Here is a 115,343-nt window from a genome sequence, read left to right as displayed (position 1 = left end):
GCGCGGATCCTCAACCTGTTCAACGATCGGCGAGCTCGCGGGGAGGGGGATCGCCGACCGCTCCGGCAGGCTGCTGACCCTCGTCCAGACCGCCCCTGGCCTTGGTCGGCTTGAAGTGCCAGCCGTCGTCGGTGCAGCCCGTACGTCGTCGCAGGGTGAGGCCGCGACGAGCCCGCCGCAGGTCAAGGGTGTCGTAGTAAGGGGTGGTGAAGGTGTAGTTGCGGGGGTGGCGACGGCGCTCGGACCGGGGGGACGTCTCGCGGATCCGAAAGGGTGAAGCCGCTGTCGGTCTCGTACTTGCGCCCGCCCTCCACGTGGGCCGCCAAGTCCATCTCTCCTTGCGAAGACTCGTTGCCCCTAGCGCCGTTTCCCACACCGCGGCCTCCCACCGGGTCGGCGCCCGGATCGGGGCGCCGACCCGGAGCGGCCGGGATGGGGCATCGATGAAGTCGAGGGGTCAGGGCTCTGGTCGCCGCCCCGTCCTGCGGATCGAGGGGGCGTTACCAGCGGTACCAGCGGCCGCGCCTGCCGGATGCGCCCGTGCCACGGGCGACGAAGCCGAGCAGCCACAGTGCCAGGACGATCACCGCGAGGATCCAGAGGACTTTGAGCGCGAAGCCGGCGCCCAGCAGGACGAGGGCCAGCAGGAGAACAAGAATCATCAGCCAGGGCATGTGAACCTCCTTGTTTAGCATTCGGCGCGCAATCTCCCCGGCGAGCCGGCATTCACGCCGATCACAGGTCACGGTTTCGAATCACTTGGTTCGGTGTTGCCGCCTTCACGGTTCGGGACATGCGGCGGGAGACGCCGCTGCCCGCTTGACGGCACCGGCACGAGGGGCTGGAGAAGGCAGACGCCCAAGACCGGGGGAGCCGGTCCGTTGTGTCCGGCGGCGGCCATAAGGTGTGGGCGACAAACCCGAGCATTTGGGTCGAGTGCGGCGTCTTCGGGCGGCTCGTCCCGGACACGGCCGCGACGGGCGGACGTGCTCAACGCCGCGGAGGGAGATCCAGATGACCGTGTCGCGCCAACGTCCGGACGATTCGGCGCGCCCCGTGCCAGAGCTGGACGAGGCTCGCCGAACCGCGTCCGGCGAGGATCGAAGTCTCCACGTCCGGCGTGCTCTGGAGCGGCTGATCGGTGTGGCGGCGACCGAGGGCAACGCCGTCCTGCCGCTGCGCAACGGCGACGAGATCTTCCCCGCGATGCTGGACGGCATCGCGAGCGCGCGGCGCACCGTGGACATGATGACCTACGTGTACTGGCGCGGTGACATCGCGCGCCGGTTCGCGGACGCGCTCGCCGATCGGGCCCGCGCCGGTGTGCGGGTCCGGTTGCTGCTGGACGGTATCGGCAGCTGGCAGATCGAGAAGGACCTGGTGGAGCGGATGAGCGAGGCCGGCGTCATCGTCGCCTGGTTCCGCAAGCCCGCCTACCTGTCGCCCTTCAAACAGAATCACCGCTGCCACCGCAAAGTGCTGGTGGTCGACGAGCAACTGGCCTTCACCGGCGGGGTCGGCATCGCCGAGGAATGGTGCGGCGACGCCCGCAACCCGGACGAGTGGCGCGACACCCACTTCGAGGTCCGAGGGCCCGCGGTCGACGGGATCGCCGCCGCGTTCGCCCAGAACTGGGCCGAATGCCACGACGAACTGTTCGACGACCGCGACCGGTTCGTGCCGCAACCCCCGGCCGGGCAGGCCGTGGTCCAGGTGGTGCGGGGATCGGCCAGCATCGGTTGGCAGGACATGCAAACCCTGATGCGGGTCATCGTGGAGCTGGCCGAACAGCGGCTACGGCTGGCCACGGCCTACTTCGCGCCCGACCCTTACTTCACCGAACTGCTGTCCCAGTGCGCGCGCCGCGGCGTCCAGGTCGAGATCCTGCTGCCGGGCCCGCACGCCGACAAGCGCGTCAGCCGCCTGGCCAGCCAGCGCCACTACGCCTCACTGCTGGAGGACGGGGTGCGGATCCACCAGTTCCAGCCGTCCATGCTGCACACCAAGATCGTCACCATGGACGGGATCGTGTCCCTGGTCGGGTCCACCAACTTCAACCGCCGCTCCATGGACCACGACGAGGAGGTCATGCTCGCGGTTTTGGACCGTGACCTCACCGCCACCCTCGACGCCCACTTCGAACAGGACCTCGAGCGCAGCCAGGCCATCACGCCCGGCCAGTGGGAACGACGCCCGGCACGGCAGCGCGCCAAGGAACTGGCCATCACACCGATCCGCCGCTTCCTCTAACCGCACCCGCGCCCCTCCCAGCCCGGCGACACAGACGCATTTTCGCGGGTACAGAACATTCTCATGCCGCTATCGATCGCGGCTGCTTGATCATTGAGGCGGGGTGTCGTTGTAGGAGGCGATGCAGATCGTCCCGATGGTGGACATGTAATACTTGGAGGGTTCCTCCGGTTTGCAGGATCAGTGTTTTGGTGCAACGGTGATCACGACGTTGCCGATCTTCTGTCCTGTTTCCACGTACCGGTAGGCGTCGACGATTTGGTCCAGCGGGTAATGCCGGTCGACGACCGGCTTGAAGGCTCCGGACTCGATCAGCTTCTGTAGATGGCGGATGATCTCCTGGTTGTCCTGCGGGAACGGGAACTTCACCTTCCTGCCGCGCAGCACCGGGGTGAGTAGGGCGAGGATCGGGTTCTGGGCCCAGGGACCCAGCTCCGAGGACACGTACACCCCGCCGGGCTTCAGCAGCCGTTTGCAGCGGCCGAACGTGCTCTTGCCCACCGCGTCGAACACCGCGTCGTAGGTCTGCTCGTCCTTGGTGAAGTCCCCGGCCGTGTAGTCGATGACCCGATCGGCACCCAACTCCCGCACCAAGGCCAGGTGCTCCCCGGCGCATACCGCGGTCACGGTCACGCCGTGACTCTTCAATAGCTGTACGGCCGCCGAGCCGATAGCACCGGTCGCGCCGTAGACCAGGACATCCTGACCGGCGCGCGTCGCCGCGTGTCTGATGAACGCGAGCGCGTAGTGCGCGCCTTCGGCCGCGGGAGCGATCTGCTCGAAGGTCACGCCCGCGGGCACGGTAGCGATCGAACCGTTCTCCGGAACCGACAGGTACTCCGCATGTGCCCCGAACGCGCCCTCGTTGTACCCGAACACTCGGTCACCGACCGCGAAGGAGGTGACGCCGTCGCCGACCGCCTCGATCACGCCGGCGAACTCGGTCCCCATGATCGTCCGTCGTGGCCGGGTGAGGCCGGTGCGGAACCGCATGAAGAAGGGCCTGGCCGCCCGGTAGGCACAGTCCGTCCGGTTCACCGTGGTCGCGTGCACCCGAACAAGCACGCCGCGATCCCCGGCCACCGGCCTGTCCACGTCGCGGATCCGAACAACCTCCGGTGGGCCGTACATGGTGTGCACCGCAGCCTTCATGGCGAAACTCTAACGGCCGTTCACAACAAGAATCCGGCCTCTCCACGCGTCATACAGAGGGTGCGCACCGCGATCGGGCTCGTTCAGGTGAGGAAACCTGCCACATTGCGCCATCTCGGCGGGCGGGCCGATTACCGAGTGGCGAGGAGTTCGTCGATGCTGACATGTGCAGAGCGGCAACCCTGGCGAGGAGCCGACCCGGGTCGCCGCCAAAGTTAGGGCCCCATCGAGCACGGGGGCAAGGCCCCGGTCCGTGCGATAACCCGTCGCGTCCGGGCCCATCATCACCGGGGCGCCCCGGGTACGGAACGGAGGGCGTCCGCTCATGCCGCTGATCGTGTGGGACCAAGGTCGCCCACGTGCGCGGTAGCCGTTACGTGGCACGGTCGAGGAGCTCGGCTAGCGTGCTGCTGGTCCAGGATCGATCGGAATCGATAGGCGGAAGGTGTTCGAGCGCTGTACATCCGCCTAAGGGGCGGTCGGAGTCAGAATTAAGCGCCTCCGCAACGCGTTTTGGCTGTTCAGAGGCTGGGTGGTGGGCAGGGGCGGGGTCGAACCGCCGACCTTCCGCTTTTCAGGTCACAACGCCTGAGCGCTGTACTGACCTGCGAAAACCCAGGTCGCTCACGAGCGAGAAGCCGATAAGCGGATTGTGTTCCCCACCAGGCTAACACGCTGCGCTACGACATACCTACCCAACGTCTGTGATAGCCAAGCCTGGCAGTAGAACCATCGCCTGGCTCTGCAACCTTCAGCGGGCCCCTCGGAGGGCCGGTGGCCCTTGCGGACCTACTCCGTAGCTCAGAAGGTTGCCGCGATCGGATCAGTTTCCGTGCGTAGTTGATCGTTTTGCAGCTCAGTCGCGGCTGCTGCCAACGCGACCGGTGCTCATCCGGTGCGTCCCCGAGGCTTAGACACACGTGAACCGTCGGTCCATCGACCTAGAGGACGCAAGAGGCGTCCGCTCATGCAGAAAAGAGGACGTTTGGTGCTGCGCAACGGATCGAACCGTGTGCCTCAGACGTTGCCCGGCGGCCGTCCTGCGGCCCTAGCAACTGCCGCAGAGAGGCAGTAAGCGCCCATGCGGTGCTCTGCATCCCCCGTCATATGTCGATGAGGACGTAGTCACATCCTTTGTTAGAGAAGCCGGTTAAAGTCATCTCTGCGCGTTCTTGGCGGCGAGTGAGGCTGGAGGTCGCTTGTGGGTGGGCGTCACGCGCTTCTCATCGGAGTCCCTGAGTGCGACGACCGGCGCTTCAGTGACATCGACCGTGTCGTGCGCAGTGACGTGCACCGCATGGAACAGGCCCTTGCCCAGTCCGACTACGAGGTGCGGACGGTTGGCCTCCTGGGCGGTAAGGACGAGGCGACTCTGAGTCGGGTCAAACGCGAGATCAAGCAGGCGTGTGCACAGGTCCCCCGCGGCGGCGTGCTGCTGGTGTACTTCTCCGGTCATGGCGTCAGCGTCGACGGCCGGGACTTTTTCGTGCCGAGCGACGCTCATGCCGATGATCCGGGTGACCTGGTGCCGGTTATTCCGGCCGAGCTCACCGGCTGCCAGGCGCGGCTGGTCGTCTTCTTCGTCGACGCCTGCCGCGACCACCCCGCACGAGAGACCGTCCCGGCGGGCGGCCATGTGCCCTTTCCGTCCGGGGGGTCCTTCGTCCTGGTCAACGGATGCGAGGCGGGCCAGCGCTGCCACTACACCGAGAACGGCAGCGTCTTCACCCAGGCCTTGGCCCAGGTCTTGGACCGGCGTCACCATGCGCGGACGCTCGGGCGGGTCATCGAGGAGGTGACCCAGGAGGTACGGCGGCGGGCGTCGCGGAACGAGGATCTGCGCCAGTCGCCCAGTGTTCCCCATCCGTCGATGCTGGCCGACGCCAAGGACGTCGTCGTCTGCGAGGGCGACGAGTTGGCGGGGGCGTGGCAGCGGGCGGCCGAGAGCGCGGACCTGTGGCAGTGCTGCGGTCAGAAGGAGCGCCGCCTGGAGGCTGCGCAGAGGCAGGTGCTGACCCTAGTCGAGGGCTGTGCCCGAAGGTGGCGCGACGCTTACGAAACTCTCCGCTCACGGACCGGCATCGAAGACCCGTGGTTCGACCAAAACTATCCCGTCCGAGTCTTGGAAGGCGTTGCACGGTTGCTCGGCGAGCGTCGGTGCCTCACCGCGGCGGAAGCTGCCGTGCTCGTCGCCGCCCCGTTCCTGCGCGAGGTCGTGCTCGCCGAAGGGATTCGGCTGGCAGCGGGTATCCAACCGACGAACTTCACCCGCACCTATAAGGACGGGGCCCGCACGGACCTGGAGCTGACCCACGAGCAGCATCAGCAAATGATTCGCCGGGCTGAGGGGCTGGAACGCCGCGGCCTGATCGACGGGCGGGACGCGCTCGCGATGTGGCTGGTGCACCAGTGGCTCGCTACCCGTCAGTCGGTTTGGCGGGACTCGGCCGCCCATGCCTGCTACCGGGACGGGGCACGCCTGCTGGAGCGCGAGGCCTGGGGCCTGGCAGGCGGCGAAATCCCCAATCTGATGGAGACACTGCTGCGCGCGGTGGGGGCTCACCCGGCCGACTCGATCGTCCTAGACGGCCTCTCCGCCCCCTATGTGGACGACCGGTGGAGGGTCCTAGCCTCGCTGCTCTGGCTCGGCGGCATCCTCGCCGCAGATCTGCGCAGGATGCCGCCGGTGCTCGCCGACCACATCGGGACCCGGATGGAGTTACCGCTGTCAACGGTGAAGAACACCGCGGCCCAACTACGCTGGGAGCGCCGCGGTGACCAGCTCGACCTGCGGATGTCCTGCCATCATCCGGCTCAGTACGCGGTGTTCCGGGACGTTCTCAAGCGCGCCGCCGAAGCGCACGAGCGCATCGCCAAACTGCCTCTCGACGAGGAGATCGCCGCCGCTCTGCCCGCCGGCTTCATTGACAAGAGCCTGCGACCCGAGACTCGGCCGGACAAGACCCTCGCCTTTCAGGTGCCGCTTTCGCGCTTTCGACTCGCCGAGGACAAGATCCGCGAACTGCTGATGGGGCGCCAGCTCTACGATGACCCTTCGCTGGCAATCCGGGAGCTCTACCAGAACGCGCTGGACGCCTGCCGGTACCGTGACGTCCGGCTCCAGGGGCTGGGCAAGGCTGCGGACGGGTGGAGTGGCCTGATCCGGTTCCGGCAGCAGACCGACGAGGACGGCCGCGAGTTCATCGAGTGCCAGGACAACGGTGTCGGCATGGACATCGACACCCTTGAGCGGGTCTTCGCCAGCGCAGGCGAGCGCTTCGTGTACAAGGAGTCGTTCCGGTCTGAGCAGGCCAGGTGGCAGATGCTGACGCCGCCGCTGCAGGTGTACTCCAACAGCCAGTTCGGCGTCGGCGTCTTCAGCTACTTCATGCTCGCCGACGAGATCACCGTGGTGACGCGGCCGGTGGACGGCAACGGTGACCCGGGGCGGGAGGCCTATCGGGTCGACATCGCCAGCAGCGGCAGCCTCTTCCACGTCACCTCGGCGGACGACCAGTTGCGCGACGGCGGCACCTGCGTCCGCCTCTACCTGTCCACCGACGAGGACGAGCGCGTCTCGGCGCTCCTCACGCTGCGCAAGCTGCTGTGGATTTCCGACTACCGCGTCGAGGCCGCTGGCGAAAGCTCCACAGAGCGGTGGGAGCCGCACGAACTGCGCTACCCGGACGAGACGGTGGAGTCGCTGCGGTGCGGCGACGATCTCTGGTGGGTGTCGGACGAGGGCGGTCTGGCCGCCGACGGCATCCGCACCAACGAGGAGATCTTCGGCCTGATCGTCAACCTGCACGGCACCCACCGTCCCCGGTTCACCGTCGATCGCACGAAGCTGCGCGAGTGGCACAAGGACTGGGTCCGCGAAGAGATCGACAAGTCTCTCCCCGAATTGCTGCGGTGGCCGGGTCTCACGCTGTCTTGGCTCTGGCAGGTGGCCAAGTCCGCCCCGGAGGTCGCCCAACAGATCTTCGTACGCCTAGTGGAGGAGGACGTGCACATCCCCATCGGAACTTCCTGGGGCCAGGACAGCAGCATCTCTGTACGGAATACCGGTTGCTTGCCGCAGGACCAGGAGCTGTTCGGGCTTGAGGCCGGTTCCAGAGGCTTCGGCCGTTGGTTCGATGCGTGGCGTAGCGGCCAATGGAGGTCGCGGGCCGCCACCAAATCGGGCATCCGCGAGCACCCTGCCGCCGTTGCCAGCGGTGGATTCCCGATCGTCGATCCGAACGACGCGCAGATGCTGGCTCAGCTATCCCACTGGACTCGGGACGAGCACGTACCCATCGACAAGATTCTTGAGGTGCTCGCGCACCCCGAGCAGACGATGGCCGACAGGCTTCGCCGACTTCGCCGTTACGTCATCACCGGAATCGATATCAGCGCAGTGCGCCATTGCCCTCCGCTGCCGGTGACCTGTAAGGAGGAGAACCCTCCACCGGTCCGTGCGTTCGCGGCATGGACCCCGCCAGGCGCACCGCCACGCCGATGCGTGGCGGGTTGGCTCATCAAGACGTCCCAGGAGCTTGATCGCACCTTGGGTGAGGTGCTGGGTCAGGCGGCTGCCCTTATGCCTGCGGACTGGACGGCACCCGACATCGATCTCGGCCCGCTTGCCGACTACACCTGCGGCAACGCCGACGCCAACCTCGTGTCGGTGGCCCTTAACGGCGGTCCCCCCTGGATTGAGGACGCGCTCGGACCCGCACACCTGGTCGAGGCCGCCACAACCCTCGGCCGTGAACTCGACAAGGTTCTCCTGCTCTGTGACAAGCTCGCCCCGCTCGGCGTCACCGTCGCAGGCCGCGAAAAATATCGGGAGAGCCTGAGCCTTCTCGAAATCGAGGCACTTCGACAAATTCGCGTCTTGGGTGAACCCTTGTCGCCACTTCAACTCGTAGTGGTCGCTGGCAGATCAGGACACACAATACGGGAGACCCACCGGTGCCTGGCTGATCTGGAGAAGGCGGGCTTCCTCGTCCGTCCCGACATGTTGTCTTCAAACGCCCTCGACACTGTTCCCGGCCCGGGAGCGTTGCGATTCATCGACATCTACCTGCAGCAATACCGACGTTCCGTCGGTCGCAAAAGGTGGACCGCGACGAAGCCATGCTTGCCGATCACGTTTTTCGTGCAGGGGCGACGTGTCCTCCAGCGATACGCGAGCTGGGCTCGTGAAGTCCTTCCATTCGGCTCTCCCGAGGCTCCTGTGACCTACCCCGAATTGGTTGGCCTGGCTGGCTCCATGTACTGCACGGTCGGCGAAGCACGTGCGGCGATACTCCGCGCGTTTCCCGACGCGGAAGTCCCCGAACCTCGTTCCGAAATCGAGGACCTGGCACCGCTCTTCGAGATCAGCCTGGCCCTGGTCAACCCCCCCACATGGTGGGCCGAGAAGCCGATGAACTGGCATCTCACCGCCAAGTCCATCGTCGAGGGCGCGTTCGCCTCCAGTTGCTCCCTCGGCGAGTTCCTGCAGATGCTTCTGCCGTACCGGGAAGTCGGGGCACCCGTCCCGCAGCCGGACGAGAGCACGTTGGAGGCTCTCTGCGAGATTTACCCAGACGAGTACGACGAGGACATGCTGACCGCTTTCGACGAGGACTGGGACGAGGTCCCCGTCTCCGAGTTCGACGCGTTGCAGCTCGTGCGGACGGCGGGACGGCTGGGGTGGGCGCCCGCGGAGGCGCAGCGGCGGCTGGCGCGGCTGGCGGCAATTGGGGTGACGCTGTCATACCCGGTGAACGGCTGCCATGACGACGTGGTGCGCTGGCAGGACCTACTGCTGCTCACCGAACACAACGACGGCTACGCGCCTGCAATCTCCGGATGCGTCTCGCCCGAGCACGTGGCGCGGGCAGCGGAGGAGACCGGGGAGCCCGCCGAGTGGATCATGGAGCGGCTCCGGCTGTACGCGCCGCTGTTCGAGCTCGACCTGGGAAACGTCGACCGGGAGACCAGCGTTGCCTGACATTGACAACCACCGAGACCGTGCCTACGCCGAGATCGGCTTCCCGATGCAGGACGGGTTCACGGTCGCCGAGACGGCCGACGGGCTGGAGGTCACCGGGACCTGCCCAGCGTGCGGTGGACGGACGAGCATGACGTTCGACTACGGCCCGCCAGACGGGGTGAAGGGCCTCTTCCGCAACCGCGGCGCCTCCGCCCCGCCGCCGCGGACCGTCAACGTCTACTGCGAGTGCGGGCATATGCACGCCGACCGTCCGGAGGGCGCCTTCGACCGGGGCTGCGGCGCCTTCTGGAAGGTCGAGATGCCGTGAGCCTCGACGAGAAGCGCTGGACGCAGAAGGCGCAGGAGCTAAAGTTCACCCAGCTCGACTCGGCGCGCAGACAGGCCGAGGGGTGGCGGACCGGCCTCGGCGGGCTGACCGCGCTGCTGAGCGCGGTGCTGATCGTCAAGGGCCGCGACAACATCACGGCCTTGGCGCCGGGGGTCCGGTGGGCCGTCGTGCTGCTGCTTGGCTTGGCGCTGGCAATGCTGATGACGGCGACGCTGCTGGCAGTGCGGGCGGCGTCGGGACGGCCGGGCCAGAAGATCCTGCGCACCGGCGAGGCCCTCCGGGCATGGACGCGTGCGGAGATCCGGCGCGTCTCCCGGGCGATCCGGCGCGCCACGTGGCTCGCCACGCTCGCCGTCGCGTGCGTGGCGATGGCGATCGGGACAACGTGGCTGGGGCCGTCCGCCAAGCCCGAGCCCGCTCTGGTGGACGTCCGGTATCAGGGCGGCCGGACGTGCGGCGCGCTGACCGGTGTCGACCGCCACACTCTGACGCTCAAGACCGCTGGACGCACCGACGCCATCGTCCTGGCCACCGTGATCTCTGTGCGCCCGGTCGACAAGTGTTCGTAGGCGAGGCGATCGAGGGTATTTGATCTGGTTCGATGATTGTGGCGTCTGCAGCTGAGTGTTCGGGAGGCGACTTCGCCCCTGCCGTGGTCAGCTCGCCGTGCCCCGCGCGCCTCCACCACGATCCGGAGTGCGCGATCGCGCGAACGGCGCGCAAGGTGTGACAGAGCGTCCCGCGCGATCGTGTGCTCCGGCCCGCGAAGAGCTGGGGGCGGCGGAGCCCCCAGAGTCGCTCACGAGCAACCCCACTAAAGAGACTTCCGCCGCTTGTCTGGGCCCATCATGCTGGGTACATGCTTGCCACGGCGGTCTCCATCGCGGCCTTCATCCTGTCAGTTGTAACCTTTGTCCTCGGCTATCGAGTAGCGAAGTCCACCGAGCGTCGCGCCAGGATGCCCGTGCTCGTGTTCGTGTACGACGGCTCAGAAGGTTGGGCCCTGCGGAACGTTGGCAATGGGCCAGCTCTCAACGTCGAGGTAGCTCAGAAAGTTGTCCAAGGAGAGCGAGAAGGCTCTTGGATCAATCCCGTGCGAGTCCCGCCGATTGGGCGGGACAAGCAGATCTCGCTCTCATGGCTCCAACATGATAATGCTCATGGTCTCGGTGCCGCCTACGAAGATTTTCTTGCAGCCGATGAGGGCGGCTCTGGGCGCATCTACACCGTCACATGCGGCAATGACCGCAACGCTGTGAGACCCGGTCGGCATCTGCCCGTATGGTCCGAATCCGAGATCGTGGCGCAGTGGAGGACGGAGCTATCGTCAGGCGCGTAACCGCTGCGGCGCTCAATGAGGCTCCTGTCACCAGGTACATGCGAAGCGCTGGTGAGGCACATAGCACGTGCCGTTCTCGTCGGCACCTCGACGCGGCCCATTTCCGGCGTAGTCCAACCGGACCTGCGCATGAGGGATACGAGCCTATTTGAGGTTGGCATTCGCACGGATGGTCTGCTGCCCCGAGTGCGAGCGGCACTGTGGTGGCCCCCACTAAAGCCTGTCCCGTAACGGTTGTGGACTTTGATCGATGATCTTGGTGTGGAGCAAACGATCAGTGCGGACGACATGGTCTGGGTGCCGACCTTCACGGGCCTGTCGATGCGGCAGTTCCGCAAGCTGGTGCGGATCGTTGCGGCTCGGGGCGGGGAGCAGACCGGGACCGGCCGCAGGTGGGGCCTGACGCTGGCCGACCGGGTCTTGTTGAGCGCGGTGTACTACCGCACGAATCTGACGTTGCGGTAGGTAGCGCTGCTGTTCGGGGTGTCGAAGTCGGCCGCGCATCGGATCGTGGACCACCTGGCGCCGCTGCTGGCGCTGGCGCCGGTCACCCGCCGGCCCGGCCCCGACACCGTGCTGATCGTTGACGGGACACTGGTGCCGACCCACGACCGGAGCGTGTCGGCGTCGTCGAAAAACTACCGCTATTCGGTGAACAGGCAGGTCGTCATTGACGCCGACACCTGTCTGGTCGTCGCGGTCGGCTGGCCCGTGCCCGGTAGCTACAACGACTGCACCGCCTTCGGCGACTCCGGCCTTGACCGGGCCTGCCGCGGTGCGAACGTCATGGCCGACGGCGGCTATCAGGGCAACCCGGGCGTGATCATGCCGTACCAAAAGCCCCGCGACGGCGCCGAGCTGCCCGAGTGGAAACAACGGCGCAACACCGTCCACAAGCGTGTCCGCGCCCGGATCGAGTACGCCTTCGCGCACATGAAGACCTGGGCCATCCTGCGCAACTGCCGCCACAAGCGCAGCGGCGTCCAGCACGCCACCCGCGGCATCGCCCTCATGCGCAACCTGACCATGACCGTATGAGCCTGTAGGCGGCCGACAATTCCCGATCCCTGCCCACCCCGTCCCATCAGCCATCAGGATCGTTACGGGACACCCTTTAGCCGTGTTTTGCCGTGGCGAGAAGCCGAGCCGATCGGCGCGCCTCGCGCTACAGGCTGACGTTGCCGAGCAGTGAGGTCGCGCGGTCGTTGTCGATCGTCTCTACGGACGCTGTATAGATGGTGCTGGGACTGGGACGGCGCTCGTCGGGCTGGGCGCCGGGCCGCTGTTCGGGCTCGTTCGTGTTGGCAGGCTGCCGGGCGAGGAAGGCGTACAGGTCGTCGGGCATGTGGTCAATACCCCTGTGGTCTTAGGCTGCGGGTTGCTCTGCTGGCTTGGCGTGCTGGAGATGAACGGCCAGATCAGCGCATACAGCATCGCAGATGCGACCGCGAGCAGGACGCCGTCCCGCAGGATCGTGATCCGGGTCCGGATGGTCTCTTCTCCCCAGCTGACCGACTGGGCGTAGCCGATCGCGACCTGCTGCTGCAACGGTATTGGGCCGGAGGCGACCGCGCGTGCATCGACTCGCCCGAAGATCGCTTGGGAGGTGAGCAGCGAGACTGCTCCGCCCAGGGCCAACAACGCAAGGATCGCGCTCATGATCCAAATGATGCTGGTCCAGAGCCCGAAGGCGAATGCGCGGTTCGCGCCCGCTGCAAGGACGGCGACCTCTGCCAGCCCGATGGTCAGCATGGTCGCGGCCCGTGACTTGTTCCTCTCAAGATCAGCAAGTTGCCGGTCGAGTTGTCGGCGCCCTTCTTCGATAAGGACCTTGTGGTCGTCATCAGTGAGGCCGTTTAGATTGTCGGTGAAGTCTCTAGGCTGGCCGAAGGTGGGTACTTCGAGTCCCGGGCGGAACACCGCGAGGACGTAGTAGGCGTACACCCGGGCTTCGGCGAACCGTTTGTCGGCGGTGATGACCGGCACTACCGACCTGCCAACCAGTCGGCGAGCGATCGTGCCACCGACGTGGCGATCGGCTTGGGAAGGAACAACCACTGACCGCCTGGATTGAGATCGACGAACACGGGGCCGTCCTCGTCGATCAGCCAGTCTTGGCTGCTGTAGCCCACGCCCAAGGCGGCGGCCAGCCGCGCGGCGGCATTCTCGACCTGCGGCCACCTGTCCGTGGCCGCGAAGGAGTGGTGCGCGGATTTATGTTCGCGCCAATCGATGGGCAGGCCGACAGCATCCAACTCGGCCGTCCACGCGCGGCGGCCGACCGTGACAACCCGCAGGTGGATGTCGGCCGCGACAACTTGCTGCGCAAGGAACGGCGCGTCGAGCAGGTCTGTGCCAGCCAGTTCGGCAGCCCGGACCGCCTTGACGTAGAGCACCTGTGAGGAGCCGTCCGGCTTTTGAAAGTGACCTGGCCCGAGCGGTTTCAGGACGAATGAGTCACCCAGTTTGGCTGCAAGATCGCCTGATGAGCTGCTCACGGCTGTGGCCGGGATCCGAATCCCGGCGGCCAGAGCGGTGCGGTACTGCACCACCTTGTTCTCCGAAGCGAACAGCGGATCCACCTGGGTTAACCAGATCAGGCTCGGCTCGCGCAGGATTGCGGCGAGTAACGCCAGCCGTGATGACAACCGTGCGGCGCCGTGACTGCCCAGAGGCACTCCCGAATCCCAGCCTGCAGGGGCCAGACGTCGGATCCAGCCACGGGCAGCCATCTGATCCGCACCGAGGGTCACAGTGGCTCCGGATATGTCGATCAGCCGGATGTCGGCCGGGTCGAGCCACTGCACTACGTCGCTCATGCTGACCGCGTCGAAGACGACCGTTCCCCGGGCGGGTAGTAAGTCCACGACGGCTTCGACGTGGGGGTCTGCTCGGTCCCCGACGATCAGGATAGATGCGGTAGAACTCAAGGCGCAACTGAGCCCAGGAGCGCGCCGGACCGCTCTTCATCGGTACTTTCGATCGACTCAGTGAACTTGGTCGTTGGGCCCGATCGGGAGTCGGTCGTGCCCGGCATCCTGGCGTTGTGGGGACAGGTCACCATCTCGACCGGTATGCCTGTGCCCGAAGCAGGGACGCTGAGAATTCGATAAAGATCCACCCGGCGAAACTCCTTCTGGTAGCTGATCGACGCATCTGCAATGGACAGCGTACGCACGCGGCTAGGCGTTGAACAGCCTCGACCAAGATCACCCACCGCGTATGACCTATATCTTCGCGATCTAGGCCAAATCCGACCTTCGAGTGTTCCGAGTTACACCTCAACGTCCGCTCATCCCGCTGAGCCTGTTGCAGCGAAGTCCGCCCGTGCTCGCAGGAGTCGGCTGCGAGAGATGGTGGAGGTGGTGGTCGAGCAGTTCAGCATAGGTGTGCTGTCAGTCCTGGGCTCATTCTAAAGCCCCCGGATAGCCTCAATCCTGCTGGCCATTATCACCCAATCCGGATAAAATTACTTAAACCGGACTATTTTCTGGGGCTGCGGTGAGTCGGTGGGCTCGAGGTGGCCCCTGCGGCGCTGTCAGCGAGATGATGGAGACGCTCGCATCGCCCGGCAGCCCGAGGAGGGACTCCCGCACCATGCCACTCGACTGGAACCGTGTCGGTGCTGGAAACGTGTCGCCGCTGCTGCGGCCACGCGAGATCTACGCTGCGCTTCCCCAGCGCCCCTGGCCCTATCTTCGGCATGAGCAGGGTGAGGTGCTGGAGCGGTGGTTTGACCGCCGCAGCGACCGCGACGTCGTGATCAAGCAAAACACTGGCGGTGGGAAGACCGTCGTGGGCCTCTTGATCGCTCAGAGCACGTTGAACGAAGGGGTGGGAAAGGCCGTCTATCTCGCGCCGGACACCTACCTGGCCCGGCAGGTGCGGACGGAGGCGGACCGGCTAGGGCTGGTCACTACCGACGATGCCGGGGACCTGGCGTTCCGCCGGGGGAGGGCCATCTTGGTGACGACCTTCCACAAGCTAGTCAACGGCATGTCGGTGTTCGGCGTCGTGGGAGACGACAGGGAGAAGATCGACCTGGGCATCGTCGTCGTGGACGACGCCCACGCGGCCTTGGCCACAGCTGAAGGTCAGTTTCGGCTGACCGTCCCCGCAGAGCATGACGCCTATGACGAACTTCTCGATGAGTTCGCTGAGGACATGAAGGCCCAGTCACCCAAGGCTTGGGCGGACGTCTGTACCGACGACTACACCGCCACCATCCGGATCCCGTTCTGGTCCTGGGTGGACAAGCAAGATGAGGTCATGGCGATCTTGCACCCGCACGCCAAGGACGACAAGTTCAAGTTCGTGTGGCCGCTGATCGGGGACATACTGCCGCTGTGCGCGGCGACCGTCACCAGCCGGAGTGTTGAACTCCGTCCGCCGTGCCTACCGATCGCGATGATTCCTGCCTTCCACAAGGCGGCACGCCGCGTCTACCTGACCGCCACCCTAGCCGACGACAGTGTCCTGGTCACCGACCTCGACGCTGATCCCGCGATGCTCCGGCGGCCAGTCACGCCGGGGAGCGCTTCTGACCTGGGCGATCGGATGATCTTGGCTCCGATCGGCCTGAATCCCGAGCTCGATGACGAAGCCGTACGGGTTATGGCTCGGCAGTTCGCCGATGGAGACCGTGATGGCGACAGCGTCGCCGAGAACGAACCGGTCAACGTGGTCGTGCTGGTGCCTAGCAAGAAGGCCGCCGCCGCGTGGCGACCCTATGCCGACCGCGTCCACCTTGTCGGTGACCTTGAGACCGGCGTAGCGGAACTAAAGGCCGGCCATGTCGGCTTGGTCGTGCTGATCAACAAGTACGACGGTGTTGATTTGCCTGGCGATGCCTGCCGCCTGCTGATCCTCGATGGTGTGCCCCGTCCGATGGACGCCGCGGAACGCCGTGAGGCCGGTGTCCTGTGGGGCAGTGGAACCCTGTTGACCCGGCAGATCCAGCGAATCGAGCAAGGCATGGGGCGGGGGGTACGCGATAGCGAGGACCATTGCGTCGTCCTCCTCCTGGGCAGCGAACTGGCTGTGGCGATCCATGACCCCCGGCAGCACGGGCTGCTCTCCCCCGCGACGCGGGCCCAGGTAGAGCTCAGCCAACAGATCGCCCAACAGATCGAAGGGGAGGGGCTGGGCGCGGTCCGGTCCGCCATCAGCGCCTGCCTCGACCGCGAACCGCAGTGGCTGACGCTGAGCCGCCGGGCACTCGCCGATATCCGCTACGCCGAAAGCAGCGTGATCCGCCCCGAAGCCATCGCGGCCCGAAAAGCGTTCGACTTGGCCGTGACCGGGCAGCTGCGTGGGGCCGCTGACCAAATGCAGCGCACCATCACAGAACTCCAGGACAAGGCTGTAAGGGGCCTGCTCACCGAACAACGTGCCGCCTACCTGCACCAGGTCGACGCAGCTTCCGCCCAGCGCATGCTAACTATGGCACTTGCCGACAACCCATTCGTCCTGAGACCAACCGCTGGAGTGACGCCGAAGCAACTCAAGGCAGTAGCCGTACAAGCGGTGGCAGCGGCGGAGTTTTTGACGGCGGAATATGAGGAGGGCATAGCCCTGGTCCTGGGGGTTCGGGCGCTGCTGGACGAGATCGTCTGGGGAGATAAAGACCGAAGCGATGATGCGGAGGCGGCATGGGAGCGTCTGGGGCATCATCTCGGTCTGGCGAGTACTCGTCCGGAGAAACGGTACGGAACCGGTCCGGACAATCTGTGGGCGTTGAGCCTCAGCCGCCACGCCGTGATCGAGCTGAAGACTGGCTGCTCGACCGACACGATTTCCAAGAGCGACCTTGACCAACTCGGCGGCAGCGTGCGCTGGGACGAGAAGACTCACCCTGGCGCGGAACAGGTGCCGGTGATGGTCCACCCCAGCGGCACCATTGACGACAAGGGCGTCCCCGTGCCAGGCATGCGAGTCGTCACCGAGCAGACCTGGGAGCGACTCAAGCAGGCTGTTCGCGGATTCGCGGTCGCGCTCGCCGATGGTCAGGGGCGCTGGAAGGACGAGATGGCCGTCGCGGAGCAACTCGCGTACGCCAAGCTGACCGCTGGCAACTTCTTCCAGACCTACGCGGTAGCTCCACGTTCTACAGCACGCTGACCCGAGCGTCGCCTTCGACGGTCTCCACGTGCACCCCAAACCGCACTTCCAGTGCATCCCGCCTTCCGACCTCATGGAAGCTCGCCGGACCGACCGACCTGAGCAGCACACCCTGACGCCGATGAGCCGAATCCAGCTTGAAGGGTGGCGCGGACCTCGCCAATGACCAGGCCGCCGAGCAGCTACTCAGCGTGTTCTTTGACCGCCTGGACCAGCGCCATCGCCCATGAACCGCCATAACATCATGGTGCGTGCCGCACGTTCGCCGCGTTGAGGCGGCGGTGCACTAGCGACAGCATCGGGAACAGGTCGAGCGCGTCCGGCTCGGTGAGTGCCCAACCAGCAGCCGCTCGTTGTGTATGCGCTGACAGGCTCCGGAAGGTCCCGAAAATACCCTTGAACAAGTTCGCGAAGCCGCAATGCCCGCTGACCTCCGACTCCGTGCGGTAGGCGTTGATCCGCACGACCGGCGTGCCAGTGCCGACTTCGAAACACTGATCGACCAATGCAGCGCCATCGCTGGTGAGGCCGCTCATCTGCCGCAGCCGCTCGCTGACACCTTTCATGGCGTCGAACACTGCATGGAAAAGCGACTTTCGCAGCGACTATCTTCGCAGTAACGCAGGACCTCGGGGGCACGCCACGGCGAACCAGTTCGGTGCGCAGCCGACCGGCCAGCTTTGCCACCTCTCCAAAGTGATTGCGATAGCTGCGCCCGAGCGACCTTGCCCTGATCGTTGACGCGTAGCCCGACCAGCGACAACGCCTCGGTGAGACCATCACGAAGCGCGTCGAATCGAGGCTGGTCCTGGAGATGCCGACCCGGGGCCATCGCCTCGGCGATGAACCGGCTGATGCAGTTGCTAGCCCGGTCACGATGCTGTTGGTGAGCAAAGCACCCCACAGCCGGGTGCGCTTGTTGGGCGCCTCCAGATCAGCAATGCCGACCTTCCCGAGCAACCGGGTAATCTCCGCGTTACTCAGCCCCGGCCAGTCGGTACTGGCCAGTACATCGGCAACTGCTTGGACGACGTCTGATGACCACGGCGGGTGCAAGACCTTCGAGAGCACGGCCTACATGACGGCTGCTGACGAAACTTTCTAAGCTGTAACGTTCTCGGTAGCCGAGCACACCTGATCCGCGCTAATGAAGATCACTTTTCACAGGCCCGCGGGCACCCAGCGGGGGAGCATGGAATTCGCGATCGCTATGCGTTCTTGTTCGAGGGCTCGGCGTCGGGGCCTCTCGTTATACTCGGACCGAGCGAGGGCATTTGACACCGCGATACCAGTGGAGCTCCGCCGTTTGCATGTCCATCGAACGATCGTTCCTGAATGTCTGAGAAGGGTGCTTGAATCCCGTCGTGAAGAACGTGATGCATCTATGGCTCCCCGATCGCCATCTCGGCGTCGCGGCGACACTGTCGCACGCGGACGAGTTGATCGGGCAGGTCGCCAACCTGCTCTTCGACTATCAAACCCAGCCTGGCGGCGTCGTGGGCCTAGTGGAGGTACCAGCGGGTCCGTTCAGCCAGACCGTCGTCGAACGAGTGGCTCCGATTCCCCGCAAGATTCCGCTGCTGGTGGCCGACGCGCTGGTGGCGCTGCGGGCCGCCCTGGAGCACGTGCTGTTCACGGAGGTCGAGTTCCTGGACGGCTCACCGTTGGACGAGACGGCGGCCAAGCTCGTCGACATGCCCGCGTCGGACACCTACGAGAAGTTCCAGGAGTGGCAGAAGAAGCGTGCGAAGAAGGGCCCGCCGTCATTGCGGGCAGGCAGCGAGCTCGTGCGGCGGATCGAAGGCTTGCAGCCCTTCCACCGTCGGAGCGACCCCCGTATGCACCCTCTGGCCAGGCTGGCCCTACACACCAACCATACGAAGCACAGGACACCGGCGATCACGGCCGTTCGCATAGCCGCCATGTATCAGGACGACCAGCCGCCTCGCTCGATTCGTGACCTTGCTCCGCGCCCAGAAAATCCGCTGTGCGTTGGCGACGTCATCGCCCAGATTTCAATGGGCGCCCAGGTCCCCATGACTTTGTTCCCGACGGTCGGAATCAACCGGCCGGGCACGGCCCGGTGGCCGGTGCTGATACAAGAGCTCGACGAGATCTCCCACTGGGTCCGCACCCGGGCGGTGCCACGTCTGGTAACGGGCATGGAGCCGCCCGAGCCCGCACTCCCGACGCGCTACGAGATCGCCGTTGGGCACGAGAACGAGCGTCGGGCGATGGCGGGGGGATCGGCGACTTCGGCCGCAGAGCGCCACAACCAGCGCTTGAGGGCGGCGTCGGTCCGCGCCGACCTCGCCGAAACGATCAGTCGAATGAACGGCTCTCCGAGCGCCCGCCAGGTCACCGCTTGGCTGGCCCAGCTGACTGATGAGGAGGTGCTTGACCGGATGGCACGGCTGAAGGCGACCACTCATGACTTTGCCTTGATGCAGCGCAATTATGAGGTCATGAAAGGCCTGCGCGACGAAGCCCAGACGTTCGCTCGTGACGGCGGGCCAGCAGCGGCTGGCACTGGGTGAGCGTGGGGACGTCGACCAACGCCGCGGTCGAGCGCGATGGATCCTCCCCGATGTAGTCCGTCCAGCCGAGCCTGGCAGAGGCCGTGGGGCTCTCGGCCGCTGCCCCCTCGGCGGGAAGCGGTCATGAAACCGGTACCGCAGATCTGGCACAGCTGAGGGCGGTGAAGCCCACCGGGTTTGATGAAGCCCGGTTTACCTGGCGCCGGTCGGCGCTGGTGTGTTGATCGAACGGTAGTACGCCGTCTCGTACTCGACGGGTGGGACGTCACCGATCGCGGTGTGTAGCCGGCGGTGGTTGTACCAGCCGACCCATTCGACGATGGCGTATTCGGCCTGGTCGCGGGTTCGCCAGGTGCGGCGGTGGATCAGTTCGGTCTTGAACGTGGCGTTCAGTGACTCGGCCATGGCGTTGTCGTAGGAATCGGCGACCGATCCGACCGAGGCGGTGACACCCAGGTCGGCTAGTCGAGTGGTGTAGCGGAAACTGACGTATTGGCAGCCCCGATCCGAGCGATGAATCAAGGTGCCGGGCTGCACCGGCCGTTCGCGGCCGCGTTGCCACAGCGCCATCTCCAGCGCGTCCAGCGGCAGGTCGGTGCGCAGGTGATCGGCCAGTTGCCATCCCACGATGCGGCGGGAGAAGGCGTCCAGCACGAATGCCACGTACACCCAGCCCTCCCACGTGCGCACATAGGTGATATCTGCCAGCCACAGGCGGTCCGGCCGGTTGGCGGTGAACTGCCGGTTGACCAGGTCCGGCGGCCGTGGCGCCGTCTGGTCGGGTGTGGTGGTGCGCTGCCGGTCCCGGCGGTGCACGCCCTGCAGGCCATGGGCCCGCATCAGCCGCTCCACCGTGCACCGGGCGACCTGCACGCCCTGGCGGCGCAGTTGCTTGTGCACGCGGTAGGCGCCGTAGGTGCCGTAACTGGCTTGGTAGACGTCTGTGATCTGCTCGATCAGCGTCGTGTCGCGCTGGGCGCGGGCTGACGGCGGTCGGCGTTTGCGGCCGTAGTAGGTACCCGGGCACAGGTCCAGGACCCGGCACACCGGCTCGACCCCGAAGCGGTCACGCAGGTGGTCGACCACCATGACTACTTCGTCCGGGGCTGGCCGAGCTCGGCGGCGAAAAGCGCGGAGGCCGCTTTGAGGATGTCGTTGGCGCGCTTGAGTTCGTTGTTCTCCTTGCGCAGCCGCTTGAGTTCCTCCCGCTCAGCGCTGGTGAGCTGCTCGGGGCGCTGGCCTGCGTCGGCCTGGGCTTGCCGGACCCAGGTGCGCAGCGCTTCGCGGTGGATGCCCAGATCGGCTGCGATCTGGGCGATGGGGCGGTCGGACTCCATGGCCAGCCGCACGGCCCGGTCCCGCAGTTCCTGGGGGTATTTGCGTGGTGCAGACATCGCAGTAATTCTCCTTCCAACCAGCCAAGATCACGCTGGCTTGAAGGACTTCACCGAACCCGGTGGGCTTCAACTGCGTGCGTGCGTCGTCGGTGGTGGGCGGGCGAAATCGGTGGCGCCCGCCTTCGCTGGCGGGCGAGGATCGCAACCTCGTGCACCGCGAGGAGCGGGACGGGGGCGCCCGATGAGTGGCGCCCGCCTTCGCTGGCGGGCGAGGATCGCAACAACTTGTGTCAATTCGCTGGGGGCGACCTCCAGACCAGTGGCGCCCGCCTTCGCTGGCGGGCGAGGATCGCAACATCCTCCCCGTCCTTGATGAGCCACTGCCGCGCCCGGTCGGGTGGCGCCCGCCTTCGCTGGCGGGCGAGGATCGCAGCAAGGTGGGGGAGGCGCAGAGCCTGGTCTCGTGATATCAAAGTCCGTCTGCAGGAGATCGACGATCTTGTGGGCTGGTGTTCTCCGAACCGTCTCCGCTGGTCATTGAGGAGGGCGCCCAACGGCCCGGCGGCGTGCCCGGGTCGCGGGGCCGGGTCGGCGCTGGTACACGGTCCGATCCACGGCTGCACCCAGACTTTCCATGGACGGCTTTGACTCGCGCAAGCGCCGCAGAGACACCGCCGTGCTGATCGACGCCCGACCAGGCAGCACGTCGAGGTGCTGACCGACCGCGAGGCCGACACCCTCGAAGCGTGGCCGCGCGCCCGCGGGCGTCCAGGTCTTAGGTCGGGGCGGTTCATTCCGCTCCGTGCTAGTCCGTTCGGAACCGCCGAGCTGGCAAGGAGCCGATGCGACCAGTTGGCGATAGGTCGTTCGCGACCTCCCGCCGAAGGTCGTGTGCGGTGTTTCAGTTGCCTCTTTCGGGTAAGGCACTCGATTGTTCGTGTCGGGGGGTGCGGCGGTGGCCGACGACAACGTGGTGCGCGTGGTGTTGCGTGCTGATCCTGGACTGTCGTTAGAGATCGTCCGTCAGATCGCCGAGTCGCTGCCCGCCGACATGCGGGAACGTTCGGCGGCGCCGGTGGACTGGGAGGTCGACGCCGGGCCTGGGGCGTTGACGGCCGACGAGCAGGTGGAGGCGGAGCGCCTGTCGGAGGTCCTGGCCGGTCAGTTCCCCGATGACGGGTACGACATCGCCGTGTTCGTGACCGATCTGCCGCGCCGTCGGGAAACTCAGCCGATTCTGGCGGAAGTGAGCAGGGCTGAAAAGCTCGCCTTGTTGTCGCTTCCCGCACTTGGCTGGTTCTCTCGGAAGAGTCGGGCTCGCCGCGGTGTGGTGGACCTGGTCGCGCTGGTCTGCGACGGGACGCCGCCGAGGTTCGCGCGGGAGTACACCGTCCGCCAGGCCGATTCCGGACGGCAGGCTGAGCAGCGGTTCGTGACGCCGGGGTTGCCGGGCCGGTTCCGACTGCTGGCCGGGATGATCCGGGCGAACCGGCCCTGGCGGCTGTTCACCGGCTTGTCCAAGGCGCTGGCGGGGGTGCTGGCGACCGTGGCGTTCGCGGTGGTCAACGCCTCCGTCTGGCAGATCACCGATGCGCTCGGCCCGGTCCGGCAGGCGATCCTGGCGGTGCTGGCGGTCGCGGCCCTGCTGGCGTGGCTGATCATCGACCATCGGTTGTGGGAACGTCCGGACGACGTCATCAATCGCCAGCGCGCCAAGCTGTACAACGCTGTCACCCTGGTCACGTTGCTGATCGGTGTGCTGTGCCTTTATGGGGCCGTTTTCGTGCTGACGATCGTGCTGGTGCCCGTGGTGCTGACCGGCAGCGCGCTACGGCCCAGCCTCGGCCATGGGGCCGGGTGGGGCTTCTTTCTGTCGATGGCCTGGCTCGCCACGTCCATGGCGACGGCCGGTGGTGCGCTCGGATCGGGGCTGGAAGACGAGTCGGCCGTGCGTGACTCCGCGTACGGAGTCCGTCAACGCAGCCGCCTGGAACAGCAGAGGAAGCGCAACATCTCGTGATCGGGGTCTGTCGTGCTGGTCACCGCTGGTGGGTTTTTGGTTGCCCAGGCGCGGATCTCGGACGGGCGGAAGCGGAATTTCCCTGTTCATTGCAGTAGGCCGGCATGTCGCCGTCCCCTGGGCGGTAGATCGTGGTGATGGGGAGCCTGCCGATGTATCCGCCGATGCTGGCCGTGCTGGGGGAACTGCCGACCACGGAAGGCTGGGCGGCCGAGTTGAAGTGGGACGGAGTCCGGGCCGTCGCCTATATCCGCGACGAACGGTTACAGCTGATGTCGCGCAATGAAAAGGACATCACCGTCGCCTGGCCCGAGCTCGCCCCGCTCGCCGCCGCGGTCGATGTGCCGGTGGTGTTGGACGGGGAGATCGTGGCGTTCGGACCGGACGGCAGGCCGTCGTTCAAGGCGCTCGGCCCGCGGATGCACCTGCGTCAGCCGGACCGTATCAAGGCCCTGGCCCGGTCCGACCCCGTCTCTTACATGATCTTCGATGTGCTGCACTGCGGCGATGAGCCGCGGATCGCCCTGCCCTACGCCGAGAGGCGCCGGGTTCTTCAGGGGCTCGGGCTGGACGGGCCGCGCTGGAAGACGACCACTTCCCATGATGACGTCGCGAACGTCTTCGCCGAGTCGTCCCGTCTCGGCATGGAGGGCGTGGTCTCGAAGCGCGTCGACTCCCCGTACCGGCCGGGAAAACGGCACCGGGACTGGACCAAGACGAAGAACTTTCGGACGCAGGAAGTGGTCGTGGTCGGCTGGAAGCCCGGGGAGGGCCGCCGCGCCGACCGGATCGGCGCGCTTCTGCTGGCCGTCAACGATGAGCGGGGACGGCTGAGATACGCCGGTCAGGTCGGTACCGGCTTCACCGAGGCGATCTTGAACGACCTCGCCGGGCGTCTCGCGCCGCTGCGGCAGGACGAACCGCCGGTTCCCGACGTACCGCCCCAGCAGGCGCGGGACGCCCGCTGGGTGCGGCCGGAGTTGGTCGGTGAGGTCGTCTTCACGGAGTGGACCGGCGATGGCCGGCTGCGGCATCCGAGCTGGCGCGGAGTCCGCACGGACAAGGAACCGGGCGAGGTCCGCCGCGAATAGGGCCGGCAGGCCCGGCCGGTCACTCCGGGTTCTCGTAGCGGACGTTCAGCTCCCCGATCGCGGCGGTGATGTGGATGGTGGCGCCGTCCCGGACGTCTCCCGCGATGAGCGCGCGGCCGAGGCGGGTCTCGACCTCGCGGGCGATGAAGCGGCGGAGCGGGCGGGCACCGTACACCGGGTCGAAGCCCTGCTCGGCGATCAGCCGCCGGGCGTCCTCGTCGATCGACAGGCGCATCCGCCGGTCGGCCAACCGGGCGCGCAGGTCGTTGAACATTAGGTCGACGACCTGCTCGATCTGCGGCAGCGTGAGCGGCTTGAACAGGATGATGTCGTCGACCCGGTTGAGGAACTCGGGACGGAAATGGCGCCGCAGCTCGCCCATCACCCGGTCGCGGGCGTCCGGTGCGATCTCACCCTCCGCGGTGGCGCCCTGCAGCAGGTGCTCCGACCCGATGTTGGACGTCATGATGATCACGGTGTTGCGGAAGTCGACGGTGCGGCCCTGCGCGTCGGTCAGGCGGCCGTCGTCGAGGACCTGGAGCAGCGTGTTGAAGACGTCGCCGTGCGCCTTCTCGATCTCGTCGAACAGCACGACCGAGTAGGGCTTGCGCCGGACGGCCTCGGTGAGCTGGCCGCCCTCCTCGTATCCCACGTAGCCGGGGGGCGCGCCGACCAGCCGGCTGACGGTGTGCCGCTCCTGGTATTCGCTCATGTCGATGCGGACCATGTTCTCCTCGGTGTCGAACAGGGCCGCGGCGAGGGTGCGGGCCAGTTCGGTCTTGCCGACGCCGGTGGGGCCGAGGAAGACGAACGAACCGATGGGGCGGCGCGGGTCCTTGATGCCCGAGCGGGCGCGGATGATGGCGTCGGACACGAGCTGGACGGCCTCGTCCTGCCCGACCACGCGCTCGTGCAGAACCTTGTCGAGTCTGAGCAGCTTGTCCCGCTCGCCCTCCTGTAGACGGCTCACCGGGATGCCCGTCCAGCGGGACACGATCGACGCGATCTCCTCTTCGGTGACGACCTCCCGCAGCAGCCGGCCGCCGTTCTGCTTGTCGGCCAGCCGATCCTCCTCGGCGCGCAGCCGCCGCTCCAGTTCGGGCAGCCGGCCGTGGCGCAGCTCCGCGGCGCGGTTGAGGTCGTAGTCGCGCTCGGCCCGATCGGCCTCCTGCCGGACCTGTTCGATCTCCTGACGCAGCGCCTGCACCTTGCGCAATGCCTGGCGCTCGGCCTCCCACTGGGCGCGCATGGAGTCGGCCTCGGCGCGCAGGTCGGCCAGTTCGCCCCGGAGTTTCTCCAGGCGGCCCCTGCTCGCCGCGTCCTCCTCCTTGGACAGCGCGGCCTCCTCGATCTCCAGGCGCATGACGCGGCGGGTGAGCTCGTCCAGCGGCCCGGGCATGGAGTCGATCTCGGTGCGCAGCATGGCGCACGCCTCGTCGACCAGGTCGATGGCCTTGTCCGGCAGGAACCGGTCGGAGATGTAGCGGTGGCTGAGCGTCACGGCGGCGACGAGGGCGGCGTCCTGGATCTTCACGCCGTGGAAGACCTCAAGGCGTTCGCGCAGGCCGCGCAGGATCGAGACGGTGTCCTCCACGGTGGGTTCGTCGACCAGGACGGGCTGGAAGCGCCGCTCCAGGGCCGCGTCCTTCTCGACGTGCTTGCGGTATTCCTCCACCGTGGTGGCGCCGATCATGTGGAGTTCGCCGCGGGCGAGCATCGGCTTGAGCATGTTGCCGGCGTCCATGGCACCTTCGGTGGCGCCCGCGCCGACGACGTTGTGGAGTTCGTCGACGAACAGCAGGATCCGGCCCTCGGCCGCCTTGACCTCGTTGAGGACGGCGGTGAGGCGTTCCTCGAACTCGCCCCGGTACTTGGCGCCCGCGACGAGCGAGCCCATGTCCAGATTGAAGATCGTCTTGTCGCGGAGGCCCTCGGGGACGTCGCCGTCGGTGATGCGCCGGGCGAGTCCCTCGACGATGGCGGTCTTGCCGACGCCGGGGTCGCCGATCAGCACCGGGTTGTTCTTGGTCTTGCGGGACAGGATCTGGACGACGCGGCGGATTTCGGCGTCCCGGCCGATGACGGGGTCGAGCCTGCCCGCCGCGGCGTCGGCGACCAGGTCCCGGCCGTACTTCTCCAGTGCCTCGTAGGCGACCTCGGGCATGGCGGACGTCACTCGCTGGTTGCCGCGGATCCGGGTGAGGGCCTCCAGGAAGGAGTCTCTGGTGATGCCTTGACGCTCCAGAAGCCGTCCCGCGGCCGTCGCCGAGCCCTCCTCCAGCAGGGCCATGACCAGGTGCTCCACGGAGACATAGTCGTCCTTCAGCCGTTCGGCCTCCTGCTGGGCGGTGTCGAGCAGGCGGGAGAGCCGCTGGGTCACCAGCACCTTGCCGGGCTCGGTGCCCGGACCGCTCACGCTCGGGCGGCGGCCCAGCTCGGCCTCCAGCGCCTCCCGCAACCGTGCCGGGTCGGCCTTCGCCTCGGTGAGCAGCCGCGGGACGAGCCCGTCGGCCTGGTCGAGCAGGGCGAGCAGCAGGTGCTCGCCGTCCACTTCGACGTGCCCGAAGCGCAGGGCCTTGGTCTGGGCGTCGTGCAGGGCCTCCTGGGATTTCTGGGTCAGGCGGTTGGGGTCCACGTTCGGCCTCCGGTGTGGTGTCGGGTGCGCAGGTCCCGCTCGAGTTCGGCGATGCGGTCGAGGAGTTCGACCACGAGTCCCAGCGCGGCGTAGTTGAGGCAGAGTCCCGTCCGCAGGCGTTCGAGGCGCGCGTACGCGGCGACGTGCGCGGGCGCGAACCAGAGTCGGCCGGACGCGTCGCGTACGGGGTCGAGCAGGCCGAGACGCACCAGCCGGCGGGCCAGCTCCGGATGGATTCCGGCGGCGTCGGCGAAGGCGTCGAGGTCCATCCGCCGGGGACGGGTCGGGATGATGGCGTAGACCGTGCCGGGCAGCAGATGTTCCATCACGATCTCCTCGGGTCGAACGGTGACGCCGATGCGAGCTCCTCGAACAGCCGGCGTTCGGTTTCGGACGGCTCGGGCGGCACCACGATGCGGGCCTCGGCGAACAGGTCGCCCGGGGTGCCGCGCGGGTTGGGCAGCCCGCGGCCGCGCAGCCGGAGCCGCCGCCCGCTGGACGTGCCGGGGGGCACCTTCACCTTGGCCTCGCCGCCGGGCGTCTGCAGTCCCGCCGTCGTGCCGAGGGCGGCCTCCCAAGGCGCGAGGGGGAGGTCGGTGTACACGTCGCGTCCCTCGACGCGGTAGCGGGGATGTGGGGTGATCCGCACCACCAGGTAGAGGTCTCCGGCGGTGTCGCCGCTCCCGCCCTGGCCGGCGAGCCGGATGCGCTGGCCGTCGGTCACACCGGCGGGAACGGTGACGTCGATGTTCCGCGGGCCCTCCGGACGGTTGAGGGTGAGGGTGCGTCTGGTCCCCCGGTACGCCTCCTCGACGCTCACCTCGATCTCGGCCTCCTGGTCGGCGCCGCGTGACGGCGACCAGGCGGACCTGCGGTCGCCGCCCCGCCACCGGCCGCCGAAGATCCCGCCGAACAGGTCCTCCAGGTCGATGTCCTCGCCGAACCCGCCGGTGTGGGCGCCGCCCGTGGTGGCGTAGGAGCCGGCCCGTCCCGCGGTGGCACCCGCCCGGGACCGCGCCCACATGTTCGGGTCGACGTCCTCCGGAACACGCCGGAAGTCGGGCCCGAAGGCGTCATAGCGGCGGCGCTGCTCCGGGTCGGACAGGATGGCGTATGCCTCGGAGACGTCCTTGAACCTCTCCTCGGCTTCGGGGTCCTTGTTGATGTCGGGGTGATGGGCACGGGCGAGCTTGCGGTAGGCCCGCTGGATCTCGTCCTGGTCGGCGTCCCGGGAGACCCCCAGCACCTCGTACGGATCGCGGACGGCCATCAGTCATCGGCCTTGGCCGACACCGACACCAGCGCCGGACGCAACTGGTTCTCGTCGTCGCCGTAACCTGGCTGATGCACCTCGACCACCGTTCCGGGTGGAGCGTCGGAGTCGGTGCGCACGGCGACCGCCGAGTGCCGGGCCGGGGCGAACGGGACCCCCAGCTCATCGCGGCGCGGGTAACCGAGGTCGCGCAGCGTTGCCACGGCCCGGTCCCGCACGCGGTGAACGCCCTCGATGACGCTTTTCGGATCGGACTCGGCATGCTGGAGGGCGCGTTCGAGGTCGTCGAGAACGGGCAGCCACATCGCGGTGACCTCCGCCCGCTGGGCACGGCGCTGCGTCTCCAGCTCACGCGTCATGCGCTTGCGCATGTTGTCGAGGTCGGCGAGAGCGCGCCGCCACAGGTCCTCGAGTTCCTCGCCCCGCGCCCTGAGCCGTTCGACCTCGCCGGGATCCGGGCCGGCCGCCTCACCGGCCGCCTCGGCGGCGCCGTCCTGCTCGGGGCGCTCGGGCGGCCGGTCCTGGTCGGCCGGCTGCCCGGTCTGGTCAGTCCGTCGTGAATTCCGCGTCGATGACATCGTCATCTGAGCCTTCCGTCGTGGCCCCGGCGGAGCGCTCGCCCGCGCCCGCCGCTCCGGTGGTGGTTCCCAGGCCGTGCAGGATCTGCTGGAGTTCGGAGGTGAGCGTGCGCAGCCGGTCGAGCGGCGCCTCCTCCTTGACGGCCTGCCGGGCGTCCTCGATCAGCCCCTCGGCCCGCGCCTTCTCGTGCACGGGCACCGAGTCGCCGAGTTCGCCGAGCCGGCGTTCGACCTGGTAAACGGCCGAGTCCAGTTCGTTGCGCGCGTCGACCTGCGCACGCAGCCGCGCGTCCTCCTGCCGGTGCCGCTCCGCATCGGCGATCATGCGCTCGACTTCGCTCTCATCGAGGTTCGAGCTCTGGCTGATCGTGATGCGCTGCTCGGCGCCGGTGTCCTTGTCCCGTGCGGAGACGTTGAGGATGCCGTTGGCGTCGATGTCGAAGGTCACGTCGATCTGCGGCGTGCCGCGTGGCGCGGGGCGGATGTTCTCCAGCCGGAAGCGGCCCAGCACCCGGTTGTCGGCGGCCCGCTCCCGTTCCCCTTGCAGGACCACGATGTCGACCGCGTTCTGGTTGTCCTCGGCGGTGCTGAACGTCTCGGTGCGGCGGGCGGGAATGGTCGTGTTGCGCTCGATGATCTTGGTCATCACCCCGCCCATGGTCTCCACGCCGAGCGACAGGGGCGTGACGTCGAGCAGCAGGACGTCCTTGACCTCGCCCTTGAGGACGCCGGCCTGGATCGCGGCGCCCAGCGCCACGACCTCGTCGGGATTGACCGACATGTTGGGGTCCTTGCCGCCGGTCAGCCTGCGGACGAGGCTCTGCACGGCGGGGATCCGGGTGGACCCGCCGACCATGATGACCTCGTCGATGTCGTCGGCGGTGACCTTGGCGTCGCTCATCGCCCGTTCCACCGGCCCGACGCAGCGCTCGATCAGGTCCGCGGTGATCTGCTCGAACGTGGAACGCATCAGCGAGGCGTCGAGGTGCTTCGGGCCGGTGGCGTCGGCCGTGATGAACGGCAGGCTGATCTGCGTCTGGGACACCGTGGACAGTTCGACCTTGGCCTTCTCGGCGGCCTCGAACAGCCGCTGCAGGGCCTGGGGGTCCGCGCGGAGGTCGATCCCGTTGTCCTGCTGGAAGCCGTCGGCGAGATGATCGACGATCCGGCGGTCGAAGTCGTCGCCGCCGAGATGGCCGTCACCGGAGGTGGCGCGGACCTCGACCACGTCGTCGCCGATGTTCAGCAGGCTGACGTCGAAGGTGCCGCCGCCCAGGTCGAACACCAGCACGGTCTCGTTGGCCTTCTTGTCGAGGCCGTAGGCCAGTGCCGCCGCCGTGGGCTCGTTGATGATGCGCAGGACCTCCAGCCCCGCGATCTTCCCGGCGTCGCTCGTCGCCTGCCGCTGGGCGTCGTTGAAGTAGGCGGGCACGGTGATGACCGCCTCGGTGACCTTCTCGCCGAGCGACTTTCCGGCGTCGTCCGCCAGCTTGCGCAGTACCTGGGCCGAGATCTCCTCCGGTGCGTACTGCCTGCCGCGCACCTCGAAGCGCGCGGTTCCGTCCGGCCCTTCGACCACGTCGAAGGAGACGGCGTCCTTCTCGCTCTCGATCTCGTCGTAGCGCCGTCCGATGAAGCGCTTCGCGGAGGTGATGGTGCCTTTCGGGTTCAGGATCGCCTGCCGCCGGGCGAGCTGGCCGACCAGCCTCTCGCCCTGTTCGGTGAAGGCCACCACGGACGGGGTCGTCCGTGCCCCTTCCGCGTTGGGGAGGACCCGGGGTTCGCCGCCTTCCATCGCCGCGATGACCGAGTTGGTGGTGCCGAGGTCTATGCCAACTGCTCTAGCCATCAGGTTCCTTCCGATGGTCCTCACCGCGGATACCGGCGAGATGGCGTACACCGTTGCCGGAGGTGGCAACGCCTTCGCCACCGACGCTGCGTGATGAGTGGGCCCGGCGCATCCACCGACCGTGTAGGTATGTGCTCGGCGCCCACCGTGGAGGGTGGGTGAGGCCGCCGTTTTTTGGAAGACGATCGGGCGGGACGCGGTCCTCACGCCGACCGGCGCGGGCGGGCGGCCTCCTCGCGCGAGCCGTGCCTACAAGATCTGACGATGTGAAGGTCGCGACCGATGGCGAGGCTGCAAGGAGTTCTTCCGCTTCGGCGGGAGATGACAGGGGAGGTGGTTCCATGGCCGTGATCGGAATCAGCAGATTCGAGCGCTTCTTCAGGGCCGCCGCCGGGCTGGACATCGACAAGAGTGATCTGCGGCGCTACCACGAGTTCCTCGACGCCAAACTGTACGATCTCCTCCTCATCGGACAGGCCAGGGCGAAGGCGAGCGGGCGCGACATCATCGAGCCGTTCGACCTGCCGATCACAAAGGGCCTGCAGGAGAGCGTCCACCGGTTCCGCCGGTTGGACGAGGAGATCGAGGTCGAGCCGATCCTGGAGCTGCTGGCGAGGCGGCCGCCGCTGGACCTCACGGTCCGCGATGTCACGGACGAGAGGCTTCCCGAGATCGCGGGCGGTCTCTCCTACGCGCTGGCGCAGGCCTTCCGCATCATGTTCCCGGACCGGCGCAACCCGCAGACCGAGCAGTGGGAGGCGGTCCAGCGCATCTTCGACCTGCTCCTGTGAGCCGGACCGCCGCTCTGGCTGGTTCGCGGCGAACAATCCGCCTTTATTCAAAAATATTCTGATTTGCCCGAAAATGGGCCAGTGACGCGGTGACAGCGTGTATCCCCTGCCGAATCAGGGGCACGGTGCCTCAATGGATGGCAGGCCGCCTACGCGGGGCGCGACCTTCGGTCGCCAACGGGAACGAGCGAGCATCGATGAGTTGCTGACGCGTGTCGACGGCCCGAGGGTCATGCTCGTCGAGGGGGAGCCGGGAATCGGGCGTACCCACCTGCTCGAAGACGCCGCGCGGAGGGCCGCCGACGGGGGCTTCGCGGTGGTGGTCGCGGACCCGGATTCCGGTCTGGGTCGGCCCGCCGACCTGGAGCAACTGCTGACGGCACTCGACGAGCCCCGCCCGCCTCCGCGGCCGTCCGGCGGACAGGACCGGCCGGCCGAGCGGCTGCGGGCCGCCCTGGAGCAGCGGGCTCGCTCCACCCCTTTGCTGGTAGTGCTGGACGATCTCGAAGGAGCCGACCCGGCGGCTCTTCGCGCGCTGCAGACGCTGCCGATCCGGCTCGCGTCGTCCCCCGTTCACTGGATTCTCGCGCGCCGCACCGGCCGCGGCGACGCCGAACTCGATCGGCTGTTCCTCCGCCTGCAGGAGGGTGGCGCCGCGCTGCTTCGGCTCCGCTCGCTGCCGGACGAGGCCGTCTCCGACCTGGTCACCGCCACGCTGGGCGCGTCCCCCGACCTCGACCTGCGCGTGCTCGCGGACAGGGCGGGCGGCAATCCGCTGCTTCTTCTCGAGCTGATGAACGGCCTGCTCGACGAGGGCGGGGTGGTGATCTCCCAGGGCCGCGCCCGCCTCGTCACCTCCCGGCTGCCGGAGCGGGCCCGTCTCGCCGTCAAAGGCCGGCTGGACGACCTGGATCCGGCGGCCCGGCGACTCCTCGAACTCGTGGCGATGCTGGGGCCCGCGTTCCACCCCCTGGTCGCCGCCGACCTGCTCGGCATCACCCCCTCCGAACTGCTGCCGTCCCTGGAGGCGATGCTGGCGACCGGGTTGCTGGCGGCGAGGGAAGAGGCGCTGGTGTTCCGGCACGAGGTGGTACGCGAATCGGTGATCGCCGATATCCCCGGTCCCGTCCGGCAGGCGCTGCACGTGCAGATCGGCAGGACCCTGCTGGAGCACGGCGGCCGGGTGCGGGCCGCGGCGTCCCACCTCATGGCGGGGGCGGTGCCGGGCGTCCCGGAGGTCCTGCCGAGCCTGGACCGGGCGAGCGCGGAGATGCTCGACACCCACCCGGCGGTCGCCGCCGAGCTGACGCGCCGGGCGCTCGACCTCACCGAGCTCGCCGACCCGCGGTGGTTCGCGCGCACGATGACGGCGATCCGCACGCTCGCCGCCGCCGGTGACCTGGAGGGAGCCGCGGAACTCGCGGAGGCCGCGCTCGACCACTGCGCGCCCGGCCCGTCCACCGCCGAACTGCTGACCGCGCTGTCCTTCGTCCTGGTGCCGAAAGGCGAGGCCGTCAGGGCGTCGGACACGGCCAGGGCCGTGCTGGACATGCCGGATCTGCCGGACGAGGTGCGCGACCGCGCCGAACTGGCCCTCCTGCAGGCCGGCACGAGCCTGCCCGAGGGCGCGGGCGCACTGGACCGGGCCAGAACGTTCGTCAAGGCAGATGACGCGCCCGGCCAGGGTCTGGCGAGCGGGGCGCTCATCGTCCTCGCGTTGAACGGCTGGGACAAGGGCGAGTTGGACGACGCGCTCGGCCTCGCACGGACGAGTGTGCGGCAGGCCTCCAGCGACGGCGCGCAGGATGGTCGACTCCACCCTGGCCTGGTCCTGGCCGCGTTGCTGGTGGACGCCAGGCTCATGGACGAGGCACAGCGAACGATGGTGCTGGGAACCGGTGGGGTCGACGGGATCGGTAGGGGCGGCTGGGCGGCCGGACCGGCGATCGTGCGATCACGCATCGCCCTCGCGGAGGGGCGTCCAGAGGAGGCGATCCGCGACGCGTGGGCGGCTCTGGAGGCGGCCGACGCGGCCGGCGCGCGCCTGCTGAGCGCCTCCGCCCGGTCCGCGCTGAGCGTCGCGGCACTGCGCTCCGGCGACCTCGAAACGGCCGTCGAGCACACCCACGGTGAGGAAGACGCGGGCGGACCGGCACCTCCTCCATTCGACCTGACCCGTAGCGAGCTGGTCCGGGCGCAGGTCACCGAGGCCTGCGACGGGCCACGGGTTGCCATGACCGGGCTGGGTCGGCTTCTCGACGACCTGACCGAGCACAGCCGGGCGCTCCTCTGCGATCCGACGGCGGCGGCCTGGCTGGTACGGACGGCGGTCGCGGCGGGTGAGGCCAGACCGGCCGAGAAGGTCGTCGCGGCGGCCGACCGTCTCGCCCGGCTGAACCCGGGGCTGCTCAGCCTGTCCGCCGCCGCCGGGCACGCCCGCGGGTTGCTGCACGGTGAACCCGACCTCCTGCGAGACGCCGCCGCGGACCATGCCGACCGGTGGGCGCGCGCCTCCGCCTACGAGGACCTCGGCACGCTGCTCGGCGGGCGGGACGGCGCACGCGGCCGGACGATCCAATGGTTCGACGAGGCCCTGTCCTGCTACGTGGCGGCCGGTGCCGAGCGGGACGCGGCCCGGATCCGGGGGCGCCTGCGGCGTATGGGGGAACGCCGCCGGCACTGGCACCACCGGGACCGGCCCGCGAGCGGCTGGGCCAGCCTCACCGGGGCCGAGCAGCGGATCTCCGGGCTCGTCGCCCAGGGGCTCACCAACCAGAAGATCGCCGATCAGCTGTTCATCAGCGCACACACCGTCGCGTTCCACCTGCGACAGGTCTTCCGCAAACTCGACGTCCGCTCGCGCGTCGAGCTGGCGCGCCAGGTCCTCGAACACTCCGACGACCTTCCCCGCGCGCAATCCAAGGACTCTGACGACGGCACGGAGGCCGGGTCGCCGCTGGCCCGCCGACGGCCTAGACCGGAATGAGCGGGCGCAGATCCCGGGAGATGCTGGACTTGATGTCCTCCCACTCGCCTTCTGTGACGTACTGCCGCAGCGCCTGCAGGACGGTGGAGACCAGTTGCTCCGTATCACCGACCTCGTGCGGGAAGTCGCGCCGGACGCGCTGAAGGAACTCTTCCCTGCCCATTTTCACGGGCACCCGGCTGGGGTCCCAGCCCTCGTAGTGGACGCCGCGGACGAGCAAGGGCAACTGGGCGGCCAGATGCGCGCATTCGTCCACGGTCAGCCGGTCGCGCAAGGCATGCAGGACCGCGCGCAACGCGTCATAGGACACGTTCCGCTGTTCCTTCGACCACCCGTAGGCATATTCGATCTCCCGCAGCACGTGGTTCGTCTTGTCGATGGTCTTGTCGAAGGTCGAGAACCCCGTAGCGCCCATGTCAGCCTGCCTTCCGGATGAGGTGGACGTTCCGTCCCCGAGCATCGCGCCGGATCGGGTGAGAACGCGTCACCCGATCAGGGTGATGCCGGAGACGGGCCCGTTTCACCCGGCCTGGGCGATGCTCGTTCACCCCCTTGGCCCGGACGCTGGTCGATGGCAGCGACCTGCCTTGCAAGGGGGGAGAAATGACGACTGCCAGTGAACTGGGCACTATCCAGACGCAGGTTCCCTCTCGGCTGGATCGTCTGCCCTGGTCGAGGTTCCACTGGAGAATCGTGATCGGCCTCGGGACCGTCTGGGTCCTGGACGGGTTGGAGGTCACGATCGTGGGTTCGATCGCCGCCCGGATGACCGAGCCGGGCAGCGGGATCGACATCTCCAGCGGCGGCATAGGCACCGCCGCGGCCTTCTACGTCGCCGGCGCATGCCTGGGTGCGCTCTTCTTCGGCCAGCTCACCGATCGCTTCGGACGCAAGAAACTGTTCATGCTCACACTGGGGCTGTACCTGGTGGCGACCGTGGCGACCGCCTTCGCTACCGAGGCGTGGTACTTGTTCCTGTTCCGCTTCCTCACCGGCGCCGGTATCGGCGGTGAGTACGCGGCCATCAACTCGGCCATCGACGAGCTGATCCCCGCCCGCAACCGCGGCCGGGTGGACCTCGCCATCAACGGCAGCTACTGGCTGGGCGCGGCCGTCGGAAGCCTCGGCAGCGTGCTGCTCCTCAACGATGCCCTGCTGTCGGCGAATCTCGGCTGGCGGCTGGCCTTCGCCATCGGCGGGGTCCTCGGGCTGGGGATCATGCTGGTGCGCCGGAACGTCCCGGAAAGCCCCCGATGGCTGTTCATTCATGGACATGAGGACGAGGCGGAACGGATCGTCGCCCGGATCGAACGGGAGGTCCAGGCCGAGAAGCGGAAGCCGCTGCCTCCTCCGGCGCAGAGCATCACCGTGCGCCAGCGCAGGTCGATCGGCTTCGGTGAGATCGCCCGCGTGACGGTCAGGCGCTATCCCAACCGCACCGTGCTCGGGCTCTCACTCTTCGTCGGCCAGGCGTTCATGTACAACGCCGTCACGTTCGACCTGGGCACTATCCTCAGCGATTTCTTCGACGTCGCATCCGGCACGGTGCCCTACTTCATGGCCGCGTTCGCGCTCGGCAACCTGATGGGGCCGCTGGTGCTCGGACGCCTCTTCGACACCGTCGGCCGCAAGCCGATGATCGCCGGCACCTACTTCGGCTCCGCGGCGCTGATCGCAACGACGGCGGCCCTGCTCATGGCGGACATGCTGACTTCGACGACGTTCATCGTCCTTGTCGCGCTGAGCTTCTTCGTCGCGTCGGCCGGGGCCAGCTCCGCCTACCTCACGGTCAGCGAGATCTTCCCGATGGAGACCCGGGCCCTCGCGATCGCCCTGTTCTTCGCCGTCGGCACCGCGGTCGGCGGGATCACCGGCCCGGCGCTCTTCGGCCAGTTCATCGGCAGCGGCCGCCTGGATCTGGTCGCTCTCGGGTTCTTCATCGGGTGCGGAGCGATGATGCTGGGCGGGATCGCCGAGCTGATCTTCGGTGTCCGCGCCGAACAGCAGTCTCTGGAGAACATCGCCCGTCCGCTGACCGCGGAGGAGGCCGACGCCGCCACGCCGCAGGAGCAGGAGAGCCTCCGGCGGGCCGAAATGGAGCGGGAGCTGTCGCCGGAGGACATGCGCCTGGCCGCCGAACGCGATCGCCGCGTCCGGGAACGTGCGGCCCGGCGCCATGAGCGGGAGACGACGGGGCCGCAGCGCTTCCGTCCCGGCCCCGGGGGCTCGCAGGCCTACTCGCCGGGAATGATGGGGACCACGGGCACGCCAAGCCGATCGACGGCGGTCGCCGAGCGGGAACTCGACCATGAGATCGAGGATCTCGCCCGCGCGACCGCGGAGGGTCCGGTGGAGCGGCGCGACCTGGCGGAGCGGGTCGGTGCCCGAGGCTGGGGCCCCGGCCGGTTCAGAAGCGCCCTGGTCGAGGCGACCAAGGAGGGGCGCCTGCGGCGGCTACCGCACCACAGGTACGGCCCCGGAGACCCCAGAAGGGACGAGCAATGACGCTCGCCTGCCGTCCTGGCGAACCGCCGCCGTAGCAGGTCGGGTGATCGGCTGCGGTGAGCGACTGCAAGGCCCGGGAGGTTCAGAGAAGCCGAGCCTCCCGGGCCTTGCGCACCGCCTCCCGGCGCCGGGAGGCGGTGAGCTTCCGGTAGATGTGGCGCGTGTGTGTCTTCACGGTGTTGACCGAGAGGTGCAGTTCGGCCGCGATCTCCTCGGTCGTCAAGACGCTCTGCAGGTACCGCAGCACCGTCAGCTCCCGCTCGGTCAGCGGTTCGAGGGGGCCGTCCGTCCCCCCGGCGGCGCATCCGACGATCTCCATGATGAACGGCCGGCATGCCGTCCCCGAGTCCAGATGGGCGCTCAGCAGCCGCCGCGCGGCCCGGCCCTCGCGGAGGAACACCCCCGTGAAACGCTCGTGATCGGCGAGCCGCAGGGTCTTCTCCAGGGTCGTGGACGCGTGCCGGTCATGGCCGAGACGGTCGGCGGCCAACGCTTCCAGCAGGCCCGCTTCCAGTCTGAGCCCCAGTTCACCGTTCGGCGCGCCGGCGGCCGTCAGTATCGCCGTGTCCGGATCGCCGTCCCTCAGCTGCGTGCGCGCGAGCGCGACCGCCAGCGGCGCCGAGCCGCCCGATGCCCCCGCCTGGTCGGCCAGGAGCCGGGCGGCCGTGCCGGTGTCCCCGAGGCTCGTCCGCAGCGCCGCCTCGGCGGCGGTGAACCGGTGCGCGATGTACGTCGGCACCGGCCAGCCGGTGAGTTCGTGGTGGGCCTCGCGCAGTACCTCGTCCGCGTGGGAGCGGTGTTCGCCCGCCTGAAGCGACCACAGCCGGACGATGCCGATCAGCGCGGCGAGCAGCCGGTCACCGGAATTCTCCGCGAGATCCAGGTACCGCGCGGCCTCGTTCCCTTCACCCCACTCGTGGTGCGTGATCGCCAACGCGAGATAGGCGTACCCGCGGACTCCGGGCGCCGCCGTGAAGCCGAGCGAGTCCTGGGCGGTCCGTCCCGCGAGATGGAGTTCGCCGAGCAGGGCACGGGCCACGGCGAGCCTGCTGAGGCACACCGCCCGGGCCCGGTCCAGGCCCGCACGCTCGGCCGCGGCCAGCCCGTCGTCCAGTGCCCTTTCCGCCGTGCGCAGGTCCCCGGTCGCCAGCCGGGCCGTGCCGAGCGCGGAAAGGGCGACCGAACGGGCGCCTTCACCGTCCTCCCGGTGCGCGAGGAGCCGCGATGCCTGGGAGAACGTCGCGGCGACGTTCCCCGCCGCCACCGACCGCGTCAGGCGAATCGCCGTGGCCTTCTCATCGCCGGCCTCGGCCGCGTGGTGGTCCTCGGCGAGCCGCAGGTAGCGGTCGGTTCCTCGCCGATCACCGAGGATCCGCTGGTTCACCGCGCAGGCCAGCGCAAGATCCGGGTTGTCGCGCAGCGCCGCTTCCGGTGGCGCGGGGTCGGACGCCCAGAACGGTGGGGCCGAATCCGACAGCACGAGATCGGGCCAGTGGTCGGCCAGGAGATCCGTGGCCATCCGCCAGTCCGGGGACAGGAGGGCGTGCCGGAGCGCCTCCGGGGATGAGCCTCGCGCGGCGTACCATGCGGCCGCGCGCCGATGCAGGTCGGGGACTCGCCGAGGCGCGCGCCTGGCCAGCTCGCGGCGAAGGAAATCGCCGAGAAGACGGTGGCAGCGATACGCGGAGCGCCGGTCGCCGGCCGGGTCGAGGAAGGCGCCGGCGTCGCCCAGTTCGGCCAGGATCCGTTCACCGTCCGACCGGCCGGTGAGGGCGTCCGCCAGGCCGCCGGTGAGCCGTTCCAGCACAGAGCCGCACAGCAGGACCTCCAGATGCCCGCCGTCGAGACCGTCCAGCACTTCCGCGGCGAAGTAGCCCGCGATGGTCTCGTGGTCGCCGGTCAGCCCGGCCACGAAGCGCGGCGGATCACAGTGTCCTCGCATGGACAGCCCCGCGAGCCGCAGGCCCGCCGGCCAGCCCTCTGTCCGCTGGAGCAGCATGCGCGTGTATCGGTCGGGCAGTTCCAGGCCCAGTGTGGCCAGCAGTTCGACGGTCTCCGCCATGGTGAACGAAAGCTCAGCGGCCTCCAGCACGGTGACCGCGCCGGCGAGCCGTGAACGTGCCAGCGGGGGTCCCGGGCCACCGCGCGTCACGATGATCACCCGTAGTGCCCGCCCGGCGTGCCGGACCAGATACTCCAGCCCCTTCAGGATCTGCGGGTCGCGTATCCGATGGAAATCGTCGAGGACGACGCCTACGGGTGCGGCGGATCCGGCCAGCACGGCCGCCAGCCGGGCCAGGAACACGTCATGGGGCGCCTCGTCCGGCGACGGCAGGGCGTCGCCCGGGAATCCTCCCGTGGAGTTCAGCGCCGCCCGCAGGTAGGACCAGAATCGGGGGTCGTCCCCGTCTTCGACGCCGAGCCAGCCGACCCGGAGGTCCGTCGCCCTCGTCCACCAGCTCAGCAGCACGGACTTCCCCCAGCCGGGCGGAGCGTTCACCAGCGTCAACGGCCGTCGCAGTCCCGTGTCGAGAACGCGGCCGAGGCGTGGACGCTCCACCAGCCCCGGTGGAGGGGCGGGCACCTCCAGCTTCGAACCCAGCAGTGGTACCTCGGTCACGCCCACCACCCTGCGCGTGCCGCAACGCGCCCCATATCCTCAGTACGGGTAGCAACCGACGATGAGCGCCCTCGAGTGACCCGGCGGTGGTCACCGGAGGATCAGTTCCGCTTGTACATTTCCCTACCTGCGTCTTCGGCTGGACGTGGCCTTCCCGGGAAGGCCACGATCATGGGTCCGGAGTCCCTGTTCATCGTCGGCCTGGCCGTCACGGTCGTGGTACTGCTCTCCAGGGCCCTGGCCGCGCGTATGGGAGTGCCCGACGCGATCCTTCTCGTCGTGCTCGGCGCGGCGGCGGCGTTCCTGCCGGGCATGCCCGAGATCGCGCTACCACCGGAAGTGGTGCTGCTGGGCTTCCTGCCCCCGCTCGTCTACTACGCCGCGTTCTTCAGCGCCCCTCGCGAGGCGAAGGCGGACGCCGTGCCGATCACGGCGCTCGCGATCGGCCTGACGACGGTGACCACCCTCGCCGTCGCCGCGGTCCTGCGGGGGATCCTGCCCGACCTGAGCTGGGCGGCCGCCATCGCCCTCGGTGCCGCCGTCGCCCCCACCGACCCCGTCGCCGCGATCTCGATCATGAAGCGGCTGAACGCGCCGGGCCGGCTCGTGACCATCGTCGAAGGTGAGAACCTCATCAACGACGCCGTCGCGCTCACCGCCTTCGTGCTTGCCGTCGAGGCGCTGACGACGTCCTTCACCCTCGGGCACGGCATCGCGCGGCTGGCCGAGGTCGTCGCCGGCGGTGTGGCGTACGGCCTCCTGGTGGGTTTCGTCGCGTCCCGCCTCCGCCGCAGGATCCGCGATCCCGGCAGCCAGATCGTCGTGAGCCTGCTGACGCCGTACCTCGCGTTCGTCCCGGCCGACGAGCTCGGCTTCTCCGGGGTGCTCGCCGCCGTCTGCGCGGGCTTCTACCTCGGTACCCGCGGAGAGGGCATGCTCCAGCCGGCGTCCCGGCTGCCCGGACAGCTGTTCTGGCAGGTGCTGGTCTTCCTCCTCGAATCGGCGCTGTTCGTGCTGCTCGGCCTTGAGGTCCGCCTCATCGTGCGCCAGCTGACCGGCGCGGCGTGGTCGTCGGCGATCCTCGGCGCGGTCGCGGTCACGGCCGTCATCGTGGCCCTGCGGCTCGCCTGGACGCAGTTCGTCTTCCCGCTCTCCCGGTACCTGCCCGGTCGGCACTTCGCCTTCGACCATCTGCCCTGGCGCGACCGGCTCGTCATCGGCTGGAGCGGTATGCGCGGCGCGATCTCACTGGCGATCGTGCTGTCCCTGCCGATGTCCGCGCCGGGTCTGCCGCCGGAACGGCGCGGCGAGCGGCTCTTCGTGATCGGCGCCGTCGTGTTCACCGCCCTGATCGGGTATGCGACCACGCTGCCCGGCCTGCTGAGACGGCTGGGCATGACCGAGTCCGACCGCGTCCGGATCGAGTACCAGGAGGCACGGAAGGCCGTGGTGGACGCCGCCCTCGCCCGGCTGGACGAGCTCATCGAGAAGGGCGAGGTCGACGATCGCACCGGCGGGACCTTCCGCCGGCTGTACGAGAGCCTCCGGGACCAGGTCCGCACCGAATCCGGCGAGGACCTCGACGAGGAGGTCACCGACGTCCTCGTCCTGCGCCGCGAACTGGTGCGAACGCAGCGCGAGAAGCTGCGCCGGCTCTACTCCGAAGGCAGGATCAGCGCAGAGGTGATGCGGGCCGTGGACCGGTGGCTCGATCTCGAGGACCCCGACATCCGGGAAGTCGGCTGACCGGGAGGACCTGTCAACCCTGAGGATGTGCCGGACCGGCCGGGCGGGCAACGTCCCATTGAGACAACGTCCAACGAGAGGCTAAGACGATGGCACTGCCCAGCATCCGCCGCCCCGCCGACACGATGCTCAACCCGAGGCCGAGGGCTTTCGACCCCCTCTACGAGCAGATGGAACAACTGGTCAACGCGGCCTTCGCCGGTACCGCCACGGATCTGCCCTGGGCGCCTGCGGGGGACGTGAGCGAGACCGACGACGCCTACGTGATCGAGACCGAACTTCCCGGCCTGAAGAAGGACGAGATCGACGTATCCCTCCACGACCGGGAGTTGACCATCACGGGAGAGGTCAAGGAGCGGGAGAGGCGCGGGCTGCGGCATCACAAGCAGCGGCGCACCGGCCGGTTCGAGTACCGCGTGTACCTGCCCGGTGACATCGATGCCGAGCGGATCGACGCGAAACTGTCAGACGGCGTGCTCACCGTGACGGTCCCCAAGGCCACGACCGAGAAGGACCGCCACATCGAGGTCAAGGGCTGACCCGTACGGGGCACTTCCCCCGCATCCGCGGGAGGGACCGATGATCGTTCGTTGCGAGCACTGCGGCACGAAGAACCGTGTGCCGGGCGCCGCCGCCGGCGGACCGGTCTGCGGCAACTGTCACCGGCCGCTCCCGTGGATCGCAGACGCCGGAGACGAGGACTTCACCGAGGTCGCCGAGCGCTCCTCCGTACCGGTCCTCGTCGACCTGTGGGCGACCTGGTGCGCGCCGTGCCGCACGGTCAGCCCGGCACTGGAGCGCATCGCCCACAAGATGGCGGGGCGGCTGAAACTCGTGAAGATCGACATAGACCGGGCACCGAAGATCCGGGAGCGCTTCGCCGTGCGTGCCGTTCCCACGCTGCTGCTGATGCGCGACGGGAAGGTGATCGACCGGAGAGCGGGCGCAGTACCTGCCGGTCCGCTCCGCACGTGGGTGGAGGAAGCCCTTGGAAGAGACACCTGATCTGTACGGCGCCTACCCTCGACTCGACCGGGAGCAGATCGGGCTGGTCGCGGCATACGGGGAACGACGCCCGACCCGTCGCGGCGACGTCCTCTTCTCGGAAGGGGACCGTGACCACGACTTCATCGTGCTCGTGGCCGGGACGGTGGTGATGCTCGACAAGGGCGAGGTCATCCGCGTGCACGGACCGGGACGCTTCCTCGGCGAGCTCGGCCTGCTGACCGGTCAACCGACGTTCCTCACCGCCCGCGTCGAGGACCCCGGTGAGGTGATCGCGGTACGGCCGCGATGCCTGCGCGAGCTGGCCGAACGGGAGCCCTGGTTCGGCGACCTCGTCCTGCGCGCGTTTCTCATCCGTCGCTCCCTGCTCATCGAGCACGGCGCCGGGCTACGGATCATCGGCTCGCACTTCTCTCCCCGCTGCCTGCGCCTGCGCGACTTCGCCGCCCGCAACCGGCTGCCGCACCGGTGGATCGACGTCGAGGACGACGAGGACGCCGAATCGCTTCTCACGAAGCTCGGCGTCCCGGCGTCCGAAACTCCCGTCGTGATCCTGAACGGTGAGCGGGTGCTGCGCAATCCGGGAGACAACGAGCTCCACCGACTGCTCGGGCTGCCGCCGTCGGCGCCGTCCTCCTCGGCGCACGACATGCTCGTCATCGGCGCGGGCCCCGCCGGGCTGGCCGCGGCCGTGTACGGCTCCTCGGACGGCCTGGACACGATGGTCGTCGATGCCATCGCGACCGGGGGACAGGCCGGGAAGTCGTCCAAGATCGAGAACTACCTCGGCTTCCCCGTCGGCATCTCGGGCGCGGAGCTGACCGAACGGGCGGTCATCCAGGCCAGAAGGTTCGGCGCGAGACTGCACGTGCCCGGCGGCGCCACGGGGTTGCACGCGGGCAACGGCCGGTACACCGTCGATCTCGACGGAGGCGGTGAGGTGTCCGGCCGCACGGTCGTCATCGCGACCGGCGCCCGCTACCGCCGGCTGGACGTCCCGCGCCTTGACGACTACGACGGCGCCGGCGTGTACTTCGCGGCGACCCAGGTGGAGGCGCTCCAGTGCCGTCACGTACCGGTGGCCATCGTCGGTGGCGGCAACTCTGCGGGTCAGGCGGCCGTCTTCCTGGCCCGGTACGCCACGCGCGTGTTGCTCTTCGTCCGGGGCGGAGAACTCGGCGAGAACATGTCGCGCTACCTGATCGACAGGATCGAACACTGCCCCGAGATCGAAGTGTTCCCGCACACCGAGATCCGTGAACTGCGCGGTCATGATCTCCTGGAGGAGGTCGTCACCAAGAACAACCGGAACGGTGAGGTCCGCCGCTTCGGGGTGCGCGCATTGTTCGTCTTCATCGGAGCCGACCCCTGCGTCGCCTGGTTGTCCGGCATGGTCGACCTCGATGACAGGGGGTATGTGCGCACCGGCGGCCCACAGGCCCTGCCGCTGGAGACCAATCTCCCCGGCGTGCTGGCCGCGGGTGATGTGCGGAGCGGCTCGATCAAGCGGGTCGCCTCCGCGGTGGGAGAGGGAGCGATGGCCGTCCACCTGGCGTTCGAGCGCCTGGGGTGATGTGGGCGTGGAATGAACGGTGACCAGCGGCTACGTGGGGCGGCACGCACTGCCGTCACGCCGGTGCGGGTGCGATTGAAGCGGCTGCGCACACAGCCGACGACCATCGTGATCGCCCGCCTCGCCGTGACAGCGGTTCTTGCGTTCCAGTTCGCGTCCTGGCTACCCGCTACCAGCCCAAGACCCGTCCTCGCCCCTCTGACCGCACTCCTCGTCGTTCAGGTCACGCTGTACCAGACCATTCACCATGTCTGGCAACGCGTCGTCAGCGTCGTCGTCGGCGTGTTGGTCGCGGCACTGCTGTCGAGCGTATTGGGATTCAGCTGGTGGAGCCTGGGCCTGGCTATCACGGCCGCACTGATCTGCGGATTCGTCATGCGGCTAGGCAACTACGTCCTCGAGGTGCCGATCAGCGCGATGCTCATCCTCGCCCTCGAAACCGGCGCCGCGGCCACGGGGCGGATCGTGGAGACCCTCGTCGGCGCGCTCACCGGCCTGATCGCCGGGCTGCTGACCTCGCCCATCAAGATCCAAGCAGCCGAGGAGGCGCTGGAGGACCTCAGCGACACCATGGCCCGTCACCTCCACGCCATCGCCGACGCGGTCGAAGAACGCCCCGAACCACGCATCTTCGACGAATTGCTCTCCCGGGCCCGCTCCCTCACCTGGGAAGTCCAACGCGTGGACGCCGAACTCGTACACGCCGAGGAAAGCGTCCGCCTCAATCCGCAAGGCGTCGGAATGCTGCGGTCCATGGTGGCGTTGCGCGAGACTCTGGTCGCACTGGAACACTGCGGAGTCACCATCCGCGGCCTCGCCCGCTGCCTCGCCGACCACGCCCACGAACCCGAGCAGGGGCACGAGGACCCCCTGTCCAACAGCGACACCCGCGTCCTGCTGGCCACGACCACGAGGCATCTGGCCTCGGCGCTGGGCACCTACGGGCGGATGCGCCGGCAGCAGTTCACCACAGGCGACACCGACCTCGAGGACCAGATCGCCTCCCACCTGGACACCGCGAGGGAAGATCGCGTCAAGCTGACCGGGATGCTGCGGGCCGACAGCCCCGACTGGCCGCTCCATGGCGAACTCCTCGTCCACCTGGACCGCCTGAGAAGCGAACTGGAGTCCGGGCGACGAACCCGAGCGGCAAGGCGCCCGAGCCGCCGACTCCGCATCCCCAAGCCTTCACCCCCCGCCACACTCAGCCCGATCCGGCGACGAACCGACCTCCGCCGAGCACGCTCCTAACCCACACCCACCATCGACAAGCCGCGCCTCGTCACGCCCCAACCAACCCAAACCGAATCAACTGGGGTGAAGCCCACCGAATTCAAGCCGTAAGCGATCATGTCCGCGTGCCTATCCACGCCTGCCAGCTCGTCGGCACGGCGGCCGTCACCGAATCAAAGGCAACACGGCTAGAGCCGGCACAAGCCGGCAACCAAACAGGGAAACGAACCAGGTGGAGTCCAGACCTAAGCCGCCCGCTACGTCACTCCCACCATTACCGGACGAGGCGCCATCGCCGTCCGCGCAGCCCTCCGCTGGCTCGGCACCCCCTACTCCTGGGGCGGCGGCGGACCTTCCGGCCCTACTACGGCATCGCCCACGGCGCAGCCACCAAAGGCTTCGACTGCTCCGGCCTCACCCAACACGCCTGGGCCCAAGCAGCCTCCACCTAACCCGAGTCGCCGCCGCCCGTTACAACGCTGGACCCCACATCCCCCGCCCTCACCTTCAACCCGGTGACCTGCTCTTCTTCGCCACCAACCCCACCAACCCAGCCACCATTCACCACGTCGGGATCTACCACGGCCAGGGCCGCATGATCCACGCCCCTCACACCGGCGACGTCGTCCGCACTCCCGAAGAAGCCACAGACCAGTGTGGAAGGCCTGAGAGGATGTAAAACGTCACTGATGTCACCAGCCCCAGACCTCCTTCGGAACCTCTAGTGCACACGGGAACACCGAGAGGTTCCGAAGTAGTTTTGGACACTACAGTCCATTTCGAATGAGCGACAGAGTCAAAGCTCTGTGTAATATCACTAGCTCAATTGCCGTGGCGCCCGCCTTCACCGGCGGGCGAGGATCACACCGACTCCGACCGGTTCCACTTGTGCAGCGCTAACCGTGGGTGGCTCCCGCCTTCGCTGGCGGGCGAGGAAAGCTGGCCAGATGGTTGTGCGAACGCGGCAGTGCGTTCTATCTAGAGTCGCTGCTCGTCGGCAGTCAGGAGATCAGGCCGTCAGGGCCGTTTCGGCTTCTGTTGCCCAGCTGGCTGCCGATGAGCGTCGCCGCGTTGTCGAGGGCGGCTGTTCTGGGTGGGCGCCGATATGACCGAACTGGCAAGGCACGCCCGGGTCGGCAATACAGGCATCTTTAGAGCGATAAGGAACTGACTACAGCCGTCGGGTGGTTGCTTCGCCTCACAGAGGTCTGTCCGCGGACCACCTCCACGGGCGTGGGGACCACGCGGCCGTCGCCTACCACCGCAGACGCCCTTTCGTGGTCCCCACGGGCGTGGGTACCACGCACCGTTGGGCGCGGATGACGTCGTAGGAACCGGACCACCCCCACAGGCGTGGGGAGCACGATGCTGGCGGCTGCGGCGTGGTGGGCGGCGGCGGACCACCCCCACAGGCGTGGGGAGCACCCGGGAGGTACCACTCCCGACCCCTTGAGTCGCGGACCACCCCCACAGGCGTGGGGAGCACGTCATTCCCGAGATCAGCAGGGCCATCCCGGACGGACCACCCCCACAGGCGTGGGGAGCACATACCGGTTCGCAACCTTCAAGAACTCAGCGGCGGACCACCCCCACAGGCGTGGGGAGCACACCGTCGTCACCGAATGCCGCGTCCCACCGACCGGACCACCCCCACAGGCGTGGGGAGCACCGCGAAGTGGCCACCCAGGTTTAAGCCAGGGCCGGACCACCCCCACAGGCGTGGGGAGCACCGCACCTGGCCCCCGCCGCCCATGTTGAGCGGCGGACCACCCCACAGGCGTGGGGAGCACTCGACCTCGGCGATGGGCACCTGCTGGTCGTACGGACCACCCCCACGGGCGTGGGGAGCACCGACCCGCGCTCGCTCCTCGGTTGACTGGCGGCGGACCACCCCCACGGGCGTGGGGAGCACCTCGTAACGCTCCCGCGCCCGGACTACCGCCACGGACCACCCCCACGGGCGTGGGGAGCACGTCATGCGCCGCGAGCCGCGAGCGCCACAGGACGGACCACCCCCACGGGCGTGGGGAGCACGCCGGCGGTGTCACCGGCAACGTCCTCGACCACGGACCACCCCCACGGGCGTGGGGAGCACCATCACCCCCGGCCAGGTGGGCAAGTTCCTGGCGGACCACCCCCACGGGCGTGGGGAGCACGGTCCACATGGGAAGATCCTCCGAACTATGTCCGGACCACCCCCACGGGCGTGGGGAGCACTCTTCTTGACCTGCGGCTTCACAAGTGCGCATGGGGTTTATGTTTCGTGTTGTTGGGCTCTTGCGCCGTCTGCCGCCGCATGGGTGGAGCTTACTCTTGGCTGGTGGCCCCGGACTGTCAGTCCTCGTCGCTACGGTCGGTCTATCGTGAGTCACGGGCTATGAGGGAATGAGGTCATGACGGGGAATCCGCTTGAGGTTCCCGGTGTCGATCTGGCGCTGTGGGGCAAGCGCCGTGGTCTGCCGGGTCCCTATCCGGTGGTGTGTCATCTTTTAGATGCGGCTGCCGCGATGGGTGTGCTGTGGGATCTCTATGTCAGTGCTGCCGGACGGCGGCACATCGCTGCGGGGCTCGGCGTCGATGATGAGCGTGCCCGGCGGGTGTTGATGTTCTGGGCGGCGCTTCATGACGTTGGGAAGGTCACCTTTACCTTCCAGGCTCTGGCGGAGGACGCGTTCCCCGAGTTGGTGGGGTATCCGGATGTTCCCGGGGAGCGGATTCGTCACGACCAGGCCGCGCATCAGTGGCTCGGGCCCGCTTTGCGGCAGGTCGGTTACCGCGCGCGGAGCTTGCGTGATGAGGCGTTCATGGTTGCGCAACTCCTTGGTGGGCATCATGGGCGGTTCTTCGAGTTGAAGCGGGATACGAGTGACCCGCTGGTGTACTTCCCGTCGCTGGGAGGCGGTAAGTGGGAGCAGCAGCGTCAAGCCCTGCTCGGTGCGGTCCATTCGGTTCTCGGGGAGCCAGAGCCACCGGAAAAGCGTATGGACGCTGACGTTGCCGGGTTGGTGTGCGGGCTCGTGGTTCTGGCGGACTGGCTGGTCAGCCAGGACTTCTTCGTCAAAGGGCGGCTCAAGGCGCGACCGAACGCGAACGATGCGGCTTCTCTGAAGGCGCATCTGGTGGAGAGTACGCGCCAGGTACCGGGGTTGCTGAAGGAGGCGGGCCTGGGCCGGCTCAGGCTTCAACCCGGCACGTTCGAGGACGAGTTCCCGTTCAACCCGAACTACCTCCAGCGGTCGCTGGCCGACGCGCTTCCCGCGCTGGTTGGTGAGCGTCCTGGCCTGCTTTTGATCACTGCGCCCATGGGGGATGGCAAGACGGAGATCGCGTTGCACTCGGCTCGGGTCATGGGTGAGGCCTGTGGTGTGCCCGGGATCTTCGTGGGGCTTCCGACGATGGCGACGGCCGATCAGATCTACGAGCGCGTGATGGAGTACGGGCTGCGCCGTGCGATCGACCCGGCGCCGTTGACGCTGTTGCACAGCATGGCGTGGCTGAATCCGGTGTATTCGCGAGACGTCCCGCCGAGTGGCGAGCCCGATGCCGAGATCTTGACGGGGGAGGGCGCACGTGGGGCGTGGACTGCTGCCACGGACTGGCTCCAGGCGCGGAACCGGGGAGTACTGGCCCCCTTCTCCGTGGGCACGATCGACCAGGCTCTGCTCGCCGCGCTGTGCGGTAAGCACAACATGCTGAGAATGATGGGCTTATCAGGCAAGGTCATCATCATCGACGAGGTCCACGCCTACGACGCCTATATGCAGGGGCTCTTGCGTCGTCTGCTGACCTGGCTCGGGAGGCTGGGCGTACCGGTCGTCCTTTTGTCGGCCACGCTTCCACGGCAGATCGGCCACCGATTGGTCGAGGCTTACCTTCTCGGCGCAGGTCACCGCTCGCCGATCGAGGTGACCGCTGGTTATCCAGGGTGGTTGTACGCGGACGCTGAGAGCGGGCGGGTCACGTCCAGGGCGTTGGACACCGAATCGCGGTCGCTGGACGTCGAGCTTCACGAAGTTCCCATCGGGAAGGACGGCCGAGCCGAGCGCAGTTCCGTTTTCCGAGAGCTCCTGAAGCCGCTGGTCGAGACGAACTCAGGTTGCGTGGGGATCATCTGCAACACCGTCGCCGAGGCGCAGCAGACTTTCGAGGATCTTCAGGATTGGCTGGGCAAGAGCTTTGCTGATGGCACACGGCGGCCACAGCTTCAACTATTGCACTCTCGGTTCCCTGCGGAAGAGCGTGCCGAAATCACCCGGACGGTCGTAGAATCTTTCGGTAAGACGGGGAAGGCGAGCGGAAAACGCCCGACGACCGCCGCCATTCTCGTCGCGACTCAGGTTGTGGAGCAATCCATCGACCTGGATTTCGACTTTCTCATCAGCGACCTGGCGCCGATAGCGTTGCTCTTGCAACGTGCTGGCCGGTGCTGGCGGCATCCGCACAATCCCCGTCCCAGTTGGGTATCACGGGCCCGGCTGGCGGTCCTGTCGCCGGTTTCGGCGGGTGGGCGTCCCGCCGTGCCGGATTCGTGGCCGTTCGTCTATCCTGCCGCCCTCTTGCGCCGTACGAGGGAAGAGCTAGCAAAGCTCGCAACGGCGCCGATCCGGATCCCCGACGATGTTCAGCCACTGGTCGATGCCGTCTACGATGAAGACTTCCTCGACCCGAACAGTCAGATGGCCGATGACGATGTTGAGCGAATTGCGGACGAGCAGGTCAAGACGTTCATATCGCAACAGGTCACCATTCCGGAGCCCGCGGACGTCACCAGTCTTCATGCGCTGACGAGTTCGGACATTGACGAGGAGGTCATCCGGACCAGGCTCGGTGCCGATTCGGCGCGGGTCATCTGCTGTTACCAGGCCCCATCCGGAAGGTTGTTCCTTGATCCTTCTCTGAGGGACGAACTCCCTATGCGGGGGAGCCTAGACAAAGGACGGTTCACCAAGGCCGAAGTACGGATGCTCCTCGCCCGGATGATCCCTGTTCCTGCCGCGTGGGTGCGAGGACCAGACCCAAAGGACCCGCACTTGGTCGCCTGGCGTGAGAACGCCCATCTGCGCGATGTCCTCTTGCTGAGACATCCCGTTGACGGCGATGGCCGAATACGGCCAGCCGAGTTCGGAAACAATTCCTTCGTTCTGTCGCCACAACTGGGGCTCGTGCGTCTAGCGTGCCGATGACGCAGAACGACGGCCCACGGCAACCTTCTTAGGAAGGTTGCCGTGTGCGGTGCTCTGCCTGCAACCCCCACTGTCGTGGGGAACTTGACCTAGCTGCTGCCCGTCGGCCCACCGCAACCGGATCACCCCCACTGTCGTGGGGAATTTCGTCGCCTCGTTGTACCGAGACTCTCGAAAGGACGTCATGCCCCCTACCGGGTCTGACCTGGCCACCGATGGACTGATCCCGGTCTACCCGTCCGGTGGTGTTGGTCTGCGGGAACTGATGACCCGCGCGCACGAACTGCTCGACATTGATATACCGATGCCGCCCGCGGCGGCGGGCTTCCGGCGCATCCTAACGGTCTTCGCAGCGCGCATCACCGGGCTGGACAGACAGGACGACGGCGCCAACGAGTGGTTCGACCGGCGGGACGCCGTGCTCGACCAGGGCGCCTTCGACCTTGACGCCGTGACCGCGTACTTCGACCGCTACCGCGACCGCTTCAACCTGTTCCATCCCGAGCGGCCATGGCTTCAGGACCCCCGGCTGGCGACCGAGTGCGATAGCCGGTCAGGCATCAACAAGCTGACACTGGAGCGCCCGGCCGGAAACAACCAGGTCTGGCTCGACCACCACCACGACGGTGAAGCCGGACCACTCGACCTGACGACGGCCCTGTTCCACCTCGTCGCGCAACTCTTCTACGGGCCGTCGGGACGCTGCACGGCCCGAACCGTCAACGGCAAGAAGTACGCGAACACGACCGCTGGACCGTTGCGGCGGGTGGTCTCCTTCCATCCGTTGGGCCGGAACCTGTTCGAGTCGCTCGTTATCGGAATCCCGTTTCTTGGACGCGCGAGCGGTGACGACCGCGCGCCCTGGGAGTACGACGAGTTGCCTGACCCTCTCGGCGTCCCTCCAAGTCCCGTCGGAGTCGGCGGCGTCCTCACCGGGTTGTTCCGGCACGCTCTGCTTCTGGAACCAGACCCCGACCGGACGAAGGTCGTCAATGCTTACTTCACGTGGGGGTGGCGCCAACCGCACCCGATGGTCAACGATCCGTATCTCATCTACCAGGCGAACAACGAGGGCGAGTTTTACCCGCGCCGCGCCGACTTGGCGCGTGCCCTGTGGCGCGATCTGGATGCCCTGCTCCGTGAAGATGTCGGTGTCCGTGGGGGCAGGAGCAGACGGCCCGCTGTCTTCGGGGACGCTGCAGAGTGCCTGCCGTTCGACATCCGTGACGCGCTGCGGGTCCGCGCCTACGGCTTTCACCAGGACGGTCAGACGCGTGACCAGCAATGGTTCGCCGCGACGACCCCGGCGGTGCTCGGCACCCTGATCGGCGATCACGAGACCGCTGGTGAGCTCAGTCGGGCGCGGGACGCCGCGGAACGCGCTGAATGGCACCTCCAACGAGCCTTGCGCAATGCCTGGATAGCGATCAACGATCCGTCCAACGGCGACGGCCGCCCGGTCCGCCGCGAGAGCGACATCGGGCAGGGCCCGTGGCCCGGGGCCGCCGCCGGACGCTACTGGCCGCGGGCCGAGGCGGTCTTCTGGCGCCGCCTCCGACACCGCGACTTCGAGGACGCGGCACGCAGTTTCGTCAACACCGCAACCGCGGTGTTCGACGAGGTCACCGAGCCCGCCGCGCATCGTCCGCGCGCCAAGCGCTCCATCGAACGCGCTCGCGGCTTCATCTACCGAGCGCTCAACGAGTCCACTCCGAGGGACGAATCATGAAGTTGGAAGAGAGAAGGCGAGTCTCCGCTGCTGCGGACAGACTCGTCGAGAGCGTCAGTGAACAGATCGCCAGGAGTCCCGGAAACAGAGCGGCCCTGCGTCGTTCGGTCGGGCGGGCTCCCGAACACCCGCAGTCTCGGCACGCAATCGCGCTCGTCGCCCGCCACATTCCACCGGAGAGCGACGAGGCCGTGGAACGAGCCTTCTACGCGGTGGCGGCACTGATCGCGGCGCAGCCCCGCCAGTCTCCGCAGGACGATTCGGACGACGACGTCCCGAACGGTGAAACGGCTGATGAACTGGACGCGGCAACCGGCGTCAAAGCGCCGGAGTCATGGAACCTCGGCGCGACACTCGGGCGGGCCGTGGCGCTGCCGGGTTCGCCGCTGAAGTTCGACACGGTCGAGGCTCGCCTGCACCTGCTCTGCCGCCAGCGGATCGAGGGGCTCCACCGCCAGTTGCCGCGCCTGGTCTCCCAGTTGAAGGCGATCCGCGTGCCGGTCGACTGGTCGCGGCTCACTGTCGACCTGTCCCGTTGGGGCACCGACGCGGACCATGTCGCCAAGGAATGGCTACAGGACTACTACCGCACCTACTTCCGGCTGAAGCCGACCGATGAGAACCCCCCACCGATCGACGAGAGCGAGAGCCGATGAAGACCCCCAAGTACCTGGACGTCCACATCCTCCAGACGCTTCCCTACAGCAACGTGAACCGCGATGATCTCGGTTCTCCGAAGACCCTGGTTTACGGAGGGACGCCGCGTACGCGCGTGTCCAGCCAGGCGTGGAAGCGCCCGGTGCGGTTGATGGTCGAAGACGACCTTGGTGAGCCCACCGCCCGGACCCGGCGAGTGCCCGGCCACGTCAGCGAGCGCCTCCAGCAACGCGGCTGGCCGAGGGAACTCGCAGACGCCGCAGGCAAGCAGATCTTGCGCTCGGCCGGTGAGAAAGAGACAGGTCTCAAGTACGAGAAAGACGGCAGCAGCGCCGCCTTGTTCTACCTGCCGACCAGCGCCCTGGACGACCTCGCCGACCTCGCCGAGGAGTACCGGGACGCGATCGCCGCCGAGGCAGGCAACAAGAAACCCGCAGCCGTCCTGCCCAAGGCCCGACTCCACGAACTCATCACCGAACGGAACGCCAGCATCAATCTGTTCGGCCGCATGCTCGCCGAAATTCCCGGCGCCGGCGTCGACGGCAACGTTCAGTTCGCCCACGCGTTCACCACCCACGGCACCGACCCGGAGATCGACTTCTTCACCGCCGTTGACGACCTCAACCAGGCCGACCAGCACGGCAGCGGCCACATGAACAGCGCCGAGTTCAGCGCGGGCGTCTTCTACCGCTACGCCTGCCTCGACCTCACTGGGCTGATGCGCGGTCTGGCAGCCCCCCAAGCGTCCGGCACATCGGCGGCTGACCACACCTATGCCGCCCAACTCACCAGCGCGTTCTTGACCGCATTTCTGTCCGCACTCCCCAGTGGCAAGCAGAACTCCACCGCCGCGAACACTCTGCCCGACCTGGCGTACCTGGCGGTGCGATCCGACCGGCCGATCTCACTGGCTCCCGCGTTCGAAAGCCCGGTCCGCGCCGAGTCGGACGGCTGGGCGGCTCCGTCCTTCCGCCGACTCGCCGACCACAGCACCAAGATTCGCCGACTGTGGGGAACCAGCGAAATCGTCTTCGACGGCTACGCCGGCGTGGAGGACAAGCCGCTCACCGGGCTCGGCACCGCGGTCGACTCCTACCCCGAACTGATCACGTCAGCGGTTGGAGCCGCCTTCCCCGAAGCGCAGGCGTGATGGGACTACTCCTACGCCTGGCCGGTCCACTGCAATCATGGGGCGAACACAGCGTGTTCGGCCACCGGGACACCCTCCGATTCCCCACTCGATCCGGGTTGATCGGAATATTCGCCGCCGCAGAGGGACGCCCACGCGGCACGCCGCTGGACGACTACGACAGCCTGCGGCTGACCATCCGGATCGACCGGCCCGGCATCATCATGCGGGACTACCACACCATCGGCGGCGGATACCCACGAGAACTCACCGTGCCCACCGCAGAAGGCAAGCGGCGGCAACCCGGGTCCGAGACGATCCTGACCCACCGCTACTACTGTTCGGATGCGGTCTTCGTCGTCGCTGTCGAGGGCCCCAGCGAACGTATCGATGCCATCGCACGCGCCCTGGAATCACCGTACTGGCCTGTGTACCTCGGTCGCCGATCATGCCCGCCGGACCAGCCGCTCCTGCTGAACGGCGATGTCGACGACCCCGTCGTGCATCTGCTGACCCGCGTACCCGTAGCCCGCCGCCCACCCCGGCCGGACGCCCCATACGAACTCGACTTCGTCACCGAAGGAACCCGCGGTGACGCTGAATCGGTCGCGCAACTCACCGACGTGCCGCAGACCTTCTCCCGCCTTGAACGCAAGTTCCGAACCAGAACGGTCTCGATCGCTCCGCGACCCGTCCCGGCGGAACTGTGGTCAAAAGCCACCAACGCCTACCACGACGCACTGATCGAATACATTCAGGAGGCCCGGTGACCATCTGGCTGACCCAGATTTCGCTTGACCTTCGTCACCAGGCCGCGCGCCGCGACATCGGTGACGCCGCCCACGCGCACCGTCGGGTGATGTCGCTCGTCCCCGATGGGCTCGGCGCCGAAGCCCGCCGCGAGGCCGGCGTGCTCTATCGGCTCGAGCAGTCCCGCACCGAAACGCGGTTCCTCGTCCAGACCACCCGCCGCCCCACCGACGACAAACTGCCCGCCGGTTACGGCACGGTCGCTGTGACAAGTCTCGACCCGCTGCTGAAACTCCTGGACACCGGACTGGTCGTCCGGTACCGCCTGGTCGCCAATCCGACCAAGCGGCACGGCCGGACGTCGCCGCACCAGGGCAAACTCGCGGCGCTGACCGGCACTGCGGCGGACCAGTGGTGGAGCGACCGCGCCACACGAGCCGGACTCGCGCTGCGGACCGCCACGACCACATCCCTCCCCGACCTCGTCGGCCGCAAAGACGACCGTCCCATCCTGCACGCGGCCCGCCGGTTCGACGGCATCGCGATCGTCACAGCTCCCGACGCACTGCGCACAGCCATCCTGGAAGGCATCGGACGAGGAAAGTCCCACGGCTGCGGGATGCTCAGCATTGTCCCGGCGGGCTCACAATGAGCATCCGCGCCCGCCGCGACCTCGGCACGCCGACACTCGCGATGCTGCCCCGCATCGCCGACTCGCTGTCGTTCCTCTACCTGGAAACGGTCCGTATCGTCCAGGATGACCTCGGAATCTGCGCTCAGGTCGAATCGCCGCGCGGCACAGAACGGGTCTACCTGCCAGCAGCCGCGCTGAGTTGCGTCCTGCTCGGCCCAGGAACTTCGATCACTCAACCGGCGCTTGCGAGTTTCGCGCGGAACGGCACGAGCCTTGTGGCCGTCGGCGCGGGAGGCGTCCGCAGCTACGCGGGCATTCTGCCGGCGTCGCTCACCACCACATGGCTGGAGCGTCAGGCACGGGCATGGGCCAACGACGACCAGCGCCTTGCCGTCGCGACGCGAATGTACACCTACCGTTTCGGTGCACCCGGAGAAAGCGCCTCGCTCGCTCGGCTGCGCGGCATGGAAGGCCAGCGGGTCAAGGCGCTCTACCGCATCCTGGCGCAGAAGTACGGAATCAAGCGTTTCCGACGCAACTACGATCCGTCAGCGTGGGACAGCCAGGATCCAGTGAACCTCGCCCTCTCAGCAGCCAACTCTTGCATGTACGGCGTCGTCCACGCGGCGGTTCTCGCGCTCGGCTGCTCGCCCGCCCTCGGCTTCATCCACAGCGGCACACAAATGGCCTTTGTCTACGACATCGCCGACCTCTTCAAGATGCAGGTCACCGTCCCGCTCGCTTTCTCGCTGCACGCAGCATCAAATCCGGAGCGCGAGGCCCGCCGAGCACTGCGCGAGGAGTTCCGCCTCCTCAAGCTCATGCCGGGCATTATCACCGCTACACAGCAAGTCCTGGACCCCTCGGTGGCCAGCGAGACCACCGACCGCACGGGCGACATAACCCATCTATGGGACCCGCACGCTGGCCAGTTACCAGCGGGCATGAACTACGCGGACACCGTTACACCCGGAGACGACCCATGGGAACAATGATCGTCCTCTCCACGACGGCCGTGCCCGACTACGTCCGCGGCTCCCTCACCCGCTGGCTCAGCGAACCGGCCCCCGGACTCTACGTCGGCACAGTCTCCGCCCGCGTTCGCGACAAACTCTGGGAGGCCGTTAGTGAAGCGGTTGGTGAAGGCGCTGCCGTCCTCGTCCACCCAGCGACGACCGAACAAGGCTTCACCATCCGAACCGCCGGAGAACGCCGCCGCCGGATCGCCGACTTCGACGGTCTCCAACTCGTCCGGTTCCTCCCCCAAGACACCGAAGACCCGACAGCCCCAACAGAACCGACATAGCCACCCGGCCCCGCGAACCAACACACCCATGACCAGACTCCCCAGGAACCAGGCACCCCGAGGAGGCAGCCACGAACTCCAAGTGCCTTTGTGAAACCGCAGGTCGCGAAGCCTGCTCCCCACGCCCGTGGGGGTGAACCGTCGCACTCGGATGAGTGCAGGCGGTACCGCTCCTGCTCCCCACGCCCGTGGGGGTGAACCGCGCACCGATCTCCACCGGCGCGGTACTGACCGCTGCTCCCCACGCCCGTGGGGGTGAACCGGTGGCCGCGTAGTCCGGCCGGGCGATCGCCTCCTGCTCCCCACGCCCGTGGGGGTGAACCGCTCGATGGGCCTCGGTCTCGGCGGGATCTGGACTGCTCCCCACGCCCGTGGGGGTGAACCGGACCGGCGTCACGTCCTGGCCATGGCTGATCACTGCTCCCCACGCCCGTGGGGGTGAACCTTCGGGTGGCGCGTCGGGTTCCGCGTTTCAGCACTGCTCCCCACGCCCGTGGGGGTGAACCGCAACTTGCGCAGGCCATCCTCAATGGAGATCCCTGCTCCCCACGCCCGTGGGGGTGAGCCCCCACGGCTGGCCGGATCTTGCCGCGCACGCTGCTGCTCCCCACGCCCGTGGGGGTGAACCGCGGTCGACCCCCGTCCGCCGAGCGGGGAACGGCTGCTCCCCACGCCCGTGGGGGTGAACCGGCCCTCCAGTTCGGCCATCGCCGCTTGGTGCTCTGCTCCCCACGCCCGTGGGGGTGAACCGGCTCCATCGAGCCCTGACGACCACAGCGGCCCCTGCTTCCCACGCCCGTGGGGGTGAACCGCATTCGTTCTAGCGCGAACGCCAACGGCGCGACTGCTCCCCACGCCCGTGGGGGTGAACCGTCGCGCGGCACGGTGAGGTAATGGCGCGGGCGCTGCTCCCCACGCCCGTGGGGGTGAACCGAACAGGCAGGTACCCGCCTCGTCTGTGGCCAGCTGCTCCCCACGCCCGTGGGGGTGAACCGGCAGGGTCCGCGGCTGGTGGGAGCGATACAAACTGCTCCCCACGCCCGTGGGGGTGAACCGCAGTTGGAGGACCTGGTGGATCATCCGGACGTCTGCTCCCCACGCCCGTGGGGGTGAACCGACGTTCCCGCCGAAATACAGGCGCTGATCAACCTGCTCCCCACGCCCGTGGGGGTGAACCGTCGATCAGCGCTTTGGCGAGCCCAACGATTGCCTGCTCCCCACGCCCGTGGGGGTGAACCGTACGGCCACGAGGGCGCGGGGGCGGTCGTCGTCTGCTCCCCACGCCCGTGGGGGTGAACCGCCGCCCACGGGGATCTGGCCGTGAGGGCCAACCTGCTCCCCACGCCCGTGGGGGTGAACCGCTGCTGGCTGGACGGCGCGGCGAACATCACGGCTGCTCCCCACGCCCGTGGGGGTGAACCTTCACGGTGAACTGGATGTCCTGGTCTGTGGACCTGCTCCCCACGCCCGTGGAGTGAACCGTAACCCGTGGCCTGCGCACCGGGAGGTACTACCTGCTCCCCACGCCCGTGGGGGGTGAACCGCATCCGGGTGCGGCTGCCCCAGAGGCTGCCCGCTGCTCCCCACGCCCGTGGGGGTGAACCGTTGAGGACGACGGCCCACGTCGCGGCTGAGCCGTACCGGGTTTGGTGAAGTCCTTCAAGCCAGTCATGATCTTGGCTGGCAGGGAGGAGAATGACCGTCGATGTCGGCACCACGTAAGTACCCCCTGGAGCTCCGGGAGTGGGCTGTGCGGCTGGCTCTGGAGTCGGATCGGCCGATCGCGCAGATCGCTGCCGATCTGGGCATCCACCGCGAGGCGCTGCGCACCTGGGTCCGGCAGGCCCAGGCCGATGCGGGCCAGCGGTCCGAGCAGCTCAGCTCGGCTGAGCGTGAGGAGCTCAAGCGGCTGCGTAAGGAGAACAACGAACTCAAGCGGGCCAACGAGATCTTGAAGGCCGCCAGTACGTTTTTCGCCGCCGAGCTCGGCCAGCCCCGGACGAAGTAGTCGCGGTGGTCGATCACCTTCGCGGCCGCTTCGGGGTCGAGCCGGTGTGCAGGGTGCTGAACCTGTGCCCGGGCACCTACTACGGCCGCAAACGCCGCCCGCCCTCGGCCCGTGCCCAGCGTGACGCGGTCTTGATCGAGCAGATCAAGGACGTGCACCAGGCCAACTACGGGGTCTACGGCTCCCGGCGTGTTCACCGGCAGTTGCGACGCCAGGGCGTGCCGGTGGCGCGGTGCACGGTGGAGCGGCTGATGCGCGAGCACGGTCTGGAAGGCGTGCGGCGTGGCGACCGGCAGCGCACCACCACGCCCGATGAGACCGCGCCGCGGCCACCGGACCTGGTCAACCGGCACTTTGTCGCCGACCGGCCGGACCGGCTGTGGCTGGCCGACATCACCTACGTGCGCACCTGGGAGGGCTGGGTGTACGTGGCGTTCGTGCTGGACGCCTGCTCCCGGCGGATCGTGGGCCGGCAGCTGGCCGATCACCTGCGCACCGACCTGCCGCTGGATGCCCTGGAGATGGCTCTATGGCAACGCCGGCGAGACGGGCGGCCGCAGGCCGGTGGTCTGATCCACCACAGCGACCGGGGCTGCCAGTACACCAGTTTCCGGTACGTCGCCCGGCTGGCCGACGTGGGCGTCATGGCCTCGGTCGGGAGACGCACACCTTGCGGACGGCGTCCGGCGGGATGCATCTGTACTTCGCCGCCCCGCCCGGTGTCCGGCTGCGTAACACCGCCGGTCGGTTGGGATGGCTGGTCGACACCCGCGCGCACGGCGGCTACGTAGTGGCCGCGGGCAGCGCCCTCAACACCGGCGGCACTTACGTCACCGTCTACGACATCCCGCCCGCGCCGCTGCCCGGCTGGCTGGCCGACCTACTCGCCGCACCCGACCGCCCTGCGGTGCCCTCGACGGCGCCGAGGATGCCCGCCCTCGACGGCCGACACGCCGCCGGATACGTCGGCGCCGCCCTGCGCGCCGAGGTGCAACACGTCCTCGACTCCCGGCCCGGCGCTCGCAACCACACCCTCAACGCCGCCGCGTTCGCTCTCGGCCAGCTCGCCGCCGGCGGGATGCTGCCCGCCGCGCTCGTTGTCGACTGCCTGACCGCTGCTGGTCTCACGATCGGACTCACCGCGCGCGAGTGCGAGGCGACCATTGCCAGCGGAATGCGCGCTGGCGCCCGCACACCCCGTGGGAGTGCGGCATGACCGGCGCTGACAGCATCCTCGCCGCTGCGGACGCTGGCGCCCGGCTGGCCGAACTCCACGGCCAGCCCGCCGCGCCCGCATGGGAGTCGCCCGTGCCCCTCGGCGCCCGGCAACGCCTCCCCGCCTTTCCCGCCGACGCCTTCCCCATCTGTGTCGGCGCGCAGGTGACCGCAGTCGCCGAGTTCACCCAAACCCCCATCGACCTCGCCGGTTGCCTCGCGCTCGCCGCGCTGTCGACCGCCGCCGGCGGGCGCGCCATCGTCAATGTCCGCGGCACCTGGGTCGAGCCGGTGAACATCTTCACCGTGGTGGCGATGCCGCCCGGATCCCGCAAGTCCGCAGTGTTCCGCGCCATGACCCAACCACTGCTCAACGCCGAACGCCACCTGACCGAACGCACCCAACCCCGCATCGTCGAGGCAGAGTTGGCGCGGCGCGTAGCCAAGGCCGCCGCCGAGAAGGCCGCCGGCATCGCCGCCGGATCCGGAACCCCCGGTGGAGACCCCGACGCGCTCGCCAACGCCACCGACGCCGCCATGGCAGTAGAGGCCATCAAGGTGCCGGTTCTGCCCCCGACTGGTCGCCGACGACATCACCCCGGAGAAAGCCACTTCGCTGCTGGCCGAACAGGGCGGACGGCTGGCCGTGCTGTCCGCAGAGGGCGGCATCTTCGCCACCGTCGCCGGCCGCTATTCCAGCACACCCAACATGGATGTGTTCCTCAAAGGCCACGCCGGCGATATGCTCCGCGTCGACCGGCAAGGCCGAACCGAGCACGTCGACCACGCCGCCCTAACCCTCGGACTGGCCGTCCAACCCGAAATCATCACCGATATCGCGGGCATGCCCGGCTTTCGCGGCAAGGGACTACTCGGACGGCTGCTGTACGCGCTTCCGGAAAGCAACATCGGCCGCCGTCGCATCAACCTGCCCGCCCCGCCCGCCGAGGTGGTCTCCCGCTACGACACCCAACTACAGAATCTCGTCAACGCCCTGTACGACTGGGACGACCCCGCCCGGCTGCAACTCACCCCCGAAGCCGACGCTGAGCTACTCGCCCTTGAAACTCGCACCGAACCCCGCCTACACCCCGAAACCGGCGACCTCGGACACCTCGCCGACTGGGCTGGCAAGTACATCGGCGCCGTCGCACGCATCGCCGGGCTACTCCACCTCGCCGCCGATGTCGACAACGGATGGCGTACCCCGATCGGCGCCGACACCATGCGCGCCGCCATCCGACTGGGCGAGTACTTCACCGCGCACGCCGTTGCCGCATTCGACGCCATGGGTAGCAATCCCGACCAGCACGCCGCCCGCGACGTCCATGCCTGGATTGAACGCACCAAGCCCGAACGGTTCACCGTCCGCCAACTGTTCAGCAAACTGCCCCGTAGCACATTCCCAAAAGTCGCCGACTTGGAGGCGCCCCTAGACCTACTGGAACAACACGGCTGGATTCGCCGTCTGCCCGACCCCGAACGGACAGGACCCGGCCGCCGCCCCTCGCCCACCTACCTTGTACACCCAGACCTCTGCGGAACCGGCGCACAACCACCAAGCACGCCGCCGGAAACCGCTGACCCTTCCAACCGATCGACCGGACATGTGAGGTCGCCAGTGAAAACGGCAACCCGTTCCAAGGAAATGCTCACTCTCGCCGAGGTCTGCGCCGAAATCAAGATTTCGCGGTCGACCTTCTACGAGTGGCGCGCGAAGGGGTGCGCCCCGAAGTGCTACAAAATTGACAACGGCGAGATTCGTGTCAGCCGCGATGACCTCAACCAGTGGTGGAGCGAGCGGAGGGACGCCGCCTGATGATGGAAAACGTGACGTACGACGTCCGCATCTACAAAATGGAGGTGTACAAGGGGAAGAGGGTCACTACGTACACCGTCCGATGGAGGACCGGTCCGGAGCCGTGGAAGGAGTCCTTCCGCAAGCGCGCGCAGGCCATCAGCTTCGAGTCCGAGCTGCGCACGGCGGCGAACAAGGGCGAGGCGTTCGACATCACCACCGGCCGGCCGGTGAGTTGGGGACGTGCCGAGAAAGACATGTCCTGGTACACGTTCTGCCTCGCCTACGTGGACATGAAGTGGAAGGGCATTTCTGCCAAGCATCGCGCGAACACGGCATGGGCACTCGTCACCGTCACGCCCGCGATGCTCACCACCGAACGCGGCAAGCCCAAAGACCAGCACATCCGAACCGCGCTTCGCCGGTGGGCGTTCAACACGAAGAACCGCCCCACGTGCCCGCCGGACGCCGCCGAGGTTCTGCGCTGGGTCGAGCACAACACCAAGCCGGTGTCCGTGCTGAACGACCCCGCCGCCGTCCGGGAACTCCTCGACGGCGCAGCTACGCGACTCGACGGCAAGCCGGCCGCGCCGTCCACCGTCCAGCGCAACCGCGCGATCCTGCATCACGCCTGCGAGTACGCCGTAGAAATCGGCGTACTGTCCAACAATCCGATCAAGACGACGAAATGGAAGGCACGAAGCAAGAGTTCCCCCGAGGTTGACCACCGTTCGGTGGTCAACCACGCCCAAGCGCGCCGACTCCTCGAAGCGGTCCGCCAACAGAGGTCGAGCGGTGAACGTCTCGTGGCGTTCTTCGCCGTCATCTACTACGCCGCGCTTCGCCCGGAAGAGGCCGTGAACCTCCGCGTCGAGAACGGCACGCTCCCCGCCCTGGTTTGGGACGACGAAGCCCAGAAGTGGCAGGAACCCGCGGACGACTGGGGAGAACTGCACTTCAACACCGCCAGCCCCGAACTCGGAACCGACTGGACGGATGATGGCGCCAACCGGGAACAGCGCCAGCTCAAGGGCCGCGCCGAGGGCGCATGGCGCCGTGTGCCGACCCCGCCGCCGCTTACCCGCATCCTGCGCGCTCACCTGCGGGATATCGGTCCCGGCCCCGGCGGACGGCTGTTCTGGGGCGTCCGTGGCGGCGAGCTGGCCAGCATCACCTACCGCCGCTCGTGGGACGCTGCCCGCCGCGCGGCGCTGAGTGACGCCGAGTACGTCTCGCCGCTCGCCAAGAGGGTCTACGACCTCCGACACGCGTGCGTGTCCACCTGGCTCAACGGGGGAGTGCCGCCGACTGCCATAGCTGAGTGGGCCGGCCACAGCGTGGAAGTGCTACTCCGTGTCTACGCGAAGTGCATCGAAGGTCAGGACAAAATGGCTAAGCGGCGCATCGAACGTGCGCTAGCGGCTGATTAATCATCATCCTTGATCTGAGTGGAATCGGCTTCCTGGAGGGGTAACCCATCCAGGAATCCGATCCGCTCGCTTCTTTCAGAGTGACTGCGTAGATAGTCTATCGCCTTTGCTAATAGTTCGATGTTGTCTCTAAAGCCTCCGAGTCCGGCGTTGCAGCTAACGCACAGCAGGCCCCGGATGCACTTGCCGCACGATCTGCCAGCTGTAGAACAGCAGGTGTGATCGTGATCTATCGCGAAGCGCTTGCTCCCCTTTTCATCGTCGACTCGCCCGCAGATAGCGCAGGTATTACGGTGTTCATTTCTGAATTTGTGTAGGGATGCAAGGTTGGGAAAATTGAAGGCTCGTGCGACGACCTTGTCTTGGTGACATCTTTTGCAATTGACGTTATAGCGGTTCCCGTTTTTGTAAAATTGATCCAGCGACTTAATCGTGCGGCAAGTATGACATTCAAATTCTCCAAGCCTTATAGCCTCCGCGTACTCAATCTTGTTGCGTTGGTATTTTCGTATCGGCCTCAATGGCTGATTGTCTGCCTGCTGTTTCCAGTGTGGTCGACACAAGTCTTTTGCATAATGAGGTCTATTGCATCCCTCGAAGCTGCATAGCTTTCCCGTCCATGCTGTGCGGCTTTTATGCATCTGGTAGTGCGAGTCGCAGTAGCCGTATCCGGCGGTGGGGGACTGGGGCTTGGTGCAGTCGGGCTCTATGCAATCCTTTGCTGTGCGAATCTTGTATGCGCGGTAGTGTGCCTCACAAAAGCCATATCCGGCCGTTGGGCTTTGGGGTGATTCGCATCCGTGTTCCGTGCATTCCTGAGCCTTGCTCAGCTTGTATGCGCGATAGTGAACTAGACAGTACCCATACCCGCCCTTAGGGCTTTGTGGTTTTCTGCATTTCGGATCTCTGCATGGCTTGGCTCCAACTTCAAGGTAGCGACGGTAGTGATAATTGCAGTACCCGAACTCTGCATCGAAGTCTCTGAACTTAGTGCACTCAGGGAAAGTGCATCGTGTAGTATCAGGCACCGACCTTCCTCAGTCCGGGGACGCCGACAAAGCTCGTGCCGTTACCGTAGACGAGCTGGATGCCAAGTCCCTCCAGCAGGGCCTTCAAATCATCGTTCGGCTCGCTAGGTAGAAGCACAGCGAGGGCAGGATTCGGGGGGCTTACGTGGCGCCGGTAGTCGTAGAGCTGGCCGATAGCCATCCTGATGGCCTCGCGGGTGCTCGTCCCCTTGAGTTCGTAGAGGATGTGGGCCGTTTCGTCATAGAGGTCGGTCAAGAGGGTGGATGAGCTGCCCTTAACCTTGATCTGAAACCTCTTCATCGTGTGCCCGTGACTGTCCATGTGTTCCAGGAACCGGTCAGCCAGCTTGGCCTCACGGCGCTCAGCCTCAGTCTTGGGTGCGGCGGAGCGGGAACTCTTCGTCTTCTTGTTGGTCTCCGGTTCCACGATGGCGCTCGTGGTGACGTCCGCCGGCACTGTGGTAGCCGTCGTGTCGTCCGAGGGCGGGATGACGTCTTTTGGCAGCCGCTCGTACTCTCCGGCCGGTCGTAGCCGGAAGACGAGGACCCGGCGCATGCTGCCCTGCTTGTTCGGCTTCTGTCGGACGATGTAGGGCTGCTCGACGTCGAGTTGGAAGGCGCCGACGTACCGCTGGTACATGATCCCTGTGCCGGGAACCGTGCCACCGGTCGCCTTGAAGACGCGTAGAACGCGCCCATCGTCTACGTGATGGAGGATCGCCCGGTTCCCGGTGCCCTTGAGACCGACGAAGGTCTGATTGTCCTCTCCGTGGCCGGTGTACTCGAAGACCGGACCGTGCTCGTCATCCTCGGGTAGCCACCCATCGAAGTAGCCAGACTGTTCGCCGGCGGAGGGATCGGAGTAGCACAGCACGTTGGGGGTCGTCGCGGACGGCACGATGCCGCCCTGAGGTCCACCACCGAAGAGGTCCTTCATCTCGGCGCGTGTGGTGACCGTGCCTGGCTTGACGAGCTCGTCCGTCATGGTTGGCACCTTAGAGGTCGGCACTGACAAGGGATTGAGCTTCGGCACGTATTCGGCACAGTCGGTCGCGCAGGGCCGTTGACGGCCGGACACAGCCGGACAGACGCGAGAAGCGCCCGCCTGCATATCAGCAGGTCGGGCGCTTGTTCTTGCTGCTTAGTGAGGTGGGCAGGGGCGGGGTCGAACCGCCGACCTTCCGCTTTTCAGGCGGACGCTCGTACCGACTGAGCTACCTGCCCGGGACGTGTGTGGTAGCACGTCGGGGCGGTCCTGACGGGATTTGAACCCGCGGCCTCCACCTTGACAGGGTGGCGAGCACTCCTAACTGCTCCACAGGACCTTGCTGTTCCGAGCCTAGCGGCTTCGGAGGGATGCGTGCCGCTTGGCGACGTCCGAGAGCATACGCGATGGCCGAGGTGGGCGCCAACTCGTTAATGGTGGGGTGGACGGGGCAAGATCAGCGCGGAGGGGAGGGGGTTTCGAAGGGCGTTCGGCTTGCTGGGCTGGTTGGTGCCGTCCGGAGGGGGCGGTCTTGAGGTGAGGGAGGTCGTGTGGTCGAGAAGCTCCCAGAGCGGGGTGCGGAGGGGTATCAGCGAGGGCTGGGGACTCGCCAGATTCAGATGTTGGCGATCGGCGGGACGATCGGCACCGGGTTGTTCCTCGGGGCGGGGGAGAACATCGCCAAGGCGGGGCCGAGTCTGATCTTGATGTACGCGGTGGCCGGGGTGGCGTTGTTCTTCGTCATGCGGGCGCTTGGGGAGTTGCTGACGTATCGGACGGCGGAGGGTGGGTTCGCCGGGTATGCCCGGGAGTTCCTGGGGCCGTTCTGGGGTTACGCCACGACCTGGACGTACTGGATCATCTGGGTCACGACCGGCATGGCGGAGTTGACCGCGGCCGGGACGTACATCCAGACGTGGTGGCCGGGGGTCGAGCAGTGGCAGACGGCGCTGGTGGCCCTGGTGATCCTGTTCGTGGTGAACCTGATCTCGGTGAAGCTCTTCGGGGAGCTGGAGTTCTGGTTCGCCATGATCAAGGTCGCGGCGATCGTGATGATGATCCTGGTAGGGATCGGGGTGTTGGCCTTCGGGTTCGGGGACGCCGGGGAGACGGCGCGGGTCGCGAATCTGTGGGAGCACGGGGGGATCTTCCCTGAGGGGTACGGCGCCACGATCATGACGCTGCAGATGGTGATGTTCGCCTATCTGGGTGTCGAGCTGGTGGGTGTGACGGCGAGCGAGGCCAAGGATCCGGAGCGGAACATTCCGCGGGCGATCAATGCCCTGCCGGTGCGGTTCGCGCTGTTCTACCTCGGGTCGCTGGTGGTGATCCTCGCGGTGGTGCCGTGGACGGCGTTCAAGGGCGGCGCCAGCCCGTTCGTGTTGGCGTTCGACAGGATCGGTATCTCGGGCGGCGCGGACATCGTGAACTTCGTGGTGCTCACGGCGGCTCTGTCGTCCTGCAACGCGGGTGGTTTGTACTCGACGTCCCGGATGTTGCGGACGGCGGGGGTGAACGGGGACGGGCCGAAGGTGCTGGCGCGGCTGAGCGGTCGGGGGGTGCCGGTGCTGACCGTGGTCATCTCGGCGGTGGTCATGGGTGTTGGTGTCGTGGTCAACGCGGTCGTTCCGGAGAAGGCGTTCATGTACATCACGTCGGTGTCGACGGGTGGGGCGCTCGCGGTGTGGACGGTCATCCTGGTCGCCCACATGGTCTACCGGCGGAAGGCGGACGCGGGTGCGTTGCCGAAGGCGCCGTATCGAATGCCGTGGGCGCCGTACACGAACTGGGTCGTTCTGGCGTTCTTCGTGTTCGTCACGGTGACGATCGCATGGGAGGCCGACACCCGGATCGCGTTGTATGTCGCGGCGGTGTGGGCCGGGGTGGTCGGGCTCGGTTGGTTGTTCGTGCGGCGTGGGGCGCGGGACGTTCCCGGCGCGGAGGTGGCCGTGGAGGCGGAGGTTTAGGGGCTCGTTTCCTTGGTGGCGGCGTCCTGTGTCATCGGGTGAATTGCCTGGTGCGTGTGTGGTGGGCCTTGCCTGACTCGGGGGCGGGGTGTCCGTTTCTGGTCAGAGGGGCGGGAGGTGGTGTTACGTATTGTTGTCTGATGTACACGGTCTGCTACCGGCTCGTCACTTCGGTGTCATCGGACGGTTCGAGGGTTGGGGTGGACAAATCCCGGCTTTCACGAGGTGAAGATGCGTCGTCGGAATCGTCTCGCCCTCATCGCCGTCAGCGCCTACATGATCGTTCCGGTGCCGTCCGCCGCGGCGGGGAGTGTTGCGGGCCCGGCTCGGCTGGTCGGTGGTACGGCCCGGGTCGCGAATGTCGCGCATCGGGGGGCCTCCGCGTATGCGCCGGAGAACACGATCGCGGCGTTCAAGCTGGCCGTGTCGCAGCGTGCCGATGTCATCGAAGTGGACGTTCAGGAGTCCAAGGATCACGAACTCGTGCTCATGCACGACACCACGCTCGCCCGGACGACGAACGTGGAGGAGGTGTATCCGGATCGGGCGCCCTGGAAGGTCTCCGAGTTCACGCTCGCCGAGATCAGGAAACTGGACGCCGGGTCGTGGTTCGGGAAGAAGTACCGGGGGGAGCGCGTCCCGACCTTGGGGCAGACGTTGACCGTCATGCGTGGACGGGGGCCGGGGCTCCTGCTGGAGATCAAGAGTCCGGCTCTTTACCCGGGTATCGAGACGCGCGTCGCGGGGGCTCTGCGGCGTTCACCGTCCTGGCTGCGGGACGACCCGGCGGGGCGGCGTCTCGTGGTGCAGTCGTTCGACTGGCGGTCCATGCGGCGGTTCCACGCTGTCCTTCCGCGGGTGCCGATCGGGTTGCTCGGTGCTCCGAAGGTCGAGGAGTTGCCGGGCTTCGCCTCCTTCGCGGATCAGATCAATCCCCCGTGGCGTGGGCTGTCTGCGGCTTATGTGAAGAAGGTGCATGCGGCCCGTATGGAGGTGCTCACCTGGACGATCGACCACAAGGTCGATATGCGAAAGGCCGTGCTGCTCGGGGTGGACGGGATCATCACCAACAAGCCGGACGTTCTGCGCAGTGTATTGGGGGAGACGGCCGCGAAAGGTTCAGCCGCCTGACGGACGGGGCGGTGCGGGCAGGCGTTCGCGGGCGCGGCCGATCAGGGCGCGGGCGGCCGGGCTGCGAGGGCCCTCGGTGCGCCAGGCGAGGGCGATCCGACCGCTGAGTCGGGGGCGGACGATCGGCATCGGGTGCAGGTCGTCCGGTCGGTCCCGGGCGGCGGACTCGGGCAGGACGGCGACGCCGAGCCCGTGTGCGGCGAGTTGTGCCAGGACGGGTGGCTCGCCCGCCTCGAACGCGATGCGGGGGCGGAGTCCCGCGTCGGCGCACGCGTCGTCGAGGACGGCGCGGAGGCCGGTGCCCTTCGGCAGGCAGATGAGGTCCTCGTCGGCGAGGGCGCGCAGTGTGACCGTGGACCGGCGGGCCAGTGGATGGTCGCGGCCGACGGCGGCGTAGAGGTTCTGTTCGATGACGACGCGGGTCGCGATGCCGTCGGGTGGTTCGGCGCCGAGGCTGAGGAAGGCGAGGTCGACGCGTCCGTCCCGCAGGCCGTCGGTCAGGGTCGCGGTCTTGTCCTGGGTGACCGTGATCTCCACGTTCGGGTGGTCGCGGTGGAAGGCGGCGAGCATGCCGGGGAGGTCGAGGGACCGGATCCAGTCGATGGTGCCGAGGGTGACACGTCCGCGGAGGAGGCCCGTCAGCTCGTCCACGGCCAGGCGCGCGCCCTCGACGGCCGCGAGCGCCGCCCGCGCGTAGGGGAGGACGGCCTTGCCGGCATCCGTCAGCCGGACGGTCCGTCCCGACCGGTCGAACAGCGGCTGCCCCAGCTCGCGCTCCAACTGTCTGATCTGGGCGCTGACGCCCGGCTGCGCCACGTGCAGCCGTGCCGCCGCCTTGGTGAAACCCGCCTCCTCCGTTACCGCCACAAAGTATTCAAGCTGGCGCAGCTCCATAAGCAGCGATGCTAACAGCGCGTTTGTCCAGCGTCGGGGCTTCTGCCAGGGCCGTGGTGCCATTAGTCATTTCTTTGGTGTCTCTTGGGCGCCGCGCTCCCGTTCGGAGGACTGATTTCGATCTGGGCGGTGATTACCTCACCTGCGGGAGGTCGGGTGAACGGACGGCGCACATGGTCCATACGGGTGCGGATGACCGTGATGGCCGGGACGGTCGCCGCCCTGATCTGTGTCGTCCTGATCATCTTGATTATGTTCGGGGTGCGGGGGCGCACCGAGGACTACAAGCGCAACCAGGCCACGTCCGCGGCGCTGCGCGTCGCCTTCGAGGTCGGTCGCAATCCGGTGCGGGGGCCGCTCGCCGCGCCGGACGGCGTCGTCCTGCAACTCGTGGACGGCAGGGGCGGGGTTCTCGCGAGCACCCGGGCGCGGAGCGAGGCGCCGATCGCCCGGTTCCGCCCGGTCAAGGCGAACATCTACCGCGCCAAGGTGCTCTGCCCGCCGCGAGGGCTCGACGGTTGCATGTGGGTGGTCGCGTTCCGCGTCTCCCAGCCGTACGGGGATCGGGTCGTCTACGCGGCGACGCCGACCGTCCCCTGGTATGTCACTCCCGGCCTGCTCATGCTGTTGGTCTGCGTGGCGCTGCTGGTGACCTTCCTGGTCTGCCTGCGTACCTGGGGGACGGTGGACCAGACGCTCGCCCCGGTGGAGGCGATCCGCACCGAGCTCACGGAGATCACCGCCAGTGAGTCGGGTCGCCGGGTGACGGTTCCGGAGAACCAGGACGAGATCAGACGGCTCGCGGAGGCGGCCAACGCGACCCTCGACCGGCTGGACACCGCTCTGGCGCGGCAGCGCGGCTTCACCTCGGACGCGTCCCATGATCTGCGCAGCCCCATCGCCGCGGCGCGCGCCCAGATCGAGGAGGCCCTGTTGCGTCCGGACGACGTCGACTGGCCGACGACGGCCGGGACCGTTCTGCAGAGCCTCGAACGCCTCCAGGCGATCGTGACGGACCTGCTGCAACTCGCCCGCCTGGACGCCGCCGCGTGGCAGGACAGCGAGCTGATCGACCTGGGCGCGCTCGTCACGATCGAGATCGCGAGGGCGGAACGTACGAAACGGGTCGTTCCGCACATCCAGGATGGTGTGACGGTGCTTGGTGACCGGCTCCGGCTCGTCCGGTTGCTGACGAACCTGCTCGACAACGCCGAACGGCACGCCGAGACGAGGATCGACATCGTTGTCCGCCTCGACGACGCGGTCGCCGTCCTGGAGGTCATCGACGACGGGGAGGGCATCGCCGGGCAGGACCGTGACCTGGTGTTCCAGCGTTTCGCCCGCCTGGCGGCCGGCAAGAGTCGCGACGCCGCGGGTACCGGTCTCGGCCTTCCCATCGCCCGTGAGATCGCCCGGCTTCACGGCGGGACGCTGACCATCGAGGACAGCGTCAAGGGTGCCCGTTTCGTCCTCCGGATTCCCCGGGACCGGACCGGCGGGCCGAGGGGGTGAAGATCCCGCGTGGGGGTGGACACGCGGTACCGCCGGTCAGACGGCGGACTGGGCGGGGACTCCACGAAGATGGACCCAACCCTCGATCTTCAGTTTCTTCACCGTGCAGCTGATGGGTTCGTACTCGGCGGGGTTCACGTGGCCGGGGCCGTGGGCGATGACGGATTCGTAGACGAAGGTCGACGCGATGAAGCCGAGGTCGGCGCCGGTCGCGGCGAGGCGGTCCTTGAGCGGGCGGGCGTCCAGGAGCCGGGCGGTGCGGATCAGGGCCCAGCCGGACACGCCGGGCGGGTCGGGCATCACGGGCCCGACATGCACCGCGACCCTGAGCTGGATGCGGACGGCGCAGTTCGCCCGCTCGTTGTGGCGACGCAGCCGCACGGCCAGCGAGGCGATCATCGGGTCGATGACGGCGGCGGTCGGCACCTCGGGCGGGACGATGATCAGCGCGCCGTCGCCGCGGTCCTCGATGTGGCAGGCGTCCCAGGGCACCGCCGACACCTCGAACGTCTCGCGGAGCAGGGCGTACATGGCGCGGCGCATGTCGAGGCGGTCACGGTCGTTGCGGTGGGGGGCGCTGAAGCCCGCGATGTCGGTGTAGACGATCGTGCAGTTCTGACCCGCCCAGGACGGGCCGGCGGGCTTGGGCGGGCCGGTCACCATGGGTTGTGTCGGCTCCTCCTCTGAGGGGAGGCGGGCCGCCGGTACGGGATGACCGGCTTTGGGGCGGTCGTCCGTCGACGGAACCGCGGCGGCCGTGCCGTTGTCGGTTCGCGGGGGCGGGATCGGTGTCGGACCGGTCGCGTACGTTTCAGCCGGGTGCTGGTAGGGCGTGAACCTGAGTGGAGTCGTGGGCTGGTACGGCTCGGCCGGCGGGGGCGCGACGGCCATCTGCTCGGTCAGCCGCTTGTACACCTCGTGTTCCATGATGGCGACCACGCGCGGATGGTCGCTGAGGTACGCGACGAACTGTTGCGTGCTCATCCGCAGGCCGTGGACGGTCTCCATGGCGACGATGGTCGCCGACCGGCGGCGCAGCAGCAGGGCGGCGCGTTCGCCGACGATGTCGCCGGGGCCGCGGAACGCGATGATCCGCTCGTGGCCGTGGCGGTTCACCGAGACCCTGATCGAGCCGGACCGGACCACGACGGCGTGGTCGGCGGTCTGCCCTTCGAACCACAGCACGGTGCCGACCGGGTAGACGACCTCCTCGACGTGGGCGAGCAGGTCGTTCCGCTCGTCCTCGGTGAGGGCGCCCCAGAAGCCCTGCCGTAGGGGCGGCAGGGACGCCGCGGCCGGGGCGGCGACGAGGGGTCGCGGGTCTTCGGCGCCGACGGCCTCGATCTTGCCGGGGTCGTTGTGCACCTGCCGGACGAAGTTCCCGTGGCCGGTCTCGGACGGGACGATCTGGTCCGGGTCGTGCTGCCGGGTGTACCTGTCCATCAACGCACCCCGCTGTCGATCAACCGGACGGCGAGTGGTGGTCGTGTGGGGTGATGGATGTCAATGGTCGGGGGGAGAAATTCATGGCTTGACATATCGAGAACCCCATGTCCCGAAGCGCTTCTTCGGTTGCCGTCCGTCCACCTACCTGGGATTGCCTGGCGTCGTGTCGTCCGATGTGCCGAAGTCGCGTTCACCTATAGCCCGAACCGCATGATCGCGGTTAGACTGGGTGAGTCCGCAGAGAACGTTTTGGCAGGTCAACGGGGATCTTCTTGTGTTCCTCGCAGTATCCCCGAAGTAACCGGCCGGTACGGTCCTACGCGGTCTCGAGGAGTCGCTCTCCGCTTTCCCTCGATCGTCTTGGCTCGCAACCGGTGGTCGGTGGAAGGCGGCGGGCGGCTCTATTTCTTTTTCTGTCGATGCCGAGATTTCTGTGCTTCGTGGCGTCCTCCCGTGGGCTTGTGTCCGTTTCCTTATGGTCCGGCGACGTTCGTGGCGTTTCCGCCGCCGGTGGGGAGTGCTTGGACGGAGTGTGCGCGTTCCATCCAGGCCCTCACCCTGCGTCAAAGTTCATCCCCGGTGCGTAGGTAGCAACATGGCCGCTCGCAAGTTAGCGTCTGCTACTTTGCTACCTAGCACATTACAACATAGTCTACGGGCATGCAGCAGGCTGGAAGCTTCAACGCCGAGTTTCAGGTGATATGAAGGGGTCTGGCCCTCGGGGGCAGGTTTACCGGGCCGCGCCAGGTAGCGCTTTGGCGGGACGTAGCGCGCCATGTGACGGGCCGACAGGTTGCATGCAGGCTGGTAGCATCCACTACATAGAGTGAGCGATTGAGATGACCAGTGATCAGGGGCCCATCGTCCAGGGCGCACTGCTGCGCGCCGAGCTCGTCCGCCTGCGCAAGGAGAAGGGGCTGACCCAGGAGCAGGTCGCGGGGCAGCTCGAATGGTCGCCTTCCAAGCTGATCCGGATCGAGGGCGGTAAGAACGCCATCACCCGAACCGACTTGCAGGCCCTGCTCACCGTGTACGACGTCACCTCCGAGGCGCGCCAGGAGCGGTTGCAGTCGCTGGCCCGCGGCGCCCGCGAGCCCGCCTGGTGGAACAAGTACAAGGGCGAGTTCGACTCCAGCTTCCTGAACTACGTGGGGTACTCGGCGGGCGCTTCCTACATCCGGCAGTTCCACGGGACGGTCGTCCCGGGGCTGATCCAAACACCCGAATACGCGCGGGTGCTCGCCACGGGGCGGGCGTCCGAGCATGGCAGGGTGATGGCGGCGAAGCTGCGCGTCGAGCGGCAGCAGGAACTCGCCAAGCGACGGAACCCCCCGCGCCAGCACTGCATCATCGACGAGGCCGTCATCCGGCGCCATGTGGGCATCAAGGTCGATCCAGCGATCATGCCCACCCAGTTGCACCACATCGCCGACACCGCCGAGGGCAGCGATCTGCTGACGGTCAGGATCATCCCGTTCAAGGAGGGCGCGCACCGGGGCCTCGAAGGCCCGTTCAGCCTTCTGGAGTTCGAGGGCGACCTGGACGACATCCTCTATCTGGAGCGTCGGGTGGGCGCCAGCGTGATGGTCACCGGTGACGACCACAGGATCCCCGAATACCGGGACACGTTCGAACTCCTCCTGGAGCAATCGCTGTCGCCCGACGAGTCGATCGCCCTGCTCCGGCAGGCGGCCGAGGATCTCATGGCCTGACCCCAGCACCGCAACTCGACCGGACCGGAGGTGACGGCCGCATCGGGCACCCACAAGGCGAGTGGCCTTCATAGCACGCTGAGTGATCTTGTGTTCCCTTGTAGTCGAGGTAACTCGAACCGTTTACACTCGTGATCGGGAAATAATCCACAAGGTCGTGGTTTGCCGTGCCCTGCTTGGTGCTCGCCGGGCGGGTGTTCTCGTCGGATCGGTCGAACGGGACGGCACCCGCCCGGCAATGGATGGAGGGTTGCTGGGATGGTGTGCCGATCGCTTACCGGAACGACGTTGAACTGGCGCAAGGCCAGCCATAGTGAAGACAGCGATTGTGTGGAGGTGGCGGCGCTGGGCTCATCGGCGCTGGTCCGTGACTCGAAAGACCCCGCCGCCGGCGTCCTCACCCTTGATTCCGTTCAGTGGAATGCGCTGCTGAACGCCGTCCGGAGCGGGGATCTCAACGGACGCTGAGTCGCGTGACTCTTTTTCGCGTCCACATCCGAGAATTGTCGAGCATGGTTGATTGTCGGAAGGCTTGACTGGCTACTCCTGACATGCGGTGAGAGGCGGACCGTAAGGGAACCTTGAAGCGTCCCCGTCATCTCGACGGGACCGCCCGATGCGTCGACGGTCGGCGGGTGGCCGGGTCCGCACTCCACCGAGTCGGCCCGGCACGGTCGCCGCCCACGAACCCGCGTCCCGGCCCCTTCCATGATCAGCCGATGGAACGCCGCCGTCCCGAGGCGACGCGGCACCCACTCCCCCGCACGAACCGGGTCGTGCACCGTACCCCGCCACGCTCCCTGGCGCCGTACGGGTGTGCTGCCGAACAGACGGATCAGCGGCGAGGCGTCGGTGGGTGGTCGTTAGTAGAGGAACGGGAGGGTGATGCCCGCCGCTCCGGTGAGGTCGTCGCCGCTGGAGCGGCCCATCAGCCAGGCGAGCAGGGACGGTTCCGCCCCCGAGACGAGGGTGTCGCCGGCGCCGAACTCGCGGCCCGTGTCGGTGGCGCGTAGCCGCAGGCTTGGCGCGTCGGCGCGGCGCGCGAAGGACGCGACGACGCCGCCGAGCGTGCGCGTGGTGAACTCGGCGGGCCAGTGGCCGGGGAGGAAACCCGCGTCGAGGTCGACATGGTGGACGAGGACCTCGGTGAGGCGCGAGTCGGACGCGCGGGCGGCGGGGTGGCGTGCGCCCGACGTCCATTGGACGACGCGCTGCCACGCCTCGTCCGGCATCAGTGTGTAGGCGTCGGCGAACCGTTGGGCGCTGTCGCGCACGTCCGCGACGAGAGCCGCGGCGGAGCGTCCGGCACCGGCTTCGATCTCGGCGGCGCGGGCGTCCATGCTCGGGTACTCGGCGGACTCGACGCCCGTGCGCGCCCAGGTGAGCAGCCGGGTGCCGCCGTCGGCGTTCCGCGCCATGTGGGTGAGGACGTGTCCGCGCGTCCAGCCGGGGAGGAGTGACGGGCCGCGGACGTCGCCGTCGTCGAGCCGGGCCGCGGTGGCGAGGAGATCGCGTGTCGCGGCGGTGATGGAGGCGAGCGGCTCGACCGGGGTGGGGCGGGGGAGTAACGGGTCAGCGGACGCCGCGAGGCCTGAACTGGACGCTGATTCTGGGTCCTGCGGTGCGGGTGGTCTTCGGGATGGCATGCTCCCATGTTCGCTGACAGCTTCCGCCCATCACGATGAGATCGCCGTGTCCGAGTTCGTGGCGGATCGTCCGGCCGCCTCCGCGGGGCCGCAGCAGCAGGCTCCGCGGCGTTCCGACCGAGAGGATCGCGACCATCGTGTCGTGCGTGGCGCCGCGGCCGATCCGGTCTCCGTGCCAGGCGACGCTGTCGCGGCCGTCCCGGTACAGGCACAGACCGGCGGTGCGGAACGGCTCCCCGAGTTCGTCGGCGTAGTGGTCGTCGAGGGCGGCCTTCGCGTCGTCCAGGGCGGGATCGGGCAGTTCGTCGCCCTCGGCGTAGAAGGCGAGGAGGCGTGGCACGTCCACGACCCGGTCGTACATGTGGCGACGCTCGGCACGCCACGGGACGGACGTGAGCAGCCGCTCGAACAACGCGTCCGCGCCGGGAAGCCAGCCGGGCAGGACGTCTGTCCAGGCACCGTGCGCGAGTCGCGTCCGCCGCGCCGAACTCAGCGGACGCGGACCGCTCCCGTCCGTGTCGTCCAGCAGCGAAGCCTGAAACATGCCTCCACTGTAATCGGCGATGTCAAACATGTGTTCGATCACCGGGAGCCGGCGTGCTGGGGCGGGGTTCCCGCTCGCGCGGCGTCAGAAGTCCTTCAGCATCTCCTTGAGGAGGACGATGGTGCGGGCCGGGGAGGCGGCGCGGATGGCCAGCGAGTCCATGATCTCCTTGTAGCGGTCCGCCTCCTTCCCCTCGGGGTAGCGGGCGCCGGTCAGTTGTTCCAGGTAGACGACGTCGTCGAGGTCGTGCTCGGCGAACCGGACGATCGTGATCGGCCCGCCGAGGGCGAGGTGACCGCCCGCGGCGAACGGTAGGAGCTGCACCTTCACGTTGGGCATGAGCTCCGACACGGTGATCAGATGCTCGATCTGGGCGCGCATCGTCGTCGTTCCGCCGATGGGCCTGCGCAGCGCCGCCTCGTCGATCACCGCCCAGAATCTGAGGGGGGAGACGGGACGGCGAAGGACGTCCTGCCGGGCCATCCGTACCTTGAGGCGCCGGTCGAGCCCGTCGTAGGCCGCGTCGTAGTGCTCCAGCCCGATGACGGCCCGCGCGTAGTCGAACGTTTGCAGGAGCCCCGGGACGTACTGCACCTCGTACGCGCGGATCGTCGTCGCCGACTGCTCCAGACCGACGTACTGCTCGAACCAGCCCGGTACGACGTCGCCGTAGCTCTGCCACCAGCCCGGCCGCTTCGCCTCCTTGACGAGTTCGATGAAGCTTTCGCGCTCGGCCTCGTCGTCGAGGCCGTACAGGTCGAGCAGATCCAGGACGTCGCGCACCTTGAAGCCGTGGCGGCCGAGTTCGAGACGGCACATTTTGGACGCTGATCCGCGGATCGCCGCTCCGGCCTCCGCGCGCCCGATTCCCTTCTCCTCACGCAACCGCCGCAGGCGCGCACCGATCTGCATGCGCAACGCGGTCGGACCGGCCTGGCGATGATCAAGCACTAGATCTCCAGCACCTCGAACGTCCCGACAACTCTGGGAGGGTCTCACACGCCATGACGGACGCGCAGGCAACCTTCGGTCAGAGATATGTAACTGCCAGTGGACCGTGCAAATCGCATCATGCTGGTTGAAGTCGCAGGAGGGATCGTTCCACTCCGGTGTCACCGACCGCGCACAAGAAGATCCAGGTCGGCTCTCGTCACCCGGGCCCGTTCGGCGACCCGGTCACGGTCCGTGCCCGCCGCGGCGACGATCTCGATCGCCCGCAGCAGCATCGTCGGCTGTTCCAGTGCCCTGGGTTGTCCCGGTTCACGCCGTCGCCATCCCCGCGAGCTCAACGCGCTCATCGCGTTCCGGTAGACGATCTCACTCATGATCCGCAGGGTGCGGGCCCGGTAGAGCAGTGCCGCCATGCTGACGCCCCAGGTCGCCTTCAGCTCGGTCAGCCGATCCCAGTCGGCGGTCTGCGGCAGTTCGCCGCGGATGTCCTCCTCCGGCATGAGGAACTCCGCCGCGAACCTGTTCGCCTGATCCTCGACGATCTTCTCCCCGGGTTCGGCGTCGGCGTGCATCACCAAATGCCCCAGCTCATGGGCGCCGTCGAACCGGTTCCGCCAGTAGTCGCCCTTGGCGGGGTTGAAGAAGACCATGGGCCGCGGATGGACGCCGACACTGAACGCGTCGACCCGTTCCGCCGCGTCCGGCAGCACGAGCACGATCACACCGTGCCCTTCCAGGAGCCTCACCACGTGCGGCACCGGGCCCGGTTCACCCAGCAGGGACTTTCTCGCGACGCGGGCCGCCTCGACCGGACCGTTTCCGGCGATCTCGTCCGGCGACACCACGTACTCCGGCAGGTCGACGTCGGGGAAGTCGACGAGATCCTCCAGCGCGGCGACGACGTCGGTGGCGATCCGCCCGTAGGCGAGCGCCTGGTCCCGCTCGATCTGGCTGGTCGACCGCAACGACCGGAAGTGGGCGCCGTCCAGCGACACGGGACTCCGCCCACCCTGGAAGAACTCGACGGGCACCCCGAGAGCGATCGCCAGGCGCCGCACCATCGGCTCCTCGGGCGCCTGCACCCCGGCCTCGTACCGTCCGATCGCCTTCGGTGTCGTTCCGACGGCCTGCGCGACCTGGTTCTTACGCAATCCCCTGAGCCGCCGGGCGAGTGTCAGCCGCTCGCAGTCGAACAGCACCCGCGCCACCTCTTGCTAGGCCGATTTCGTCTCCCCACGGAGCCGCACCGGGACGTCCTCATGGTCGTCCCACAGCGGCATCGTCCGCTCGACGAGCTTACGACGTGGATCGGGCCCGAGGGTGTCGTCCAGCTCCTTCACCCAATGCCAGGCCGTCCCGCCGTCCGCGTTCCACCTGGGACGCCCCAGGAACAGCTCCAGTTCCAGCGGCTCGTCGGTGGCGCTGTGCGCGAGCACCAACGTCACGACCCCGGGCGTGTCGCGCTGGATGCCGAGCGGCAGTTCCAGTTGCGGATCCTCGACGTATCCCTGCCGCGCCACGGCCTGCTTGGTGGGGCTGTCCCGATCCCAGCGAATGCCGCGCACGTTCCCGAACTCGTGCCGCTTCAGCAGGATCCGGTACGGCCCGTAGCGCCAGCCCGGGGAACCGTTGAGGTCGTCCCGGACGACCTGGGGCTCGTCCTCGAAGGCGCGGTCGATTCGCGTGGCCAGCACGTCGAACGCGCTGACCCCGTACGAACGTTCCGTGAAGCCCGCCGCCCGGCTCAGCGAACCCAGGACCGCCAGTGTCGCGTCCCGGTGGGCCTCCCGCAGGGCATGCAGGAAGCCCGCTGCCAGCAGCTCGTCCCAAGCGAGCCTGTCCTCAGCCACGCGCCCACTCTAGACAGCCGCACCGACAATACGAGCGGCCCTGGAACCGCGGTCCTTCGGCGACCAGCCTGAGCCCGCGTCTCCTCGACCATGGGGAGCAGCACGTGATCGTTCTTGGGCGTGCCGGCTCCGTCGCGTCGATCAATGTCTCGCGCGGGCGTTGCGCTCGCGGCTGCTCTTCACGGGTGCGGTCTTGCCGTCGGCGACCGCCTTCTCGTGCTCCTGCCATCCCTGGAGCCATTTCCACCCGGCTCCCAGGGCGGCGGTGCTGGCCGCCACCATGAAGGTGGTCACCTGAGTCTCGTCGAGCTGGGTTCCCGGTACGTACTCGGCCACCACTCCGGCCAGCCATCCGGCCGCGACGGCGAACACGGGTGTGAACAAGGCGACCCCGCGCCCCAGCCACGAACCCTCGCCCTCCGGCCCTTCGATCTCCGTGCTCTGCGCGGAGATCTCGTCGACCGCGTTTTCTACCACATACATCACCCACTTCGTGTGATGGATGAGCTGATAATGATCAGTCGTCCGGTGATTTTGTCCTCACTCCAATCGTGAGGTGCCGAGGGCTCGGTTGCTTCAATGCGGCCAATGTCGGCCACTTTTGTTTCGGCCTCGGCCATCCGCTTGCGTGAGCGATGCGATGATCATAAGTTGCAACGGAGGTTACGGTCTTTGGGCAGGTCACAGCTAGTGTGGTTGCTGTTATATGCGGTTGAGGACGAGCTTTGATCGGGGGGCGGGATCTTTCTTTCACGTGGTGGTTTCGTGTTCTGCGGTGAGGGTGTTGGCAATATGATGAAATGTCGCGATAGGGGTTAAGTTAGGGTTTTGGGTATGTCGTCGAGGCCGGAGCGGATCGCGTTCGCCGGGTAGCGCACCGGTTCCTCCCCGTCGCCGGTGATTCGCCAGATCACCCTGCGGCGTTCTGGGAGGCCTGGCGGACGTGCTTGCGGCGTAGTGGGGGACGGCGGCCGGGCACATCGCGGCCAGCGCCCGTGCGGCGGGGACGGCCTTGCGTCATGTTGGCAGGCCCTCCTCGGCCGCTGCACGTGCGAGAGGAGTTCGTCGAGGACGCCTACGGCTGGGACGGTCGCGGGATAGACGCAACCGTCGCGGTGGATGATGCCGAACAGATCATGCAGAGCCTGGTCGGCCGCCTGTGCATCGTTTGATGCGACCCGTTCCAATATGTGCGGAAGATTCGCCGCGGTGACGTATGCGTCAGTGAGGGGCGTCCAGTCGGCCACGTCCTGGAATGGTCCGGTCATGTTAATCGAGGAGGAACCCGATTCTGTATTGGGCGGTTGTGCTTGTGCGGGCCTGCGCGGACACCCTCCGTCACACCTGACATTCCACAGCAAACCACCGTACTTCCGGACGGGCCCGGTCCCGAGCTTATTTGATGATGATCGGGGTAGGGCTCCCCCGGGTGTGCCATCATGGCCCTTCTGGCACTGGACATTGCATTTCGAAGTGCACCTTTAGGGGACGATCCCGATGAGCGAACGGCTCCCATCGACACGCAGAAATCGCGCGAGCCTGGCCTACAAACTGCGGTATGCCGCCAAGAATCCGGACAAGATCAGACCGTATGTGGGCAGGGTGGCCAGGGATCTGCGGATCCGGCTGTCCAGCCGCGACCACGTCGCCTACTACCGGGCCGTGATGCGGTCCGACGCGGCCAGGAGCCCGGAGGCCGCGGTCGGGAGCCGCAGCCACGAACGCTGGCTTGCCCTCGGCCAGATGCAGTTCGACTACCTGCTGAAACACGGCCTGAAACCCGATGACCGGCTTCTGGAGATCGGGTGCGGCAATCTGCGGGCCGGATGGCGGTTCATCGATCATCTCGACGCCGGGAACTACTACGGCATCGACATCTCGCCCGACATTCTGCTCGCCGCGCAGAACACCCTCGTCCAGCAGGACCTGCGTGACAAACTTCCGCACCTGACCCTCGTCAACGACCTGAAATTGCGTTTCCTCCCGTCCGAATACTTCTCCGTCGTGCACGCGCACAGCGTCTTCAGCCACTCGCCCCTAGAGGTCATCGACGAATGCCTCGCCCATGTCGGCCGTATACTCACGCCCGACGGCTTCTTCGACTTCACCTTCGACCGCACCGAAGGCACCGAACACCACGTCCTGCATGAGGACTTCTACTACCGGACCGAAACCCTCATCGCCCTCGCCGAGAAGCACGGATTCACGGCCCGGTTCATGGACGACTGGGAAGAACTCCCGCACGGCCAATCCAAGATCCGCGTCACGCACTCCACTCGCGATCGAACGGACTGAGCGATATCGGTCATCGGCGTCGATTGAACGCGGACGCCGCATGGAGTGCCGATACCGGGACGTCGCGCGTCCACATGTGGTGATCACAGCGGTACGGCGCGCCGAAGCCGAGCGAATTGTTTAGAGTGGACGGGCCCGGTCGGCGTGCGCGGAGACCGGGCGTCGTGCTCAGGTCGGGATCCCGGCGGCCGTGGTGCGGGGTCCCCGTGGACAGGAGGGATCTTCTGTGGACCTCAAGGCGGACCAGGAGCGCTTCGGCTTCCAGGCCGAGGTGACGCAGCTGCTGAACCTCATGGCCAACTCGCTCTACAGCAACAAGGAGATCTTCCTCCGTGAGCTGATCTCCAACGCCTCGGACGCCATCGACCGGTTGAGGTTCGAACGGTTCTCCCAGCAGAGGGCGGAGGAGAACGCCGAGAAACCCTGGATCCGGGTCGGATACGACAAGGACGCGAAGACCATCATTGTCGCCGACAACGGCATCGGGATGAGCCGCGACGAGGTCGTCAAGAACATCGGCACCATCGCCAAGTCGGGCACGAAGGAATTCCTGAAGGGACTGAGCGGAGACGAGCGGGCCGACGCGAACCTCATCGGCGAGTTCGGTGTGGGCTTCTACTCCGCGTTCGTGGTCGCCGAACGGGTCGTCCTCACCACGCGCAGGGCCGGGCTGCCCGCCGAGGAGGCCGTCCGGTGGGAGTCCGACGGGGCCGGTGAGTTCACGCTGGGGCCCGCCGAGCGCGCGGAACCCGGCACCACGATCGTCCTGCATCTCCGCGAGGGCGAGGACGACCTGCTCAACGGATTCCGGCTGCGTTCGATCGTGCAGAGGTACTCCGACCACATCGGAGTGCCGATCCTGATGCCGTCCGACGACGGGGAGGGCGAAAGCGCGGTCAACGAGGCCTCGGCGCTGTGGCGCCGACCCAAGAGCGAACTGACGGAGAAGGACTACCACGACTACTACCGGCACATCACCGGTGACTTCTCCGAGCCGCTGATCCATCTGCACGCCAAGGTGGAAGGACGCTACGACTACACGCTGCTGCTCTTCGTCCCGTCCCACGCGCCGTACGACCTCTGGGCCAGGGAGTTCCGCCGGAAGGTGCGCCTGCACGTCCAGCGGGTCTTCATCATGGAGGACGACGGTCAGCTCCTCCCCGACTACCTGCGGTTCGTCACCGGGATCATCGATTCGAGCGACCTTCCGCTGAACGTCTCCCGCGAGATCCTGCAGAGCAGCCTGGCCGTCGAGCACATCCGTGCCAGCGCCGCCAAGAAGGTGTTGAAGCTCCTGAAGGACCTGGCCGACAAGGAGCCGGAGAAGTACGCGGTCTTCTGGAAGGAGTTCGGCACCGTCCTGAAAGAGGGCGTCGCCGAGGACTACTCCAACCGTGAGGAGATCACGGAGCTGCTGCGCTTCACGTCCACGCATTCCAGCACCGAGAACGCGGACGTCTCGTTCCGCGACTACATCGGCCGGATGAAGGAGGGCCAGGACAAGATCTACTATCTGCTGGCCCCGTCCTTCGCCGCCGCCACCGCGAGCCCGCACCTGGAGGCTTTCCGCGAGAAGGGCGTCGAGGTGCTGCTGCTCAGCGAGGCCGTGGACAACTGGGTCGTCGGCGGTCTGGTGCAGGAGATCGACGGGCACCGCCTCCAGTCGGTGGCGCAGGGCGCCCCACCGGACTTCGGCGACTCGGAGGACGAGGACGGGAAGAAGGCCATCGAGGAGGCCACCGAGGCCCACGCCGACCTGACCGCCAAGCTGAAGGAGCTTCTCGACGGGAAGGCATGGGACGTCCGCGTCACCAACCGGTTGACGACCTCGCCCGCCTGCATCATCGCCGCCGAACCCGACACCGACTTCAACCTGGTGCAGCGCCTGCGGGGGACGGGCCTGCCCAACCAGCCCGTCCTGGAGATCAACCCGGGGCATCCGCTGATCCGGCGGCTGAACGCGCGCCCCGACGATCCGCGGCTCGGCGACTGGGCCCACGTGCTGTTCAACCAGGCCGTCCTCACGATGGGCGCACGCGTCGAGGACCCGGCGTCCTTCGCCACCCACCTCAACGAGCTCCTCGTCGCCCTGACCGAGGAGACCTGACGAAGGACGCGCTTTTCAGGTAGCTCGGCGCCCCCGCCGGGCCATGGCTGGACACGCCTCTGGTGGACGTACCACCATGGCCCGGGGGTGTCGAGTCCCTCGAAACACCCAGCGCCGCTGTCAGCGTGAAGCGCAAGAAGAAGCTCCGGGGCACCCACAAGCCCGCCCTCATCCTGGTGAACTTCGGCAAGTGCCAGGCCCGTTATCGGCGTGCCTCAGCCCGCACGCGAACGCGTTACCCGCCCGGTGGAGCGACGCCGGAGGCGAGCGGAGCCGGGCGGATCGCGAAGCGATGTCGCGTTCGCCTCAGGACAGGTCACGTAGCGAGCCGTTAGGCGAGCGAAGTGGGCCTGGCCTGCAATTAGTACGGCGGAGGAGGTAGGTGTCCATGATCCAGCCCTTGCGGGCGCGGGCCTCGGCGCGGACGGCGCGGATCCGGTCGGCGACCTCCGTGACCGGGCCCGAGATGAGGATCTCGTCGGGGGTGCCGAGGTAGGCGCCCCAGTAGATGTGGAAGTCGTCGGCGGTGCCCGCGAAGGAGCAGGCGGCGTCCAGCATGACGAGGACGTCGTCGCCGGTGGGGCCGTCGGCGGCGAGGCGGCGGCCCGTCGTGAGGTGGACGGGACGGCCGACGCGGGTGAGGGTGACGCGGTGGCGGGCGGTGAGCGCGGAGACGCTGCTGATGCCGGGGATGACGTCGTACTCGAACTCGGCGTCGATCTCGTCCAGGGCGGCGAGCGTGCTGTCGTAGACGCCGGGGTCGCCCCACACCAGTAGCGCGCCCGTCTGACCGTCGGCGAGTTCGTCGGTGACGAAGGACTCGTAGATATCGGCGCGGCGTGACCGCCAGTTCTCGACGGCGGCCGTGTACGCGGGGGCGGTGCGGTCGCGTTCCGGGTCGCGGGCCTCGACGATCCGGTACGGCTCGCGGCCGTGCGCGGCGATGAGGTCGCGCCGCAGCCGGGTCAGGTCGTCCTTCGCCTCACCCTTGTCCACGAGGAGGAAGACGTCCGCGGCGGCGATGGCCTTGGCGCCCTGGAAGGTGAGATGGTCGGGGTCGCCCGCGCCGATTCCGATGATCAGAAGCCGCTTCACCTGGCTCAGTGTGCCAGGTCCTGCTGCTATAGGCTTGTCGTCGCATTTCTACAGACTCGTCCCTAGAAGGCGGGGATTGGGGGCCGGTGGACGCGCGTGTCATCTCCGTCGTGGGCATCGGCGCCGACGGGTGGGACGGGCTCGCGGAGACGTCCAGGAAGGCGCTGCGGGAAGCGGAGGTGCTGCTCGGCGGACGCCGCCAGCTCGCCCTCGTCCCCGGTGGGAAGGCCGAGCGCGTGGCGTGGCCGTCGCCGCTGCTTCCGGCGCTCCCCGGCTTGATCGAGAAGTATGAGGGCCGTGCGATCGCCGTCCTGGCCAGCGGCGACCCGATGTTCTACGGGATCGGCTCCACGCTCGCGGAACTCCTCGGCCCGGCGCGGCTGCGGGTGCTGCCGCATCCGTCGTCGGTGTCGCTGGCGTGCGCCCGGCTCGGCTGGCCGCTGGAGCGGGTCGACGTCGTCAGCCTCGTCGGCCGTCCGGCGGAGACCCTGAACGCGCTGGTCGCGCCGGGGAGACGGGTCCTGGTGCTCGGCGCGGACCGGGAGGCGCCGCGAATCGTCGCGGCGCTGCTCACCGGACGCGGATTCGGGCCCAGCCGGATGACCGTCCTCGGCGACCTCGGCGGCGGAAACGAAACGCTCCGGCACGGGACCGCGGACGAGTGGACGGAGCCCGCCGCGTCCGCGCTGAACATCGTCGCCGTGGAATGCGCGCCCGGCCCCGACGCGGTACGGCTTCCACGAACGGCCGGGCTCCCCGACGACGTTTTCGAACACGACGGGCAGCTCACGAAGAGCGAGGTCCGCGCCATCACGCTGGCGCGGCTCGCGCCGCTGCCGGGCGAACTGCTGTGGGACGTCGGCGCCGGAGCCGGAAGCGTCGCGATCGAGTGGGCGCGGGCGCATCCGTCCTGCGCGGCGGTCGCGGTGGAGGAACGTCCCGAGCGCGCCGAACGGATCGGCCGGAACGCCGGGACGCTCGGGGTGCCCGGAGTGCGCGTGGTGACGGGCCGGGCGCCGGACGCGCTGGACGGGCTGCCGCGCCCCGACGCCGTGTTCGTCGGCGGCGGCCTCACCGTCCCCGGCCTCCTGGAACGCTGCTGGGACGCGCTGAGACCCGGCGGTCGGCTCGTCGCCAACGCCGTCACCCTCGAATCGGAGGCGCTGGTGGTCCAGGCCCGCCGGACGCGCGGCGGGGAGCTGGTCCGCGTCGGCGTCGAACGGGCGGCGCCGCTCGGCGGATTCACCGCCTGGCGCCCGGCGATGCCCGTGACCATCTGGACGACCTGGAAGGACAGCGAATGACCGTCTACTTCGTCGGGGCCGGTCCCGGCGCCGCCGACCTCATCACCGTGCGGGGGCTGCGGGTGCTGGAGTCCGCGCCGGTGTGCCTGTACGCGGGGTCGCTGGTTCCGGTGGAGCTGCTGGACGCCTGCCCGCCCGGCGCCCGGCTCGTCGACACCGCGAACCTGACGCTGGACGAGATCGTCGCCGAGCTGACCGCCGCGCACCGGGACGGCCTGGACGTCGCGCGCCTGCACTCCGGCGACCCGTCGGTGTTCAGCGCGGTGGCCGAGCAGATCCGGCGGTTGGACGCGGCGGGCGTCCCGCACGAGATCGTCCCGGGCGTGCCCGCGTTCGCGGCGGCGGCGGCCTCGCTGGGCCGGGAGCTGACCGTCCCCGGCGTGGGGCAGACGGTGATCCTGACCCGGACGGCGGCGCGCGCCACACCCATGCCGGACGGCGAGGACCTCGCCACCCTCGGCGCGAGCGGCGCCACGATGGTGCTGCACCTCGCCGTCCAGCGGATCGACGAGGTGACCGCCGAGCTGCTGCCGCACTACGGCGCGGACTGCCCGGTCGCGGTCGTCGCCCGCGCCAGCCGCCCGGACGAACTGATCCTGCGCGGCACCCTCGCCGACATCGCGGCCCTGGTGCACGAGGCCGGGGTGAAGCGCACGGCCGTGATCATCGTCGGGCGGGTGCTGGCGGCGTCGGCGTTCCCGGGCAGCCACCTGTACAGCGCCGGGCGGCAACGGGGGTGAGACGCGTCCTGATCCTCGGCGGGACGGCGGAGGCGCGGGACCTCGCCGCGCGGCTGGCGGACGTCCCGGGCCTGCGGGTCGTGTCGTCGCTCGCCGGGCGGGTCGCTGACCCGCGCCTCCCCGCCGGTGAGGTCCGGATCGGCGGTTTCGGTGGCCCGGCCGGGTTGGCGGCGTGGCTCCGCGACCAACGCATCGACCGCGTCGTCGACGCCACGCATCCGTTCGCGGAGCGGATGAGCGCGTCCGCCGCGGACGCGTCCCGGCTGACCGGTGTGCCGCTGCTCGCGTTGCGCCGCCCCGGCTGGGTCGAGGAGGACGGCGACGACTGGCGCCGCGTCCCGTCCCTCGTCGCCGCCGTCGCCGCGCTGCCGGACGGCGCCCGCGCGTTCCTCACCACCGGGCGCCGCAGCATCCCCATGTTCGCCGCCCGCACCGGCGTGTGGTTCCTCGCCCGGTCGGTCGACCCGCCGGAGGGGCCCGTGCCGTCGAACGTGCGGGTGCTGCTGTCGCGGGGGCCGTACACGCTGGACGGTGAACGCGCGCTGATCCGCGAACACCGCCTGGACGTGCTGGTCACCAAGGACAGCGGCGGCGCGCTGACCCGTCCGAAGCTCACCGCCGCGCGCCAGGCCCGGATTCCCGTCGTCATGATCGACCGTCCGCCCGTCCCCGGCGGTGTCGAGACGGCCGGGGACGCGGCTACCGCCGCGCGCTGGGCTCAGGGGTAGCGGCGGGGAGTGAAGACGACGCCGCGGTCGGTGACCCGGGTCGTGGACGACCCGACGATGACCAGGCAGCGCATGTCGACTTGTTCGGGGTCGAGCTTGCCGAGCGTCGTGACGGTGACGGTCTCCTCGGGGCCGCCGACGTCGCGTCCGACCACGACCGGCGTTTCCGGGTCACGGTGTTTCAGTAGCAGTTCGCGGGCCGCGGGGAGTTGATGTTTGCGGCGGCTGGACGACGGGTTGTACAGGGCGAGCACCAGATCGGCCTCCGCCGCCGCCGTGAGCCGCCGGGCGATCACGTCCCAGGGTTTGAGCAGGTCCGACAGCGACAGGACGCAGAAGTCGTGGCCGAGCGGCGCCCCGGCCCGCGCCGCGACGGCCTGCGCGGCGGTCAGCCCCGGAACGACGCGCACGGGCACGTCCACGAACTCCTCCGCGACCTCAAGCACGGCCGTCGCCATCGCGAACACCCCGGGATCGCCGGACGAGACGACCGCGACGCGGGCGCCGTCCCGGGCGAGGGCCAGCGCGTGCCGGGCCCGGTCGGACTCGACGCGGTTGCCGGTGGAGTGCCGCCGCTGCCGGGGGTTCGGCGGCACGCGGTCCAGGTACGGGCCGTAGCCGACGAGGTCGGTCGCCGACGCCAGGACGTCCTGCGCCTCAGGAGTGAGCCACGGCCGCCCCGCCGGTCCGAGCCCGACGACCGTGACGCTTCCCGGTTCGTCGGGCCGCGCCGGGGGAGGCGCGGTGAACGACTGCTCCGCCGGGCTCGTCAGCAGGGCCAGCGACATGTACGGGACGTCCGCCGGATCGACGTCCGCGAGCGGCACGACCCGCTCCCGGTCGGTCGCGGCGCGTTCGACGTACCAGGCGTCGCCGAGCCGCCCCGCGTCCTCGAACGCCTGTCTGACCTTGGGGAACGTCCGGCCGAGTTTGAGGACGGCAGCCGCGTCCGTCGCCCGCAGCCGGACGGTCAGCTCGTCGCCGGGCAGCGTTCCGGGCAGCACGGTCAGCGTCTCGTCCCGCTCCACCAGCGGCCGTCCCGCCGCCGCCGACGCCGCGCTGACCGAGGTCACGCCCGGCACGACCTCCGCCGGATAGTGCGGTGCGAGTCGCTTGTGGAGATGCATGTAGGAGCCGTAGAACAGCGGGTCGCCCTCGCTCAGGACGACGACCGTCCGGCCCGCGTCGAGATGTGCGGCGAGCCGGGCGGCGCACTCGGCGTAGAACGCGTCCAGCGCCCCCTGGTACCCGCCCGGATGATTTGTCGTCTCCGTCGTCACCGGATAGACGAGCTGCTCCTCGATCTGACCGTCGCCCAGGTAGGGTTCCGCGGCGGCACGGGCGATGCTGCGGCCGTGCCGGGCGCAGTGATAGGCGACGACGTCCGCCGCGCCGATCAGCCGGGCCGCCTTCACCGTGACCAGTTCGGGGTCGCCGGGACCGACGCCCACGCCGTAGAGCCGTCCCGTCATCACTCCGCCTCACTGGCGATGGCGTTGACCGCCGCCGCCGCTATCGCGCTGCCACCGCGCCGACCGCGCACCACCAGATGCGGCAGCCCGCTCGCGCCGAGGGCCTCCTTGGACTCGACCGCGCCGACGAACCCGACCGGGATCCCGAGGATCGCCGCCGGACGTCCCGCGCCGTCCCCGACCAGTTCCAGCAGCCGGAACAGCGCGGTCGGCGCGTTCCCGATCGCGACGACAGCGCCATCCAGGCGGTCGAGCCAGAGATCGAGCGCCGCCGCGCTGCGGGTCGTCCCCAGCCGCGCCGCCAGGTCCGGAACACGCGGGTCGCCGAGCGTGCACACGACCTCGTTGCCGGCGGGGAGCCGCGCCCGGGTGACACCGGACGCCACCATCCTCGCGTCGCACAGGATCGGCGCGCCGCCGACCAGCGCCGCCCGTGCCCGCTCCACGACCCCCGGCGACCAGGCCAGGTCATCGACGAGGTCGGTCATCCCGCAGGCGTGGATCATGCGCACGGCGACCCGCGCCACATCCTCGGGCAGCCGCGACAGGTCGGCCTCCGCGCGGATGGTCGCGAACGACCGCCGGTAGATCTCCGCGCCGTCGCGGATGTAATCGATCACGTGTGCCCTTCCGGTGCCGCCGTCTTCAGAACGACCGGCCCGCGCGGCATCCCGCAGCACCGGTCGCATCCCGCCCAGTGGACGGGGGTTCGAGGAGCGTGCGCGAGCCCGTCCACCCAACGCCGCGCCTGACCCTGCACATCACCCCGCGACTTCGCGCACCCGGGACTCCCCGTGCACGCGGTGACACCCACCCACGGCGAATCCGCATCGGTCGCGAACCCGTGCCGCTCCAGGAATCTCACGCACCGCTCGACCTCGTCCCGCTCCAGATCCCGCAGGACGACACTCCGCCACGGCGTCAACCGCACCTCGTCCACGACCTCGGCGAGCGCTTCGACCTGCGCCCCCGACATCCGCCCGAGCGGCGGCACGACCTCCAGCGCGACACGTCCGTCCCGCTGCTCGACGATCCCCGCGTGGGGGGCCGGCGGATCCGGGACAAGCCCATCGCCAGCCAACACCCCGCCCAGCCGTTTCGCGACGAGGCGCGGCCCGTCCGGCACCTCACCCAGCCGCCACGCGTCCCCGCGAACCTGCAGAAACGCCTCCGCCGACGCGACCATGACCGCGACCGAATCACCGAACTCCAAGTCCACCGCCGTCCCGGCCAAGAGCAGACCCCCGGACGTCAACGCGACATCGGCACCCAGCGCGACGACATCACCAGTGCCGTCATCCACCGCAAAAAGAAACCGACCAGGCAGATCGGCCAACACGGGGTTCGCGCACACCGCCCGGTCCAGCGCGGTGACAAGGGGATCGGTGTCGAGCACACCGCGAATCCCACGCCCCCCGAGCGGCGACGCGACGATGTTGCGAACCCGCTCATGGGACGCCGACGGCAACAGCCCCGCCCCCGCCAACCGGTTCGCGAGCACCGCCGGATCACGGACACCCCGCACCTGAAGGTTGGCCCGGGACGTCAACTCGATGACGTCCACCCCGACCTCGCGAGCGGCGGCACCGAGCACCCTGAGCTGCGCCGCCGACACCGCACCCCCGGGCGTCCGCACACGCGCCAACGCCCCGTCCGCGGCGTCGTGCGTCTGCAACGCCCCGGGACACGCGTCGGCACGCATACGCCCCACCAAATGAACATCCGGCACGATGAGGATGTAACCACACCCTCCGGACCCCAACCGGCTCTGAGGTGACCGACCACCTTCCCGGCCGTGGACGGGGTCCAAGGGCTTGGGGGCCTGCGGGCTAGGCGGGTGGGGTGGGGTGTCGTACGCTCTAGGTGGACGACGGCAGTGGAGGAAGCCGGTGGGAATCCGGCGCGGTCCCGCCACTGTCACCGGGGAGTGAACCCCGTTTTCGGCCACTGTCCTCGCGGATGGGAAGGCCGGGGCGAGTGTTGATCCGGGAGCCAGGAGACTTCCGCCGTCGTGACACCCGCGACCGGGGCGAGGACCCCAGGGGGAGGATCTGCCGTGTCCGTTGTCCTGCTGCTTTCGACGTCCGACACCGACCTGTTGAGCGCGCGTGCGTCCGGTGCCGCGTATCGGCTCGGGAATCCCGCACGATTGTCCGTGGACGACCTGCCGGAGCTTGTCGAGGGCGTTGATCTGGTCGTTGTGCGGCTGCTCGGTGGGCGGCGTGCCTGGGAGGACGGGCTTGAGGTCCTGCTCGCCGGGCCCCGGCCGGTGGTCGTCCTCGGTGGGGAGCAGGCGCCCGACGCCGAGTTGATGGAGTTGTCCCGGCTCAGGGGCAGGGTGAGCGGTGGCGTGTGTGCTGATGCGCATGCCTATCTGGCGCATGGTGGGCCCGCGAATTTGGGTGAGTTGCATGCCTTTCTGTGTGACACCGTGCTGCTCACCGGGCGCGGGTTCGAGCCGCCGCAGCCGACGCCTACGTGGGGGCTGCTGGAGCGGGAGTCCCGGGGTGCGGTGGGGCCTGTGGTGGGGGTGCTGTACTACCGCGCTCATCATGTGGCGGGGAACACCGCGTTCGTCGAGGCGTTGTGTGCCGCTGTGGAGGACGCGGGCGGGCGGGCTCTGCCGGTGTTCTGTTCGTCGTTGCGCACGGCGGAGCCGGAGTTGTTCGACGTGTTGCGGGAGGCGGACGCGCTGGTCGTGACCGTCCTCGCGGCGGGCGGGACAAGACCCGCGACGGCCGGGGCGGGCGGTGACGACGAGGCTTGGGACGTGGGTGCGCTCGCCGAACTGGACGTGCCCATCTTGCAGGGGCTGTGCTTGACGACGTCCCGGGCGGCCTGGGAGGCGAGCGACGACGGGCTGTCCCCGCTGGACGCGGCGTCGCAGGTCGCCATCCCCGAGTTCGACGGGCGGATCATCACGGTTCCGTTCTCGTTCAAGGAGATCGACGAGGACGGGCTGACGGTGTACGCGGCTGATCCGGAGCGGGCGGCGCGGGTCGCGGGGATCGCCGTCCGGCATGGTCGGCTGCGGCACACGCCGACCGGGGAGCGGCGTCTGGTCGTGATGCTCTCGGCGTATCCGACGAAGCATTCGCGGGTCGGCAACGCCGTTGGGCTCGACACTCCGGCCAGCACCGTGCGGTTGTTGGCTCGGCTCGCGGAGGCCGGGTACGACCTGGGCTACGGCTTCCCCGGTGTGGCGGAGCAGGACGGGGACGCGCTCGTCCACGCGTTGATCGCGGCGGGTGGGCAGGACGAGAACTGGCTGACAGAGGAGCAGCTCGCCGGTAATCCGGTCCGGATCTCCGGGGCGGCGTACGAGCGCTGGTACCGCACCCTGCCGGAGGACCTGCGGGACGAGATGGAGCGGCACTGGGGCCCGCCGCCCGGGGAGTTGTTCGTCCAGGACGGGGACATCGTCCTCGCGGCCCTGCGCGCCGGCAACGTGGTGGTGATGGTGCAGCCGCCGCGCGGGTTCGGGCAGAACCCGATCGCGATCTACCACGATCCGGATCTGCCACCGAGCCACCACTACCTGGCCGCGTACCGGTGGCTGTCGGACGAGTTCGGCGCCCACGCGATCGTCCATGTCGGCAAGCACGGCAACCTGGAGTGGCTGCCGGGCAAGGCGGCGGGCATGTCGGCGTCGTGCGGCACGGACGCGGCGCTCGGTGACGTGCCGCTGGTCTACCCGTTCCTCGTCAACGACCCGGGAGAAGGGACGCAGGCCAAGCGCCGGGCCCATGCCGTGCTCGTCGACCACATGGTCCCGCCGATGGCGCGTGCGGAGACGTACGGCGACATCGCCCGACTCGAACAGCTCCTGGACGAGCACGCCACGATCGCCGCGATGGACCCGGCGAAGCTGCCCGCGATCCGCGCGCAGATCTGGACGCTGATCCAGGCCGCGAAACTCGACCATGACCTCGGGTTGGACGACCGTCCGCACGACACCGAGTTCGACGATTTCCTCCTGCACGTCGACGGCTGGCTGTGCGAGGTGAAGGACGCGCAGATCCGCGACGGCCTGCATGTGCTCGGCCAGGCCCCGGCGGGGGAGGCCCGCGTGGACCTGGTGCTGGCCATGCTCCGAGCCCGGCAGATGTGGTCGGGACGGGAGACGCTGCCTGGTTTGCGTGAGGCGCTCGGCCTCACCGAGGACGGCACCGAAGCGCGCGCTGATGTGGACGCCGTGGAGGCCATGGCTCGGTCGCTCGTCCAGGCTATGGAGGACGCGGGGTGGGCGGTGGACGCGGTGTCCCGGGTTGTCGGGCAGGTTTCCGAGGGGCGGCGCGAGGTCGTGGCGCGGGTGTTGGAGTTCGCGGCGACGGAGGTCGTGCCGCGGCTGGACCGGACGACCGATGAGCTCGACCACGTCCTGCACGCCTTGGATGGTGGTTACATTCCGGCTGGTCCGAGCGGGTCGCCGTTGCGTGGGTTGGTCAACGTGCTGCCGACCGGGCGCAACTTCTATTCGGTCGATCCTCGTGCCGTGCCGAGCCGTCTCGCGTGGGAGACCGGGCAGGCGATGGCCGACTCGTTGCTGGAGCGTTATCGGACCGACCATGGTGAATGGCCTCGTTCGGTGGGGCTGTCGGTGTGGGGGACGAGCGCGATGCGCACGGCGGGTGACGATGTCGCCGAGGTGCTCGCGCTGCTCGGGGTCCGCCCGGAATGGGACGAGGCGTCGCGGCGGGTGACGAGGCTGGAGCCGGTTCCCGTGGCGGAGTTGGGGCGGCCGCGCATCGATGTGACGGTTCGTATCAGCGGGTTCTTCCGGGACGCGTTTCCGCACGTCGTTGCGATGTTGGACGATGCCGTCCGGCTCGTCGCGGGTCTCGATGAGTCTGATGACGACAACTACGTCCGCGCCCATGTGCGGGACGACGCCGCGCGGCACGGGGACGAGCGGCGTGCCACCCTCCGGGTGTTCGGGTCGGCGCCCGGCGCGTACGGCGCGGGTCTGCTGCCGCTCATCGACAGCGGGAACTGGCGGGACGACGCCGACCTCGCCGAGGTGTACGCGGTGTGGGGCGGCCACGCCTACGGCCGCGACCTCGACGGCGTCCCGGCCCGCGCCGACATGGAGAACGCCTACAGGCGGATCGCCGTGGCCGCCAAGAACGTCGACACCCGCGAGCACGACATCGCCGACTCCGACGACTACTTCCAGTACCACGGCGGCATGATCGCGACCGTGCGGGCGCTGACCGGGCGGGACCCGGAGGCCTATGTCGGCGACAGCACCCGACCGGACGCGGTCCGCACCCGAACGTTGTCGGAGGAGACCGCGCGGATCTTCCGTGCTCGTGTCGTCAATCCGAACTGGCTGGCCGCTATGCGGCGGCATGGTTACAAGGGTGCGTTCGAGTTGGCCGCTACCGTCGACTATTTGTTCGGTTACGACGCCACGACCGGTGTCATGGCCGACTGGATGTATGACCGGCTCACGGCCGCGTATGTTCTCGACGAGGAGAACCGCGCGTTCATGGAGGAGTCGAACCCTTGGGCGTTGCACGGTATCGCCGAACGGCTGCTTGAGGCGGCCGAACGCGGCATGTGGGAGCACCCGGACCCCGACACCCTTCAGGCGCTTCAGGAGGTCTACCTCAAGGCGGAAGGCGACCTGGAGGACGACACCAGCCGTTGAGCCGCCTGCGGATGCCCGGCCCAGTGCAGGTGCAGGTACGACGCGGTGATGCGGGCGTCGCCGAAGCCGTCCCGTCCGGTGGGGGCCCAGCGGAAGAGGGGGGCGGCGCCGGTGGTGAGGGTCGTGCGGTGGAACTCGTGGCCGTGGAAGCGTTCGCCCGGACGGGTCAGCGGCGATTCGGCGACGGCGACCGCGTCCCGGTAGCCGAGGGTCAGTGTCGGCGTCATCCGCGCCCGTCCCGGAACCCGTCCGCACATCCTCTGCCCGTCGAGTTCCTCGCACAGGTACAGCAGGCCCGCGCATTCGGCGACGATCGGGCCGTCGAAGGCCGCCACCGTCGCGAGCATCGGCTTGTTCGCGGCGAGTTCGGCGGCGTGCACCTCGGGGAACCCGCCGCCGAGGACGAGCGCGGCGGCACCCTCAGGGAGGGCCTCGTCGCGGAGCGGGTCGAAGACGGCGACATCGGCGCCCGCCGCGCGCAGCAACTCGGCGTGCTCGGCATACGAGAACGTGAACGCCTTCCCGCCCGCCACCGCGACGACCGGACGGACGCCCGGCACCGGTCGCACCTGTTCGGCGGGGTCCCAGGGGCGGCCGGGCAGCGGGGGTGCGGTCGCGGCGAGGCGCAGCAGAGCGTCCAGGTCGCAGGAGCGGGCGATCAGGTCGCCGAGCCGTTCCACCGCCCGCACGGCGTCCGGTTCGCGTTCGGCCGCCGGGATCAGCCCGAGATGCCGGGACGGTGTGACGACCTCGTCGTCCCGGCGGACCACCCCCAGCACCGGGACGCCCGCCGCGTCCAGCGCGGACCGGCACAGTTCCTCGTGCCGGTCCGAGCCGACCCGGTTGAGAACGACGCCACCGACCCGGACATCCGGCTCGAACGACGCGAACCCATGCACGAGCGCTGCCACTGACCGGCTCTGCCGCGCCGCGTCCACGACGAGCACGACGGGCGCGGCGAGGAGCCGCGCGACATGTGCCGTGGACGCGAACCCGGTGTCGCCACGCCCATCGAACAGGCCCATCACGCCCTCGACCACGGCCACGTCGCAGCCGGACGCGCCGTGCAAGAACAGCGGCGCCACCCGGTCCTCGCCGGTCAGCCACGGGTCGAGGTTGCGGCCCGGACGTCCCGCCGCGAGCGCGTGGTAGCCGGGGTCGATGTAGTCGGGGCCGACCTTGTGCGGGGACACCGCCAGGCCACGGGCCCGCAGCGCCGCGATCAGACCGGTCGCGACCGTCGTCTTCCCGCTTCCGGACGCGGGCGCCGCGACCACCAGCCGTGGAACGGCGCGGCCGGTCACCACTCGATGCCCCGCTGCCCCTTCTGCCCGGCGTCCATCGGATGCTTCACCTTGCCCATCTCCGTGACGAGGTCGGCGGCGTCGACGAGGCGGTCCGGGGCGTCGCGTCCGGTGATGACGACGTGCTGGTCACCGGGACGGGAGGTGAGTGTCTCCACGACGTCGTCCAAGTCGAGCCAGCCCCATTTGAGCGGGTACGTGAACTCGTCGAGGACGTAGAAGCGGTGCGTCTCCGCCGCCAGGTCGCGTTTGATCTGCGCCCAGCCTTCCCGCGCGTTCGCCGCGTGGTCGTCCTCGGTGCCGGGCCGCCGGATCCACGACCAGCCTTCACCCATCTTGTGCCAGGCGACGGGTCCGCCCTCCGCGCTCTCGCCGAGCACCCGCAGCGCGCTCTCCTCGCCGATGCGCCACTTCGCCGACTTCACGAACTGGTACACCGCGATGGACCAGCCCTGGTTCCACGCCCGCAGCGCCATCCCGAACGCGGCCGTCGACTTGCCCTTCCCCGGGCCGGTGTGGACGATCAGCAGCGGCCGGTTGCGGCGCTGTCTAGTGGTCAGGCCGTCGTCGGGGACGGACACGGGCTTTCCCTGGGGCATGTCAGGCCGCCTTCCTGCGCCGCTGGTCACGGACGATTCCGTCGAGGTCGCCGAGCGGGACGAGCCGTGCCCCGAGCCGGGTCGCGAGCCGTCCGGCGAGACCGAGCCGGACCGGGCCGTCCTCGCAGTCGACGACGATCCCGGCCGTCCCGGTGAGCAGCCCCGCGGCCCGTGCCACGTCCCCCTCGGCCGTCGCGCGGCCGTCGGTGACGACGACGAGCAGCGGGCGCCGCGCCGGGTCGCGGAGCCGTTCGGCGCGGAGCACCTCCGCGGCGCGGACGAGCCCGGCGGCGAGCGGGGTGCGGCCCCCGGTCGGCAGGGCCCGGAGCCGCGCCGCGCCCGCCTCCACCGACGAGGTCGGCGGCAGCACGAGGTCGGCAGTCCGGCCCCGGAACGTGATCAGGCCGATCTTGTCGCGGCGCTGGTAGGCGTCCAGGAGCAGGCTCAGCACGGCCGTCTTCACCGTCGTCATGCGGCGGCGCGCGGCCATCGAGCCGCTCGCGTCGACGACGAACAGCACCAGGTTCCCTTCGCGTCCTTCGCGGTCGGCCTCGCGCAGGTCGTCGGCGCGCAGCACGAGCCCGGCGCCGTCGCGACCGCGTGTCCGTTGGTGTGGGGCGGCGGCCAGCAGCGTCGCCACCACGTGCGGGTCGCGGACCTTCCCGGACGGGCGGCGCGCCCCGGTGACGCGGCCCCGGACCGTCCGCGACCGGGACCGCCGCCCGGCGACGCCGTCGCCGACCCCGGGAACCTCCAGCAGCGGCACCGCGTGCGGCGCGGCGGCGGACGCGACCCGCTCACCGCCGCCTCCGCCTGACTCCTCGGATTCGGGGGCGGGCGGCTCCGCCGAACCTTCCGCGCCGTTACTCGGCGGGGGCTGCTCATTGTTGTCGCGGCCTCCGTCGTCGCCGCCGGGCGGTGGGTCGTCGTCGGGGGACGAATCGTTCAGCAGGTCGTCCAGCAGCGACTCGTCCAGCCCCGGGGCGTCGAACGGGTCACGGCGGCGGCGGTGCGGCAGCGCAAGCCGCGCGGCGGCGCGGACGTCGTCGGCCGTCACCGTGTCGCGGCCGTGCCAGGCGGCGTGCGCGAGCGCGGCGTTCGCGGTGACGAGGTCGGCGCGCATCCCGTCCACCTCGAACCCGGCGCACACCGTCGCGATCTGCTCCAGCCTTTCGTCCGGCAGCCGGACGTCCGCGAGCCGGTCCCGCGCGACCGCGATACGTTCGGCGAGCGCGGCCTCCTCGGCGGCCCACCGCTCCGCGAACCCGGCCGGGTCCGCCTCGAACGCCAGCCGCCGCCGGACGACCTCGGCGCGTTCCTTCGGCTCCCGCGACGCCCGCACCTCGACGGTCAGCCCGAACCGGTCGAGGAGTTGCGGGCGCAGCTCTCCCTCTTCGGGGTTCATCGTCCCGACGAGCAGGAACCGCGCCGCGTGCCGGACCGACACCGACTCCCGCTCGACGTAGCAGGTGCCGAGCGCCGCCGCGTCGAGCAGCAGGTCGACGAGGTGGTCGTGCAGCAGGTTCACCTCGTCCACGTACAGGACGCCGCGGTGCGCGGCGGCGAGCAGGCCCGGCTCGAACGCCTTGACGCCCTCGGTCAGCGCCCGTTCCACGTCCAGCGACCCCGCGACCCGGTCCTCCGACGCGCCGACCGGCAGTTCCACCAGCGCGGACGGCCGCCGCACCGACGTTCCGTCCGGCGCGTGCGGACCGTCCGGGCAGGACGGGTCGGGCGCGGCGGGATCGCAGGCGAACCGGCAGCCCGCGACCGTGTCCACGGCGGGAAGCTGCGCGGCGAGCGCACGGACGATCGTCGACTTGGCGGTTCCCTTCTCGCCGCGCACCAGCACACCGCCGACGCGGGGCGAGACGGCGTTGAGCAGCAGCGCCAGTTTCAGATCGTCCAGGCCGACGACGGCGGTGAACGGATAGGTGACGTTCAAGCGGAAACCTCCCGGTTGGCATGGGCGAGCCGAAGACCGCCGGGGGCACCGGCCGTGGTTCGGGCGGGGAGATCCGGAAGTCGCGTCGGTGGGATCGAGTCCTGCTGGACGGTGGTGTCCATCAGGACGAGAAAAGCGAGCCGGGAAGGGGAGCACGGTCTGCGTGCAACGGCGAACTCACGGCACCTCCACAGGGGAACTACGCGTCCCGGACGATGAGGTCGCGGCCGTTCGAGTGACCTGGCTCCCGGGTTCCCCGACCCGGATACAGTGGCGCGTCCGCACCGGCCTCTCACCGGATTTCCCTCGGACAACCGCGGATCAGGGGGACCGTACGGGCTCGATCCCGAGACTGTCAAGATCGGTGAGGGCCAGGTCACGGGACCGAGAAGCAACACTGGCCTCCCCGTTATTGCGACTATCTTGCAATTGCCTCCTGTGTCAGTATGTGCGGTGTAGGCGATGGCGGACGAGGAAGCCGGTGCGAATCCGGCGCGGTCCCGCCACTGTGATCGGCGAGCGGATCCCGACGGCGCCACCGTCCGCGTGAGCGGGCGGGAAGGCCGGGACGAGCATCGACCCGAGAGCCAGGAGACTCACGCGGTCGCCTCCTCGACGGAACTGGGGCGGATCTCCCCAGAGAGGAGAGGGCGGCATGCCCAAGGCTTCGGCACTGATGTCGATGATGCTCGGCGCGGTTCTGCTGATCGCCGGGTGCGGCGGTGACACCGCACGTTCCGCCGACGGGCGCGGAGACGCGGCGGCCCCGCCCGGCTTCCCCGTGACGGTGACCAACTGCGGGGTGACCACGACCTACGAGCGGCCGCCACGGCGCGCGGTGTCACTGAACCAGCACGCGACCGAGGTGATGCTCGCGCTCGGCCTGGAGAAGTCGATGGTCGGGACGGGCTACCTCGACGACCGGATCCTGCCGGAGTTCCAGGCCGCCTACGACCGGGTGAAGGTGCTGTCCAAGGAGTACCCGTCCTACGAGGCGCTGCTGGCGGTCGAACCCGACTTCGTCTACGGCGGTTGGGCCAGCACGTTCGAGGAGGGGCGCGAGCGGGCCACCCTGGCGAAGGCCGGGATGGACACCCACCTCAACATCGAGGAATGCCCCGGGGGCCCGGTGACCATGGCGACGGTCGAGGAGGAGATCCGCACTCTCGCCAAGATCTTCGGCGTGCCCGGCCGGGCCGAACGGCGTATCGCCGCGCTGCGCGCCGTCCTCGACCGCGTCAAGGCCAGGCTCACCGGGGTCACGCCGCTCAAGGTCGCCGTCTACGACAGCGGCGACAAGACCGCGTACACCGCGGGCGGCACGGGGATCGGCAACGAGATCATCCGGCTGGCGGGCGGCGCCAACCTGTTCTCCGACGTGCGCAAACCGTACGGGGACGTCTCGTTCGAGCAGTTCGCCGAACGGGCACCGGAAGTCATCGTCATCTACGACTACGGGGCCAGGTCAGCCGACGACAAGAAGAAGTTCCTGCTCTCCAATCCCGCGCTGAAGGACGTGCCCGCGATCAGGCACAAGAGGTTCGCGGTGCTGCCGTTGTCGTCGACGGTGACCGGTGTCCGGGTGGCGGGCGCCGTCGAATCACTCGCCCGCCAACTCCATCCGGACGACTTCACGTGACCGGCGTCGCCGAGCCACGCCTCTCCGAGGGAGGGACGACGAGGGTCACGGCCGCTCCGCACCCCCGCGCCCGGCTTCCCTACCCGCTGGTCCTGGCCCTGCTCGGCGCGCTGGTGCTGGTGGCGGCCACGGCGGGGATCGCCGCCGGGTCGGTGCGGATCTCACCCGGCCAGGTCTGGGGCATCCTGCTGCACCAGGTGCATCCCGCGCTGGCCGACCCGGTTTGGTCGCCGGTCCGCGAGACGATCGTGATGGACGTCCGGCTGCCCCGGGTGCTGCTGTGCGCGGCGGTCGGGGCGGGCCTGTCGGTCTGCGGGATGGTCCTGCAGGCCGTGGTGCGCAATCCGCTCGCCGATCCCATGCTGCTCGGGGTGTCGTCCGGCGCGATGGTCGGGGCGGTGCTCCTGGTGGTGTTCCCGGTCGCGTGGTTCGGGCTGTTCTCGCTTCCGCTGGCCGCGTTCGGCGGTGCCCTGCTGGCCCTGGTGCTGGTGTACTTCCTGGCCCGCTCCGGCGGGCGGATGACCACGGTGCGGCTGGTGCTCGCGGGCGTCGCCACCGCCGAGGTGCTCACCGCGGTCGCGAGCTACCTGGTCATCACGTCCGACGATCCCCGCGCCGCCGAGTCGGCGTTGCGGTGGATGCTCGGCGGCCTCGCCGGGACCACCTGGACGCTGCTGTGGATTCCCGCCGCCGTGGTGCTCGCGGGGACGGCGGCCCTGCTCGGCCTGTCCCGTCCGCTGAACCTGCTGCTGGCCGGGGAGGAGGCGGCCGCGGCCCTGGGCCTGGACGTGCACCGCTTCCGCGCGGCGCTGTTCGTGCTCGTCGCCCTGATGATCGGCGCGATCGTCGCGGTCAGCGGCTCGATCGGGTTCGTCGGCCTGATCATGCCGCACGCGGTGCGGCTGCTGGTCGGCGCCGACCACCGCCGCGCGCTGCCCGCCGCGGCCCTGCTCGGCGCCGGGTTCCTGATCGTCGCCGACCTCGCGGCGCGGACCCTGATCAGCCCTGAGGAGATCCCCGTCGGGATCCTCACCGCGCTGGTCGGCGGCCCGTTCTTCCTGTTCCTGATGCGGCGGAGGGCTGCGCGATGACGGCACCGCTAGCCGGGACGCTCCAGGCCGAGCGGGTGACGGTCGTCATCGACGGCCGTCCACTGCTGGAGGCGGTCTCCCTGGCGGCGGCCCCGGCGGAGATCGTCGGGCTCGTCGGCCCCAACGGAGCGGGGAAGAGCACGCTGCTGCGCACCCTCTACCGGGCGCGGCGCCCCACCTCGGGCCGGGTCCTGCTGGACGGCGAGGACATCTGGCGGATGCCCGGCAGGCGGCTGGCGAGGCGGTTGGCCGCCGTCCTCCAGGAGACGCCGGGCGACTTCGAGCTGACGGTGTACGACGTCGTGGCGATGGGCCGCACCCCGCACAAACGCGCCTTCCAGGGCGATGACGCCGCCGACCGGGAGATCATCGTCGGGTCGCTGGCGGAGCTGGAGGCCGCGCACCTCGTCGGCGCGCCCTTCGACCGGCTGTCGGGGGGCGAGAAACAGCGGGTGCTGATCGCCCGCGCGCTGGCGCAGCGAACCGGGGTCCTGGTCCTGGACGAGCCGACGAACCACCTCGACCTGCGCCACCAGATCGACGCGCTGCGCCTCGTCCGGCGCCTCGGCGTCACCACGGTCGTCGCCTTGCACGACCTGAATCTGGCCGCCTCGTTCTGTGACCGACTCCACGTGCTGAACGCGGGCCGGACGGTCGTGTCGGGCCCACCGGGTGACGTTCTCACGCCGCAACTGCTGGCCGACGTCTACCGGGTCGACGCCGAAGTCGTCGAACACCCCCGCAGTGGCCATCCGCAAATCACCGTCCTGCCCGACTCCAATCCCGAAAAATGGCGAGCCGATGACCTGGATTTCGCGTAGCTGAAATGGGAGCCGCCGAAATGAATGGTCTGCCGTCCGCCGCGCCCGAGACCGTCACGGCGGCGCTCGCCGGGGCCGTCCCGCTCGGCGACTTCTTCGCGATCACCGTGGCGGGCCCGGAGCGGGGATGGCGACCGGCCGACGACGCCTACGCCCGCGGCCTGCGGAACCTGGTCGAGGCGACCGCCGAGCGTTACGACACCGCCGAGATGCGGATCGCGGCCTCGATCACCCAGCTCGGGCACGCGGCCCGCCTGTGGTCGCCGGCCCTGTACTGCGCGGTCGCGCACGGCGTCCTCCTCGACCTGGAGGAGTTGCAGCAGGCGGTGAACGGTCCCGCCCTTCGCCTCCCGGCACCGCGGGGCCACCGCGCCGCCACGGACGGACGCCTCGCCGCCGCGCTCTACCAGACGGTCGTCGTCCGGCATCTGGACCGGCTGGCGGCGGGCCTGCGGGTCAAGGTCGCCCCCGGTCTGCTGTACGGCAACGCGGCCTCCGCCCTGGCGGAGGCCGCGCGCTTGATCCTGGGCGCCCGCCCAGACCTGCGCGCCGGCCTGACGAACCTCACCGCGGAGTTGCTGAACACGGGACGGCTCAGCGGGACGGGACACCTCCTTTCGGCCAGCCTGGATTTCCGTCGCCGGAGCTGCTGCCTGTACTACCGGGTCCCCGGTGGCGAGAAATGCGGGGACTGCGCTCTGATCAACTAGAAAATGACCGGAGAATCGCTCCGGCCCATTGACTCGCATCTTGATATCTGCCTACACTTATTGCAAGTAGTTCGCAAGTGCACAGAACTTGCGATAAATGGTGCATGTTCTGTGCGCGTTCCGAAAGGAGATCGCCCATGGCGCACCATGGATTCGCCGAGCCGGAGGAGCCCCAGAAGGGGCTGAAGTCCCACACCCCCGCGGTGGACGCCCCGTTCGAGTGGCGTGAGGACGCCGCGGACCGCGAAGCCGAGCAGACCGAGAGCTGATCGGCGGTGAGGGAGCGGTCCCTGGCCGCTCCCTCGACCGATCTCGCCCTCCGGAACGGGCGCGAGGGAGCGGGAGGAACAGGTGAAACGCCAGATCGTACGAGCCGACGTCAACGGCGTCGCCGCGGGCGCTCCGTCCGGGCTCGTGCGGCGGGTCGAGATCGACCGGCCGCGGGTGCGGCCCGTCCCGTCCTGCGTCTCCTACAGCGCCTGGGTGTCCGCGCACCCTCGGTACGCGTCCGCGGCCATCGACGTCGTCACCGGCGGAGCCGCGCTGGCCGATCATGAAGCCGCACGCCGGGCGGCGATCGGGGAGGCCGTCGAACGCTACTGCGCGAACGTCGTGCCCGCCGACCTGCCGACCAGGTCGTTCAGGGCGCTGCGGCGAGAGGGTGCGGACGCCGTCGACCCCCGCGAGTTCGCGCTGTACTCGCCGTCCCAGTACGCGCACCGCGGTTTCCCCTTCGTCGCGCCGACCCCCGACCTGGAGATCGCCTGGACGCCCGGCCGCGCGCTGACCGGCGGCGGCGAGATCCTGGTGCCGGCGTCCCTGGTTTATGTCAACTACTTCCGGGGGGCCCGCGCCGCCGAGCCGCCCACCAACTACCCCGTGCTCGCGGGGACGGCCGCGGGGACGAGCCCGCCGGAGGCGACCGTCGCCGCCCTGGAGGAGGTCCTCGAACGCGACGCGGTGACCCTCTGGTGGCTCAGCGGCGCACCCGCCACCGCCGGTACCGAACCGGCGACCCCCGGGCCCCTCGCGACCGCGCTCACCGAGGCCGAACGGGCCGGGCTGCGCGTCTCGCTGCTGCGCGTCCCCTCGACCTTCGACGTCAACGTCGCCGGAGTCTTCGTCGAAGACCCGGCGCGCCGGCTCGTCGGCTTCGGCAGCGCCTGCCGTCCGACCTGGGAGGCCGCGGTAGCGAAGGCGTTCACCGAGGCTCTCGGCACCCACGAGGCGAGCCTTGACCTGCTGGACGGCGAGGGCCCCTACTGGACGGCCGTCCGCGCCGGAAAGATCACGCGCGATCCGTATCGTCCCCATCGGAGGGACCGCGCCCACCTCGACGACTTCCGCCCCGATCTGCGTGATGTCAACGACGTGCGGCTGCACCTCCAGCTCTACCTCGACCCGCGGGCGCAGGACCAGCGCCTGGACCGGCTCCGCCGCCCGGCCCCCGCGCGCACCGGCCCCGCCGACATTCCGGCCGGGACCGCCGAACGGCTCGGCCACTATCTGGGTCTCCTCGCCGGCCGGGGACTGCGGGCCGTCGCCGTCGACCTCACGCTCCCCGAGGCGGCCGGGCTGAGCGTCGTCCGCGTCGTCGTGCCGGGCCTGTACTCCAACGCCCCCGCGGCGTTCCCGTTCCTCGGCGGCGAGCGGCTCTACCGCGAACCGGCGGCGCGGGGCTGGACGCCGCGCCCGCTCACCGAGGACGACCTCGTCCGCGACCCCCTCCCGTTCTCCTGACCCGATCCGACTGGAAGGAAGCGCCGCATGCGTCTCGGGCTGGCCCTGGGTTACGGCGGAGAGCCGATCGAAGAGGTGCTGCCGGTCGTCGAGCACGCCGAACGCATCGGCGTCGACTCGGTGTGGAGCGTGGAGGAGTACGGTCCTGACGCCGTCAGCGTCCTCGGCTACCTCGCCGCCGTGACCGACCACGTCAAGCTCGGCACCGCCGTCATGCAGATCCCCGCCAGGACCCCGGCGGCGACCGCGATGGCCGCGATGACGCTGGACGTCCTGTCGAACGGCCGCTTCCAGCTCGGCCTCGGCCTGTCCGTGCCGTGGATCGTCGAGGGCTGGCACGGGCAGCCCTACGCCAGGCCCCTCCGGCGCGCCCGCGAATACGTCGAGATCGTCCGCAAGGCGGTCGCGCGGGACGAGCGCGTCCGGCATGACGGCGAGATCTACCAGCTTCCCTACCGCGGACCGGGTTCCACCGGCCGGGCACGCCCCGTCCGGTCGGAGCTGGAGCCGCTGCGCCCGCGCATACCGCTCTACCTCGGCGCGATCGGCCCGCGGAGCGTCGCGCTGGCGGGCGAGGTCGCCGACGGCTGGTTCCCGGGGATGTACGCGCCCGAGCATGAGAAGGCCCTGACCCGTCCCCTCGACGAGGGGATCGAACGGAGCGGGCGCGCCCCCGGCGATGTCCAGATCGCCCCGATCCTGTACGTGGCCCGCGCCGCGACCGTGGCCGCGGGCCGCGACGAGCTGCGCCCGCTCTTCGCGCACCTGCTCGGCGCCGCGGGGGCCGGCGTCCGCAACACCTACTTCGACGTCGCCTGCCAGATGGGATACGAGGGCGCGGCCCACGACATCCGCGCGCACCTCGCCGAGGACCGTCGGGCCGACGCCGCCGCCGCGGTCCCCGACGCCCTGCTCGACCAGACCGCGCTGGCGGGGCCGCTCCCGGCGATCGTCGACCGGATCAAGGCGTGGCAGGACTCCCGCGTCGACACCCTCATCCTGCTCAGCCGCGACACCGAACTGCTGGAAGCCGCACAGGCAGTGCTGTGACGGCACCGGAGAAATCGGCGGGGACACCCGCGCCGGACCGGCCGCGCACCGGGATGCGGCCGGTCTGGAGACTCGCCCTCCCGCTGATGATCGCCGGGCTCACCCAGATCACGCTCAACGTCGTCGACACCGTCATGCTGGCGCGGGTCTCGACGAGCGCGCTGAGCGCGTTCGCCCTGGCCGCGCCGATCTACCTGGTGGCGCTGGTCACCGTCCGGGGCTGGGCCACCGCCGTGCAGGTGAAGGTGGCGCAGCACCACGGCGCGGGCCGTCCCGGCGAGGTCGCGCGGGTCGTGCGGACGGGAGTGCTGACCTCCGCGGTCGCCGGAGTCGCCGTGGGCGCGCTCCTTTTTCTGATCGCCGCGCCCGTGCTGACCGTCCTCGGCGGCGCGGACGACCTGACCGGGCCCGGCGCCGACTACCTGCGCGTGCTGGCGATCGCCGTCCCGTTCGCCGCCGTCTCCTTCACCCTTCAGGGGGCGTTCGCGGGCGTTGGCGTGACCCGGGTCTCGATGTACACCGCCCTGCTGGTCAACGCCGTCAACCTGCCTCTCGGACTGCTGCTGATCTTCGGCGCGGACCTCGGGGTGACCGGCGCCGCCGCCGCAACCCTGGCCGCCACCGCGGGCGGCACCGCCTATCTGCTCGTGACCGCCAGGGCGAGGTTCTCCCGCGTGCCGCCCGCTCCCACCGGTTCCGCCGAGATCACCAAAGGGCTCTGGCGGATCGGGTGGCCGGAGATGTGCGCGATGGGCATCGGCTACCTCAACGAGGCGCTGCTGGCGGCGTTCGCGGCCCGGATGAGCACCTCCGACCTGGCCGCCTACCGGATCGTCGACAACCTCACACTCGTGCTGTTCACCGTGCTCGCCAGCGCCGCCACGGCCATCACCATTCTCGCCGGACAGTCGCTCGGCGCGGACGACCGCGATCGCGCCGACGCCTGGCGACGCGCCGGGCTCCGGCTGCTGACCGTCCTGCTCCTGGTCCCCTCCGCCGTCGTGCTCCTCGCCGGACGGCCGCTGATCTCTTTGATCGCCTCGGACCCGGCGGTGTCCGACCGCGCCTGGACGGCCACGCCCCTGGCCCTGTTCAGCCTGGCACCGCTGCTGGCCGCCCTCGCCTACGGCGCCATGCTGCGCGCCGCGGGTGACACGCGCTCCGTCATGGTCGCGTCCGTGACCGGCGACTACGCCGTGCTCATCCCGCTCGCCTGGCTGCTCGGCGTGCACCTCGACCTCGGTCTGCCGGGCATCTACCTCGCCTGGGCGGCGTTCGGGACCCTGTACTCCCTGCTGCTCTACCGCAGCCACCGCCGCCACCGATCGTCGTGATGGCGGGGCGGCGGCGGTCAGCGTCCCTTGCGGGTCTGGCGGGTGATGGCCCGGCCCTCGTCCGGGGAGAGCGGGCCCGTGTACTCGGGCGGTGACGTGCCGAGGTACGCGGCGAGGGCGCGTCCGTGCAGCTCGATCGCGGCGGGCTACCCCCAGATCGTCAGCACCGCGTAGGGGATCGCCCAGGCGAAGGTGACGACGGTCGCCGCGAACTGGCCGTGCGCGGCGGAGATGTCGGCGCGCACGGCGTCGGGGAGGACGAGCCACAGGCGAGGCCACGCGAACGTCAGGTCCAGCGAGTAACGGTTCAGCGCGACCTGTTCGACGGACGCGGCGCGGTCGCCCATCCACGTGGGACGGGTCGGAGGGGCGAGGGCGATCCGGTTGGCGCGGTCCGCGGCGGCGTCGATGGCGGCCTGCTGCGCGGGGGTCCGATCTTCGGCGGGATGCTCGCGCTGGAGGGCCTGCCGGGCCCGGACATGGGCGTTCCAGCGGTCGGCCCGCGCCGCGGTGAGCCGGTCGCGCAACCGGTGCAGGCCGCGCGGCCACAGGCCCAGCCACACGGCGCGGACGGGCGCGGTGAGCGCCTGGACGACGAGACCGACCCCGCACGAGGCCAGCAGAAGCGCGACGGCCGCGAGGACCTGCGCCGGTGCGGTCAGCTTGCCGTGCGCCTTGCCGAGGTCGGTGACCTCGGTGCCGAGCTCGGCCAGGTCGAGGGCGTGCGCCCAGCCCAGCCGCACGCCCGCCCAGGCGACGACGACGAACAGCAGGCCGGGGACGGCGAGCAGCCCCACCCAGCGTTCGGCGGGCTTCTTGGCGAGTTCGGCGAAGAAGGCGTTCACGGCGTGACCTCGGGGTCACCTCGGCGCCATCGGCAGGCCGGTGACGCGGCAGCGCGGGAGCGGCCCGGCGGGAATCCCGTCCACGACGCGGTCGCAGGCCCCGTCGGGGCAGCCGAAGGTCTCCTCGTCGGCCCGTCCGGGGCCGAGGCCGGGGATGCCGGCGACCGGGCCGCGCAGCGCCCCTGCCGGGTCGCCGCCGACCAGGTCGGCGAGGAGCGCGAGGACCGGCCTGCGGTCCCGGGCCGCGGCCGGGACCGCGGCGACGCCGTTCTCGTCCGGGCCGACGGGCCGCCCACCCGCGTCCCCCTGCCGGAGCTCCGGGACGCCGCCGTGACCGAACGGGTCACGGCACTGCTCGCCGCGCTTACCAACAGCGGGTCCCTGGCCGGGAAGATGACCCTCCGCCGCACCGTAAGGGACGTCCTGGCCTGGCTGTGGCGCACGGCCGTCGGACCCGTCGCGGACGCGCTGGGACCGGCCCATCCGGGCCCGCATCGTGTCTGGTGGCTGCCGACCGGCGCGCTCGGCCTGCTGCCGCTGCACGCCGCCGAGGAACCGGGAAGGACGGGTGCCCTGGACGTCATGGTGTCCTCGTTCGTGCCGTCCCTGCGCGCGCTCCGGGACGCCCGGAGCCGCCCGCCCGCCACCCGCCGCGAAGCGCTGACGGTGGTGCTCGCGCGGACCCCGGGCCAGGCCGACCTGCCGGGGGCCGCCGCGGAGGCGTCGCTCCTCGACGGGCCGACCCTGACCGGTGAGGAGGACACCGCCGGGAACGTCCTCGCCGCCCTCGGCGCCGCCACCTGGGCGCACTTCGCCTGCCACGCGGTCTCCGATCCCCTGTCCCCGGCCGCCGGTGGCCTGATGCTCCACGACGGGACCCTCACACTTCCGGAGATCGGGGGCCTGCGGCTGACCGAAGCCGAACTGGCGTACCTGTCGGCCTGCTCGACCGCCGATCACGGCGTCCGCTACGCCGACGAGGTCCTGCACCTGGCGTCCGCCTTCCACCTCGCCGGGTTCCGGCACGTCGTGGCGAGCCTCTGGCCCCTCGACGACACCGTCGCCGCCAAGGCCGCCGCCGCCTTTTACACGGCCCTGGACGCGGCCCCGACCGCCGATCCGGCCGCGTCCACCCTCCGCGACGTCACCCTCGACCTGCGCTCGCGCCTCCGGAACAACCCGGAACTCTGGGCCCCTCTCGTCCACAGCGGCCCATGACCGTGCCGAAACGTTATGTGGCGGGCGGGTAGCCGTATTGGTAACGATTAGGGTGCTGGGGCTACTGATCAAGCCGTCGGCGGTGGATCCTACGGGTATGGGCGGGACCGGTGGTCTGCAGATCTGTCTGGCCGACCGCGTAACGGAGCAACTGAGCGGTTGGCCTTCGCTGAAGTTATGCCGGGCCGCCTGTGGCTTGGGTCAGGCGTTCGCGTGCGGCGGTGACCAGATCGTCCATCTGCACGGGCCCGATCAGGCCGAACTGCATCTGACCTGGCCGCTCGTGCAGCGGATGCGCGCGCCGCTCGACGACTGCGCCGCCGTGCGGCTCCGGCCCGGCAGCGGTTGGATCGAGCTGTGGCTCGGCGGCAACGATGACGTCGGGTTGCTGATCTCCCTGGTCAGTGTCGCCATCAAGGCCAACCTGGCGGCGCGGGACTCCGCGCAGCCGCGGCTCGGGCCGTGCTCGCTCGGCTACTCCTACGTTCCGGCGGCGTTCATGCCGCATCCTCCGCCCGGCCGGGGCGGGCTGGCGATGACGCCGTCGGGGAACCCGGTGGAGCGCGAGGAGCACATCATGCGCGAGGTGATCGACCGCCTCATCCGCAGCCTCGCCGGACGCCGTCCACCCGAGCAGGTGAGCCAGGCCGTCAACGCGGTCTACCACCGCTTCGACGAGACACCCCTCCGCGACTACGTGCCGGTGCTCGTCGAACGATTCGCCCGCGAGAAGCTCATCACCGAACCGCCGGGCTGAGCCTTCCTCCGAGCGGAGAGTGATCGCGCGGACGGTCGTTGAGTTCGTGGCTCGACGGAAGCAACCTTTCGCGGATTCGTTGGTTCTCTCTGCATGGGATCTGATCGTGCGCTGACGGCGGCGGCCCGCCGCCCCGGCCATCGGGAGGCGTCCGAGGCACCGGACGCGGCCGAGGACGCGGTGGCGGACCTCTTCCGTGACCACCATCTGTCGCTCGTCCGGCTGGCGCTGCTGCTCACGGGCGACCGGGCCGGTGCCGAGGACGTCGTCCAGGACGTGTACGCCCGGCTGCACCGGCGCGCGGCCCGGGGACCCGGAAGACTGCCCGCCGCGCCGCCGGAACTGCTCGCCTACGCCCGCGCCTCCGTGCTCAACGCGTGCCGGACGCTGCTGCGCCGCCGCGCCCTCGCACGCGGGCTCGTCCAGGCCCCGCAGCCGGTGTGGTCGGCCGAGAGCGACGCGATGCTCGCCGACGATCGTCGCCGCGTGCTCCAGGCCCTGGTCGGGCTGCCCGTCCGGCAGCGGGAGGCGATCGTGCTGCGCTACTACCTCGACCTGTCCGAAGCGGAGATCGCCGCGGCTATGGGCGTGCGGGCCGGCACGGTCAAGTCCACCATCTCCCGGGGCCTGGACGCGCTCCGGCGACGGTACGAGGAGGAACGGTGACCCCGCCCTTTGAGGATGTCCTGCGTTCGGCGTTGTCCGAGGGCGCCGACACGGTCGAGTCGCGGTCCCTTCGACCGCTGGCGGAGCCGTCTACGCGGCGTCGGCGTGTGCGCGTCGTTCCCTTGGGCGGGCTGGTCGTCGCCGTCGCGGCGGCCGTCGTGCTCGTCGTGCTCGCGCCGTGGTCCCAGGAGGGGGACGCGCCGCCGCGCTTCTCCTTCGCGTCCTACATGGGCGCCGAGTACGTTCTCGACGGCGCGTGGCCTCCCGGCGGGATGGCCGTGAACGTGCGGAAGGCCGACACCGGGAGGCTCGTGGCCGAGGTGGCCGCTCCCCGGGGTTCGTCCGGTTTCCGTGATTCCGCCGGTGCCGGTGACAACAGGACGTTCGTCCTCACCACCGCCGACCCCGACGCGTGCCGGATCCGCTTCCACGGCCTCACCTTGAAAGCCGACGGCACCCCGGCCGCGTTGACCGAACTGCCCCGGACCTCCCTGCGGGGACGGCTGGGCGAGGGGCCGGGTCTCCTGGCCGTCGCCCCTGGTGGACGCGGGTTCGCCTACGTCAGCCAGACGTGCGGCGGGCAGCCGCACAACGTCATCACCGTCATCGATTCGTCGACGGGCGACCGCCGTGTCGTCGACCTGCCTCCGAAGGTCTGGGCCAGTTCCCTCGGGTGGGCGCCGGACGCCCGGCACCTCGTCTTCGAGTCCGTGACCGAGGGCGTGAGCGACGGTGCCGAATTGCGGATGCTCGACTCCGCGAATGGTGATATCCGTCCCGTTTCTCTCGGCTCGGGAATGGTGTTGCGCAGCGCCGCCTACGCACCGGACGGCGCGCACGTCCTGGTGCTGGTCCACGATGGCCGGTCGCATCGACTGCTCTGGTACTCGATGGACACCGGAACGGTCACTCGCCGGGTGCAGTTGCCGCGGGGCGAGTCCGGTGCCACGACCGGTGTGGAGGTGGCCGGAGGGAAGGTCGCCGTGATCGTCGACGAGACCGTCCATCTGATCGACGGAACCAAGATCAAATCGTCGCGCCCGGTGGAGGGCGGTCCGCCCGGCACTTGGTGAGCGTGTCCAAACACGTGTGACCGCTAACGGTCAGTGAGAAACGCGAGGTGAGCGGGCTGTGGTGGTCATGAACGGGCACATGTAAGTTTTGCGTCGTTCATGGCGTATCGCGCGAAAAGAGGTGAGTTGGTGGAGAAGGACACCAATTTGGCGGGAAGTCTGCTGGAGGGACTCGGGGCGGCTTCCGCGCCGTTGAGCAGCTCCGCCAAGCCCGGCTCCATTGACATGACGATCGAGGGCCGCGTGCAAAGGCTCCACGACGAGTTGGACTTCAGCGAGCGTGGTTCCTGCAACCCGCCATGGAGCGCGTGGGACAGCTGACCGAGAGAGGTGCCCCGGGCCGCGCCGCGCCCGGGGCACCGCCCTCCACGCCGCGACGGGTTCAACGGAGAGAGTGTGATCGATGACGGGGCTGCGCCGGGGGTTCGGCGTCAATCTGTTGGCCGATTCCTGCACGCAGGACAGAGTTGAGATCAGTTCCGGCGTACGTCCGCTGGACGGCGCCGCGTCCCAGCCCGCCGCGCCCGGAGCCGTGGTGGCGCGCGACGACTGGCGGCCGTTGCGCCCGGACGAGGCGGCCGTGCTGTTCCCCACCGAACCGGTCGGCCTGGCCTCGTCGGTGTCGGTGACCGACTTCGGCGAGGACATGGTGAAGGAGGCCCACGAGCGGCTGCTTCCGGGCGTCGGCGCCGGCGCGGACACCGACCACGACCAGCAGGCGGCGCTGCGCGAATTCCAGGAGAAGACCCTCGGCCTGCTGTACGAACGGCAGGGGCTCGTGCCGGAGTCTTTGGGTGCCGTCGACGTGGTCGTCCACCGTCCGGACCAACTCTCCACCGGCTTCAACGAGGGACTCAACGGCTACATGGGGCTGCACATCGACAGCCACCAACGGCTTCCGTTCGCCCAGTGCGCGGGCGCGATGACCCTCTGCTCGATCAACGTCGGGTTCACCGACCGGTACCTGAACTTCGTCAACCTTCCCGTCCGGAGCCTTTTGGCGATGCTCGCCGAGCGTGGGGAGCCGGTACCGGAGTCCTCGATCGCGCTGAAGGACACCTTCTTCCGCCTCTTCCCCGAGTACCCGGTGCTGCGCGTGCGCCTGGCCCCGGGGCAGGCGTACCTGTGCAACACCCAGAACACGATCCACGACGGCGCCACCAACGACCAGGGCCTTCCGGACGTCTCCCTGCTGACGATCAACGGGTTGCCGGACTCGGTGCCTCGCCGCGCGGCGGCGCTCGCATGACCGAGTCGTTCGAGTACGGCCCGATCCGGCGGGTGATCCTCCAGCCGACCGGCTTCTGCAACATCGACTGCGCCTACTGCTACCTGCCCGACCGCGACGTCCGCAAGGTGATGTCCCTCGACGTGGTCGAGGCGACGGGCCGTGTGCTGGCCGCGTCGGGACTGCTGGACGACCGGCTGGAGATCAGGTGGCACGCGGGCGAGCCGCTGACCGCGCCGATCTCCTTCTACCGGGAGGCCTGCGCCGCGCTGCGGGCCGCGCTCGGCGGGCTCACGGACGTGCGTTTCTCGTTGCAGACCAACGGCACGCTGGTCACCGACCGGTGGTGCGACCTGTTCGAGGAGTTCGGCTTCGACGTCGGCGTCAGCGTCGACGGCCCGGCCGACCTGCACGACGCCAACCGGCGCACCCGCGCGGGGAAGGGCACCCACACGCGGACCATGGCGGGCATCGAGGTGCTCCGCTCACGCGGCATCCCCTTCTGGACCATCTCGGTGATCAGCGAGCTGACGCTGGCGCACCGGGAGGAGTACCTGTCGTTCGTGGAGGACGTGCGGCCCGCGTCGGTCGGGCTCAACCCGGAGGAGACCGAGGGCGAACACCGCTCGGAGCTGTTCGGGCGGCAGGGGTTCCGCGCCGCCTACACCGACTTCCTGGCCGAGATGTACCGCTGGCAGGAACGCACCGGAATACCGGTGCGCCGGTTCACGGCCGCGCGGGAGGCGATCCTCTCGACGGCCCCGGGGACGCGCAACGACCAGGTCGAGCCGCTGTGCCTGATCTCCGTGGACACCGACGGCCGGATGAGCAGCTTCTCGCCGGAACTGCTCGGCTGGAAGGCGCCCGACTACGACGACTTCGTCCTGGGGAACGTGCTGGATCCGGACGTCACGCTGGCCGTGGCGGACTGGTCGCGGGGATTCCGGCGGCTGGCCGCCGACATCGAGCGGGGCCGGTCGATGTGCCGTGACACCTGCTCCTACTTCCGGCTGTGCGGTGGCGGCGCGGCGGTCAACAAGTGGACCGAGAACGGGACGTTCGCCAGCACGGTCACCGGGTCCTGCCAGGCGAACACGATGGCGGTGGTCGACGTGGTGCTGGGGGCGCTCGAAGCGGAGGCGGGCGTGTGAACGGACCTGACGGTCCGGTGCGAGTCCACGGGCACTGCCGCCTGGACGAGAACGCGGTCCGGGTCGCGCTGCGCGAGGGACGAGCCGAACGGTTGGTGGGCACGGGCGGCGCCTTCGTCATCGTCGCCCGGGGCGCGGACGAGGACGTCATCGTCTCCTCCCGTTCCGTCGCGGTCGCCTACCATCACGGCCGCACGGAGCCCGGTCCCGCGGAGCACGGCCGTCGGCTCGCGGACGTCGCCGCCACGCTGCCCTTCGCGTGGAACCACCGGGCCGTGGCGGATTTCCTCCTGTACGCGCATCCGCTCGGGGACGACACGTTCCATCCCGGCGTCCGGCTGGTGCCTCCCGGTTCGGTGAGCACCACTCGCGGGGACGGCCGGCTCGAATCCCGTCCTGCACCCGAGCCCGACCCCGCCGAACCCGACGCGAACGCGGCGGTGCGCGCCCTGGTCGACGCCGTTCGCGGGGACGCCGGTCCCGAATGCGGCCTGTCGATGTCCGGGGGGCTGGACTCGCGGGTGCTGCTCGCCGCGCTGCTGCGTCTCGGGCACCGTCCCACGTTGTTCGTCTCCGGGGTCCCGGGCTCGTTCGACCGGGAGGTCGCCTCGGCCATCGCCCGGCGCTACGACCTGCCGCTCGTCGTGACACGGGTGGAGGCGCGGACATTGCTGGACGGCTCCCTGGACGGCGACGCCCCGGGCATCGGACTCCTCCCCCTGACCGGCCGCGCGGGCCTGGAACATCTGCGGGTCGCCGCCGGTGACCACGGCACACCGATCCTGCTCGGGGTGGGCGGCGAGTACGCCCGCGGCTATTACGCGGCGGGCCGCGGGCTGTCCGCCCTGCGTCAGGCGGCGTGGCCGGGACGTCGCGCCATCGAGATCGTCACGCGCCGGTACCCCGTGCCGCTGACCCCGCGTGAACTGGAGATGGTCCATCCCGCGCTGCGCGACGCGCTGCACCCGGAGGCGGTCCGGGACCGGGTCGCCTCGACGCTTCGTGGGTCGGGGTCGGCGTTGGACCGGTCCGACGAGTTCTTCCTGACCCAGTACGCCCGGCACAAGATCAGTGCCGAACTGGCGTCGCTGGACGGGCACGTCCGATGGCGGGCGCCGTTCCTCGACCCCGGCTGGGTCGGGGCCGTCCGGGCGCTGCCCCGGCGCTGGAAACTCGGAAGTCGGCTGCACCGGTACTGCGTGGCGCGCCTGTGGCCATCGCTGCTGGAGTTCCCCGAGGCCGGGTCCCGCGCCGGGACGCTCGCCCGTAGACCCCCGCCCGCCTACTGGCTCACCGGAACCCGACAGCCGCCGGGCCCGCACTACCTGGATCAGCGGGGGTTCCGTTCCGGGCCCCTCGTCGACCTCGTCCGCGAGTACCGCGACAGCTTGGAGGACCTCGTGCAACCGGAGTTGATCGACACGCTGGCCGCCGGGCAGGCCGCCGAGGGACGACGACCGCATCTCACCTTCGGTCTGCTCGCCCTCGGCCTCTACCGGCGGCGGGTCCGGCGGATCGCCCGCGACCACCGGGCGGTGTCATGACGTCCGGCGCGGTCCACGATCTGCTGTGCGCCTGCACGGAGCCGGTGGAGTTGACCGGCCCGAACGTGCCCGCGCTGCTGGCGGCGCTGACCCGGGCGGGACAGGCGGACACGGCGATCAGCGGCGCGGACACCCTGATCGAGCCGAATCCGCGGATCGCGGCGCTCTGCGCGATCGCTCGCGTCCTCGCGGGACTGGACCCGTCCGGCGAACTGCTGCGGACTGCGCTGCGCCGCTCCGGCGACCTCCCCGACCCCTGGACGCGCGCCGAGGCGCGACGCACGATCGCGGTGACAGCGGCGATCTGCGGCGACGTCGACGAGGCCCTCGCCGCGGCCGACGCCATCGATTTCGGCGAGCACCGGATCACGGCGCTCGCGCGGATCTCGCGACGGTTGAGCGCGGCGGCCCGGCCCGGCCGCGCGCACGAGATCGCGGTCGCGGCGCGGCGGCAGTGCGAACGGGTGGAGTACCCCGGCCGGGAGGTCACCGCGCTCACCGAGGTGGCCATCGCCCTCGCCGCGGCCGGGGACGTCGACGCGGGCACGGACGTGGCCGATGCTCTGGGCGATCCGTGGGCCCGCGCCGAGGCCCTCACCGGCATCGCCGTCCCACTGGCCCGTGACGGAGCGACCGGACGCGCCGAGGAGATCGCCGCGCGGGCGGTCGCCGCCGCCCGCGACGTGCCGTACCTCGCCTGGCGCGCGGAGGCCCTCGCCGCCGTCGCCGACCTCTACTTCCGAACCGGGAACCTCGATGTCGCCGTCCCGCTGGC

General features: G+C 69.0%; 91 protein-coding genes, 2 tRNA genes, 2 pseudogenes, 3 CRISPR repeat arrays and 2 riboswitches (2 of these 100 cut by a window edge). Of the genes and pseudogenes, 62 read left to right on the top strand and 33 right to left on the bottom strand.

The features are described 5' to 3' along the window. Positions 1-114, top strand: the end of a protein-coding gene (locus tag D0T12_RS32790; RefSeq protein ID WP_117404710.1) for an ATP-binding cassette domain-containing protein. Its footprint begins 282 nt before the window's first position; only the last 114 of its 396 coding nucleotides appear in the window; its start codon lies beyond the left edge, outside the window; its stop codon occupies positions 112-114. A gap of 386 nt (positions 115-500) precedes the next feature. Here D0T12_RS32790 and D0T12_RS32780 read toward each other — a convergent pair whose 3' ends face one another. Further along, on the bottom strand, positions 501-674 hold the full coding sequence (locus D0T12_RS32780) for a hydrophobic protein (RefSeq protein WP_117404706.1): 174 nt from the start codon (positions 672-674) through the stop codon (positions 501-503). Positions 675-1,014: 340 nt separating this feature from the next. Here D0T12_RS32780 and D0T12_RS32775 point away from each other — a divergent pair, with 340 nt between their 5' ends. Further along, positions 1,015-2,250 carry a phospholipase D-like domain-containing protein gene (locus D0T12_RS32775; RefSeq protein ID WP_117404704.1) on the top strand — a complete coding sequence of 412 codons (1,236 nt, stop codon included), beginning with the start codon at positions 1,015-1,017 and terminating at the stop codon, positions 2,248-2,250. A gap of 180 nt (positions 2,251-2,430) precedes the next feature. On the opposite strand, the gene D0T12_RS32770 is transcribed toward D0T12_RS32775, so the two are convergent. Continuing rightward, a complete protein-coding gene (locus D0T12_RS32770) occupies positions 2,431-3,402 on the bottom strand; it encodes an NAD(P)-dependent alcohol dehydrogenase (protein WP_199487840.1) in 972 nt (323 codons plus the stop codon). A 1,276-nt stretch (positions 3,403-4,678) separates the two neighbouring features. Here D0T12_RS32770 and D0T12_RS32765 point away from each other — a divergent pair. The 4 genes and pseudogenes from D0T12_RS32765 to D0T12_RS32750 all read left to right on the top strand — a co-directional run bounded on the left by D0T12_RS32765 (position 4,679) and on the right by D0T12_RS32750 (position 12,093). Beyond that, positions 4,679-9,385, top strand: coding sequence for an HD domain-containing protein (locus D0T12_RS32765; RefSeq protein ID WP_147339730.1), 4,707 nt, complete (start codon positions 4,679-4,681; stop codon positions 9,383-9,385). Further along, positions 9,378-9,695 (top strand): hypothetical protein, encoded by a 318-nt coding sequence (locus tag D0T12_RS32760; RefSeq protein WP_117404699.1) that lies wholly within the window; start codon positions 9,378-9,380, stop codon positions 9,693-9,695. The genes D0T12_RS32765 and D0T12_RS32760 overlap by 8 nt, the downstream gene beginning before the upstream one ends. Then, the gene (locus D0T12_RS32755) at positions 9,692-10,285 is read left to right on the top strand and encodes a hypothetical protein (RefSeq protein ID WP_117404697.1); all 594 of its coding nucleotides are present in this window, start codon (positions 9,692-9,694) and stop codon (positions 10,283-10,285) included. The genes D0T12_RS32760 and D0T12_RS32755 overlap by 4 nt, the downstream gene beginning before the upstream one ends. Before the next feature lie 1,058 nt (positions 10,286-11,343). Then, a pseudogene (locus D0T12_RS32750) lies at positions 11,344-12,093 on the top strand (transposase). Positions 12,094-12,273: 180 nt separating this feature from the next. On the opposite strand, the gene D0T12_RS32745 reads toward D0T12_RS32750, so the two are convergent. Both D0T12_RS32745 and D0T12_RS32740 read right to left on the bottom strand, forming a co-directional pair. After that, entirely contained in the window at positions 12,274-13,041 is a 768-nt protein-coding gene (locus D0T12_RS32745; protein WP_117404695.1) for a hypothetical protein, read from the bottom strand. After that, entirely contained in the window at positions 13,041-13,874 is an 834-nt protein-coding gene (locus tag D0T12_RS32740) for a hypothetical protein (protein ID WP_147339729.1), read from the bottom strand. Before D0T12_RS32740 ends, D0T12_RS32745 begins: the two co-directional genes overlap by 1 nt. Before the next feature lie 778 nt (positions 13,875-14,652). Here D0T12_RS32740 and D0T12_RS32735 point away from each other — a divergent pair. Then, complete coding sequence (locus tag D0T12_RS32735) at positions 14,653-17,175, top strand: DEAD/DEAH box helicase (RefSeq protein WP_117404740.1); 2,523 nt, start codon at positions 14,653-14,655, stop codon at positions 17,173-17,175. Positions 17,176-17,417: 242 nt separating this feature from the next. On the opposite strand, the gene D0T12_RS36090 is transcribed toward D0T12_RS32735, so the two are convergent. Then, on the bottom strand, positions 17,418-17,741 hold the full coding sequence (locus D0T12_RS36090) for a TIGR02391 family protein (protein ID WP_199487839.1): 324 nt from the start codon (positions 17,739-17,741) through the stop codon (positions 17,418-17,420). A gap of 798 nt (positions 17,742-18,539) precedes the next feature. Here D0T12_RS36090 and D0T12_RS32725 point away from each other — a divergent pair. Then, on the top strand, positions 18,540-19,712 hold the full coding sequence (locus D0T12_RS32725; protein WP_117404691.1) for a hypothetical protein: 1,173 nt from the start codon (positions 18,540-18,542) through the stop codon (positions 19,710-19,712). A gap of 192 nt (positions 19,713-19,904) precedes the next feature. Here the strand turns inward: D0T12_RS32725 and D0T12_RS32720 are convergent. Continuing rightward, a protein-coding gene (locus tag D0T12_RS32720) for an IS3 family transposase (protein ID WP_233526428.1) occupies positions 19,905-21,106 on the bottom strand; the annotation gives its coding sequence in 2 pieces (ribosomal slippage) (positions 19,905-20,842 and positions 20,842-21,106; 1,203 coding nt in all). Between the two features lie 898 nt (positions 21,107-22,004). Here D0T12_RS32720 and D0T12_RS32715 point away from each other — a divergent pair. Both D0T12_RS32715 and ligD read left to right on the top strand, forming a co-directional pair. After that, a complete protein-coding gene (locus D0T12_RS32715; RefSeq protein WP_117404689.1) occupies positions 22,005-23,069 on the top strand; it encodes a hypothetical protein in 1,065 nt (354 codons plus the stop codon). A gap of 137 nt (positions 23,070-23,206) precedes the next feature. Next, positions 23,207-24,160 carry a non-homologous end-joining DNA ligase gene (gene ligD, locus D0T12_RS32710; RefSeq protein ID WP_199487838.1) on the top strand — a complete coding sequence of 318 codons (954 nt, stop codon included), beginning with the start codon at positions 23,207-23,209 and terminating at the stop codon, positions 24,158-24,160. A gap of 19 nt (positions 24,161-24,179) precedes the next feature. On the opposite strand, the gene clpB is transcribed toward ligD, so the two are convergent. From clpB to dnaK, 5 genes are read right to left on the bottom strand one after another with little or no spacing between them, the layout of a single operon-like run. Next, on the bottom strand, positions 24,180-26,795 hold the full coding sequence (gene clpB / locus D0T12_RS32705) for an ATP-dependent chaperone ClpB (RefSeq protein WP_117404685.1): 2,616 nt from the start codon (positions 26,793-26,795) through the stop codon (positions 24,180-24,182). Beyond that, entirely contained in the window at positions 26,777-27,121 is a 345-nt protein-coding gene (locus D0T12_RS32700) for a chaperone modulator CbpM (protein WP_117404683.1), read from the bottom strand. The genes clpB and D0T12_RS32700 overlap by 19 nt, the downstream gene beginning before the upstream one ends. Further along, the gene (locus D0T12_RS32695) at positions 27,121-28,065 is read right to left on the bottom strand and encodes a DnaJ C-terminal domain-containing protein (protein WP_117404682.1); all 945 of its coding nucleotides are present in this window, start codon (positions 28,063-28,065) and stop codon (positions 27,121-27,123) included. The genes D0T12_RS32700 and D0T12_RS32695 overlap by 1 nt, the downstream gene beginning before the upstream one ends. Beyond that, complete coding sequence (locus D0T12_RS32690; RefSeq protein WP_117404680.1) at positions 28,065-28,652, bottom strand: nucleotide exchange factor GrpE; 588 nt, start codon at positions 28,650-28,652, stop codon at positions 28,065-28,067. Before D0T12_RS32690 ends, D0T12_RS32695 begins: the two co-directional genes overlap by 1 nt. Then, on the bottom strand, positions 28,615-30,495 hold the full coding sequence (dnaK, locus tag D0T12_RS32685) for a molecular chaperone DnaK (protein WP_117404678.1): 1,881 nt from the start codon (positions 30,493-30,495) through the stop codon (positions 28,615-28,617). Before dnaK ends, D0T12_RS32690 begins: the two co-directional genes overlap by 38 nt. Before the next feature lie 341 nt (positions 30,496-30,836). Between dnaK and D0T12_RS32680 the strand changes: the two genes are divergently transcribed. Both D0T12_RS32680 and D0T12_RS32675 read left to right on the top strand, forming a co-directional pair. After that, positions 30,837-31,286, top strand: coding sequence for a DUF1931 family protein (locus D0T12_RS32680; RefSeq protein ID WP_117404676.1), 450 nt, complete (start codon positions 30,837-30,839; stop codon positions 31,284-31,286). Positions 31,287-31,419: 133 nt separating this feature from the next. Beyond that, positions 31,420-34,272 carry an AAA family ATPase gene (locus D0T12_RS32675; RefSeq protein WP_117404674.1) on the top strand — a complete coding sequence of 951 codons (2,853 nt, stop codon included), beginning with the start codon at positions 31,420-31,422 and terminating at the stop codon, positions 34,270-34,272. On the opposite strand, the gene D0T12_RS32670 is transcribed toward D0T12_RS32675, so the two are convergent. Beyond that, on the bottom strand, positions 34,259-34,687 hold the full coding sequence (locus tag D0T12_RS32670) for a DUF2267 domain-containing protein (protein WP_117404672.1): 429 nt from the start codon (positions 34,685-34,687) through the stop codon (positions 34,259-34,261). The genes D0T12_RS32675 and D0T12_RS32670 overlap by 14 nt on opposite strands. 278 nt (positions 34,688-34,965) lie before the next feature. Between D0T12_RS32670 and D0T12_RS32665 the strand changes: the two genes are divergently transcribed. Continuing rightward, entirely contained in the window at positions 34,966-36,777 is a 1,812-nt protein-coding gene (locus D0T12_RS32665) for an MFS transporter (RefSeq protein ID WP_233526427.1), read from the top strand. Between the two features lie 82 nt (positions 36,778-36,859). On the opposite strand, the gene D0T12_RS32660 is transcribed toward D0T12_RS32665, so the two are convergent. Next, positions 36,860-39,397, bottom strand: coding sequence for a LuxR C-terminal-related transcriptional regulator (locus tag D0T12_RS32660; RefSeq protein ID WP_147339728.1), 2,538 nt, complete (start codon positions 39,395-39,397; stop codon positions 36,860-36,862). A gap of 171 nt (positions 39,398-39,568) precedes the next feature. On the opposite strand from D0T12_RS32660, the gene D0T12_RS32655 reads away from it, so the two are divergent. From D0T12_RS32655 to D0T12_RS32560, 20 genes and pseudogenes are all read left to right on the top strand, one after another. Beyond that, the gene (locus tag D0T12_RS32655) at positions 39,569-41,143 is read left to right on the top strand and encodes a Na+/H+ antiporter (RefSeq protein WP_117404666.1); all 1,575 of its coding nucleotides are present in this window, start codon (positions 39,569-39,571) and stop codon (positions 41,141-41,143) included. An 89-nt stretch (positions 41,144-41,232) separates the two neighbouring features. Next, on the top strand, positions 41,233-41,682 hold the full coding sequence (locus D0T12_RS32650) for an Hsp20/alpha crystallin family protein (protein ID WP_199487837.1): 450 nt from the start codon (positions 41,233-41,235) through the stop codon (positions 41,680-41,682). A 40-nt stretch (positions 41,683-41,722) separates the two neighbouring features. Continuing rightward, positions 41,723-42,148, top strand: coding sequence for a thioredoxin (gene trxA / locus D0T12_RS32645; protein WP_117404664.1), 426 nt, complete (start codon positions 41,723-41,725; stop codon positions 42,146-42,148). After that, positions 42,132-43,721, top strand: coding sequence for an FAD-dependent oxidoreductase (locus D0T12_RS32640; RefSeq protein ID WP_199487836.1), 1,590 nt, complete (start codon positions 42,132-42,134; stop codon positions 43,719-43,721). Before trxA ends, D0T12_RS32640 begins: the two co-directional genes overlap by 17 nt. A 63-nt stretch (positions 43,722-43,784) precedes the next feature. After that, positions 43,785-44,972 (top strand): FUSC family protein, encoded by a 1,188-nt coding sequence (locus D0T12_RS32635; RefSeq protein WP_158581720.1) that lies wholly within the window; start codon positions 43,785-43,787, stop codon positions 44,970-44,972. A 214-nt stretch (positions 44,973-45,186) separates the two neighbouring features. Further along, entirely contained in the window at positions 45,187-45,633 is a 447-nt protein-coding gene (locus tag D0T12_RS32630) for a C40 family peptidase (protein ID WP_158581719.1), read from the top strand. A gap of 656 nt (positions 45,634-46,289) precedes the next feature. Then, positions 46,290-46,684: a CRISPR direct-repeat array (repeat unit 29 nt). 91 nt (positions 46,685-46,775) lie between these two features. Next, positions 46,776-47,171: direct repeats of the CRISPR family, unit length 29 nt; unit sequence CGGACCACCCCCACGGGCGTGGGGAGCAC. 176 nt (positions 47,172-47,347) lie between these two features. Continuing rightward, positions 47,348-50,137 (top strand): CRISPR-associated helicase Cas3', encoded by a 2,790-nt coding sequence (gene cas3, locus D0T12_RS32625; RefSeq protein WP_117404656.1) that lies wholly within the window; start codon positions 47,348-47,350, stop codon positions 50,135-50,137. A 184-nt stretch (positions 50,138-50,321) separates the two neighbouring features. Continuing rightward, positions 50,322-51,866, top strand: coding sequence for a type I-E CRISPR-associated protein Cse1/CasA (gene casA / locus D0T12_RS32620; protein ID WP_117404654.1), 1,545 nt, complete (start codon positions 50,322-50,324; stop codon positions 51,864-51,866). Further along, positions 51,863-52,522: a type I-E CRISPR-associated protein Cse2/CasB gene (gene casB, locus D0T12_RS32615; protein ID WP_117404652.1), complete on the top strand. Its 660-nt coding sequence runs from the start codon at positions 51,863-51,865 to the stop codon at positions 52,520-52,522. The genes casA and casB overlap by 4 nt, the downstream gene beginning before the upstream one ends. Then, a complete protein-coding gene (gene cas7e / locus D0T12_RS32610; RefSeq protein ID WP_117404650.1) occupies positions 52,519-53,673 on the top strand; it encodes a type I-E CRISPR-associated protein Cas7/Cse4/CasC in 1,155 nt (384 codons plus the stop codon). The genes casB and cas7e overlap by 4 nt, the downstream gene beginning before the upstream one ends. Then, positions 53,673-54,422 (top strand): type I-E CRISPR-associated protein Cas5/CasD, encoded by a 750-nt coding sequence (cas5e, locus tag D0T12_RS32605; protein WP_117404648.1) that lies wholly within the window; start codon positions 53,673-53,675, stop codon positions 54,420-54,422. Before cas7e ends, cas5e begins: the two co-directional genes overlap by 1 nt. Further along, positions 54,419-55,054: a type I-E CRISPR-associated protein Cas6/Cse3/CasE gene (cas6e, locus tag D0T12_RS32600; protein ID WP_158581718.1), complete on the top strand. Its 636-nt coding sequence runs from the start codon at positions 54,419-54,421 to the stop codon at positions 55,052-55,054. Before cas5e ends, cas6e begins: the two co-directional genes overlap by 4 nt. Then, positions 55,051-56,031 (top strand): type I-E CRISPR-associated endonuclease Cas1e, encoded by a 981-nt coding sequence (gene cas1e, locus D0T12_RS32595; protein ID WP_117404644.1) that lies wholly within the window; start codon positions 55,051-55,053, stop codon positions 56,029-56,031. The genes cas6e and cas1e overlap by 4 nt, the downstream gene beginning before the upstream one ends. Next, positions 56,019-56,342, top strand: coding sequence for a type I-E CRISPR-associated endoribonuclease Cas2e (gene cas2e / locus D0T12_RS32590; RefSeq protein WP_117404642.1), 324 nt, complete (start codon positions 56,019-56,021; stop codon positions 56,340-56,342). The genes cas1e and cas2e overlap by 13 nt, the downstream gene beginning before the upstream one ends. 112 nt (positions 56,343-56,454) lie before the next feature. Next, positions 56,455-57,764: direct repeats of the CRISPR family, unit length 29 nt; unit sequence CTGCTCCCCACGCCCGTGGGGGTGAACCG. Between the two features lie 283 nt (positions 57,765-58,047). Then, a complete protein-coding gene (locus D0T12_RS32585; RefSeq protein ID WP_117404640.1) occupies positions 58,048-58,350 on the top strand; it encodes a transposase in 303 nt (100 codons plus the stop codon). Between the two features lie 5 nt (positions 58,351-58,355). Further along, positions 58,356-59,141, top strand: coding sequence for an IS3 family transposase (locus D0T12_RS32580; protein ID WP_117404638.1), 786 nt, complete (start codon positions 58,356-58,358; stop codon positions 59,139-59,141). Further along, positions 59,042-59,566 carry a bifunctional DNA primase/polymerase gene (locus tag D0T12_RS32575; RefSeq protein WP_147339727.1) on the top strand — a complete coding sequence of 175 codons (525 nt, stop codon included), beginning with the start codon at positions 59,042-59,044 and terminating at the stop codon, positions 59,564-59,566. Before D0T12_RS32580 ends, D0T12_RS32575 begins: the two co-directional genes overlap by 100 nt. Beyond that, positions 59,563-60,126, top strand: a pseudogene (locus D0T12_RS37490) (DUF3987 domain-containing protein); the annotation flags it as partial. The gene D0T12_RS32575 and the pseudogene D0T12_RS37490, both read left to right, overlap by 4 nt. Positions 60,127-60,142: 16 nt before the next feature. Beyond that, the gene (locus tag D0T12_RS37120) at positions 60,143-61,384 is read left to right on the top strand and encodes a DUF3987 domain-containing protein (RefSeq protein ID WP_267900433.1); all 1,242 of its coding nucleotides are present in this window, start codon (positions 60,143-60,145) and stop codon (positions 61,382-61,384) included. Further along, on the top strand, positions 61,384-62,793 hold the full coding sequence (locus tag D0T12_RS32560) for a tyrosine-type recombinase/integrase (RefSeq protein ID WP_233526425.1): 1,410 nt from the start codon (positions 61,384-61,386) through the stop codon (positions 62,791-62,793). Before D0T12_RS37120 ends, D0T12_RS32560 begins: the two co-directional genes overlap by 1 nt. Here D0T12_RS32560 and D0T12_RS37485 read toward each other — a convergent pair. From D0T12_RS37485 to D0T12_RS32540, 4 genes are all read right to left on the bottom strand, one after another. Then, a complete protein-coding gene (locus tag D0T12_RS37485; RefSeq protein ID WP_117404634.1) occupies positions 62,790-63,434 on the bottom strand; it encodes an endonuclease domain-containing protein in 645 nt (214 codons plus the stop codon). The genes D0T12_RS32560 and D0T12_RS37485 overlap by 4 nt on opposite strands. A 379-nt stretch (positions 63,435-63,813) precedes the next feature. Continuing rightward, positions 63,814-64,806: a hypothetical protein gene (locus D0T12_RS32550; RefSeq protein WP_117404632.1), complete on the bottom strand. Its 993-nt coding sequence runs from the start codon at positions 64,804-64,806 to the stop codon at positions 63,814-63,816. A 165-nt stretch (positions 64,807-64,971) separates the two neighbouring features. Next, positions 64,972-65,045 (bottom strand) — tRNA-Phe (locus D0T12_RS32545). Between the two features lie 26 nt (positions 65,046-65,071). Then, positions 65,072-65,146, bottom strand: a tRNA-Asp gene (locus tag D0T12_RS32540). A 211-nt stretch (positions 65,147-65,357) separates the two neighbouring features. On the opposite strand from D0T12_RS32540, the gene D0T12_RS32535 reads away from it, so the two are divergent. Continuing rightward, positions 65,358-66,773, top strand: a complete 1,416-nt coding sequence (locus D0T12_RS32535) for an amino acid permease (RefSeq protein ID WP_267900432.1) — start codon at positions 65,358-65,360, stop codon at positions 66,771-66,773. 231 nt (positions 66,774-67,004) lie between these two features. Continuing rightward, positions 67,005-67,904, top strand: coding sequence for a glycerophosphodiester phosphodiesterase (locus D0T12_RS32530; RefSeq protein WP_233526424.1), 900 nt, complete (start codon positions 67,005-67,007; stop codon positions 67,902-67,904). On the opposite strand, the gene D0T12_RS32525 is transcribed toward D0T12_RS32530, so the two are convergent. Beyond that, positions 67,893-68,798, bottom strand: a complete 906-nt coding sequence (locus D0T12_RS32525) for a LysR family transcriptional regulator (RefSeq protein ID WP_117404628.1) — start codon at positions 68,796-68,798, stop codon at positions 67,893-67,895. The two genes, D0T12_RS32530 and D0T12_RS32525, sit on opposite strands and share 12 nt — an antisense overlap. A gap of 192 nt (positions 68,799-68,990) precedes the next feature. Here D0T12_RS32525 and D0T12_RS32520 point away from each other — a divergent pair, with 192 nt between their 5' ends. Beyond that, positions 68,991-70,310 (top strand): sensor histidine kinase, encoded by a 1,320-nt coding sequence (locus D0T12_RS32520; protein ID WP_117404626.1) that lies wholly within the window; start codon positions 68,991-68,993, stop codon positions 70,308-70,310. Positions 70,311-70,346: 36 nt separating this feature from the next. Here D0T12_RS32520 and D0T12_RS32515 read toward each other — a convergent pair whose 3' ends face one another. Continuing rightward, positions 70,347-71,753 carry a cyclic nucleotide-binding domain-containing protein gene (locus D0T12_RS32515; protein ID WP_117404624.1) on the bottom strand — a complete coding sequence of 469 codons (1,407 nt, stop codon included), beginning with the start codon at positions 71,751-71,753 and terminating at the stop codon, positions 70,347-70,349. A gap of 842 nt (positions 71,754-72,595) precedes the next feature. On the opposite strand from D0T12_RS32515, the gene D0T12_RS32510 reads away from it, so the two are divergent. Both D0T12_RS32510 and D0T12_RS32505 read left to right on the top strand, forming a co-directional pair. After that, entirely contained in the window at positions 72,596-73,468 is an 873-nt protein-coding gene (locus D0T12_RS32510; RefSeq protein WP_117404622.1) for a helix-turn-helix domain-containing protein, read from the top strand. A gap of 288 nt (positions 73,469-73,756) precedes the next feature. Beyond that, a complete protein-coding gene (locus tag D0T12_RS32505) occupies positions 73,757-73,936 on the top strand; it encodes a DUF397 domain-containing protein (RefSeq protein ID WP_233526423.1) in 180 nt (59 codons plus the stop codon). Positions 73,937-74,331: 395 nt separating this feature from the next. Here D0T12_RS32505 and D0T12_RS32500 read toward each other — a convergent pair whose 3' ends face one another. The 6 genes from D0T12_RS32500 to D0T12_RS32475 form a co-directional block, all read right to left on the bottom strand. Continuing rightward, entirely contained in the window at positions 74,332-75,114 is a 783-nt protein-coding gene (locus D0T12_RS32500) for a maleylpyruvate isomerase family mycothiol-dependent enzyme (RefSeq protein ID WP_117404618.1), read from the bottom strand. Next, complete coding sequence (locus D0T12_RS32495) at positions 75,041-75,658, bottom strand: alpha-ketoglutarate-dependent dioxygenase AlkB (RefSeq protein ID WP_117404735.1); 618 nt, start codon at positions 75,656-75,658, stop codon at positions 75,041-75,043. The genes D0T12_RS32500 and D0T12_RS32495 overlap by 74 nt, the downstream gene beginning before the upstream one ends. 84 nt (positions 75,659-75,742) lie before the next feature. After that, positions 75,743-76,609 carry a helix-turn-helix domain-containing protein gene (locus D0T12_RS32490; protein WP_233526422.1) on the bottom strand — a complete coding sequence of 289 codons (867 nt, stop codon included), beginning with the start codon at positions 76,607-76,609 and terminating at the stop codon, positions 75,743-75,745. Between the two features lie 161 nt (positions 76,610-76,770). Then, complete coding sequence (locus tag D0T12_RS32485) at positions 76,771-77,808, bottom strand: XRE family transcriptional regulator (protein ID WP_233526421.1); 1,038 nt, start codon at positions 77,806-77,808, stop codon at positions 76,771-76,773. 15 nt (positions 77,809-77,823) lie between these two features. After that, complete coding sequence (locus D0T12_RS32480) at positions 77,824-78,459, bottom strand: hypothetical protein (RefSeq protein ID WP_117404611.1); 636 nt, start codon at positions 78,457-78,459, stop codon at positions 77,824-77,826. Between the two features lie 141 nt (positions 78,460-78,600). Continuing rightward, on the bottom strand, positions 78,601-78,942 hold the full coding sequence (locus D0T12_RS32475) for a hypothetical protein (protein ID WP_117404609.1): 342 nt from the start codon (positions 78,940-78,942) through the stop codon (positions 78,601-78,603). Between the two features lie 566 nt (positions 78,943-79,508). Here D0T12_RS32475 and D0T12_RS37115 point away from each other — a divergent pair. The 3 genes from D0T12_RS37115 (at position 79,509) to htpG (ending at position 82,861) form a co-directional block, all read left to right on the top strand. Then, positions 79,509-79,631 (top strand): hypothetical protein, encoded by a 123-nt coding sequence (locus D0T12_RS37115; RefSeq protein WP_267900431.1) that lies wholly within the window; start codon positions 79,509-79,511, stop codon positions 79,629-79,631. Positions 79,632-79,956: 325 nt separating this feature from the next. Continuing rightward, positions 79,957-80,754, top strand: a complete 798-nt coding sequence (locus D0T12_RS32470; protein ID WP_117404607.1) for a class I SAM-dependent methyltransferase — start codon at positions 79,957-79,959, stop codon at positions 80,752-80,754. A 226-nt stretch (positions 80,755-80,980) separates the two neighbouring features. Further along, a complete protein-coding gene (htpG, locus tag D0T12_RS32465; RefSeq protein ID WP_117404605.1) occupies positions 80,981-82,861 on the top strand; it encodes a molecular chaperone HtpG in 1,881 nt (626 codons plus the stop codon). Positions 82,862-83,167: 306 nt separating this feature from the next. Here the strand turns inward: htpG and cobF are convergent, their stop codons facing one another. After that, entirely contained in the window at positions 83,168-83,956 is a 789-nt protein-coding gene (cobF, locus tag D0T12_RS32460) for a precorrin-6A synthase (deacetylating) (protein ID WP_117404603.1), read from the bottom strand. A gap of 86 nt (positions 83,957-84,042) precedes the next feature. Here cobF and cbiE point away from each other — a divergent pair, with 86 nt between their 5' ends. From cbiE to D0T12_RS32445, 3 genes are read left to right on the top strand one after another with little or no spacing between them, the layout of a single operon-like run. Further along, positions 84,043-85,260, top strand: a complete 1,218-nt coding sequence (cbiE, locus tag D0T12_RS32455) for a precorrin-6y C5,15-methyltransferase (decarboxylating) subunit CbiE (RefSeq protein ID WP_117404601.1) — start codon at positions 84,043-84,045, stop codon at positions 85,258-85,260. Beyond that, positions 85,257-86,000 carry a precorrin-4 C(11)-methyltransferase gene (gene cobM / locus D0T12_RS32450; RefSeq protein ID WP_117404599.1) on the top strand — a complete coding sequence of 248 codons (744 nt, stop codon included), beginning with the start codon at positions 85,257-85,259 and terminating at the stop codon, positions 85,998-86,000. The genes cbiE and cobM overlap by 4 nt, the downstream gene beginning before the upstream one ends. After that, positions 85,997-86,728, top strand: coding sequence for a cobalt-precorrin-6A reductase (locus tag D0T12_RS32445; RefSeq protein ID WP_117404597.1), 732 nt, complete (start codon positions 85,997-85,999; stop codon positions 86,726-86,728). Before cobM ends, D0T12_RS32445 begins: the two co-directional genes overlap by 4 nt. Here D0T12_RS32445 and D0T12_RS32440 read toward each other — a convergent pair. Genes D0T12_RS32440 through D0T12_RS32430 form a run of 3 tightly spaced genes read right to left on the bottom strand, consistent with a single transcriptional unit; the run spans position 86,719 to position 89,902 of the window. Then, on the bottom strand, positions 86,719-88,200 hold the full coding sequence (locus D0T12_RS32440) for a precorrin-2 C(20)-methyltransferase (RefSeq protein ID WP_117404595.1): 1,482 nt from the start codon (positions 88,198-88,200) through the stop codon (positions 86,719-86,721). The two genes, D0T12_RS32445 and D0T12_RS32440, sit on opposite strands and share 10 nt — an antisense overlap. Next, positions 88,200-88,820: a precorrin-8X methylmutase gene (locus tag D0T12_RS32435; RefSeq protein WP_199487833.1), complete on the bottom strand. Its 621-nt coding sequence runs from the start codon at positions 88,818-88,820 to the stop codon at positions 88,200-88,202. Before D0T12_RS32435 ends, D0T12_RS32440 begins: the two co-directional genes overlap by 1 nt. Continuing rightward, positions 88,817-89,902: a precorrin-3B synthase gene (locus tag D0T12_RS32430; protein ID WP_117404734.1), complete on the bottom strand. Its 1,086-nt coding sequence runs from the start codon at positions 89,900-89,902 to the stop codon at positions 88,817-88,819. Before D0T12_RS32430 ends, D0T12_RS32435 begins: the two co-directional genes overlap by 4 nt. Positions 89,903-90,054: 152 nt before the next feature. Then, a riboswitch (cobalamin riboswitch) is annotated at positions 90,055-90,225 on the top strand. A gap of 31 nt (positions 90,226-90,256) precedes the next feature. Between D0T12_RS32430 and cobN the strand changes: the two genes are divergently transcribed. Continuing rightward, the gene (gene cobN / locus D0T12_RS32425) at positions 90,257-93,853 is read left to right on the top strand and encodes a cobaltochelatase subunit CobN (protein ID WP_117404591.1); all 3,597 of its coding nucleotides are present in this window, start codon (positions 90,257-90,259) and stop codon (positions 93,851-93,853) included. On the opposite strand, the gene D0T12_RS32420 is transcribed toward cobN, so the two are convergent. From D0T12_RS32420 to D0T12_RS32410, 3 genes are read right to left on the bottom strand one after another with little or no spacing between them, the layout of a single operon-like run. Continuing rightward, positions 93,808-95,133 carry a cobyrinate a,c-diamide synthase gene (locus tag D0T12_RS32420; protein ID WP_199487842.1) on the bottom strand — a complete coding sequence of 442 codons (1,326 nt, stop codon included), beginning with the start codon at positions 95,131-95,133 and terminating at the stop codon, positions 93,808-93,810. The genes cobN and D0T12_RS32420 overlap by 46 nt on opposite strands. A gap of 20 nt (positions 95,134-95,153) precedes the next feature. Then, positions 95,154-95,756 carry a cob(I)yrinic acid a,c-diamide adenosyltransferase gene (gene cobO, locus D0T12_RS32415; protein ID WP_117404589.1) on the bottom strand — a complete coding sequence of 201 codons (603 nt, stop codon included), beginning with the start codon at positions 95,754-95,756 and terminating at the stop codon, positions 95,154-95,156. A 1-nt stretch (position 95,757) separates the two neighbouring features. After that, the gene (locus D0T12_RS32410) at positions 95,758-97,701 is read right to left on the bottom strand and encodes a putative cobaltochelatase (protein ID WP_117404587.1); all 1,944 of its coding nucleotides are present in this window, start codon (positions 97,699-97,701) and stop codon (positions 95,758-95,760) included. A 418-nt stretch (positions 97,702-98,119) separates the two neighbouring features. Further along, positions 98,120-98,315: riboswitch (cobalamin riboswitch) on the top strand. A 41-nt stretch (positions 98,316-98,356) separates the two neighbouring features. On the opposite strand from D0T12_RS32410, the gene D0T12_RS32405 reads away from it, so the two are divergent. From D0T12_RS32405 to D0T12_RS32375, 8 genes are all read left to right on the top strand, one after another. Then, positions 98,357-99,340 (top strand): ABC transporter substrate-binding protein, encoded by a 984-nt coding sequence (locus D0T12_RS32405; protein WP_117404585.1) that lies wholly within the window; start codon positions 98,357-98,359, stop codon positions 99,338-99,340. Continuing rightward, positions 99,337-100,431 carry a FecCD family ABC transporter permease gene (locus D0T12_RS32400; protein ID WP_117404582.1) on the top strand — a complete coding sequence of 365 codons (1,095 nt, stop codon included), beginning with the start codon at positions 99,337-99,339 and terminating at the stop codon, positions 100,429-100,431. Before D0T12_RS32405 ends, D0T12_RS32400 begins: the two co-directional genes overlap by 4 nt. After that, on the top strand, positions 100,428-101,252 hold the full coding sequence (locus tag D0T12_RS32395; RefSeq protein WP_117404580.1) for an ABC transporter ATP-binding protein: 825 nt from the start codon (positions 100,428-100,430) through the stop codon (positions 101,250-101,252). Before D0T12_RS32400 ends, D0T12_RS32395 begins: the two co-directional genes overlap by 4 nt. 20 nt (positions 101,253-101,272) lie before the next feature. Next, positions 101,273-101,962, top strand: a complete 690-nt coding sequence (locus tag D0T12_RS32390) for a (2Fe-2S)-binding protein (RefSeq protein WP_117404731.1) — start codon at positions 101,273-101,275, stop codon at positions 101,960-101,962. 137 nt (positions 101,963-102,099) lie between these two features. Next, entirely contained in the window at positions 102,100-102,231 is a 132-nt protein-coding gene (locus D0T12_RS37110) for a hypothetical protein (RefSeq protein ID WP_267900430.1), read from the top strand. An 82-nt stretch (positions 102,232-102,313) separates the two neighbouring features. After that, positions 102,314-103,702 carry a YcaO-like family protein gene (locus D0T12_RS32385; RefSeq protein ID WP_158581715.1) on the top strand — a complete coding sequence of 463 codons (1,389 nt, stop codon included), beginning with the start codon at positions 102,314-102,316 and terminating at the stop codon, positions 103,700-103,702. 27 nt (positions 103,703-103,729) lie between these two features. Beyond that, positions 103,730-104,752 carry an LLM class F420-dependent oxidoreductase gene (locus D0T12_RS32380; RefSeq protein WP_117404576.1) on the top strand — a complete coding sequence of 341 codons (1,023 nt, stop codon included), beginning with the start codon at positions 103,730-103,732 and terminating at the stop codon, positions 104,750-104,752. Next, entirely contained in the window at positions 104,749-106,086 is a 1,338-nt protein-coding gene (locus D0T12_RS32375) for an MATE family efflux transporter (protein ID WP_117404574.1), read from the top strand. The genes D0T12_RS32380 and D0T12_RS32375 overlap by 4 nt, the downstream gene beginning before the upstream one ends. Positions 106,087-106,232: 146 nt before the next feature. Here the strand turns inward: D0T12_RS32375 and D0T12_RS32370 are convergent, their stop codons facing one another. Further along, on the bottom strand, positions 106,233-106,931 hold the full coding sequence (locus D0T12_RS32370; protein ID WP_199487832.1) for a hypothetical protein: 699 nt from the start codon (positions 106,929-106,931) through the stop codon (positions 106,233-106,235). A gap of 3 nt (positions 106,932-106,934) precedes the next feature. Here D0T12_RS32370 and D0T12_RS32365 point away from each other — a divergent pair, with 3 nt between their 5' ends. The 9 genes from D0T12_RS32365 to D0T12_RS32325 all read left to right on the top strand — a co-directional run. Beyond that, entirely contained in the window at positions 106,935-108,149 is a 1,215-nt protein-coding gene (locus D0T12_RS32365) for a CHAT domain-containing protein (protein WP_199487831.1), read from the top strand. A 196-nt stretch (positions 108,150-108,345) separates the two neighbouring features. Beyond that, positions 108,346-108,906 (top strand): three-helix bundle dimerization domain-containing protein, encoded by a 561-nt coding sequence (locus tag D0T12_RS32360; protein ID WP_117404572.1) that lies wholly within the window; start codon positions 108,346-108,348, stop codon positions 108,904-108,906. 93 nt (positions 108,907-108,999) lie between these two features. Next, a complete protein-coding gene (locus D0T12_RS32355; protein ID WP_117404570.1) occupies positions 109,000-109,572 on the top strand; it encodes an RNA polymerase sigma factor in 573 nt (190 codons plus the stop codon). A gap of 107 nt (positions 109,573-109,679) precedes the next feature. Next, on the top strand, positions 109,680-110,645 hold the full coding sequence (locus tag D0T12_RS32350; RefSeq protein ID WP_147339726.1) for a TolB family protein: 966 nt from the start codon (positions 109,680-109,682) through the stop codon (positions 110,643-110,645). A 129-nt stretch (positions 110,646-110,774) separates the two neighbouring features. After that, positions 110,775-110,966: a hypothetical protein gene (locus tag D0T12_RS32345; protein ID WP_147339725.1), complete on the top strand. Its 192-nt coding sequence runs from the start codon at positions 110,775-110,777 to the stop codon at positions 110,964-110,966. 82 nt (positions 110,967-111,048) lie between these two features. Further along, positions 111,049-111,894, top strand: coding sequence for a hypothetical protein (locus tag D0T12_RS32340; protein ID WP_117404567.1), 846 nt, complete (start codon positions 111,049-111,051; stop codon positions 111,892-111,894). Beyond that, positions 111,891-113,024 carry a cyclophane-forming radical SAM/SPASM peptide maturase GrrM/OscB gene (gene grrM, locus D0T12_RS32335; protein ID WP_117404566.1) on the top strand — a complete coding sequence of 378 codons (1,134 nt, stop codon included), beginning with the start codon at positions 111,891-111,893 and terminating at the stop codon, positions 113,022-113,024. Before D0T12_RS32340 ends, grrM begins: the two co-directional genes overlap by 4 nt. Beyond that, positions 113,021-114,568 carry an asparagine synthase-related protein gene (locus tag D0T12_RS32330; RefSeq protein WP_158581713.1) on the top strand — a complete coding sequence of 516 codons (1,548 nt, stop codon included), beginning with the start codon at positions 113,021-113,023 and terminating at the stop codon, positions 114,566-114,568. The genes grrM and D0T12_RS32330 overlap by 4 nt, the downstream gene beginning before the upstream one ends. Next, positions 114,565-115,343: the 5' portion of a hypothetical protein gene (locus D0T12_RS32325; RefSeq protein ID WP_117404564.1), read on the top strand. 481 nt of this gene lie beyond the right edge of the window; the window shows 779 of its 1,260 coding nt (coding positions 1-779); it begins with the start codon at positions 114,565-114,567; its stop codon lies off the right edge, out of view. Before D0T12_RS32330 ends, D0T12_RS32325 begins: the two co-directional genes overlap by 4 nt.

Origin of the sequence: Actinomadura spongiicola, from assembly GCF_003432485.1 — a bacterium.
GTDB classification, from domain to species: Bacteria; Actinomycetota; Actinomycetes; order Streptosporangiales; family Streptosporangiaceae; genus Spirillospora; species Spirillospora spongiicola.
The sequence above is the reverse complement of the archived record's forward strand: the minus strand, read 5'-3'. Positions and strand labels throughout refer to the sequence as shown.

Bases quoted from the DNA above. Each gene is read 5' to 3' on its own strand.
- D0T12_RS32770 (WP_199487840.1), bottom strand. From the start codon at position 3,402: ATGAAGGCTGCGGTGCACACCATGTACGGCCCACCGGAGGTTGTTCGG.
- D0T12_RS32500 (WP_117404618.1), bottom strand. From the start codon at position 75,114: ATGCCATCCCGAAGACCACCCGCACCGCAGGACCCAGAATCAGCGTCC.
- D0T12_RS32430 (WP_117404734.1), bottom strand. From the start codon at position 89,902: ATGCGTGCCGACGCGTGTCCCGGGGCGTTGCAGACGCACGACGCCGCG.
- D0T12_RS32675 (WP_117404674.1), top strand. From the start codon at position 31,420: ATGGATGGCAGGCCGCCTACGCGGGGCGCGACCTTCGGTCGCCAACGG.
- D0T12_RS32735 (WP_117404740.1), top strand. From the start codon at position 14,653: ATGCCACTCGACTGGAACCGTGTCGGTGCTGGAAACGTGTCGCCGCTG.
- D0T12_RS32680 (WP_117404676.1), top strand. From the start codon at position 30,837: ATGGCCGTGATCGGAATCAGCAGATTCGAGCGCTTCTTCAGGGCCGCC.
- D0T12_RS37485 (WP_117404634.1), bottom strand. From the start codon at position 63,434: ATGCATAAAAGCCGCACAGCATGGACGGGAAAGCTATGCAGCTTCGAG.
- D0T12_RS32650 (WP_199487837.1), top strand. From the start codon at position 41,233: ATGGCACTGCCCAGCATCCGCCGCCCCGCCGACACGATGCTCAACCCG.
- D0T12_RS32495 (WP_117404735.1), bottom strand. From the start codon at position 75,658: ATGTTTCAGGCTTCGCTGCTGGACGACACGGACGGGAGCGGTCCGCGT.
- D0T12_RS32515 (WP_117404624.1), bottom strand. From the start codon at position 71,753: ATGGACAGGTACACCCGGCAGCACGACCCGGACCAGATCGTCCCGTCC.
- D0T12_RS32670 (WP_117404672.1), bottom strand. From the start codon at position 34,687: ATGGGCGCTACGGGGTTCTCGACCTTCGACAAGACCATCGACAAGACG.
- D0T12_RS32585 (WP_117404640.1), top strand. From the start codon at position 58,048: ATGTCGGCACCACGTAAGTACCCCCTGGAGCTCCGGGAGTGGGCTGTG.
- D0T12_RS32560 (WP_233526425.1), top strand. From the start codon at position 61,384: ATGATGGAAAACGTGACGTACGACGTCCGCATCTACAAAATGGAGGTG.
- D0T12_RS32510 (WP_117404622.1), top strand. From the start codon at position 72,596: ATGACCAGTGATCAGGGGCCCATCGTCCAGGGCGCACTGCTGCGCGCC.
- D0T12_RS32405 (WP_117404585.1), top strand. From the start codon at position 98,357: ATGCCCAAGGCTTCGGCACTGATGTCGATGATGCTCGGCGCGGTTCTG.
- cas1e (WP_117404644.1), top strand. From the start codon at position 55,051: ATGAGCATCCGCGCCCGCCGCGACCTCGGCACGCCGACACTCGCGATG.
- cas7e (WP_117404650.1), top strand. From the start codon at position 52,519: ATGAAGACCCCCAAGTACCTGGACGTCCACATCCTCCAGACGCTTCCC.
- D0T12_RS32775 (WP_117404704.1), top strand. From the start codon at position 1,015: ATGACCGTGTCGCGCCAACGTCCGGACGATTCGGCGCGCCCCGTGCCA.
- D0T12_RS32695 (WP_117404682.1), bottom strand. From the start codon at position 28,065: ATGGCCGTCCGCGATCCGTACGAGGTGCTGGGGGTCTCCCGGGACGCC.
- D0T12_RS32780 (WP_117404706.1), bottom strand. From the start codon at position 674: ATGCCCTGGCTGATGATTCTTGTTCTCCTGCTGGCCCTCGTCCTGCTG.
- casB (WP_117404652.1), top strand. From the start codon at position 51,863: ATGAAGTTGGAAGAGAGAAGGCGAGTCTCCGCTGCTGCGGACAGACTC.
- D0T12_RS36090 (WP_199487839.1), bottom strand. From the start codon at position 17,741: ATGAAAGGTGTCAGCGAGCGGCTGCGGCAGATGAGCGGCCTCACCAGC.
- D0T12_RS32520 (WP_117404626.1), top strand. From the start codon at position 68,991: ATGACCGTGATGGCCGGGACGGTCGCCGCCCTGATCTGTGTCGTCCTG.
- dnaK (WP_117404678.1), bottom strand. From the start codon at position 30,495: ATGGCTAGAGCAGTTGGCATAGACCTCGGCACCACCAACTCGGTCATC.
- D0T12_RS32530 (WP_233526424.1), top strand. From the start codon at position 67,005: ATGCGTCGTCGGAATCGTCTCGCCCTCATCGCCGTCAGCGCCTACATG.
- cobO (WP_117404589.1), bottom strand. From the start codon at position 95,756: ATGCCCCAGGGAAAGCCCGTGTCCGTCCCCGACGACGGCCTGACCACT.
- D0T12_RS32575 (WP_147339727.1), top strand. From the start codon at position 59,042: ATGCATCTGTACTTCGCCGCCCCGCCCGGTGTCCGGCTGCGTAACACC.
- D0T12_RS32525 (WP_117404628.1), bottom strand. From the start codon at position 68,798: ATGGAGCTGCGCCAGCTTGAATACTTTGTGGCGGTAACGGAGGAGGCG.
- D0T12_RS32690 (WP_117404680.1), bottom strand. From the start codon at position 28,652: ATGACGATGTCATCGACGCGGAATTCACGACGGACTGACCAGACCGGG.
- D0T12_RS37110 (WP_267900430.1), top strand. From the start codon at position 102,100: ATGGCGCACCATGGATTCGCCGAGCCGGAGGAGCCCCAGAAGGGGCTG.
- D0T12_RS32395 (WP_117404580.1), top strand. From the start codon at position 100,428: ATGACGGCACCGCTAGCCGGGACGCTCCAGGCCGAGCGGGTGACGGTC.
- cas5e (WP_117404648.1), top strand. From the start codon at position 53,673: ATGGGACTACTCCTACGCCTGGCCGGTCCACTGCAATCATGGGGCGAA.
- cobM (WP_117404599.1), top strand. From the start codon at position 85,257: ATGACCGTCTACTTCGTCGGGGCCGGTCCCGGCGCCGCCGACCTCATC.
- trxA (WP_117404664.1), top strand. From the start codon at position 41,723: ATGATCGTTCGTTGCGAGCACTGCGGCACGAAGAACCGTGTGCCGGGC.
- D0T12_RS32340 (WP_117404567.1), top strand. From the start codon at position 111,049: ATGACGGGGCTGCGCCGGGGGTTCGGCGTCAATCTGTTGGCCGATTCC.
- grrM (WP_117404566.1), top strand. From the start codon at position 111,891: ATGACCGAGTCGTTCGAGTACGGCCCGATCCGGCGGGTGATCCTCCAG.
- D0T12_RS32475 (WP_117404609.1), bottom strand. From the start codon at position 78,942: ATGTATGTGGTAGAAAACGCGGTCGACGAGATCTCCGCGCAGAGCACG.
- D0T12_RS32355 (WP_117404570.1), top strand. From the start codon at position 109,000: ATGGGATCTGATCGTGCGCTGACGGCGGCGGCCCGCCGCCCCGGCCAT.
- D0T12_RS32550 (WP_117404632.1), bottom strand. From the start codon at position 64,806: ATGACGGACGAGCTCGTCAAGCCAGGCACGGTCACCACACGCGCCGAG.
- casA (WP_117404654.1), top strand. From the start codon at position 50,322: ATGCCCCCTACCGGGTCTGACCTGGCCACCGATGGACTGATCCCGGTC.
- ligD (WP_199487838.1), top strand. From the start codon at position 23,207: ATGGGGAGCCTGCCGATGTATCCGCCGATGCTGGCCGTGCTGGGGGAA.
- cas2e (WP_117404642.1), top strand. From the start codon at position 56,019: ATGGGAACAATGATCGTCCTCTCCACGACGGCCGTGCCCGACTACGTC.
- D0T12_RS32440 (WP_117404595.1), bottom strand. From the start codon at position 88,200: ATGACGGGACGGCTCTACGGCGTGGGCGTCGGTCCCGGCGACCCCGAA.
- D0T12_RS32740 (WP_147339729.1), bottom strand. From the start codon at position 13,874: ATGAGCGACGTAGTGCAGTGGCTCGACCCGGCCGACATCCGGCTGATC.
- D0T12_RS32655 (WP_117404666.1), top strand. From the start codon at position 39,569: ATGGGTCCGGAGTCCCTGTTCATCGTCGGCCTGGCCGTCACGGTCGTG.
- D0T12_RS32380 (WP_117404576.1), top strand. From the start codon at position 103,730: ATGCGTCTCGGGCTGGCCCTGGGTTACGGCGGAGAGCCGATCGAAGAG.
- D0T12_RS32700 (WP_117404683.1), bottom strand. From the start codon at position 27,121: ATGGAACATCTGCTGCCCGGCACGGTCTACGCCATCATCCCGACCCGT.
- cas3 (WP_117404656.1), top strand. From the start codon at position 47,348: ATGACGGGGAATCCGCTTGAGGTTCCCGGTGTCGATCTGGCGCTGTGG.
- D0T12_RS32470 (WP_117404607.1), top strand. From the start codon at position 79,957: ATGAGCGAACGGCTCCCATCGACACGCAGAAATCGCGCGAGCCTGGCC.
- D0T12_RS32390 (WP_117404731.1), top strand. From the start codon at position 101,273: ATGAATGGTCTGCCGTCCGCCGCGCCCGAGACCGTCACGGCGGCGCTC.